Source organism: Streptomyces sp. NPDC085866 (genome assembly GCF_044541035.1).
Taxonomy (GTDB): Bacteria; Actinomycetota; Actinomycetes; order Streptomycetales; family Streptomycetaceae; genus Streptomyces.
Window position 1 is genome coordinate 90,391 of the sequence record NZ_JBITSQ010000004.1, and the last position, 115,343, is coordinate 205,733.

Consider the following 115,343-nt stretch of genomic DNA (forward strand, 5'->3'; position numbering starts at 1 on the left):
ATAGGCGTCAGGACTGGCCTCGGCGAGCACCCGGCAGATATCGGCGGCTTCCTCGGCCGGCGCCAACGCCTCCTGACGCCGCCCCACCTCCGACAACCGGACAGCGAGGTTATTCAACGCAACCGCCAGATTAGGAAGATAGGCGTCAGGACTGGCCTCGGCGAGCACCCGGCAGATATCGGCGGCTTCCTCGGCCGGCGCCAACGCCTCCTGACGCCGCCCCACCTCCGACAACCCGACAGCGAGGTTATTCAACGCACCCGCCAGATTAGGAAGATAGGCGTCAGGACTGGCCTCGGCGAGCACCCGGTAGATATCGGCGGCTTCCTCGGCCGGCGCCAAAGCCTCCTGACGCCGCCCCGCCTCCGACAGCCGGACAGCGAGGGTGCTCAACGCCATAGCCAAGTCGGGGAGGTGGACGTCGGAGTTGGCCTCCACGAGTGGCCGTAGCGCGGTGATGCCCGCGCCGCCCGCAGCAAGGGCGTGATACGGCAGATGCCGTCGCAGGTAAGGGTTGGCCTGTTCCGGGCTGGCACCGTTCACGGTCTGGTCAAGGCTGAGAGTGACGAGGGCGCGCACAATCGCGAGGGCGGCCGCGTCGGCGCGCCCGGCGCTTGTCGTGCCACGCAGGTAAGTGATGAGTTCACGGTGGTAGAGGCGGTAGACGGCCTGGTGCCCGTCGCTGTCCTCGACGATGTAGCGACCGTAGTGCTGGAGGAGCCAGTCGATGTCCTCGGGCCCATACGCAGTGTCGCGGTTGCCGACGGCCTGCGCTGCCGTCTGCCAGACACCGTGAGCGGGCATGCCGTTGCCGGCGGCCCAGGCGAGGGCGGTGAGCAGGTCGGTGGCGGCGTGGGGAAGCTCATGGCCGTCGCGGACCCTGGTGTGGGCGGTGGCGAGGTCACGGGCGAGTGCGTCGGTGATGCCGGCGGGGACCTGATCCCGCCAGGGCCGGTCGGGATCGTCGGCGAGGGTACGAGCGAGGTGGGAGGCGACGATACGGGCGAAGAGGAACCCGCCGCCGGCGGTGCCGGCCCGTTCGGCCAGGACGGGCGCGATGTCGTCGGCCGTCCGCTCCGCGATGCCGTCGGCCCGGAGACGGTGACGCACGTAGTCGGTGATGTCGGCGGTGGTGTCGTGGTCCTTGTCGAGGTCGAGGACGCGGACGGCGGCACCGACGGTGCGAGTGAGGGCGGCTTCCAGGGTCTCGCCCGGTTCCTGGTGGGGTTGGAAGGGCCGGTCACGGGAGGCGAGCAGGACGGCGCACAGGCGGCTGAGCGGGACAAGGAGTTGCTCGGCGATCGAGGCGGCCTGACCCGGGGATGCCTCGTCGAGGCCGTCGAGGACCAGAACGGGGCATCGCCCGGGAGTGGTGTCCGCGCGTTCGAGCTGGGCGATCAGGTCGGCGGGGGTCTTCGGCTCGGGCAGACCCAGCCGGTAGGCCAGGGCGTGGGCGAGATCCTGCACACCCATGCCACGCAGGTGAACTGCCGCGTCCACGCTGCGCTCGCCGGGATCCGGATCGTCCTCCGTGAGAGGGGCATGCGCCATCAGGGCGGCGCGCTCGGTCGGGTCCGAGAGAGCCGCAACGCGTCCCGCGACAGCGGACTTCCCGACCCCAGCGCTCCCCGTCAGCAGAAACATCCCCGCCGTCCCGGTGCCGAGCCAGTCGGTGATCTCCCGCAGTGCGCGTCGACGGCCGGTGAAGAACCAGCCCTCCTCGGTCGGATCGATGCCCTTGGCGGCGAGCACGAGATGTTCGACGAGAGCCTCGCGCTCGACGGACTCGGGGCGCCACAGGGGGTTGCGGAAGATCGAAGCCGGACGGCCGACGGAGGCCCGTACAGGAAGCTGACCGCTGTCGGGCCAGTCCTCCAGGACAGCGAGCGCGAGTGTCTCCCCGGTGATGCCTTCGTTGCGCACGCTCCACTCGTGGCGGTAGCGACCCCGCCGCTCCTGGCCATGGCTGTCGGAGGCCGCAAAGTGGTGGGCCCTGGACCGGGGGGTGCCGGTGGAACGGTACGGACCGTCCTTCAGCAGCCGTAGCACTGTTTCCAGGAGCAGCCCCCGGGCCCCGGCAGCCTTCTCATGGGCCTGGCAGGCGGCGAGCACACCGATCCAGGCGGTGCGGGGTTCGGGCAGGCTGCGGTCCTCCCAGGCGCTGAGCGCGTGGTCGAGGGCGGGGAGGGCGCCGGCGCCGGAGTGGCAGGTGTCGAGGAGGATCAGAATCTGGTCGGCGCGGCTCGTCAGAGCCTGGCTGGCGAGGTTCTCCGGGGAGTAGAACCTGTCCCGGTTGCCGAGGCCCTTGCGGGTGGCGTGGGTGACGAGCTGAAGGTCCCGTTTGTTGTCGATCTCGGCGTGCCCGGACCAGGCGACGACGGCCGGGCCGTTGCCGCCGTGTTCGGACCAGGTGTCGGACCACTGGTCGAGCGCGTCGATCAGGCCGCCCTGTCCGGGGTTCTTCACGATGGTCCCGCGGTAGCCGAACCGGCCCATTTCCGCGGCAAGCTCGTTGACCTGGTCGACCGCGCCGGGAAGCGGGCGGAAGGCCGGATCCTGATAGGCATCAAAAACGACCGCCAGGAACGAGCCCTCCACGTCCGCATCGTGCTGGGCCGGATCCTGCGTGTCGGTACCGAAAAGGTGCTCCGGGGCCGCGGTCCGGTCGCTCATACGTCGCCTTCGAGGATCAGGGTCAGTGCGGTCACCGCGGTGCCCGCGTCGTCGAGTGAAGCGTGCAGGGAGACCGCGTACGCGCCCGGACCGAGGCCGCCGAAGGCACCCTCGTACCGGCCGCCGTCGAGGTTGCGCAGGGTGCGGGTCTCGACGTCCCTGCCGTCTTCGGCGGTGACGGTGGCCCGGACGGCGAGCGCGTCCGCTCCCTCCCGGGTGGTGGCGGCCGTGGCCTCCACGCGCAGGGGCTCACCGGAGGTCAGGTATTCGGGGACACGGACGCTGAGCGGGTAGGCGGGCAGCGATCCCCGGTAGACGGCCGGGGCGGGGGCGAGCCAGTCGTACAGGTCTTCGCGGACCCCGGCGTGGCCTTTGATCGCACCGTGGTTGGCGAAAGAGGAGCGGACGGTCGCGTTGTCGTCGAGGGCGAGTTCGGCGGGGTAGGCGGCGAATCGCGGCACCCTTCCGTCGCCGCCCTCGTCCTTGCCCTCGATGGTCTCGATCAGCCGCAGCCTGCCGTCTTCCACGGCGGCCGTGGTGGGGGTGGGCTGGCGGACACCGACCACCGGCAGGCAGAGCCGGTCCGAGCCGCCCCGCCGTACGCGGTCGAGGGCGGCGGTCCGGATCTCCTCGTGCAAGCAGCACGCGTCCGTGAGCAGATTCCGGTCGACCCCTTCGAGTGCGGTGGTCAGCTCCCGGGGGTAGCGCAGGCCCTCGGGGCTCTCGATGCAGGCGTAGGCCGGTGTGAGCTGATGGAGGGAGGGCAGGCTGCGGCTGAAGGCGGTCAGGTCCGCGGCCAGCGGGCCCAGGCCGATCCGGTGCCCGTTGACCAGGGACTCCAGCGCCCCGATCGAACCGCGGTGCGGGGTGCCCAGGGTGATGAGCTGTCGGGTGACCTCCGCGCCGCCCAGGCACTCCACCCAGTAGCGGCCCACCAGCCCGCCCATGGAGTGGCAGATGAGGCGCACCCTCGCCTCCGCGCGATGCGGGGCGGTGGCCCGCCAGCGGCCGAGCGCCTCGTCGACCCGGGCGGCCAGCCTGCGCGCGTTGTAGCGGCAGGACAGGCGCCAGTCGTAGGCGAACTCGACCAGGCTCACGGGTGCGTCCGGCCGGTCGCCGGGCAGCGCGCGGCGCAGGGTGAAGGTGCGTTCCAGCCAGCCGAGCAGGTCGCCGTAGCCGTCGACGAGCGACCGTACGCCGGGAATCGCGTGCACGGAAGGGGCGAGCCCGGTGGGGACGACCCCGTCGCCGGGGTGCCCGTCGCCGATGTCAGTCGGGAGCCGAAGGGCCTTGACGGAGCCGAGGAACGTGGTGATTCCCCGCCGGAGCGCTCCCGGAGAGGGGCCCCACACCTCCTTGCCGTCCACCGACAGACGGCTGCCCGTGATCCCCGGGACAACGACCACTAAGTCCTCGACCGTCTCACGCCGCACTGCTCCCCCTGAAAGGTTCCCCCGCTCGTCACACGGTCCGCCCTGGCCTGCGGCCTGTGCCCGGGGCAACGGCCGCGCCCCCGGCATCTGACTACCAGACCGGTGAGCCCGACGTCCGGCCGATCACACAAATCGCCCCAGGGCGCAGGCGTTCGAAGGTCGCTTGTGCTGCCGCGCCTGCGCCGGCGCCGGATGCCTGGATGGCTGGTGTCCGTGAGGCTGTTCCTCGGTCCGGGGCCCGAGCGATCAGTATGAAAGCCGTCCCTGACAATCGTGCCCTGAGCTGCCCGTACCCGAGGAGCCCCCGTGTACCACTCCCCCACCGCAGAGGCCGACGTCGCCGAGGAGTTGGCGGTCGTCCGGCCCGGCCTGCTGCCTCGGTACAGGGCCGAGCTGCCGGGTGCCCGTGCGGCGGTGCTGACGCGGCTGTGGCGGGGGCTCGCTCATGAGCCGCTGCCGTGGGTCACCGGGCGGGTCCGCGGAGCGAACGGTCTGGCTCTGCGGCTGGCCGACGGGCGGAGCCTGCACGGCCCGCACGCGGACCCGTACGCGACCGGCGGGTATGTCAGCGCCGTCCGGCTGGACCGGGAGCGGTACGACGATCCGGCGCGCCTGATGAGCGACCTCGCGGTGCCGCACGCGGCGGGGTTCGCGGTGGAGCTCGGGCACAGTGTGGCCTCGTTGGCGCTGTCCCGGGCCGGTGCGGATCAGCCGAAGGAGTGGGCCGAACGGGACTGGGAGTGGGAGCAGCGGGTGGTGGACGGGCATCCGTTCCACCCCAACTGCCGTTCCCGGCCGGGTTTCTCGGTGGTGGACCAGCTGGCGTACGGTCCGGAGCACCGGCCGGTGGTCGGTCTCGGCACGGTCGCCGTGCCGGCCGCCGAGTGCCTGGTGTCCGGGGACTGGCCGGAGGAACTGCGGGACGGGGAGAACCTGCTGCTGCCGGTGCACCCCTGGCAGGCGGCCCATGTGCTCAAGCGGTCGTACGACCCCTGGCGTCCCGCGCACCCGCTGATGTCGCTGCGCACGCTCGCCCTGCCCGGCGGCCCGCACGTGAAGACCGCGCTGAGCGCCCGGCTGACCTCCTCGGTGCGGGACATCTCCACGTACTCCGTCGGGGCGTCCGCTGCCCTGTCGGCCTTCGCTACGGACCTGGCCGCGCGCACGGACGGGCTGCTGCACATGACCCGCACCCTGGGCGCGGCGACGGCCCACTCGCCCGATCTGGCGGCGCTGCTGCGGGAGTCGCCGCAGGTGTACGCGGGCCCGGGCGAGCGGGTGCTGCCGGTGGCGGCGCTGCCCACCACCGCCCTTCCGGACTCACCGGCCTGGCTGACCGAGTTCGCCCGCCTGGCCCTCACGGTCGGTCTGCGGCTGCTGGACCTCGGGGTGGCGCTGGAGGCCCACGGGCAGAATCTGCTGGTGGTCCTCGCCGCGGACAACTCGCCGCTCCGTCTCGTCTACCGCGACCTCGCCGACATCCGTATCAGCCCGGCCCGTCTGGCCGTTCACGGCATCGCCGCACCGCCGCTGACGGGCCGGCTGATCACGGACGACGTGACGACCCTGCGCCGCAAGCTGTTCGGCTCGCTGGTGGCGGGCGCGCTCGCCGGCACGGCAGGCTCGGGACCCGCCCTGGGCGCGGCCCTGGCGGACGCCCTGCCGGACCTGCCCCACACCCCCGACCTGGCGGTCCTGCGCGAAGGCCCGTTGCCCACGAAGGCGTTGACGCTGATGCGGCTGTCCCCGGACACCCCGGGCGACCAGTGGACCTCGCTGCCGAACCCGCTCGTTTTGGAGCCCGGCGCCTCTGATCAATAAGATCCGCCGATGATCAGAAGACAACGGCTGGCGGCGGGCGTCTGCGCTCTGCTCGCCGCCCTGACGGCCGGGCTCGCGGTCCCGTCCACGGCTGTGGCCGACGAGACGGAACAGGCCGCTCCGAAGGTCGAACTCGTACTGGACGTCAGCGGTTCCATGCGGGCGCGGGACATCGACGGCGGCTCCCGGATGTCCGCCGCGAAGCAGGCGTTCAACGAGGTGCTCGACGCGACGCCGAAGGAGGTCCAGCTCGGCATCCGCACGCTGGGCGCCAACTACCGCGGCAACGACCGCATAACGGGCTGCAAGGACACCGAGCAGCTCTACCCGGTCGGCCCGCTGAACCGGACCGAGGCGAAGACCGCGGTGGCCACGCTGGCGCCGACCGGGTGGACGCCGATCGGCCCCGCGCTGCAGAAGGCGGCCGCCGATCTCGACGGCGGTGACGGCACCCGCCGTATCGTCCTGATCAGCGACGGCGAGGACACCTGCCAGCCGCTCGACCCGTGCGAGGTGGCCCGCGAGATCGCCGCCAAGGGCATCGGGCTGACCATCGACACCCTCGGCCTGGTGCCGGACGCCAAGACCCGCGACCAGCTCAGCTGCATCGCGGACGCGACCGGCGGCACCTACACCGACGTGCGGCACAAGGAAGAACTCAGCGACCGCGTCGGGCAGTTGGTCGACCGGGCCGCCGATCCGGTGGTGACGCCGGTGGCGACCGAGGGCGCGAACGAGTGCGCGAAGGCGCCGTCGCTCAAGTCCGGGCTGTACACCGACCGTGCGGAGTTCGGTCAGCAGCGCTGGTACAAGGTGGATGTCAACCCCGGCCAGGAGCTGCGCGCCTCGGTGAGCGTGGCGGACGACCGGGCCGTCAACCCGAACTACGGCGTGCTGCTGCGGGCGGTGACCGTGCACGACCGGGAGATCGTGCGCGGTGAGGCCGCGGGCACCGGCCGTACGGACGTGATCTCGACCGGTCTGCGCTATCCGAAGCCGGAGAGCGACGACGACACCGCCACCGCCGAGACCGTGTGCCTCCAGGTCACCAACTCCTTCTCGGCCGCCGCGGGCGTCAAGACCTCCCCGGGTCTGCCGCTGGAGCTGACCGTCGACGTCGTGGACGGTCCGAGCAAGGCGGGCGACGTGGCCTCCTTCGGCCTCGGGCGCGGCTGGTGGCTGCTCGGCGCATTGGTACTGGCCGGCTTCCTCGCCGGTCTGCTGTGGGGCTGGCTGTCGCGCTGGCGGGTCGCGGTCTGGAGGACGAACTGATGCGTATCACGCGAGTACTGGGCGCCGCGCTGCTGGCGCTCGGACTGGCCGCCGGGCCGGCGGCCGCCGACTCCTCCCCGTCGCCGAGCGCCACGGACGACGGCAAGGCGCCCACCCAGGCGGGTACGTCGTTCCGTACGGCGACCGAGATCGAGCAGGGGCAGCAGGCCACCGCGTCCGCTTCCACCGGCGACTACCTGTACTGGTCGTTCCCCGCGGACGCCGGGCAGCGCCCGACCGTCAAGGCGACCGTGAAGCTGCCCGAGACGCACGGGGCGCAGACCTGGCAGATCGACGTGTACGACGGTCTGCGGCGCCGCCAGTCCTGCCAGTACGGTGCGGCGACCCGTGCCGCCGCGCAGGGGACGTCCTCGGTCGAGCTGGCCTGTGTGCTGCGCACGGTGCGCGCCTGGTCGGAGGCGTGGGCCAACGACCCGCTGCCGGGCACGTACTACGCCCGGCTGACCGTGGTGAACCTCGGGGCCTCCGACCTGGGTCAGCCGGTGAGCGCCGAGGTGCGCGTCGACTCCAAGGACATCGGCGGCGCGGCGGCTGTGGACGGCTCGCTGGCCGAGCCGCTCGTGCCGGGCGTGGCCGTCAAGTCCCAGGCGAAGGAGGACGACTCGAAGGCAGCCGTGCTGTCGAGCCTCGAGCCCGACGACGGCTGGTCCTCCGGCTGGTGGTCCGACCGCTGGGTGTGGACCGCGGTGGGCGGGCTGCTCGCCGCGCTCGCGGGCATCGGCGGATACGCGCTCACGCGCGGCTCGGGGCGGCCGTCCCGGGTGCCGCCGAGCGTCTGAGCCGAAGTGACTGAAGGCCCGCCTGTCGGCGGGCCTTCTCCATTCCCGACCGCCCGGCCGAATCGGTCGGTCGAAGAGTCCTGGTCCGGGACGGCGGCACGGCGTACGCGCGTCCGCCGCGCGGGCCGCCCTCGCACGGCGCCCCGGCGGAGCATGGCGGACACCGGAGCATGGCGGACTGCCAGAGCATGGCGGACACCGGAGCATGGCGGACTGCCGGAACACGGCGCCCAGCCCAAACATGGCGGACAGCCGGAGCACGGCAGACTGCCGGAGCACGGCGGGCTGCCAGAGCACGGCGGGCTGCCAGAGCACGGCGGGCTGCCGGCTCCGCCGACCAGTGTGCTCGGCCCGTGCCGGCATCCCCGTTTCACGCCTCCCGCAGCGCCTTGGCGAGCGTGCCCTCACCGGTCACCGTGACCCGCCCGGCCCGGACGGCCTCCGGCAGCCTCAACTCCCCGCCGGCGACGGCCGCGCAGGTCACGGCGTCCATCTGAAGCCGCGCGTCCGCCTCGCGGGGCGCGGGCCCGTCGCCGTACACCGGCCCCTCCTCGGCACCGACGCACAGGTGGAAGTCCCCTTCCTCCAGCCGGACTTCGACGAGCCCCTCTTCCCCTTCAAGGGCCCGCAGCAGGGGCAGCGCGAACCAGTGCGCGCGCACGGCGTCCGTCGGCCGCCGCTCCCCCAGCTCGGCCTGCCCCCACTCCCCCAGGGACTGGATCACGGGCAGCAACTCACGCCCTCTCGGGGTGAGTTCGTACACGTACGCCGCACCCGGCGGAGGCAGTCGCCGTCGGCCGGTGAGCCCGTCGCGTTCCATGTCCTTCAGCCGTGAGGCGAGTACGTCCGTGCTCACGCCGGGCAGGTCCGCGTGCAGGTCCGTGTAGCGGCGGGGGCCGGCGAGCAGTTCCCGGACGATCAGCAGGGTCCAGCGGTCGCCGACGAGGTCGAGCGCGCGGGCTGCGGAGCAGTACTGGTCGTAGCTTCGGCGAGGAGACATGCGGCGAGTCTAGACGGGTTGTTGGACTTTCCAAGCTCCTACTTGGTAAAACCAAGCAACACGAGTTTCCGGAGGGGCGCATGGAGTTCCGGCAGTCGAACAAGCTCAGCGAGGTCTGTTACGAGATCCGCGGCCCGGTGATAGAGCACGCCAACGCACTGGAGGAGGCGGGCCACAGCGTGCTGCGCCTGAACACGGGCAACCCCGCGGCGTTCGGGTTCGAGGCGCCGGAGGAGATCCTCCAGGACATGATCCGGATGCTGCCGCAGGCGCACGGCTACACGGACTCGCGCGGCATCCTTTCGGCCCGCCGGGCGGTCGCCCAGCGCTACCAGACCCTGGGCCTGGAGGTCGGCGTAGACGACGTGTTCCTCGGCAACGGCGTCTCGGAGCTGGTGTCCATGGCCGTACAGGCGCTGGTCGAGGACGGCGACGAGATCCTCATCCCCGCGCCGGACTTCCCGCTCTGGACGGCGGTGACGACCCTGGCCGGCGGCAAGGCGGTCCACTACCTGTGCGACGAGCAGGCCGACTGGAACCCTGACCTGGCCGACATGGCGTCGAAGATCACCGACCGCACCAAGGCCGTGGTCATCATCAACCCGAACAACCCGACGGGCGCGGTCTACCCGAAGGAGGTCGTGGAGGGCATCCTCGACCTGGCCCGCCGGCACGGTCTGATGGTCTTCGCCGACGAGATCTACGACCAGATCCTCTACGACGACGCCGTCCACCACTCGGCCGCGGCCCTCGCTCCCGACCTGGTCGTCCTCACCTTCTGCGGTCTGTCGAAGACGTACCGGGTGGCGGGCTTCCGCTCCGGCTGGCTGGTGGTGACGGGCCCGAGGCAGCACGCGAAGGACTACCTGGAGGGCCTGACCATGCTGGCCTCCATGCGTCTGTGCGCCAACGCGCCCGCCCAGTACGCCATCCAGGCCGCACTCGGCGGCCGCCAGTCCATCCACGAACTGGCCGCCCCCGGCGGCCGGTTGTACGAGCAGCGGAACGTGGCCTGGGAGAAGCTCAACGAGATCCCGGGCGTGTCCTGCGTGAAGCCGAAGGGTGCGCTGTACGCCTTCCCGCGCCTGGACCCGAAGGTCCACAAGATCCACGACGACGAGAAGTTCGTCCTGGACCTGCTGCTGCGGGAGAAGATCCAGGTGGTCCAGGGCACCGGCTTCAACTGGCCGAGCCCCGATCACTTCCGCATCCTGACCCTCCCCCACGCGGAGGACCTGGAGGCGGCGATCGGACGGATCGGACGGTTCCTGAGCGGCTACCGACAGTGACGATACGGGCTCCCGTGCCGGGCGCACACTGGAAGAAGAAGGTACGGGGCATGATCCAACCCTGGAGGTGAGCCATGAGCACCCTGGAAGAACACGTCGATGTCGGGGTGACGATCGACAGGGCCTGGGACAGCCTCCACCAGGTGGAGGACTACTCACGCTTCGTGGCCGGCGTGCGCGACGCCCGTACGGAGGGAGGAGGCCGTACGCATCTGAACGTCGAGGCGGGCGGCGGGACCCGGGAGCTCGACGCCGAGCTCTTGGACCGTACGGGGGAACGCGTGATGGAGTGGCGCACCACGGGCTCCCCGGAGCTGAGAGGTTCCTTCTCCCTGCAGCCGATCGACCGGGGCCACACCCGGGTCCAGGCGCGGCTGGAGTACGACCCCGACACCGTCCGGGCCACGTTCGGCGGCCCGAAGGGCTTCGCCCAGGCGACCGCGATCGAACGGCTCGTCCGCAGCGATCTGGAGCAGTTCAAGGAGTACGCGGAACAGAGACGGTGAGCGGAGGCAGTTCCGGGCCGCTGCCCCCTGTCGGTGATCACCTGCGGTGGTCACCGACAGGGGGCTTTGCGCTGATCGGCGCTTCGCACTGCCGGAGGGCCTCGCACTGACGTATGCGAAGATCACCTGGTTCCCGTCGTCATCCGGCGGCGGCACGACCGGGGGGATCCACCGGAGTTCGCGGCGAAGCCGTCCGCGTGCGTGCGCCTGACCAGCGTCGCAGCGGCGACCACTCGTCCCCCTGGACCGGCTTTCGTGAACCAGGGGGAACCTACTTGTTCTCGTACCGAAGAGGCAGGACGGTCGTCAGCGTCCTGTCCGCGGCGATACTCGCACTCGCGGCTCCGGCTGCCGCACAGGCCGCATCGCCTTCACCGCCTCCGACCCAGCCTTCACCGCCTCCGACCCAGCCGTCTCCGGCCCCGCCCGTGAAAGCGGACACAGGAAAAGAAGCCCAGGAAGCCGCCCGGTTCTGGACCGCGCGGCGCATGGCGGGCGCCCGGCCGCTGGACGGGGTCCGGTCGGCGCCGTCCGCGTCCGGCAAGCCGGGTGCGGCGGCGGCAGCCCGGCCCACGGGCACCCCGTTCGGCGGGACCCGGCTCGTGGGAACGTTCTTCGGCTCCGACGGGCCGAGCGGCACCGCCTGGCACTGCACCGGCAGCGTCATCGCCACCGCGTCGAAGAACATCGTGCTCACCGCGGCCCACTGCGGGCTGAGCATGAAGAGCGACTACATCTTCGTCCCGAAGTTCGTCAAGGGAGCCGGCCCCGACCAGCAGCCCTACGGCATCTTCCACATCCAGCACATCTACATCGACCCGCGCTACGTCCCCGACCCCGGCTCGACGACCACCAAGAAGCCCTGGTCCGACCTGGACACCGCGTTCGCCCGCGTCTCGGCGAACCAGCAGGGCAAGCAGCTCCAGGACGCCGTGGGCGGCGGGCTGACCTTCACCCGGTCGTCCGGCTACACGCACCAGGGCGTCACGGTGGTCGGGTACCCGTCGCACGCGCACAACGGCGCCGGACGCGCCCTCAAGTGCACCGTGCCGACGAAACAACTCCCCGGGTACCGGCAGATGTCCATGACCTGCGGCGGCTACTACGGCGGTGTGTCCGGCAGCCCGTGGATCACCGACTACAAGGACGACGCCACCAGCGGTCACGTCATCGGCAACCTCGGTGGCTACAACGGCGGCGGCAACGACGCGAACGTCGACTACATCAGCTACGCCCCGGCGTTCGGTGCCGACGCCGCCAACCTCCTCGCCTACGCCGTCGCGGGGCAGGATCCGCCGTCCGACCTGCCCCCGTACAAGGGGATCGAGGCCAAGCTCCCGGGCGGAGCGCGCCAGTGGCAGCACGCCAGGCTGACGGCCTCCGGTGACTACACGGGCGATCACCGCAGTGACCTGGTCGTGGTCTGGTCGGACGGCGAGACCACGCTGTATCCCGGAGACGGCAAGGGCAGGTTCCGGTCCGAGAAGCGGCTGCAACCGGCCAACTCCACCTGGACGCACGCCCGGACGATCACCGGCGGGGACTTCGCGGGCAGCGATCTGTCCGACCTGCTGGTGCGCTGGTCCGACGGGGAGGTCACCCTCTACCCGGACGTCAGCGCCTCGGGCCTGGCCCGGGAGGTCCGGATGGCGAAGCCCGGCTCGGTCTGGAAGAACGCCGCCCAGATCTCGGCCGGGCGGTTCCACCGTGGCACCCGCGCAGACGACCTGCTGGTCCGCTGGACCGACGGCGAACTGACCCTCTACACCTCGGTCGGCGCCCGCAGCTTCGGCACCGAGAAGCGTCTGCTGGCGCCGAACGGCACCTGGAAGAACGCCACTCTGCTCACCAGCGGGAACTTCAGCGGCAAGGCCACCTGGGACCTCCTCGTACGCTGGACGGACGGCGAACTCGACACCTATGCGGGCACCTCGGCCGCGGGCCTTGGCACCGAGTCGCGCCTGCGCGGCCCGAACGCCCTGTGGAAGCACGATCTGGTCATGACGGCGGGCGACTACACCGCCAACCGCACCAGTGACGACGTGATCGTCCGCTGGTCCGACGGCGAGACGACCCTGTACACCGACACCGGCGCCAAGACTCTCGGCACCGAGAACACGCTGGTCTACCCCGGCACATGACCGCCCACCCACCCAAAGGTTCAAGGGGAACCATGCGAGCCACCACTCGTCTGACCGGCGGCCTGGCCGTCCTCATGGCCGGACTGGCCCTGACGGCCTGCGGCACGACCACCGAGGCGGACGACAACACAAAGTTGAGCAACTGCCGGACCGCGTCCCTGAAGTGGTCGCTGGTCCTGCTCGGCAAGGAGAAGGGCGGCAGCCGGGGCGCCGCGCGGCTGACCGCCGTCAACAAGGGCCCGGACGCCTGTGTGTTCAACGGCTACCCGGGCATCGAGATCCACTACGGGAAGGCGGAGAGCATCGACGGCGCCGGGCACGGGCACCCTGCCTCGTTCCCGCTGGCCTCGAAGGCGACGGTCACCGTCGACGTGCACTACACGCCGCGCGGCACGAAGGGTGCCGGCGACTGGTGCGTGCGGCAGGGCGATGCGGTGGTCTGGGCCCCGCGCGACTCCGACCGCACCGTCGTCCCGGTCCTGGACCGGCACCGGAAGTCCACCGTGATCGACGCCTGCGGCGAGACCATGTCCATGGCGCCACCGCACCACGCGCCGGCGGGGAACTGAGCGCGGCGTCCCGTCTGGCCCAGTCCGTCCTGCGGGTCGCCGTGGGGGTGTGACACGGTGCTGGCAAGCGAACGGGAAGGGCGCTGACGTGGGTGACCTCTTTCTCGTCCGGCACGGTGAGACCGAGTGGTCGCGGTCCGGACGGCACACCGGCTGGACCGACGTACCGCTCACCGAGCACGGGCGGGAGGAGGCGCGCCGGCTGGTGCCGCTGATCCGCTCGCAGCGCATCGGCGCCGCCTTCGTCAGCCCCCTGCAGCGGGCCCGGGAGACCGCCGAACTGATCGGCATCCACGACGCCCGGGTCGATGCCGACCTGCACGAATGGGACTACGGCGGGTACGAGGGCATCACCACCGTGGAGATCCAGCGCACCACGCCCGACTGGTTCCTGTTCACGGACGGCGTCACGCCGGGCCCGCCCGAGCACCCCGGGGAGAGTCCGGAGCAGGTCGGGGAGCGCGCCGACCGGATGCTGGGCAAGGTGGACGCCGCGCTCGCCGACACCGACGGGGCCGTCGTCCTGGTCGCCCACGGCCACTTCCTGCGCGTCCTCACCGCCCGCCGCCTCGGCCTGCGCCCCCAGCACGGGGCCCTCTTCCAACTGGCGACCGGCGCACTGTGCCGCATCGGTACGGAGCACGGGCGTCCGGTGGTGGCGGGCTGGAACGTGCAGCCGCACGACTGATCCATCCGACGGACCAAGGCCGGCCCGGCCCGTCGTCGGCCCCGGTCGTACGCACCGATCCACCCGCCGCGCCTGGGCCCGCCCGTCATCACCCGCGGCCCAACGCACACCGGACCACCCCGCAGACCTCGACAACCCCAGCCCGCCGTCGATCCCGGTCATACGCACCGATCCACCCGGCACCCCTGGGCCCGCCCGTCAACACCAGCGGCCCAACGCACACCGGACCACCCCGCAGACCTCGACAACCCCAGCCCGTTGTCAGACCCCGGTCGTACGCTTCGAACGGGCCGCTCATCCGGCGGTTCCAGGACGCCGACGCACCGGAGGGAGGACGCCGTGACCCGACCGCCGACCGCTGCGCAGCGGCGGGTGATCGAGGGTGCAGACGCGGTCACCGGGCGGCTGCGCGGGACGCAGGCGCAGCTGGCGGCGCTGGTCAAGCGGGGGCTCGCCTTCCGGCACCCGCGTCCGCCGCACGATCACTTCCTCACCCCCGCGGGCCACCGCATACGCGAGGCGGTGCCCGAGGCCGCCCCCGAGGAGCCAATACCGTCCGCCGGTGTCTTCGCGGCGCGCGTCGGCGGTGAGGAGGAGGCGCCCGCGTCCGGTGCGGCCCGGCTGCGGGAGGTGCACAGCGCCTGGCAGGGGCTGCTGGAGCTGCGCCGGATGACCGGCCCGGGCGGTGCGACGGACCGTCCCTGCGGCTGGGAGCGGACGCATCTGGTGCGGGCCGCCGCGCTCGCCCTGGAGGCGGCCGGGCACCGGCCGGCGGGGCCGGACGGCGAGGGCTACCGGGTGCGCGCGACCCCGCAGCCGGAGGCGGTCGCCGTGTACGCACCGGACGAGGAGATGCTGCGGGCGTGTGCGGTCACGCTGGAGCGGGCGGGCTGGCAGACCGGCGAGTACACCGAGCCACGTACGCGGGTGCGTTATCTGCTGGCCTCCCCGCGGCGGGTGTGAGCGGCGTGCCAAGATCGGTCGACCGGAGAATCGAACGCGAGAGGGACAAGCCAGTGGCCGAACCGTATTCCGTCCGTGTGACCGTCCGCGGCTACGAGACCGATGTGCAGGGGCACCTCAACCAGGCGGTGTACATCAACTACGCGGAGCACGCCCGCTGGTCACTGCTCCAGGCCGCCGGGATCACCCAGGCAGGGCTCGTCGGCCGGGGCGTCGGCCCGGTGGCCCTGGAGACGACGATCCGCTACAAACGCGAGCTGCTCGCCGGTGACGAGGTCGACGTGACCTGCGAGTTCGAGTGGAGCGGCGGCAAGACCTTCCGGATCCGGCAGGAGGTCCGCAAGACCGACGGCACGGTGGCGGCCGAGATCGTCGCGGTGGGCGGCCTGCTGAACCTCAGGGAGCGCAGGCTGATCGCCGATCCCGACGCGGTGTTCAAGGAGCTGGCCGCGGACCTGAGCCTCTTCGGTCTCTAGCCGCTTCGATCTCTAGCCGCCCCGGGCCTACGCGTCGAGCAACTCCGGCTGGTGCTTGGCGTCGTAGGCGGCCCGCGCCTCGGCGATGTACACCCTGTTGTGCTCGGCCCAGTCGGTGAGCCGCTGCAGCGTCTCGTGCAACTCATGGGCGACCGGGGTGAGTTCGTACTCCACCTTCGGCGGCACCGTCGGATGCACGGTGCGGGTCACCAGGCCGTCGCGCTCCAGGTTGCGCAGGGTGAGCGTGAGCATGCGGCGGCTGATGCCCTCGATACCGCGCTCCAACTCCGTGAACCGGATGGGCCCCTGGGCGGCGGCGACGAGGATCTGCACGCTCCACTTGCCGGCCACCCTGTCAAGAACTTCGCGGACGGGGCACGCCTGCGCGTTCACTGCCTGGACGGTAACACCGGTGTTCCTCTGGGACATCGGACTGCCTCCTTACGCCGGCCTCCATGGTCACCCACGATGTACCCCGTTACAAGTCGTGCACCAAGGCGCGCATGAGGAACGGGGAGCCATGTCAGCCGCGATCGAGAACAGCCCGTCACCGGCAACGGTGGCACCTTCACGAACGTACTCCCGCTGGACGTCCCTCGCAGTTCTGTGCGCGGGCACGCTGATGACGATCCTGGACGGCAACATCGTCACCGTGGCGATGCCCGCCATCCAGAACGACCTGGGTTTCAGCGGTCCGGGCCTCGCCTGGGTCGTCAACGCGTACCTGATCGCCTTCGGCGGGCTGCTTCTGCTGGTGGGCCGAATGGGTGACCTGGTGGGCCGCAAGCGGATGTTCACCTCGGGGCTCGCCGTGTTCACCGCGGCCTCGGTGCTGTGCGGGACGGCGACCGGGCAGGGCGTGCTGATCGCGGCCCGGGCGCTGCAGGGCGTCGGCGGGGCGATGGCCTCGGCCGTGGTCCTCGGCATGCTGGTCGCCCTCTTCCCCGAGCCGCGGGAACAGGCCCGTGCCATCGCGGTGTTCAGCGCGGTCGGGGCGGCGGGCGGGGCGCTCGGCACCTTCCTCGGCGGCGCCCTCACCCAGGCCCTGAACTGGCACTGGATCTTCCTGATCAACCTGCCGATCGGCGCGGTCGCCTGGCTGACGGCGGTGCGCGTCCTCACCCCCGAGCGCGGCGTCGGACTCGGGAAGGGTGCCGACTATCCGGGGGCCGGGCTGGTCACGGGTGCGCTGATGCTCACGGTGTACGTCATCGTCGGCGCCGGAACCCGCTCCGTGACCACCACCCTGCTCCTGGCGGCCCTGACGCTCGCCCTTTTCACGGCGTTCACCGTGCGCCAGGCCCGGGCGGCCCGCCCGCTCCTGCGCCTGCGCCTGTTCCGATCCCGTCTGCTGACCGGCGCGAACGCGGTCCAGGTGCTGATGATCGGCACGATGTACGGCTTCCAGTTCATCGGCGCGCTGTATCTGCAACGCGTCCTCGGCTACGGCGAGTTGGCGACCGGGACCGCCTTCCTTCCGGCCCCGGTCGCCATCGGTCTGCTGATGCTGGGGCTGTCGGCACGAACCGTGGCCCGCTTCGGCGGCCACCGGGTGCTACTCGCCGGGCTGGTGCTGATCACCGCCGGGACGGCCCTGCTGGGCCGCGCCCCCGCCGACGGCTCGTATCCCGTCGACGTACTGCCGCCGCTGCTGTTGCTGTCCGCCGGGTTCGCGGCGGCCATGCCCGCGCTGACCGGGCTGGCGATGTCCGGGGCGCGGGACGAGGACGCGGGACTGGCGTCCGGGCTGTTCAACACCACCCAGGTGGTCGGCGGTTCGCTGGGTCTGGCGGCCCTGACCACGCTGGCCGCGAACCGCACCGACACACTGCTCCACCAGGGCGCGGAGCTGATCCCGGCCACGGCGGAGGGCTACCGGCTGGCGTTCCGCGTGGCGACGGGCTTCGCGGTGGCGGCGCTGGCACTGGCGGCCGTGGTGCTACGCCCGAGCGCCGACTCCCCGGTCACTCCCGGCTGAACGCCTCCTTGTGGTCCTGCGCCCACTCCCGGTACGCCCTGGCCGGCCTGCCCAGCATCTGCGGCACGTCCTCGGTGACGACCGCATTGCCCCCGCCGCGGACGAAGGCGGTGCCGGTCAGGACGCCGTCCGCCTGCGCCTCGTCGAAACCCCAGGCGGTGAGCAGATGTTCGCGTGTCTGCTCCGGCGAGAGGTCCCGGGTGGCGACCGGGCGACCGAGGACGGAGGCGAGCACGGCTGCCTGGCCGGGAACGCTGATCGCCTCGGGCCCGGTCAGCGTGTACGTCCGCCCCGCGTGCCGGTCGTCGACCAGCGCCCGCACCGCAGCCTCGGCCACGTCACGTGGGTCGATCACACCCGACTCCCCGTCGCCGGTCATGTTCGGTACCGGTTCGCCCCGCCGGACCGCCTGCACCCAGCTGAGCGTGTTGGACGCGAACGACGAGGGCCGCAGGACCGTCCACTCGGTCCCGCTCTCCCGCACCGCCCGCTCTCCCGCCACGTGCCACAGACCGGCCGGGCCGACCTCGGGATCGCCGGTTCCGATGGCGGAGAGTTTCACCAACCTGCGCACCCCCGCCGCCCGCGCCGCCGTAACCAGTGCCAGGTCGTGTCCCTCCTCCGGGCCCGGGGGGCGCAGCAGGAACGCGGCCGTCACTCCCGCCGTCGCACCGCCCAGGGATCCGGGGTCGAGGTAGTCCCCGCGCACCACCTCGACCCCGGCGGGCACCCGGGCCTTCGCCGGGTCGCGGGTCAGGGCACGCACCTTCTCGCCGCGCGCCGCGAGCTGTCGTACCACGTCACTTCCGATGGTGCCCGTGGCACCCGTCACCAGAATCATGAGGTCCACGGTGGGGTGACCGGGGTGCCCGTCTCTTGGAAATTCCGGCACGGTCGGTCCGCCCGCGAGGCGGTGCGGCGCCCGTACGGTGGAGGGGTGCCGAACGCCACCGCCGAGCAGGCCCTTACCACACCCGAGGCGCTGCGCCCCTGGATCACGGGGGTGCGGACCGTGTCCGTCACCGACGCGCCCGCCGAGGCCTTCGTCCACCTCCCCGACGCGGTCACCAAGGTGGTGCTCCGCGTGGGTCCGGACGGACACCGCGACGTCCTGGCCGTCGGACCGCGGGTGCGCGCCGGATACTACGAGGGCAAGACCCATGTCTCCTGTGTGGAGCTGCGCCTCGCGCCCGGCACGGCCCGTCCGCTGCTGGGTGTCCCGGCGGCCGAGCTGGCCGGCCGGGTCGTACCGCTGGACAGGCTGCCGGGTCGGGCGGCACGCAGGCTCGCGCGCGAGGTGCGGTGGCTGGATCCGCGGGAGGCGGTGCCGCATCTCGCCGAGGCCCTGCCCGAGCTGCTGTCCGCCGGAACGGACCCCGCCCGGACGGCCCTCCTGCGGGCGGGGGTCGACGCGCTGTCGGTCCGGACGGACCGGGCACCCGCGCAGGTCCGTGACGTGGCCCGCGAACTGGCCGTCAGCGAGCGCCAGTTGCGCAACCTGTTCACCGAAGGGGTCGGTGTCTCCCCCAAGCACTACGCCCGCATCAACCGCGTCCGTACGGTCATCGACCGCGCCACGACCGCCCCCTGGTCCGAACTCGCCGCCAGCACCGGCTACTACGACCAGTCCCACATGACATCCGACTTCCGCGCCCTGATGGGCGTCCCACCCCGCTCGTACTTCACCGGCCGCCTGCCCGCGACGTCCCCGTGCCGGGCGGGGCAGCACGGCTGAATCCGGATGCCGGGCCGGACGCCGGCCGACCGTGCCGTTGCCGGTCGGTCAGAGGTCGAGGACGACCTCGGAAGTCGGTTCGCTGCAGCAGACCAGGACGGTGCCGGGTTCGGGGAGTTCGAGGGGCGGGGTGGTGTAGGCGACCTCGCCTGCCACGAGGTGGGTGATACAGGTGTGGCAGACACCGGTGCGGCAGGACCAGCGGGTGGGGATGTCGCAGGCTTCGGCGAGATCGAGGAGCGCGGCACGGGCCGGCGACCAGGGGGTGGTGATCCCACTGCGGGCGAAGGTGACGAGCGGACCGGTGCCCGGGGGGCCGGGTGGTTGGTGCGGTCGGACGGCGGCCGTGGGCGTCATGCCGGGGTTGACGGCGGGGAGGGCGCTGAACTGTTCCGTGTGGATCCGCTCGGGGCGCAGACCGTGCTCGCGCAGGAAGCCGCCGAGGTCGTCCATGAAGGCGGCCGGTCCGCAGAGGTAGGCGTCCGCGTCGGCGGGGACGCCCAGCGCCGCGAGCGAGAGGGCACTCGGGCGGCCCTGGGCGATGTGGGCCTCGCCCGGAAGTGGGGCTTCGGCGGTGTAGTAGATGTGCTCGTGGCCGTCGGGGAGCAGCGCCAGGAGTCCGTGGCTCTCGCCCGCGAAAGCGTGGTGAGCGCGGTCGTGGGCGGTGTGGATCCACCAGACGGAGCGTGGGTCCCGGGTGGCGGCGAGCTGATGGAGCATGGCGAGCACCGGAGTGGCGCCGATCCCTGCGGAGACGAGGACGACCGGGCGGGTGCCTTCTTCGAGTACGAACGTCCCGCGTGGGCTGGCGATGTCCACCAGCTCGCCGGGACGGAGCGTGCCGTGGATGTAGCCGCTGACCTGCCCGTGGGGCTCGTGCTTGACGCTGATGCGGTAGGTACCGGCCGTGGGTGCGGAGGACAGGGAGTAACTGCGCACCGCGGGGGCGGCATCGCCGACTGCGAGACGGATGGAGAGGTACTGGCCCGGACGGGCCTCGGGTAGGGGTGTGCCGTCGGTGGTGTCGAGGTAGATCGAGGAGATGGTGGGGGTCTCGGGGACGATGCGGGCGACGCGCATGGCCTTGAAGCCCGGCCATCCCGGCTCCCCTCTGGGCTGCTGGGTGCCGGTGCGTTCCCTTGGCCATCCTGGTTCCTGCTCGGGCTGCCGGGTGGCGGCGAGTTCGCGGAAGGACTGCTGCCATCCGGGGCTGAGGGCGGGGATGTTCAGCGCTCTGCGCAGCTTTGCCGGGTCACGGTCGGGCAGATAGAGCAGCGCGTCGGTGTCGGCGACGCTGAGTTCTTCCGGGCCCCTGCGGGTGAGGGTGATCTCGTCGCCGGCTTGGACGTGTCCCTCGGTGATCACGCGCAGGTAGAAGCCGGGGCGGTGGTGGGCGACCAGCAGGGCGGCCATGGTGGGTTCGCCCAGGCGCATGCCGACGCGGTAGCAGGTGACACGCGGCTGGGTGACTTCGAACTCGGCTTCGCCGATGCGGTACCGGTCGCCGATGCACACTTCGTCGTCGGGCAGGCCGTCGACGGTGAAGTTCTCCCCGAAGATCCCGAAGGTCAGGTCGTCGCGACCGAGCTGCCTCTGCCAGTACTGGTAGGACTGCAGCTGGTAGACGAGGACGGCGCGGATCTCACCGCCGTGTCCGGCCAGATCTCCTTGGCCGTCTCCGTCGACGTTCAGCCGCCGGACCATACGAGAGCCCTGGACGGGGGCCTTCCAGGCTCCGGTGTGGACGGTCCTTCCCTGCCAGGACACATCCTTGGGCGTCCCCACGTTGACGGACAGCAGCGTCGCCATTGCGGACCTCCTGCGGGGTGGCCGGCTGGGGCAGTCCCTCATGGCGCCGTGATGTGTGCGCTCGGACCGAGCCTAGTTCTGTGTCGGTGCCGCCGCGATTCCGAGAGAGGCTGGCTACCCGGCCTCCCACCTCGAGACCATCACCGTGCGCGTGAAGCCGTGGCGCGCGGGCCCCGCGTCCGAAACCGGATGCACAACACGGCACCCACCTGCCATGCTCCGTTCCCATGCCCGCACGACGCGTCAAGCCCAGCCGCTGCATCTCCGTCGACATCGAGGCCGACGGCCCGATCCCGGGGCCGTACTCGATGCTCAGCCTGGGCGCGGCCGTCGCCGGCACCCAGGACGCCGACGGCTTCCGCGCGGCCGACCCCGAGCAGCAGACCTTCTACCGGGAACTCCGGCCCATCTCCGACGAGTTCGTCCCCGACGCACTGGCGGTCAGCGGCCTGGACCGGGCGCGGCTGCAGACCGAGGGCGCGGAACCGGGAGCGGCCCTCACCGAGTTCAGCGCCTGGGTCCGCGAGGTGAGCGCGGGCGCGCAGCCGGTGATGTGCGGGTACCCGGCGTCGTACGACTGGACGTTCCTGTACTGGTACCTGATCCGCTTCACCGGCGAGAGCCCCTTCGGCCACTCGGGCTGCCTGGACATGAAGACGCTGTACGCGACCAAGGCTGGGCTGCCGTTGCGGGCGGTGGCCAAGGGCACCATGCCGAGGCATCTGCTGTCCCTCCGCCGGCACACGCACCACGCCCTCGACGATGCCGTCGAACAGGCCGAACTGCTCGCCAACCTCATGGCGTGGCCGGGTCCTGCCGCGTAGGCACCGGGTCCTGCCGCGTAGGCACCGGGACCTGGTTGAAGCCGTAGTAGAGGGCGATCAGGCCGTGGGCGGCGAGGGTGAGGGGGGCCGAGACGAAGGCCAGGCCCACTGTCAGCGGGTAGGCCAGGGAGCCCAGGGCGAAGCGGGCGCGGGTGGCTCTGGCCGCGGGGACGTCCACGCGGGAGTCGAAGAGGTGGCCGGTGCGGGTGAGGTGCCACCACAGGGCCTGGAAGGTGAGGGCCATCACCACCATCACCAGGCTGTAGACGGCGGCGGCCACGTGGGAGGCCTTGTCCTCGCGCAGGTACTCCGCGAGCATCGCCGTCGGCCACGGCACCGCGGCGACCACCATCAGCACCAGCAGGTTGAGGAACATCAGCGTGCGGTCGACGCGGGCGACGTAGCTGAACACCTGGTGGTGGTTGATCCACATGATGCCTATGACCAGGAAGCTGACCACATAGGCGGCGTAGGAGGGCCATTGAGCGCCCAACGCGTGCCAGAGGCCGCCGTGTTCACCGACCTCGGGGACCTTGATCTCCAGGATGAGCAGGGTGATGGCGATGGCGAACACGCCGTCGCTGAAGGCCTCGACGCGGCCGGACTCGTTCATGCGGCCAAGCCTGCCCCAAACGACGGCACGGGGTACGGCTTCCGCCGTACCCCGTGCCGGATCGGTGGGCCGGGTCAGTGCGCCGGGGCGAGTTCCTCCCCGGACTCCATCGGGTGGGTCACGTCCTGCGCCTCACGGCCCTTGCCCAGGTGATTGAAGACCAGGTTGAGCAGGACCGCCGCCACGCAGCCCGTCGAGATGCCCGAGTCGAGGACGATCCTCGCCGTCTCCGGGAAGGCGTGGTAGAAGTTCGGTGCGGTGATGGGGATCAGGCCCACCGCCAGGGACACCGCGACGATCAGGACGTTGTTGTCCTTCTCCAGACCGGCCCGGACCAGGGTCTGGATGCCGCTGGCCGCCACCGAGCCGAAGAGGACGACGCCGGCTCCGCCGAGGACGGGACGCGGGACCACCGCGATCAGCGAGGCGGCCATCGGGCACAGGCCCATCAGGACCAGGAAGCCGCCGCCGACGGCGACGACGAAGCGGCTGCGGATGCGGGTCATGGCGACCAGCCCGATGTTCTGCGCGAAGGCGCTGCACATGAAGCCGTTGAAGAGGGGGCTGAGGGCCGAGCCCAGGGTGTCGGCGCGCAGGCCCGCCGCGATGGTCCTCTCGTCCGCCGGGCGTTCGACGATCTCGCCGAGCGCCAGCATGTCGGCCGTGGACTCGGTCATCGAGACCACCATCACCACGCACATCGACAGGATCGCGGCGACCTGGAACTGCGGTGCGCCGAAGTGGAACGGGGTCGGGAAGCCGATCACGTCCGCGTCCGCCACCGGCCCGAAGTCCGTGACCCCGAACGGTATCGCCACCAGGGAGCCCGCGATCAGGCCCAGCAGGACCGCGATCTGCTTCACGAAGCCCCGGGTGAAGCGGCGCAGGGCCAGGACGATCAGCAGGGTGATGCCGGCCAGGCCGAGGTTGGTGGCCGAACCGTAGTCGTGCGCGGCGGGGTTGGGGCCCTGGGCCCAGTTGAAGGCGACCGGCAGGAGGGAGACGCCGATCAGGGTGATGACCGTACCGGTGACGACCGGCGGGAAGAAGCGGACCGCCTTGCTGAAGAAGGGGGCCGCGAGAAAGCCGAGGAGGCCTGCGACCATCACGGCGCCGAAGATGACCGGCAGCGCGTCGGACTTGTCGTGCGCGGAGGCGACGATCGCCGTCATCGGGGCCACCCCGGCGAAGGTGACGCCGTTGACGAAGGGCAGCCGGGCGCCGACCTTCCAGATGCCGAGGGTCTGCAGGAAGGTGGCGAGGCCCGCGGTGAACAGGCAGGCGCCGGTGAGGAAGGTGAGTTCGGTGCCGGAGAGGCCTACGGCCGCGCCGACGATCAGGGGCGGGGCGACGACTCCGGCGTACATGGCGGCCACGTGCTGCAGGCCGCTCGTCGCCATCTTGAGTGCGGGGAGTTTCTCGTCGACTGGGTGGGTCTCGTCGACGGGGTCAACGATCTGAGCGGTCACGGCGGCTCCTCCGGTCGCGGTTAGACACGTCGGCTCTGACGTGGGTTTCAAGGAGGTGGTGCGCGACGGTCGTGCGGGACCGGGGGCCCATCGGGGGCCTGGGGACGGTGACCGTTCCGGGGCGCGCGCGTGAACACGCGCCCCGGAGACGGCCGCCATGGACCCCGCTCGGGTCCACGGCTGCCGACCGGGAGCCGTCCCTCCCGGCCGGAGTCCGGCGGTGGCTCAGCTCTGGGCGGCGATCCGCGCCAGGCGCTGGGCCTCGTCCCGCGTGGAGCGGGCGATGGCGTCCTCGTCGACGGTCAGCAGGCGGCCGTCCTCGACGATCTGACGTCCGTTCACGAAGGAGGCGGTGACCGGGGCCGCAGCTCCGAAGACCAGCGCGGTCACCGGGTCGGCGATGGAGGCGTGGGCGAGGGTGTCCAGCTTCCACAGCACCAGGTCGGCCAGCTTGCCGGCCTCCAGCGAGCCGGTCTCGGCCGCGCGGCCCAGCACCTGGGCGCCGCCGTAGGTGCCGAGGCGCAGCGCCTGGCGGGCGTTGAGCGCGGCCTCGCGGTGGCTGCCGAGGCGGTTGATCAGCAGGGCGTTGCGCAGTTCGGTGTGGAGTTCACCGGACTCGTTGGAGGCGGTGCCGTCGACGCCGAGACCGACCGGGACGCCCGCCTTCAGCATGTCGGGGACCCGGGCGATGCCGGCCGCGAGGCGGGCGTTGGAGGAGGGGCAGTGCGCGACACCCGTCCGGGTGCGGGCGAAGGCGGTGATGTCGGAGTCGTTCATGTGGACGCAGTGCGCCATCCACACGTCCTCGCCGAGCCAGCCGGTGGACTCGAAGTAGTCGGTCGGGCCCATGCCGAACAGCTCGTGGCAGAACTTCTCCTCCTCGACCGTCTCCGAGCCATGGGTGTGCAGGCGCACGCCGAGGCGGCGGGCCAGCTCGGCGCCCTGACGCAGGAGTTCGGTGGAGACGGAGAACGGCGAGCAGGGGGCCACGGCCACCTGGGTCATCGCGTCGAAGGAGGCGTCGTGGTGCTCCTTGACGGTCGCCTCGGTCGCGCTGAGGGCGCCTTCGAGGGTCTCGACGGCGAAGTCCGGGGGCAGGCCGCCGTCCTTCTCGCTGCGGTCCATGGAGCCGCGGGCCAGGGTGAAGCGGACACCCGTCTCGCGGGCGGCGCGGATGATCGCGCCGGACAGGTCGCCGGAGCCCTGCGGGTAGACGTAGTGGTGGTCCATGGCGGTGGTGACGCCGCCGCGGGCCATCATCGCGAGCGAGCCCTGGGCCGCCGCGTACGCCATCGGCTCGTCGATGCGCGCCCAGGTGGGGTAGAGCGCGACCAGCCAGTTGAAGAGGTTGTGGTCCGTGGCCAGGCCCCGGGTGATCCACTGGTAGAAGTGGTGGTGGGTGTTGATCAGGCCGGGGGTCACGAGATGCCCGGTGGCGTCGATACGGCGTACGACGTTCTCCAGGCCCTCGGGGGCCTTGCCCGCGCCGACCGCCTCGATGCGGTTGCCGGCGATGACCACGTACCCGGAGGCGTACTCGGTGTCGGTGGCGTCGACGGTCGCGATCGAACAGTTCTCGATGACGATGCGCTGGGCTGCTGCCATGATTCGTCCTTTTCGCTCAGCGGACTGAAGGGGGAGGGCACGGCAGGACCCTAGGAGTTTTGAGTGCCGTGACCGGGGAGGCGCCCCCCGGTCACGGGTGCCGAAAAAAGTGGGATGTGTCAGAGGTTGGTGAGGTCCACCGGGATCTTCGGCTCGCAGCCGTCCCGGAGGATGGTCGCCTCGATCAGGCCGTAGGGCCGGTCGGCGGCGAAGTAGACCTCGTTGTCGTTCTTGAGCCCGAAGGGCTCGAGGTCGACCAGGAAGTGGTGCTTGTTCGGCAGGGAGAAGCGGACCTCGTCGATCTCGCTGCGGTTGTTGATGATGCGCGAGCCCATCTGGTACAGCGTCTGCTGCAGGGACAGGGAGTACGTCTCGGCGAAGGCCTGGAGCATGTGCTTCTTGACCTGCTCGTAGGACTTCTCCCAGTTGGGCATCTTCTGCTCGTCGTCGGTCCAGTTGAACCGCCAGCGGCCGGAGACCTGGGTGGCCAGGATGCGGTCGTACGCCTCCTGCAGGGTCGTGTACTTGTCCTTGACGTAACCCCAGAACTCGGAGTTCGTCGAGTTCATGACGACCAGGTCCTTCAGGCCGGAGATGACCTCCCACTTCTCACCGTCGTAGGTGATCTGGGTGACGCGGGTCTCCTGGCCCTTGCGGACGAAGGAGTGCTTGACCTCGTCCGCGCCGATGAACCTGGAGTTGGCGTCGGAGGTCTCGATCCGCTCCCAGGCGTACTCCTCGATGCGGATCCGCGCGATCTTGATCGGCTCCTGCGAGGTGACGAAGTGCCGGGCGAGGTGGATGCCGAACTGCTCGGCGGACTCGATGCCGTGCTCCTTGGCGAACGCGTACACCGTGTTCTTGGTGGTGTCGGTCGGCAGGACGCTGGCGTTGGAGCCGGAGTAGTGGACCTCGTCCATGTCGCCGCTCAGCGCCACGGAGACGTTGAGGTCCTTGATGTGGTGGGTGGCGCCGTCCCGCGTGATCTTTACGACTCGGTTCTCGGCCTTGCCGTACTGGTTCTGTCCCAGGATGACAGGGCGGGCAGGGCGGGAATTGTCGGTCATTTAGCTAGCTCCCTCGGTAAACGGAGTAGCCGAACGGGTTGAGCAGCAGCGGCACGTGGTAGTGCTCCCCGGGGTTCACGGCGAAAGTGATCGCCACCTCGGGGAAGAACACGGAACCGCTGTCCCGATTCGCGGGGGCGTCCTGCTGCGCATCGGCTTGCTTCTTCTCGAAATACGCCTCGACCGCGAAGTCGAGCCGTACGTGTGTCGTACCTTCCGGCAGGTCCGGAAGGTCCTTGCACCGGCCGTCGGCGTCGGTCGCGGAGCCGCCGAGCGCCTGCCAGTCCGCATTGCGCCCGGCGCGGGCGGAGAGCTGGACGGCGACGCCCTCGGCGGGGCGGCCGACGGAGGTGTCCAGGATGTGCGTGGACACGGAGGCGGTGGTGCTGGTGCTCATGGTCTCAGGCGTCCTCTTCGACGAGTCGGGCCAGTCGGATGCGGTTGATCTTGCCCAGCTCGGTGCGGACGATCTCCCGCTCCTGCTCCGGCGAGTTGCCGATCCGCCCCTTGACCGCGTCCCGCATCTGCTCGCCGGTACGGCCGGTGGCGCAGATCAGGAAGACATGGCCGAACTTCTCCTGGTAGGCCAGGTTCAGTTCGAGCATCTCCGCCTTGAGCTCCTCGGTCGCGCCGGCCATGCCGCGCTGCTCACGCGCGGAGGTCGGGTCACCGGGCTTGGGGCGGCCGATCGGCGGGTGGCCGGCCATCGCCTCTTCCAGGTCCGCGGTGCTCAGCTCGGCCATGGCGGCGTCACTGGCGGCGTAGAGGTCGTCCGCGGCGGCGTACGGACGGGCGACGAGCAGCCGCCGGCCCCATTCGGTGGAGGCGCACGCCTCGTGGAGGGCGGCGAGGGCCGCGTGCTCCTCCAGGACGTTGAACCGGGCCAGGCCCGGGGGCGTGGAAGTCGTAGTCACGGGAGCCTCCGTGGCCGGAAACGGCCTTCGTGCTGATCGGGCTGCGAACAGCTAACGCCCTCCGAAACACGACGTCAACACTTTGTTGAAAATTCCGCGTAACAAGGCGGGAGGCACCCAGAGGTCGTCAGGCGCCCTTCTCCCGGTTGAGGTAGTTGTAAACCGTGAAGCGGCTGACGCCCAGCGCGCTCGCCACGGTCTCCACGCCGTGCCGCACGGCGAAGGCGCCGCGCGCCTCCAGTATCCGTACGACCTCCTGCTTGGACTTGCGGTCCAGGTCGGCCAGGGGCCTGCCCTGCTTGCGCTCCATGGCGGCGAGGATGTGGTCGAGGGAGTCGGCGAGCTGGGGCAGGCGTACGGCGACGACGTCGACGCCCTGCCAGGCGAGGACGACGTCCTCGGGGCCGGCCTCGTCGGGCGGGAGCATCTCCCCGCCCATGGAGTCGACCAGCGGCTTCACGGCCGTGATGAAGGGCTCGTCCCCGTTGCCGATCATTCGCCCGCTCCGATCACGTTGACCTGCAGCGAGATCCGGGTGGCACCGGCTTCCAGCGTCTTGCGCAGCAGCGCGTCCACGGCGGTCAGCACCGCGTCGGCGCCGCCCTCCGCCGTGTTGCCGAACGGACCGACGTCCACCGCGTCCAGCTCCGCCGCCTCGATCACCTCGCGGGCCGCCAGCGCGTGCGCGGGCGCCTCGTCCAGGTCGAAGGGCTCGGTCGTGAACTCCACTCTCAGTCGCACTGTGCCCCCATGGCATCTGCTCCGACCCGCGCGTTCCGCCAGGTCCGCGGCGACGGGGGTCGGACCGCCCGGCCGCTTGGGGAGACCTTAACGGACGTGCGTGCCGACCCGGCCTCCCGAGAAGGTCCGGCTTTCCCACGGGTTCAGCGGCCTTCTGCGGCCTTCTGCGACTTCCCCGCGACGGACGGACCGCCCGCCCGCGTAGAGCAGGGGACGGAATCCGTACAGGGAGGGATCACGAGGTGCGCACATTCGGGACAGGCGTGTTCAGAGGTGCCAGGGGTACGGCGATCGCGGCGGCGGCCATGGCCGCGCTGACCGCGTCCCAGGGGCCGGGGGCGGTGCCGGCGCGGGCCTCGGAGCCCGCGCGGAGGCCGGCATCCACGGAACACGGGCCGAGCGTGTCCGGTGACACCCCGTACCGCACCGATCTCCCGCCGCTGCGGACCGGGGCACCGAAGCCCCGCTCGACGTCGGGAGTGCCGGGCGGGGCCCTGCCCGCGACCGTGTTCGCCGCGTACCGGCGCGCCGAGTCGGAGCTGGCTCGCACCGCGCCCGGCTGCCGGCTGCGCTGGCAGCTGCTGGCCGCGATCGGCCAGGTGGAGTCCGGGCAGGCGCGGGGCGGCCGGGTGACCCCGGACGGCAGGACCGTGACGCCGATCCTCGGGCCCCGGCTGACCGGCGGCGCCTTCGCCGTCGTCCGGGACACCGACGGCGGCGCCTACGACGGGGACGCGGTGTACGACCGGGCGGTCGGCCCGATGCAGTTCATCCCGTCGACCTGGGCCCACTGGGGCGCGGACGGCAACGGTGACGGGCGCACGGACCCGGACAACGTCTACGACGCGGCGCTCGCCGCCGGCCGCTATCTGTGCGCCGGCGGCCGGGACCTGTCGGACCCCGCCGAGCTGGACCGCGCGATCCTCGGCTACAACCGCTCGGAGGCCTATCTGCGCACGGTCAGGGCCTGGTACGACTACTACCTGACCGGACACCGGGTGGTGCCGGACCGGCGGGCCGAGGCCCGGGACCGGACCGAGCCGTCCCGCCCGCAGACCCCGAAGCCCGCGCCGAAGCCGTCGGACGACCGGAAGCCGGGCCCGGGCCCCTCGCGCACGCCGTCGACACCGCCCGCGGCGCCCTCCCCCTCCCCGTCCCGTACGCCCGACGCCCCGAAGGCGTCGCAGACGCCGCTCGTCCCCCTCCCCGAACCGACCCTCACGCTGCCCGGCGGCATACTGCCCGACCCCGACCCGCTGACCAGCAACGGCTAGAAAACGATGCGCCTCGTCCCCTCCACAACCGCGGATACTCGACGGTAATGTCGCCACCCGCCGGAAGCACCGACCGGTGGGTGAGCGCAAAGGGGCCCTCATGGCGACGGACACGCCTGCGGACACACAGGCCGCCGACGAGCGTTGGCAGCGCATGTGGAGCCACCGTGAGCAGTTGCTCAAGGTGGCCCGGCGCCGGTCGATGAGCCTGGAGGACGCCGAGGACGCCGTGCATGAGGCGATGCTGCGCGCCGCGGAGCGCCCGGAACTCGACGACGAGGGCCTCGGCGCCTGGCTGACCACCGTGACGATGCGGCTGTGCGTCGACCGGCACCGGCAGGTCAACCGAGAAGCCGAGGTCAGCGGAAGCCCCACGCTCCACGCACCGGGCCCCGTGCCGGTCGAGGAGGCGGTGTGCGACCGGGCCGAGGCGCAGTGGGTGGCCGTCCGCAGCGGGGAGCTGCCCGCCCGGCAGGCGGAGGCCCTGCGGCTGAAGTCCGAGGATCTGGACGTGAGCCAGGTCGCCGTACACATGGGGCTCAGCTACCGGACGGTCGAGTCGCTGCTGGCCCGGGCTCGGCGGACGCTGCGCGCCTCTCTGGCCGGGACGCTCGGGGTGGTGCTGTTCCTGCTCGGACGCGGGCGGCCGCGCGGGGCGGGGAAGGCCCAGGCCGTGGCGGTCACCTCGACCGCGGCGACTCTCGCGGTGGCGGGGTTCGTGCTGCCGTACGCGCTCGACGGGGGCGGTGGCGCGGGTGCTCCGGCTCCGCGGCCTGCCGCGTCCAGCGGGGCACAGGTGCTCCGGACGGACAGCACCCGGCAGGTACGCGCTCCAAAGACGCCCAGGCCCCCGGCGACGGCCGCCCCGAGGCGGGCGGCGACTCAGTCACCCACCGACCGATCAGTCGTGCCTCTCTCCGTGCCGCCTCTGCCGAAGGTCTCGTCGCCTCCGCTTCCGAAGCTGCCGGTGGAGTCGGCGGTGCCGTCGCTCCCCTCGGTGCCGCCGCTCCCCTCGGTCACGGGCGCTCCCCCCGTACCGTCCGTTCCCGTCGCCGTGCCCACGCCGTCCCTGAAGCTGCCGTGACCAAGCTGCCGTAACCCCCCGTCAACGCGTCCGAAAAAAATCTTGCCTCCGCCGCGACGGACGCCCCGCCCCTCCCCGTAGAGCAGATGTCGGAGCTGCTCCACGGGCGAAGGGTGGGACCGGATGGGTGTCGAGATCTGTGTGGAAGGGCTGACCAAGTCCTTCGGTCACCAGGTCATCTGGCAGGACGTCTCGCTGACACTGCCCGCCGGCGAGGTGTCGGTGATGCTCGGCCCCTCGGGGACGGGAAAGTCGGTGTTCCTCAAGACGCTCGTCGGGCTGCTGAAACCGGAACGCGGGTCGGTCAAGGTCGCGGGCCGGGACATCACCGAGCTGCGTGAGCACGACCTCTACGAGGTGCGGAAGTTGTTCGGCGTGCTGTTCCAGGACGGCGCGCTGTTCGGCTCGATGAACCTGTACGACAACATCGCCTTCCCGCTGCGTGAACACACCCGCAAGTCCGAGAGCGAGATCCGGCGGATCGTGCTGGAGAAGATGGACATGGTCGGGCTGATCGGTGCCGAGGGAAAGCTGCCCGGCGAGATCTCCGGCGGTATGCGCAAGCGGGCCGGGCTGGCCCGCGCCCTGGTGCTGAACCCGGAGATCATCCTCTTCGACGAGCCGGACTCGGGCCTCGACCCGGTGCGCGTGGCCTACCTCAACCAACTCATCGTCGATCTCAACGCGCAGATCGACGCGACCTTCCTGATCGTCACGCACGACATCGCCTCGGCCCGCCAGGTCCCGGACAACATCGGGCTGCTGTTCCGCCGTGAGCTGGTGATGTTCGGGCCCCGCGAGGAGCTGCTGACCAGCGACGAGCCCGTAGTACGGCAGTTCCTGAACGGCCGCATGCAGGGGCCGATCGGCATGGCGGAGGAGAAGGACGCGGCGCAGGTCGAGCAGGAGCTGGCGCAGATCGACGAGCGCGGAGCGGTCGAGGGCCTTCCTCCCCGACTGCTGCCGAGCCCCGGGATCACCCGCCCGCCCCGCTGGGAGGCCATCGCGAGACGGGAGGCCGAGCTGCACCGGGAGGAGGTGAGCGGCGCATGAGTCTCTCCCCGACGGGTGCGCTGCGGCACTCGGGCAACCTGTTCGCCATGGCGCTGGACGTCGTCCGGACCCTGCCCCGACGGCCCTTCCAGGCAAGGGAGTTCATCCAGCAGGCGTGGTTCGTCGCCAGCGTCACGATCCTGCCGACGGCTCTGGTGTCGATCCCCTTCGGGGCCGTCATCGCACTCCAGATCGGCAGCCTGACGAGGCAGTTGGGCGCGCAGTCCTTCTCCGGTGCGGCATCCGTGCTCGCCGTCCTGCGCGAGGCCTCGCCGATCGTCACCGCGCTGCTCATCGCGGGCGCGGGCGGCACGGCGATCTGTGCGGATCTGGGGGCCCGGAAGATCCGGGACGAGATCGACGCGATGCAGGTGCTGGGCATCGACCCGATCCACCGGCTCGTCGTCCCGCGCGTGCTGGCGTCCATGGTGGTTGCCGTGCTGCTCAACGGCCTGGTGTCCGTGGTCGGAGTGGCCGGCGGCTACTTCTTCAACGTCGTTCTGCAGAACGGCACCCCCGGCGCGTACCTGGCCTCCTTCACCACCCTCGCCCAGCTGTCCGACCTGTGGGCCGCCGAGATCAAGGCGCTGGTGTTCGGAGCCATCGCGGCGATCGTCGCCTCGTACAAGGGACTGACCGCGAAGGGCGGCCCGAAGGGCGTGGGCGACGCGGTCAACCAGTCCGTGGTGATCACCTTCATGTTGCTGTTCGTGACGAACTTCGTGATGACCGCGGTGTACTTCCAGATCGTTCCGCAGAGGGGTTAGCCGATGCGACCACAGAGACTCCTCGAACGCCCGCTGCGCTCCCTCGAAGAGCTGGGCACCCAACTCTCCTTCTACGGACGCTCGTTGGCATGGACGGGCCGCACCCTGCGCCGCTACAAGAAGGAGATCCTGCGGCTGCTGGCCGAGGTCAGCTTCGGACGCGGTGCGCTGGCCGTCGTCGGCGGCACGGTCGGCGTCATCGCCTTCCTGTCCTTCTTCACCGGCACCGAGGTCGGCCTCCAGGGCTACGCGGCCCTCAACCAGCTCGGCACCTCCAACTTCGTCGCGTTCCTGTCGGCGTACTTCAACACCCGGGAGATCGCCCCGCTGGTGGCCGGGCTCGCCCTGTCCGCGACCGTCGGAGCCGGCTTCACCGCACAGCTCGGCGCGATGCGCATCAGCGAGGAGACCGACGCGCTGGAGGTGATGGGCGTGCCCTCGCTGCCGTTCCTGGTGACGACGCGGATGGTCGCCGGTTTCGTCGCGGTGATCCCGCTGTACGTCATCGGGCTGCTGTCGTCGTACCTGGCCGCCCGCACCATCACCACCGGCTACTACGGGCAGTCGACGGGCACGTACGACCACTACTTCCACCAGTACCTGCCCCCGGTGGACGTGCTGTGGTCCTTCGGCAAGGTGATCGTCTTCGCCGTCCTGATCATCCTGGTGCACTGCTACTACGGCTACTACGCGAGCGGCGGTCCGGCGGGGGTCGGCGTCGCGGTGGGGCGCGCGGTGCGGACGTCGATCGTCGCCATCAACGTCCTGGACTTCTTCCTGAGCCTCGCGATCTGGGGCGCCAACACGACCGTACGGATCGCGGGGTGAGGCCGATGAGAGTGCTGAGACTCCGGTTGTACGGCATCGCGTTCATCGCCGTGCTCGCGCTGCTGCTTTCGCTCGCCGTGGCCGTCTACCAGCAGGCGTTCACGCCCGTCGTGCGGATCACCCTGGAGGCCGACAGCCTCGGCAACCAGCTCGATCCGCGGGCCGACGTCAAGCTGCGGGGGCTGCTGGTCGGCGAGGTGCGCGAGGTGCACGCGGACGGCACGAAGGCCACGCTCGACATCGCGCTCAAGCCCCAGTACGTCTCGTACATCCCCTCCGACGTCCACGCACGGCTGCTGCCCAAGACGCTGTTCGGCGAGAAGTACGTCGACCTGGTGGCACCCGCCCGCTCTGCGGCCCGGCCGATCCGTGCTGGGGACGTGATCACCCAGGACCGCACAACGGTCGGCATCGAGGTGCAGCAACTGATGAACGACCTGCTGCCGCTGCTGCGCACGGTCAGGCCCGGTGAACTGAACGCCACCCTCTCGGCGTTCGCCACCGCGCTGGAGGGCCGCGGCGACCGGATCGGTGACAACCTCACCCGCGTCGAGGGCTATCTGCGCCGCCTCAACCCGCATCTGCCGTCGCTCCAGGAGGACATCGCGAGGTTCGCCGATGTCGCCGAGGTGTACGGCGACGCCGCCCCCGACCTGATGCGGATCCTGCACAACACGGTCACCACCAGCCGCACGATCGTCGAGCAGAAGGACCGGTTGGCCGCCGCGCTCCGCACGACCGCCACGGTCGCGGGCACCGCGGACGGCTTCCTCGCCGAGAACGGCGACCGGCTGATCACCCTCGGCCGGGTCTCCCGTCCCACGCTGGAGCTGTTCGCCCGCTACTCCCCCGAGTACCCGTGCCTCTTCCAGGGCCTGGTCCGGCAGGAGAACGCGTCGGAGGACGCGTTCCGGGGCGGCGAGATGCGGATCACCCTCGAGGTCGTCCGGCCGCAGGCCGCGTACCGGCCCGGCGAGGAGCCGCGCTACGGCGAGCGGTCCGGACCGAACTGCCGGGGCCTGCCCCATCCGCAGGTGCCCGGCCCGAAACCCCATCTCAACGACGGTACGTCGGCCGGAAGTCCGGGCGGCGCACTCCCCGGAGGTGTCGACGTGTCCGCCACCCCGGCCGAGCAGCGGGCCGTCGGCTCGCTCGTGGCCCCCGTCATGGGCGTCCCCGCGGACGAGGTGCCGCCCGTCACCACCCTGCTGTTCGGGCCGCTGGTCCGCGGGACGGCGGTGAGCGTCGCATGAGGACCACAGGAGCCCGGCAGACCGCCGCCCCGCTGATCAAGTTCAGCCTCTTCACGCTGGTCACCATCGCGGCGACGGCCCTGCTCGCCGCGACCGTCGTCAACGTCTCCTTCACCCCGAAGGACACGTACCACGCGGTGTTCACCGACGTGACCGGGCTGGAGGAGGGCGACGACATCCGGGTGGCCGGGGTGCGGGTCGGCGAGGTCGAGGGCATCCGGATCAAGGACCGGACGCTGGCCGAGGTCACCTTCACCGTCGCTGCGGACCGCCCGCTGCTGACCAGCAGCCACGCGGTCGTCCGCTACCGGAACCTGGTCGGGCAGCGGTACATCGCGCTGACCGAGGGCGCGGGCGACGGCACGACCCGGCTGCGGCCGGGCGGCACCATCCCGCTGTCCCGGACCCGGCCCGCGCTTGACCTCAACGCCCTGCTGAACGGCTTCAAACCGCTGTTCGCCGCGCTCAGCCCGGGCGACGTCAACCAGCTCGCCACCGAGATCATCAGGACGCTGCAGGGCGAGGGCGGCACGGTGAACAGCCTCCTCACACACACGGCCTCCCTCACGACGACCCTCGCCGACCGCGACGAGCTGATCGGCTCGGTGATCGACAACCTCAACACCGTGCTGGCGACGCTCGACAGGCGCGGCTCCCGTTTCTCCGGGCTGCTCAAGCAGCTCCGGCGGGTGATCTCCGGGCTGTCCGCCGACCGCAAGCCCATCGGGGACTCCCTGACGAACATCGGCGCCCTCGCCGACGCCACCTCCGGGCTGCTGACGGACGCGCGCCCGCCCCTGAAGGACGACATCGCCGGTCTGACCGACCTGACCGGAACGCTGAACGACAACGAGAAGACCGTGGAGGGTGTGCTGAAGCGGCTGCCGAACAAGCTCGACGAGCTGACCGGGACGGCGTCCTACGGCTCGTGGTTCAACTTCTACCTCTGCGACTTCGACGGCCGGATCGTGCTGCCGAAGACGAAGCAGGTGCTCACTCCGGAGCTGCACGTGGCACGGGCGAGGTGCGGCGGATGAGCCTGCGTCTCCTGGGGCGGCGAGGCCGCCCCGAACCCCTGGTGAAGGTGCGCGTCCTGCCGCCCCAGCTGCCCAAGCTCCCCCGGCGGCCGAAACGCACGCCCCGCCCCGAACCCCTGGTGAAAGTGCGCGTCCTGCCGCCCCAGCTGCCCAAGCTCCCCCGGCGGCCGAAACGCACGCCCCGCCCCGAACCCCTGGTGAAGGTGCGCGTCCTGCCGCCCAAGCTGCCCAAGGTCCGGCTGAAGCGGCTCCGGCTGAAGCCCTTCCGTGAGCGTAACCCGCTCGTCGTAGGCGCCGTCGGCCTCACCGTCCTCGCGCTGCTGACCGTCGCCGCGTTCAATGCCGACAGCCTGCCGCTGATCGGCGGCGGCGACACCTACAGCGCGGCCTTCTCGGAGGCGGGCGGGCTCAAGCCGGGCGACGAGGTGCGGATCGCCGGGGTCAAGGTCGGCAAGGTCGAGGACGTCGACCTGGCCGGCGACCACGTCAAGGTGACCTTCAAGGTCAAGGGCGACCCGGCGTTCGGCACCGAGACCGGCGCATCGATCCGGGTCAAGACCATCCTCGGCGCGAAGTACCTGGCCCTGCACCCGAAGGGGCCCGGCCGGTTGACGCCCGGCAGCGAGATCCCGCTCCGCCGGACCGTGTCGGCGTACGACGTCGTCCAGGCCTTCAGCGATCTCACGACCACCACCGAGGAGGTCGACACGGACCGGCTCGCGAAGGCGCTCGACACGATCTCCGTCACCTTCCAGGACTCGCCCGAGGAGGTCCGCGCGTCGATCAAGGGCCTGTCGAGGATCTCCAGGACCGTCGCCTCCCGCGACAAGGCGCTGCGCGACCTCCTCGACCACGCGAACGGAGTCACCAAGGTGCTGGCCGGGCGCACGAAGGACTTCTCCGCTCTGGTGACGGACGGGAACGCACTGTTCAAGGAGATCAGCAAGCGGCGCACCGCGATCCACAACCTCCTCAAGAGCAGCGCCCTGCTCGGCATCGAGCTCTCCGGCCTGGTCGAGGACAACCGGAAGGAGATCGGGCCGGCCCTGAAGAACCTCGACACCTTCGTGAAGATGCTCGAACGCAACCAGGCGAGCCTCGACCGGAGCGTCCGGCTGCTCGCGCCCTACGTGCGGCTCTTCACCAACACCCTGGGCAACGGCCGCTGGTTCGACTCGTACATCCAGAACCTGGTCGCCGCCCCGGTCACGCCACGGACGGGAGGCACCCGATGACCCGCAGACTCCTGGCGCTGTTCACCGCACTCGCGGTCGTCGTCGCGCTCGCCGTCCTCCTGTGGCCGCACCCCGACCCCGTCCGCGTCACGGCGTACTTCCCGCGCACCGTCGGCATCTACCCCGGTTCCGACGTCCGCGTCCTCGGCGTCCGCATCGGCGAGGTCAGGAGCATCACGCCGGAGGGCGGCCGGGTGCGGGTGGAGCTGGAGTACGACCGGGGACGCAAGGTCCCGGCGGACGCGCAGGCCGCCATCGTCAACTCCTCGGTGGTCAGCGACCGTTATGTACAGCTGCTGCCGGTGTACCGGAAGGGCCCGGTGCTGCGGGACGGCGACGTCATCCCCGAGTCCCGTACGGCCGTCCCCGTCGAGCTGGACCGGATCTTCGACAGCCTGCACACCACCGCCGACGCGCTCGGCCCGAACGGCGCCAACAAGAAGGGCTCGCTGTCGCGGCTGCTCGGGGTGAGCGCGGACAACCTCCAGGGCCAGGGCGAGAACCTCAACCAGACGGTCGAGGACCTCTCGCAGGCGGTCACCACGCTGTCCGACGGCCGCGGCGACCTGTTCGGCACCGTGCGCAACCTCCAGGTGTTCACGGCCGCGCTGGCGGCGGACGACAAGAGCGTGCGGTCGTTCAACACCAGCCTCGCCGAGGTGGCCGCGCAGCTGGCCGGGGAGCGGGGGGACCTCGCGGCGGCGCTGCAGAACCTCGGCGCGGCGCTCGGCGACGTGTCCGACTTCGTGAAGCACAACAAGAAGGCGCTGACCTCGGACGTGCGGGGGCTCAGCAAGGTCACCAAGGTCCTGGTCACCCAACGGGCCGCACTGGAGGAGCTGTTGGACGTCGCCCCCACGGGCCTGTCGAACCTGCAGAACGCCTACAACCCCGCCGCCGGCACCCTCGACACCCGTAACAACGCGCAGACACCGCAGGACCCGGCGTCCCTGCTCTGTTCGCTCCTGAGGACGACCGGGGACGAGGGTGGCAAGAACCCCGACTGCGCGGGGCTGAAGAAGCTCTTCGACTCCCTGCCCGAGGTGCCGACGGCCCCGCCGGCCACGGGCACGGTCGACAGGACTCTCGGCGGAATCCTGGGGGCCCGGGCATGAGTGTGCTGCGCAAGGGGCGGCTGGCCGCCTGGACGGCCGTCGGTTCGCTGCTGCTGACCGGCTGCGAGTTCAACGGCTGGTACGACGTCCCGCTCCCCGGGGGCGCCGCCGCGGACGGCCGCGCGTACCACGTCACCGTCGACTTCAGGGACGTCATGGACCTGGTGCCGCAGTCGGCGGTCAAGGTCGACAACGTCACCGTGGGCGCGGTCGAGAAGGTGGAACTGGACGGCTGGCACGCGCGCGTGCGGCTGCGGATCGCCGACTCGGTGAAGCTGCCCGGCAACGCGGTCGCCGAGCTGCGGCAGACGAGCATGCTCGGCGAGAAGTACGTGGCGCTGTCCCCGCCGGCCGGCACGCAGCCCGTCGGCCGGCTCCGCGACGGCGACCGCATCCCGCTCTCCCGCAGCGGCCGCAACCCGGACGTCGAGGAGGTGCTGTCCGCCCTGTCCGCGCTCCTCAACGGCGGCGGGGTGGCCCAGCTCAAGACGATCACCGTCGAGCTGAACAAGGCGCTGGACGGCCGGGAGAGCCGGGTCAGGTCCCTGCTCAAGGAACTCGACACCTTCCTCGGGGGCCTCGACGACCAGCGGGCGGACATCGTCCGGGCGCTCAAGGGCGTCGACCGGCTGGCCGAGCGGCTGAAGAAGGAGAAGAAGACGATCGCCGAGGCCGTCGACACGATGCCGCCCGCCCTGAAGGTCCTCGCCGACCAGCGCCGCGACCTGACGAAGATGCTCACCGGCCTGTCCAGGCTCGGCAGGACCGGCACCAGGGTCGTCAACGCCTCGCGGGACGACACCGTCGCCGACCTCAGGAAGCTGCGGCCCGTCCTGCAGCAGCTGAACAAGGCGGGTGACGATCTACCCAACTCGCTTGAACTACTGACCACTTACCCGTTCCCGCGCAACGTGGTGGACGCCGTCAAGGGCGACTACGTCAACCTGAAGATCACCGCCGACCTGGACCTGGCGGGCATGTACGGCAACGTCACCGACAAGCCGGGCAAGGGCAGGAGCACCCCGGCGCCCGGGGTCCCGGACCTTCCGAGCGTCCCCACTCCCACCCCCCTCCCGTCCACCCCGTCCCTGCCGGACACCCCGTCCGTGCCCGTTGTCCCATCGACGCCCTCCGACGGCAGCACCCTGCTGTGCCCGCCGGTGTGCACCGCGGCCTACGGCACCGGGGACGGCTCGCACCGCCTCCCGCAGGGGATCGACGTCGGCCTCGCCGAGCTGATGCTGAAGGGGATACTGCCGTGATCACACGTACGGTCAGGGCCCAGCTGCTGGCCTTCGCGGCCGTCACCGCCGTGGGCGTGTCGTACGTCGGCGCCGAGTACACGGGCCTGGTGGACGACATCCTCGACCGCGGCTACACCGTGCACGCCGACTTCGCCGAGTCCGGGGGCGTCTTCCCCGGCTCCGAGGTCACCTACCGGGGGGTGCCGGTGGGCCGGGTGGGCGATCTGCGGCTGACCGGTTCCGGGGTCTCGGTGTCCTTGAAGATCGAGGACGGCGCGCCCCGGATCCCGGCCGATACCCTGGCGGTGGTCGCCGACCGCTCGGCCGTGGGTGAGCAGTACGTCGACCTCCAGCCGCGCCGCTCGGGCGGCCCGTACCTGATCGACGGCAGCCCGATCCCGCGCAGCCGCACCCGGACCCCGCTCCCGGTCACCGACCTCGTCCTCAGCCTCGACCGGCTGGTGAACTCGGTCGGCAAGGACGACCTGCGCACCACCGTCGACGAGCTGGGGAAGGCCTTCGCCGGCACCGGACCGAACCTGAGCCGCCTGGTGGATTCGGGCAACGAGCTGGTCGAATCGGCGTCCGAGTCGCTCCCGGAGACGGTGTCGCTGATCGAGGACTCGCGGAAGGTGCTCAAGACACAGGCCGACCAGGGCTCGGCGATCAAGTCGTTCTCCCGTGATCTGGCGACGCTGACCGCACAGCTGAAGTCGAGCGACGGGGATCTGCGCAGGCTGATCGGCAACACGGCGCCGGCCGCGCAGGAGGTCAACTCGCTGCTGAGGTCCACGGGGCCCGACCTGTCGGTCCTGCTGGCCAACCTCATCAGCGGCGGCCAGGTCACCGTGGCACGGCTGCCCGGTGTGGAGCAGGCCCTGGTCACCCTCCCGCTCAACGTCGCGGGCAGCTACACCGTCATCCCCGGTGACGGCACCACCCACTTCGGGCTGGTCCTGGGCGCCGACGACCCACCGCCGTGCACCCAGGGCTACGGCACCCGACGACGCGACCCCGCCGACACCAGCACGCGCCCGGCGAACACCGGCGCGCACTGCACGGCACCGCGCGGCGGCACGACCTCGGTGCGCGGCGCGCAGAACACCCCCGGTGCGTCGGCCGGCCCGGGACAGACATCCGTCGGGATCGGCTCGACGGGCGGCGAACAGGCCGTATTCGGAAAGGAGTCGTGGCAATGGCTGCTCGTTGGACCGATGGCATCAGGCGCATGAGGCCGCTGGGGGTGGGGCTCGTCGCCGCGACCGTCCTGACGACCGTGCTCTCCGTCTGGCTGGGGCTGCGGCTGTCCGACCAGAGGGCGGCGGACCAGCGCCGCCAGGACGTACTGGCGGCGGCCCGCCAGTCGGCGCTGAACTTCACCTCGCTCGACTACCGGCACTACGGCCGGGACAGCGGCAACGTGCTGAAGGGCGCCACCGGCGACTTCAGGAAGCAGTTCGCCGCACAGACCGCGCAGCTGACCCGGCTGGTCGCGCAGAACAAGTCGGTGTCCGAGGGACAGGTCCTCGAGGCGGGCATCGTGCGGTCCGACGAGCGCTCGGCCCGGGTTCTGGTGGTGGCCGACAGCAAGGTGACCAATACCGCCGCGCCCGAGGGACAGGCGCGGACCTACCGGCTCCAGCTCGACCTCGTGCGGGTGGACGGCCGCTGGCTGACCTCCGACGTCGAGTTCGTGGGCTGACCCGGAGTTGAGGAGAGACACCGTGGCGAACCCGATCACCCGAACCCGCGGCACCGGCTCCCCGGCTCGCCGCACCATGACCGCGGCCGCCCGCGCGGCGGCCAAGCGCGCCAGGCGGCCGGAGCCCGACGAGACCGCTCTGCAGGCCGAGGGACGACCCTCAGGACGCACCGTGCTCATCGAGCCCCCGGGCGGCTGGGACGACCCGCCGGAGCCGAAGCCGGAGCCGGAGCCGGGGGCCGACGAGCAGGAGGGCGCGCCTGCGCGGCCGCCCCGCCTGCCAAGGCTGCTCACCGCGGCAGTCTGCCTCGCGCTCGCGGCAGCCTTGGCCGTGGCCGCCGTACTCGCATGGCAGTACCGGCAGGGACAGCAGACGGCACGGGCACGCGCCGAAGCCCTCGCCGCGACCCGGAAGACCGCGCCGGTCGTCCTGTCGTACGACTACCGTCACCTGGACCGCGACTTCGCCCGGGCCCGGGCCCTGCTGACGGGTGCGTTCCGCGACCAGTACGACAAGACCACGAAGACGGTGGTCGGGCCGACCGCGAGGAAGTACCACGGCGTGGTGAGGGCGGCGGTGGCGGCACCCACGGACGGCGGCGCGCCCGCGGTCTCCGTCGTGTCCGCCGCACCGGACAAGGTGGTCGTCCTGCTCTTCGTCGACCAGGTCACGCAGAGCACCCAGGTGTCGGGCTCCCGCCTGGACCTCAACCGGGTGCGGATGACGCTCACCCGTACCTCCGGCGGGTGGAAGGTGAGTGCCGTAGACGCCCTCTGACCAGGCCACAAAAGGTGCCCCCGCGCAGCCCGCGCGGGGGCACTTTTTCGTTGCCGCTCTTGACAGCCACCCCCGACCACAGGCAATCTTCCATTAAGCAGAAATGAACTTCCGCAATACGGAATCCCTAACGGAAGGGAGCGCGGCCCGAATGGGATTCGCAGACCAGCGCTTCAACGTCAACCTGTCGATCCTCTTCACGGAACTCCCGCTCCTGGAGCGCCCCGCGGCCGCCGCCGCGGCGGGCTTCACGGCGGTCGAGCTGTGGTGGCCCTGGGTCGACTCCCCCACCCCCGAGCAGTCCGAGCTCGACGCCCTGAAGAAGGCGATCGAGGACGCGGGCGTCCAGCTCACCGGGCTGAACTTCTACGCCGGCCAGCTGCCGGGCCCCGACCGCGGCGCCCTGTCGGTCCCGGGTGAGGAGTCGGAGAAGTTCCGCGCCAACATCGACGTGGCGGCGGATTTCGCGGCCTCCCTCGGCTGCAAGGCGCTGAACGCGCTGTACGGCAACCGCGTCGAGGGCGTGGACCCGGCCGAGCAGGACGCGCTCGCCCTGGAGAACCTCACCCTCGCGGCCCGCGCGGCCGACCGGGTCGGCGCGATCATCCTGGTCGAGGCACTGAACCAGCCCGAGTCGCCGAAGTGCCCGATCGTGAGCGCGCCCAAGGCGATCGAGATCGTGGACAAGGTCAACGCGGCGACGGGCCTCGGGAACGCCAAGTTCCTCATGGACCTCTACCACCTGTCCATGAACGGCGAGGACCTGCCCTCGGTCATCGAGCAGTACGCGGCGAAGACCGGCCACGTCCAGATCGCCGACAACCCCGGCCGCGGCGCCCCCGGGACGGGTTCGCTCCCGCTGGAGGAGCTGCTCGACCAGCTGAGGAAGGCCGGTTACGACGGCTGGGTCGGCCTGGAGTACAAGGCCGGCGACCGCCCGAGCGCCGAGTCCTTCGAGTGGCTCCCGCGCGCAGCACGCTGACCGCGCCGAACGCGCCGAACCCCCCGACTTTGCAGAGCAGTTAGAGAGGCACCCCCAGTCATGAGCACTCTTCCCAAGATCGCTTGGATCGGCCTCGGCATCATGGGCTCCCCCATGTCCGAGAACCTGATCAAGGCGGGTTACGACGTCACCGGCTTCACCCTGGAGAAGGACAAGCTGGACCGCCTGACGGCCGCCGGCGGCACCGCGGCCTCCTCGATCGCCGAGGCCGTGCGCGACGCCGACGTGGTGATCACGATGGTGCCCGCCTCCCCGCAGGTCGAGGCCATCTCCTACGGCCCCGACGGCATCCTGGAGAACGCCAGGTCCGGCGCCCTCCTGATCGACATGTCCTCGATCACCCCGCAGACCTCGGTGGACCTCGCGAAGAACGCCGAGGAGAAGGGCATCCGCGTCCTCGACGCCCCCGTCTCCGGCGGTGAGGCCGGCGCCGTCGAGGCCGTGCTGTCGATCATGGTGGGCGGCGAGCAGGCCGACTTCGACCAGGCCAAGCCGATCTTCGACGCGCTGGGCAAGACCATCGTGCTGTGCGGCCCGCACGGCTCCGGCCAGACCGTGAAGGCGGCCAACCAGCTGATCGTGGCCGTGAACATCCAGGCCTGCGCCGAGGCCGTGGTCTTCCTGGAGAAGTCGGGCGTGGACCTGCAGGCCGCGCTGGACGTCCTCAACGGCGGCCTCGCGGGCTCGACCGTGCTGACGCGCAAGAAGGACAACTTCCTGAGCCGCGACTTCAAGCCGGGCTTCCGCATCGACCTGCACCACAAGGACATGGGCATCGTCACCGACGCCGCCCGCAACGTCGGTGCCGCCCTTCCGGTGGGCGCCGTGGTCGCCCAGCTGGTCGCCTCGCTGCGCGCCCAGGGCGACGGCGGCCTGGACCACTCGGCCCTGCTGCGGGTCGTGGAGCGCCTGTCCGGCGCCCAGGTCTGACGGCCTCCCGAGACTTCCGGGCCGCGGTGCCGCTGACACCTGTCCTGTCGCGCCCAGGCGGCACCGCGGCCCGGAATTACCTTCAACAAACCGTTGACGCCCCGTTCACCCGAACCTAGGCTCACGCCAGCGGAAGCTCCATAAAGCGGAAGTCTGTTTCCGAAAATTCCGAAGATTCCCGCTGCCCTCTCGCACGGAAGGTCACGATGTCGAAGCGCGTGCTCACGACAGAGTCCGGCGCCCCGGTCGCCGACAACCAGAACTCAGCCTCCGCCGGCGTCGGCGGCCCGCTGCTGCTCCAGGACCAGCACCTCCTGGAGAAGCTGGCGCGCTTCAACCGCGAGCGGATCCCGGAGCGTGTGGTGCACGCCCGCGGTTCCGGCGCGTACGGCCACTTCGAGGTGACGGACGACGTCACCGGCTTCACCCACGCCGACTTTCTGAGCGCGATCGGCAAGCGCACCGAGGTGTTCCTGCGCTTCTCGACGGTCGCCGACTCCCTCGGCGGTGCGGACGCGGTCCGTGACCCGCGCGGCTTCGCGGTGAAGTTCTACACCGAGGAGGGCAACTACGACCTCGTCGGCAACAACACCCCGGTGTTCTTCATCAAGGACCCCATCAAGTTCCCCGACTTCATCCACTCGCAGAAGCGGGACCCGTTCACCGGCAGGCAGGAGCCTGACAACGTCTGGGACTTCTGGGCGCACGCCCCCGAGGCCACGCACCAGGTGACCTGGCTGATGGGCGACCGCGGCATCCCGGCGTCGTACCGCCACATGAACGGCTACGGCTCGCACACCTACCAGTGGACGAACGCCGAGGGCGAGGCCTTCTTCGTCAAGTACCACTTCAAGACGAACCAGGGCATCCGCTCCCTGTCCGCCGAGCAGGGCGCCGAGCTGGCGGGCAAGGACCCCAACTCGCACCAGACGGACCTGCTGCAGGCCATCGAGCGGGGTGTGCACCCGTCCTGGACCCTCTACGTCCAGATCATGCCGGCGGCCGAGGCGGCCGACTACCGCTTCAACCCGTTCGACCTGACCAAGGTGTGGCCGCACAAGGACTACCCGCTGCAGCGGGTCGGCCGGCTGGTGCTGGACCGCAACCCGGACAACGTGTTCGCCGAGGTCGAGCAGGCCGCGTTCTCCCCGAACAACTTCGTTCCGGGCATCGGTCCCTCCCCCGACAAGATGCTCCAGGGCCGGCTGTTCGCCTACGCCGACGCCCACCGCTACCGCCTGGGCGTCAACCACACCCAGCTCGCGGTCAACGCCCCGAAGGCGACGACCGCACAGAACTACGGCCGTGACGGCTTCATGGCGTCCAACGCCCAGGGCCGCCACGCCAAGAACTACGAGCCCAACTCGTACGACGGCCCGGTGGAGACCGGCCGTCCGCTCGCGGCCCCGCTGGCGGTCTCCGGCCACACCGGCACCCACGAGGCCCCGCTGCACACCAAGGACGACGACTTCTACCAGGCGGGCGAGCTGTACCGGCTGATGTCCGAGGAGGAGAAGCAGCGTCTGGTCGCGAACATCGCCGGTGGCCTCTCGCAGGTCTCCCGCGACGACGTGATCGAGAAGAACCTGGCCCACTTCCACGCCGCCGACCCCGAGTACGGCAAGCGCGTCGAGGAGGCGGTCCGCGCCCTGCGCGAGGACTGAGGCCACTGACAGCGTCCGGGTTCCGACGGGGAGGTCGGGCCCCGGACGCCGACGACCCGCAACCGAGCGGTCCGGATGAGGGGTGACCACTCGGTACGGCGGGCAGGGCGAGGACCGCGGCGGTGTGCGAGCCAGTGCGGTGGTGAAGGATACGAGCACCCTTCTCGACCAGAGGGAAGGGTTCCCGGCTCCGTCGCATCCGCCGCGGTCCCCAGCCACGACCTCGGAGCGAGGTCCCCGTCTCCGTCCGGCGGCGCGAATGTCCTGTCGCGCCCAGCCTCGCGCCGTCGGACGGCCATCACACGGCACCGAGAGCGCCCCCTGGTCACAGGGGGCGCTCTCGTGCTGTCCGGGCTCCGGGGGTGCGTTCCCGCCGCTTCCGCAGGACGCTGATCCCATGGGCAATCCGACGCAGTACCCGCACATCGTGGTCCACGCTCCGGCCCTCGACGGCTCCCGGCGCGTCACCGAGGGGGACGTGACCCTGGGGCTCGCCTCCCATCTGGACGACGTCGTCGAGATCCTGCGGCTGGCCGACCTGGACCGCATCGAGGTCGAGGAGAGCGACCTCATCGAGTGGCAGGGCGGCGGGCCCGACGACTGGCCGGGCCTGTCCGAGCACGAGGTCTAGGGAAGGCGGGTACGACAGCGGCCGTACCCGGCCTACGCAACCCTCAAATCAACCTCTGAACACCGCGAGAGAGGCTTCGACAACCGGCGCCGGCGGGCACAACACCGACACACGGGGCCCGTCGGCACGGGGGCGGCGGGTCCCGTACGGGGGTGCGTGATGGCCGGTACGACGAGAATCCCGACGGAACCGCAGGCGCTCGCTCTGCTGCGGGGAGGTGCCCGGGCCGCCGTGACGGTGGCGGTGCTGGGCCTGCATCTGCGGGGCGCGGTGAAGGCCTGGCGGCCGGGCACGATGCGGACCTCGGGTCCGGCGCCCGGATCGCCCCTGACGACGCTCGCGAAGGCGGTGCACACCGGCCTCTACCGCCCCGCCGGCATGAGGCAGTTGCTGGACCGGCGGCCGGTGCGGGAGGCGCTCGGCGAGCTGCGCGCGGACCTGGTCGGTGCGGGCCTGCTGCGGGCCGTCCTCCCGGGCCCTACCCGCGCCGGCCGCCGGGCCCTGAAGGACCTGCGCGCCCGGCATCCCCTGCCCGCCCGCCGCTCGGGCCTGTCCCCCGAGGACAAGCTGCTGCTGGCGGCCCTGCACGGCGACAAGGCGCTGGCCGTGCTGGCCCCCCGCTTCACCCGGGAGGCGGGCCTGACGGGCCGCGGCGGCACCACGGAACGCGAACTGCCCCGGTCCTGGGGCAGTTCGGGCGGTGGTGGGTTCAGCTGCGGAGTGGTGTGACCGCAGATCCGTGCGCCTGTCGGCCGCAGATCCCCGCGCCCGCACATGCAACAGGGGCGGCCCGTCCCCCTCGGACGGACCGCCCCCGGCGTGTTCTCGCGCGCTGGTGCCGGATCAGACCTTCAGCGGCTTGATCGACGTCGGCGCGTGGCCGGGCTCGGTGGCCAGGTCCTCGAACTCGGAGATGTCGCTGATGTCCATCGTCCGGCTCATCGAGATGTTGGTGATGCGCTCCAGGATCGCCTCGACGACGACCGGCACCTGGTACTCGGCGGCCAGCTTCTTCGCCTGCTCGAAGGCGGCGCCCAGCTGGTCCGGCTCGGTGACCCGGATCGCCTTGCAGCCCAGGCCCTCGGCGACCTTGACGTGGTCGACGCCGTAGACGCCGAGCTCAGGCGTGTTGATGTTCTCGAATTCCAGGTTGACCTGGAAGTTGATGTCCAGACCGATCTGCGCCTGACGGATCAGGCCCAGGTAGGCGTTGTTCACGAGAACGTGGACGTAGGGGATCCTGTGCTGGGCGGCGACCGCCAGCTCCTCGATCATGAACTGGAAGTCGTAGTCGCCGGAGAGGGCGACGACCGGGGACTCCGGGTCGGCCTTGGCGACGCCGATCGCGGCCGGGATGGTCCAGCCGAGCGGGCCGGCCTGACCGCAGTTGATCCAGTGGCGCGGCTTGTACACGTGCAGCATCTGCGCGCCGGCGATCTGGGAGAGGCCGATCGTGGTGACGTACCGGGTCTCCGGGCCGAAGGCCCTGTTCATCTCCTCGTACACGCGCTGCGGCTTCATCGGCACGTTGTCGAAGTGGGTCCGGCGCAGCAGGGTGGCCTTGCGCTCCTGGGTGGAGGCGACCCACTCGGCGCGGTCGGGCAGCTTCCCCTCGGCCTTCAGCTCCTTGGCGACCTCGACGAACAGCTCCAGCGCGGCCTTGGCGTCGGAGACGACACCGTAGTCCGGCGGGAAGATCCTGCCGATCTGGGTGGGCTCGATGTCGACGTGGACGAACTTGCGGCCCTGGCGGTAGACGTCGAGCTTGTAGCCGGTGTGGCGGTTGGCCCAGCGGTTGCCGATGCCGAGGACGAAGTCGGACTCCAGGAAGTTCGCGTTGCCGTAGCGGTGCGAGGTCTGGACGCCGACCATGCCGGCGTTCAGCTCGTGGTCGTCGGGCAGGGTGCCCCAGCCCATCAGGGTCGGGACGACCGGGGTCTGGGTCAGCTCGGCGAACTCGACCAGCAGGTCGGTGGCGTCCGCGCCGATGATGCCGCCGCCGGCGACGAGGACAGGGCGCTCGGACGCCAGGAGGAAGGAGATGGCCTTCTCGATCTGGGCGCGGGTCGCGGCCGGCTTGTAGACCGGGAGCGGCTCGTACGTCTCCGGGTCGAACTCGATCTCGGTGAGCTGGACGTCGATCGGCAGGTCGATCAGGACCGGGCCGGGACGGCCGGAGCGCATCAGGTGGAAGGCCTGCTGGAAGACGCCGGGGACCTGCGCGGCCTCCAGGACGGTGACCGCCATTTTGGTGACCGGCTTGGCGATCGAGGCGATGTCGACGGCCTGGAAGTCCTCCTTGTGGATCACGCTCGTGGGCGCCTGGCCCGTGATGCACAGGATCGGGATGGAGTCGCCGATGGCCGAGTACAGGCCGGTGATCATGTCGGTGCCGGCGGGGCCCGAGGTGCCGATGCAGACGCCGATGTTGCCCGGCTCGGTCCGGGTGTACCCCTCGGCCATGTGCGAGGCGCCCTCGACGTGGCGGGCGAGCGTGTGATTGATCCCGCCGCCCTCCTTCAGCGCCTTGTAGAAGGGGTTGATCGCCGCGCCCGGCACACCGAAGGCGTCCGTGACGCCCTCGCGCTTGAGGATCTCAACTGCCGCGCGGGCAGCGGTCATACGAGCCATCGAGTACTCCTGCTTCGGCTGTCGGATGCGTACTCCCGTCGCGCCCCGCGGCGAGTACTTCCGTATTGCGGAAAGTAATTTCTACTATCTGAAATCAATGTAGGGGGGTCGCCGAAGGTCGTCAAGAGAGGGACAAGGGGGGTCCGGCAGGAGCACGATGGGAGGCGCAGTCCCGATGCGACGCCTGGAGTGGCCATGCCCGAGAGCGTGCCGGTGCGCTGTCCGGCCTGTCGGCGCGAGCACGTCTACACCGCGCCGCCGTATCCCTGCGCCTGCGGCAGGCCGTGCGCCCCGCGGCTGGACCCGGCGGCCGCACCGGCCGTACTCGCGCACCGCACCTGGGACGAGGACTGGGTCACCGTGCGCTGCACCGCCTGCGGGCGCACCAATCAGCTGCCGCACCCGGAGCTGGGCTGCCCGTGCGGCACGGTCCTGCGTGTTCCGGTGAGCGACGCCCCGTCACCGGGGGCACGCCCGGAGGCGGCCGTACCGAGCGACTCCCCTGCGCCGACCGCACGGCCGGGAGCGGCCGCCCCGCAGTACGACGGACGGATCCCCTTCCAGCCCGTCACCATCCGCACCGCACGGGACGCCGTCACCGCCACCGCGCTGTATTTACGCTGGCTCGGCTACCGGGACATCCGCCGCGCCGACCAGCGGCCCCCGTCCGGCATAGGCCTGGCCGCGCACGGCCTGGTCGCCCAGGTGGATCCCGCCGTGCGCCCGGCCTCGCTGCGGGACGTGGAGTGCCTGTGGCTGACGGCCATGACGGAGTCCGCGGGCTGTGTCTACTTCTCCCTGGCCGGATACGCCGAGGACGCCCGCGCTCGCGCCGACACGCTGGGCGTCCCCCTGTTCGTCCTCGACCTCACGGGCACCCCGACCCCGGTGAACGGTCCGGGGCGCAGACTCGCCGGGTCGGGCGGGGCCTGACTGCCTAGACCCCGTACTTCTCCCGCAGCTCCACCTTGCGCACCTTCCCGGACACCGTCATCGGGAAGGAGTCGAGGATCTGCAGGCGGCTCGGGATCTTGTAGTGGGCGAGCCGCCCCTGGCAGAAGGCGCGCAGGTCCTCCAGGGTGAGCGGGTCGGCCACGTCGTGCGGGATCACGCAGGCGAGGACCTCCTCGCCGTACCTCTCGTGCGGCACCCCGACGATCTGGACGTCCCGGATCTTCGGGTGGCCGTAGAGGAACTCCTCGATCTCGCGCGGGTAGATGTTCTCGCCGCCCCGGATGATCATGTCCTTGATCCGGCCGACGATCTCCACGTACCCGTCCTCGCGCATCATCGCGAGGTCCCCGGTGTGCATCCAGCGGCCCGCGTCGACGGCCTCGGCTGTCTTCTCGGGCTCGTTCCAGTAGCCGAGCATCACGCTGTAGCCGCGGGTGCACAGCTCGCCCGCCGTGCCGCGCGGCCGGGTGACCCCGGTGGCCGGGTCGACGATTTTGACCTCCAGGTGCGGCAGGACCCGGCCCACGGTGCCGGTGCGGTGCTCCAGGTCGTCCTCGATGCGGGTCTGCAGGGAGACCGGGGACGTCTCGGTCATGCCGTAGCAGATGGACACCTCCTCCATGTGCATCTCGGCGACCACCCGCTTCATCACCTCGGCCGGGCAGGGCGAGCCCGCCATGATGCCGGTGCGCAGGGACGAGAGGTCGTACGACGCGAAGTCGGGGAGGTTCAGCTCCGCGATGAACATGGTCGGGACGCCGTACAGGGACGTGCAGCGCTCCTGCTGGACCGCGTCCAGCGTGGCCTTCGGGTCGAAGGACGGCGCCGGGATGACCATGCAGGCGCCGTGCGAGGTGGCGGCGAGGTTTCCCATGACCATGCCGAAGCAGTGGTAGAAGGGCACCGGGATGCAGATCCGGTCCTGCTCGGTGTAGGCGACCGACTCACCCACGAAGTAACCGTTGTTGAGGATGTTGTGGTGGGAGAGGGTGGCCCCCTTGGGGAAGCCCGTCGTGCCCGAGGTGTACTGGATGTTGACGGGGTCGTCGCAGGACAGGGCCTCGAACCGGACGTCGGGGGTCGCGCGGCCGAGCAGCGCCTCCCAGGTCGGGTCGCCGATGTGGACGGTCTCCCGCAGCTGCGGGCACCTGCCCCGCACTTCCTCGACCATCGCGCGGTAGTCGCTGGTCCTGTGGCTGAGGGAGGCGAAGAGCAGCGAGATGCCGGCCTGGTTGAGGACGTACTCGACCTCGTGGGTGCGGTAGGCCGGGTTGATGTTCACCATGATCGCGCCGATGCGGGCGGTGGCGTACTGGACCAGCACCCACTCGGGGCAGTTGACGGCCCAGATGCCCACCCGGTCGCCCTTGGCGACCCCGGCGGCGAGCAGCGCGCGGGCCAGCGTGTCGACGTCCGCGCCGAACTGGGCGTACGTCCAGCGCCGCCCCGACGGCACGTCGACGAGCGCCTCGCGGTCCGGCCAGGTGGCGACGGCCCGGTCCAGGTTGGCGCCGATCGTGTCGTCGAGCAGGGTCGTCCCGCTCGTGCCGTGCGTGTACGACGATTCCGAGGTCACCGGAAGTCCTCCTCGCGGTACTCGTCCTGCGAGCCCACGGCCGTGGCCTCGCGCAGCTCGATCCGGCGGATCTTGCCGGAGACGGTCTTGGGCAGGGCGCCGAACTCCAGGCGGCGGATGCGCTTGTAGGGGGCGAGGACCTCACGGGAGTGCTCGAACAGCACCTTCGCGGTGTCGGGTCCGGGCTGCCAGCCCTCGGCGAGGACGACGTACGCCTTGGGCACGGCCAGGCGCACCTCGTCCGGCGCGGGCACGACCGCGGCCTCGGCGACCGCCTCGTGCTCCAGCAGCGCGCTCTCCAGCTCGAACGGGCTGATCTTGTAGTCGGAGGCCTTGAAGACGTCGTCGGCCCGGCCGATGTACGTCAGGTAGCCGTCCTCGTCCCGGGAGGCGATGTCGCCGGTGCGGTAGTAGCCGCCGGCCATGGCCTCGGCGGTGCGGTCGGGGTCGCCGTGGTAGCCGGTCATCAGGCCCACCGGGCGCTCGGAGAGGTCGAGGGCGATCTCGCCCTCGACGGCGCCCGGGGCGCCGGAGACCGGGTCGAGGAGTTCGACCCGGTAGCCGGGGCTGGGCCGGCCCATGGAGCCGGTCTTCAGGAGCTGGCCGGGGCTGTTGGAGACCTGGACGGCGGTCTCGGTCTGCCCGAAGCCGTCCCGGATGGTGACGCCCCAGGCCCGGCGGACCTGCTCGATGACCTCGGGGTTGAGCGGTTCGCCCGCCGCGACGACCTCGCGGGGCGGGGTGGCGAGCTGGCTCAGGTCGGCCTGGATCAGCATCCGCCACACGGTCGGCGGGGCGCAGAAGGTGGTCACCCCGGCCCGGTCCATCTCGGCCATCAGCCGGCCCGCGTCGAAGCGCGCGTAGTTGTGGATGAAGACGGTCGCCTCCGCGTTCCAGGGAGCGAACAGGTTGGACCAGGCGTGCTTGGCCCAGCCGGGCGAGGAGATGTTCAGGTGCACGTCACCGGGCCTGAGGCCGATCCAGTACATGGTGGCCAGGTGCCCGATGGGGTACGAGGTGTGGGTGTGCTCGACCAGCTTGGGGCGGGCGGTCGTGCCGGAGGTGAAGTACAGCATCAGCGGGTCGTCGGCCAGCGTGGGCCCGTCGGGGGTGAACCCGGCGGGGGCGGTGTACGCGTCCTCGTACGCCTCCCAGCCCTGCTGCGGCACCCCGCCGACCGCGATCCGGGTGTAGGCGCCGGGCACGTCGGCGAACTTGGCGGCGTCCTCGGCCCGTACCAGCACGTGCTTCACCCGGCCACGCTCGACCCGGTCGCGCAGGTCGGCGGGGCCGAGCAGCGGGGTGGCCGGGATGACGACGGCCCGCAGCTTCATCGCGGCCAGCGCGGTCTCCCACAGTTCGGCCTGGTTGCCGAGCATGACCAGGATGCGGTCCTCGGCGGCGACGCCCCGCGCGCGCAGGTGGCTGGCGACCCGGTTCGAGCGCTCGGCCATCTCGGCGAAGGACAGCCGGGTCTCGGTGCCGTCCTCCTCGACGATGTGCAGGGCGGTCCGGTCGTTGCCGTCGGCGATCATGTCGAACCAGTCCAGCGCCCAGTTGAAGTGCTCGGGCCGCGGCCAGGCGAAGCCCTCGTGGGCGGTGGCGTAGTCCTCTCGGTGCTCCAGCAGGAAGTCCCTGGCACTCCTGAAGACCTCGGTCGCCGTCGTCATCGGTTCCTCCTAGGTTCCGGACCATTGCCGGGCGGCTCTCTGGCATCGTCTAATCCGTGATGCAGGTCTCACTACCCCCGAACGGGGGTGTGGTCCCCCCACGTGACCGCGCCGAAGGAGCGAAGAGGTGTCAGCACAGGCCGTGGCGGCGGTGGAGATACGCGGTGCGCTGGTCCGGCTGCGGCGCACCACCGGGCTTCCGGTCGCCTTCGGCGGCCTGGTCGAGTCCGGCCGGCCGCAGATCCGCATCAGCGAGCTGAGCGGCACGGCCACCGCCGCCCTCAGCTCGCTCGCGGTGACCTCCGGAAACGGGCTGGGCGGCAAGGCGGTTGCGCTGGCCCGGCCGTGCGCGGTCACGGACTACTCCAGCTCCCGTCAGATCAGCCACGAGTACGACGTCCCGGTGGCCGCCGAGGGCCTCCGCTCGGTGCTCGCGGTGCCGGTCGTCGTACGGCGGCGGGTGCGCGGGGTGCTGTACGGCGCGCTGCGGTCGGCCCAGCCGCTGGGCGACCGCACGCTGGGCGAGGCGGTGGCGGTGGCGCGGGACGTGGAGCAGGCGCTGGTGGTGCGGGACGAGGCACGATCGCTGCTGGCGGCGGCCCGGCCGCAGCCCGCCGACGGGCCCGATGGGCCCGATGGGCAGGGTGCCGCCTGGGAGCAGGTGCGCGAGGCCCATGCGGCGCTGCGCGCACTGGCGTCCCGGATCGCCGACCCGGGCCTGCGCGCCGAACTGCTCGCCGCCTGCGGGCTGCTGGCCGTACCTCGCCCCGCCGGGGGCGCGAGCCTGGCGCCACGCGAGCTGGACGTGCTGTCCTGGGTGGCGGCGGGCGCCACCAACGCGGCCGTGGCCGAGCGGCTGGGCCTGCGCCAGGAGACGGTGAAAAGCTATCTGCGCTCGGCGATGCGGAAGCTGGGCGCACACACACGAGGGGAGGCGGTGACGGCGGCGCGGCGGGCTGGACTGCTGCCGTAGGCGGGCCCGTGGGGGCTCTCCGCAGCAGCCGTAAGGAACCTTGCCCATTCAGGCGACGTCGCTTTGAATTTACCTATGCGTGACCGTTTGTTATTTCCCTCACCACGGCTTCCGTCCGAATTTAAAGGATCGTTGCTTAGAATTTGGCCCGGACACGACACAGGAGGGGAGCGGTGACCGTGCGACGGGACTTCCAGGAGCCTGCCCGATGCCGCCCCGACCTGCTCATCGGCCGCGAGGAACTGTTCACGGCGGCCCGTGACCAGCTCGGCTCGGGCGGCAGTGTGCTCCTGCACGGCCCCGCCGGAATAGGGAAATCCACCGTCCTGCGGGCATTGGCCGAGGAATACGGCGCCAGCGCGCGCACCGTCTTGCGCTGCTCCGCCACGGAGTCCGAATCCCACCTTCCCTTCCTCGCCCTCGCCGACCTCCTCGGTCTGGTCCTCGACGACGTCTCCCCGCGGCTGCCCGCCGCCCAGCGCACCGCCCTGGAGTCGGCGCTCACCGGACGCGGCGAGTCCAGCCTCCAGCGCGACGGCCTCGCCCTGCGCCTCGCGGTGCTCTCCGCGCTGCGTGCGCTCGCCGCCCAGGGACCGGTCCTGGTCGTCGCCGACGACCTGCAGTGGCTGGATCCGGCCAGCGCCGAACTGCTCGGCTTCGCCGCCCGCCGCCTCGAGGGCACCCCGGTGCAGCTGCTGTGCGCGGTGCGCACGGAGGGCCAGGAGAGCCAGGAGTACGACCGCCATCTGCGCGCCTGCCCGCCGGACACGCTCGCCGTCCGGCTCGGCCCGCTCACCCGCACCCAGGTGGCACAGCTGCTCGACCACCGCGGCCACGGCGGCCTGCCCCGCTCCACGGTGCGCGAGATCCACCGCACCAGCGGCGGCAACCCGCTGTTCGCCCTGGAGCTGGGCCGCGCCCTCGCCGAGAGCCCCACCCCGCCCCGGCCCGGCGAGCCGCTGCCGGTGCCGACCTCGCTGCGCGCCCTGGTGCTCAGCCGCCTGGACATGCTCTCGGTCGAGGCCCGCCGCACCCTGCTGGTGGCCAGCGCCGGCGCCCGCCCCACCCCGGCGCTGCTGCACGCGGCCGGCCGGGAGAACGCCGAGGCCGAGTGCGCCCAGGCCGCCGAACTCGGCCTGCTCGCCACCGAGCCGGACGCGCCGGCCGTACGGTTCGCGCACCCGCTCATCTCCGCCGCGCTGTACGCGGAGGCACCCGCCCAGGAGCGGCGGGCCGCGCACGCGGCCCTGTCCACCGCGGCCTCCGATCCGATCGAGCGGGCCCGGCACCTCGCCCTCGCCACCACCGGCACCGACCCCGAGGTGGCCGCCCGGCTCGCCGAGGCCGCGGCGCTCGCCCGGGACCGGGGCGCCCCGTCGGTCGCCGCCCAGCTGGGGCTCCTGGCCGCCCGGCACACCCCCGCCGACGGCGCACCCAGCCCCGACGAGAGACGCCTTCAGGCCGCCGAGGACGCGATCACCGCCGGCGAGGTCGACCTGGCCCGGGACATCGCCCGCGAGGTGCTCACCCGGGCGACCGTGCCCGCCGACCGGGTGCGTGCCTGGATCTACGTCATCGACACCGCCGGCCACACCATGGCGGATGTCGACGCCGTCTTCCCGCAGGCCCTCGCCGACGCCGGCGACGACCCGCGGCTGCTGGCCCAGGTCCACTACCAGCTGGCCTGGCGGGCGCTGCTCGTGGAGGGCGACTTCACCGAGGCAAGGGAGGCGGCCGCGCACGCCGCCGAGCTGGCCGAGCGCGGCGGCGACCGGCGCACCGAGCTGCTCGCCCTCGCCTTCCAGGCGCAGACCGAGACCCTGATGGGCCATCCGGAGGCCCCCCGGACCATCAAGCGCGCCCTGAAGGAGCCCCAGGACCCGAGGGTGGCCTGTCATCACAACGGCGCGGGCAGCGCCCGGTTCCGGTGGCTGGTCATGGGCGACCAGCTGGCCGAGGCCCGGGCGACGGTCACCGCGCTGCTGCGCGAGGTGCGCCGGCGCGGCTCGGTGGAGAGCGAGGTGCACTTCCTGCGCGGTCTCGCGGAGACGGAGCTGCGCGCCGGGCACTGCGGCCGCGCCCTGGAGCTGGCCCGCGACAGCCTGCGGCTCGCCCGGGACTCCGGTATCGGCGAGACCGCCTCGGCGATGCTCACCTCGCTCGCGGAGGCCTCCGGCGGAGACGTGGACCGCGCGCTGGCCCTGGCCCGGGAGGCGGTGGAGCACGCCGAGGAGGACGGCGACCAGATGTACCTGTCGCGGGCTCTGGGCGCGCTCGGGTACGCCCAGTTGGTGGCCGGCGACCCGGCGGGCACGGTCCGCTCGCTGCGCCGGGTGCGCCGCCTGGAGCTGGGCCTCGGCATCACCGACCCGGCACGCGGCCGCTGGCACGGCGACCTCGCCGAGGCGCTGGTCCGCATCGGTGAGCCGGCCGAGGCGCAGGACGTCATCGACGCCAGCCGCGAGCATGCCCTCAGGCTCGACCGGCAGAGCGTCCTCGCCGTCCTCGACCGTGCGGAGGCGCTGGTGCGCGCCGCGCACGGCGACCACGAGGCGGCCGTCGCCCAGCTGACGTCCGCTCAGGAACGGCTCGCGAAGCTCGGCTACGGCCTGGAGGAGGCCCGGGCCGCGTTCGCGCTGGCCCAGCTGCGCATCCGGCGCCCGGAGGGCGGCCCGCGCAGGTCGACGGCGTACGACGAGGCCACCCGGCTGTTCCGCCGCTGCCGCGCGCTACCGTGGCTGCGCCAGGTGGACGAGGCCCTCACCGCACCGGAGCCCGAGCCGGCCCTCGCCGTGCCGGACACCCTGGACGCGCTGGCGGGCCTGGCCGCGATGGAGCGTCAGGTCGCCGCGCTCGTCATGGAGGGCGCCACGAACAGGGAGATCGCGTCCCGGCTGTTCGTCAGTGTGAAGACGGTCGAGGCGACGCTGACCCGGGTCTACCGCAAGCTGGGGATCCGATCGCGGGTGGACATCGTCCGTTTGGCGGCGGCGCGGCGCGCGAAGTGACGGCGCGCCAGGTTAACTGAGCCGGACCGAGGGTTTTCCCTCACCCAACCCCCTAGGGGGTTCCCTCATTGGGAGCCGAGGGATCCGGGTCCTAGCGTAAAGGGCGTGCCGCTCGCCCGGGCATACGGGGGTCGGTCCCGCGACCCCCGTGCTCGACCCCCACCCGCGCGACCCCCCACCGGCAACCCCCACTGAGGAGACTCATGTTCGGGTCAAGACGTGCCAGAAAGACTGCCGCGACCCTGGTGGCCACCGCCGCCGCCGCGGCGACCGCGCTGATCGCCTCCCCCACGGCGACCGCCGCACCCCAGCCCATCGTGGGCGGTACGACCACCACCACCACGGCGTACCCCTTCGTGATGCAGATCACCGACGCGTCCGGCAACCAGTTCTGCGGCGGCACCCTGGTGGCCGCCAAGAAGGTCGTGACGGCCGCGCACTGCATGGTCGGCGAGTCGACCAGCAGTGTCCGTGTGGTCGGCGGCCGGACCTACCTGAACGGCACCAACGGCACGGTCAGCCGGGTCAGCAAGATCTGGATCAACCCGGACTACACCGACGCCACCAACGGCGACGACGTGGCCGTCCTGACCCTCTCGACGTCGATGCCGTACACAGCGGCGAAGTACGTCTCCTCGTCCCAGACGAGCGTGTACGCGGCCGGCACCACGGCCCGCATCCTCGGCTGGGGCACCACCTCGGAGAACGGCAGCTCCTCCAACCAGCTGCGGACCGCGACCGTCCCGATCGTGTCCGACTCCAGCTGCAAGAGCTCCTACGGTTCGGACTTCGTCCAGACCGACATGGTTTGCGCCGGATACACGTCCGGTGGCGTAGACACCTGCCAGGGCGACAGCGGCGGTCCCCTGCTCATCGGGGGCGTCCTGGCAGGGATCACTTCCTGGGGCGAGGGGTGCGCGGAGGCCGGTTACCCGGGTGTGTACACCCGGCTGACCACCTTCTCGAACCTCGTGACCACGCAGGTCAACTCGTGACCCGGAAGCAGCACACCTGAGCATCCCTCAGGTAGATACCAGGGGGCGTTGCGGGCCACCACGAGCGGCCCGCAACGCCCCCTCTCCACGCGCGTACGGCGCTGAGACGTCCGGGGGGCGACTCAGCGCCGTACGACGGTGCCGAACCGGATGTCGTACGACGTCTCGGGGTGCATCGTCGCCAGCATCCGTGCGCCCTCCGCGGTCACGTCCTCCCGCTGGGCCTTCGTCAGCTCCCCGAACGGCTCGATGACCAGGGTGTCGCCGTCCGGCTTCCACAGGCCGGCCAGGAAGCCGTCGACGAGGAGGGTGCGGTAGGCCTGGTTGCCCTGCCAGCTGCGGCCCCGGTGCTCGGGGGGTATGACGCGGGTGCGGTCGGCGTGGGAGAGGAGCAGGTTGTCGAACTCGGGCAGGAAGCGCGGCGGGGCCGGGGTGTCGGGGTCGGGTCGGGGCGCGTCGGGCAGGTCGAACAGTTCGACTCCGGTCGGGTCCCGGAAGGTGAGGAGCCGCGGGCGCAGCCGTTCGAAGGCGTCCTTGAGCCGGGTGAGTCCGGCCCAGGTCTGCATGTCCTTGACGGAGGCGGGGCCGAACGCGGCGAGGTAGCGCAGGACCACGGCGTCGGGGGCGGGGGCCGGCTCGGCCGGGCGTCCCAGCCAGTGCTCGGCCGTCGTCAGCGCCACCTGTCCGCTGCGCCCCCACAGGCCGCGCGGGGTCACCTGGACCAGGGGCAGCCGGCAGCGGGCGGCGACGCCGAGGGACTGCGGGTCGGCGTCCGGCCACTCGGCGCCGAGCGCCTCGCGCAACTGGGCCATGGTCCGCGGCTCGGTCTCGACCAGCTCCCGGGCGAGTGCGGCCAGCCGGTCGAGGTCGACTCCGGCGAGGCCCTTGCGGAAGTTGGTCAGCTCCCGCTCCCGGGCGGGCTGGACGAGCGGCCGGAGGGTCAGGCAGTCCTCGGCGGTGTGGGTGTGGATGGTGGAGCGCAGGGTGACGATCCGGACGGCCTCGCGGTCGGCCAGGAGCGCGGACAGCTGCTCGGGGGCGAAGCCGTCGAGGCGGGCGGCGAGGGCGTGGTACGGGGGCCTGACGTTCTGTGCCTGCAGGCCGAGGAGGTGCCGTACGGCGTCCGCGGCGGACAGCGGTGAGCGGCGCAGCAGGAGCTGCCGGTCGAGGGTGGCACGGTTCAGGGCACGGGTGTCCAGGAGGGGAGCCCGCGCCGCGCTGCTCTTCGTCATGGCCGCACGCTAGCGCCGATTGCGGACACCTTCTGTCCGTGACTCTCACCGAACCCTGCGCCGGGTCCGGGCGCCCGGACCCGGGGACCGCGGCTATCCTGCACGTATTCCGCTTCGTGATCACGCCGTACGCAGGCTCGACGGAGAGGCCAGCCGATGCCCGAGCGCCCCAACGGCAGAAACGGCGGCCGCAGGTCCGTCTGGCGCCGCGCCGTCACCGCAGCCCCCTCCACCGAGACCCCGACGGCCGCCACGGGGCCCTCGGAGCCGGCCGAGCCGGTCAGTGTCGTCCAGGCGGCGCTGTACCGGGACGGCGTCCGTGTCTCCTCCCCCACCACGCTCGCCGAGACCTTCCGAGAACTGCGCGAACAGCCCTCGGGCATGGCCTGGATCGGCCTCGCCCGGCCCACGGCCGAAGAACTCCTCTCCCTGGCCGCCGAGTTCGATCTGCACCCGCTCGCCGTCGAGGACGCGATGGAGGCCCACCAGCGCCCGAAGCTGGAGCGCTACGGCGACACGCTCTTCGTCGTCCTGCGTGCCGCCCGCTACCTGGACGCGCCGGAGGAGGTCGACTTCGGCGAACTGCACGTCTTCGTCGGCCCCGACTTCGTCATCACCGTCCGGCACGGTGCGGCCCCCGACCTGTCCGCGGTCCGCCGCCGCATGGAGGACTCCCCCGAGCTGCTGAAACTGGGCCCCGAGGCGGTCCTGTACGCGATCCTCGACGCGGTCGTCGACGGCTACGCGCCGGTCGTCTCCGGCGTCCAGAACGACATCGACGAGATCGAGACGGAGGTCTTCCGCGGCGACCCCGAGGTCTCCCGCCGTATCTACGAACTCTCCCGCGAGATGGTCGAGTTCCAGCGCGCCACCCGCCCGCTGGTCGGCATGCTGCACGGTCTGATGGCGGGTTTCGCCAAGTACGAGACCGACGAGGAACTCCAGCGCTACCTCCGTGACGTCGCCGACCACGTCACCCACACCAGCGAACGCGTCGACGGCTTCCGCCAGGCCCTCACCGAGATCCTGACCGTCAACGCGACCCTGGTGACCCAGCAGCAGAACGCGGAGATGCGGGCCCTCGCGGAGGCGGGGTTCGAGCAGAACGAGGAGGTCAAGAAGATCTCTTCATGGGCGGCGATCCTGTTCGCGCCGACGCTGGTCGGGACGATCTACGGCATGAACTTCTCACACATGCCGGAACTGCACTGGGCGTTCGGCTACCCCTTCGCGATCGGATTGATGGGGGTCGTCTGCGTCAGCCTGTACGTCATCTTCAAGCGGCGGGACTGGCTCTGAGCAATCGGCCGGGGAGCGTCCGACGAGAATGAGACATGGGCCGACATCACGGCATGCACCCGGACGTTGAGGCGGTTGCGCCCGTCTGCACGACCAGCGGGAAGTTGTTGCCGAACCGGGCGCCTTAGAAGCCGCGCCCGAGGGCCGGGTGAGCTGCTGGAGCACGCGGTGGCCTGAAGGCATCCGTGGGCGGTCACCGATCAGTGGGTCCGGCCTCACAGCTTGAGCACAAATTACATACATCCCCCTCTTCATACTGGCCCCGATGGTCTAGATTGACCGTGCTTCAGCTGTTCGGACACGAGGCGACCATTAATGATCTATAGGTCCGGTGCTGCGGAAAGCCAGCAGTCGCGTCCCCGGCGCCGGACGTGGGGGTGATCAATTCTTGGAGCCCGCGAGGGGGCCTTGGGTGTGGGGAGCACCCGAGGTTTCGACGGGTTCCCACGCACCTCGAGAGTCTCGCGGGACATGCGGGTCTGCTGCCGCCGGGGTGGGTCGTTCAAGTAGCTCTGAAATAGCCGGGATGTCATGCGCGGGGGGCGGGGGCCTCCCGCCGGAGGGGACAGCGCGGCGCGGGGGTGGGGGCCTCCCAAGGGGAGGACAGTACGGGAGGCGGGGGCCTCCCGGGGGGGGGAGGAACAGTGTTGGGCGAACACGTCGAATCACTGGGGAACCTGGGGGGTTCTGTGCGGCAAGGGGGAGTAGTCAGCCCGTTTCCGTCGGCGCGCGAGCGTGTGGCGAACGGGGCAATCGGCCAGACCGCGATCGAATGGGAGCAGCGGTACCGCCGTTCCGTGATCATCAGCGACACCGTGGCCACCGCCTTCGTGGTGGCGGCGATCGGCAACTTCTTCGGGGCCCGGGACGCGGCCAACTGGCACGAGAAGTGGGGAATTCTCGCCTTCGGCACCGAGCTGCTGGTGCTGGGGACTCTTGCGGTGAGCCGGTCGTGGGCTCCGGCTGTACTCGGCCAGGGCGCCGAGGAATTCCGTCGGCTCGGACGCTCACTGTTCACGGCGACCGTCGTACTGGCGCTCGGCGGGATCGCCCTCACCTCGCGCAACATCAAGCTCTGGATCTTCGTCGCGATCCCCGCGATCGCGCTCGTCACCATGACCGCGCGGTATCTGCTGCGCCTCTGGCTGCACAAACAGCGGAAGGAAGGACGGTGCCTGAGACCGGTGCTCGCCGCCGGGAGCCCGGCCACCGTGCGCGACCTGATCACCCGAACCCGCAAGTTCCCGCACCTCGGCTGGCGGGTGGATGCGGTGTGCACGACGAACGGTCTCGGGCTGGGCGGAGACGAACTGGACGGAGTGCCGGTCGTCGGCCGACTGACGGACGTCGCCCACCACGTCCGCCGCGACGGCTACCGTGTCGTCGCGGTCACACCGGACCCGCACTGGTCACCGGACCGGCTGCAGCGGCTGGCCTGGAACCTCGAAGGCAGCGACGCCGAGATGGTCGTGGCACCCGTGCTGATGGAGGTGGCCGGCCCGCGGCTGCACGTCGACGCGGTGCTCGGGATCCCGCTGCTGCGGGTCAGCATGCCGACCTTCAACGGAGGCCGCCGGGCGGTCAAAGGGGTCGTCGACCGGATGGGCGCAGCGATCCTCCTGATGCTGTTCGCGCCGCTGATGGTGTTCGTCGGACTGCTGGTGCTGGTGGACAGCCGGGGTGGGGCGTTCTACCGCCAGCGCAGAGTCGGCAAGGACGGCCGCGAGTTCACCATTCTGAAGTTCCGCACCATGGTCGCCGGGGCCGACCGGGCACGTGCCGAGCTGGCCGACCGCAACGAGGGCGCCGGCCCGCTGTTCAAGCTCCGCCGGGATCCGCGGGTGACCCGGGTGGGAGCAGTACTGCGCCGGTACTCGATCGACGAACTCCCGCAGCTCTTCAACGTGCTCACCGGATCGATGTCGCTCGTCGGTCCGCGGCCGCCACTGCCGGAGGAGTCCGCCGCGTACGGCCCGGACATCCGGCGGCGGCTGCTGGTCAAGCCCGGACTCACCGGCCTGTGGCAGATCAGCGGACGCAGCGACCTGTCGTGGGAGGAGGCGGTCCGGCTGGACCTGCGGTACGTGGAGGACTGGTCGCTCGCCCTGGACACGGTGATCTTGTGGAAGACGCTGCGTGCGGTGCTCTACGGGCAGGGGGCCTACTGATGCGCGGGGCGCGTCGTCCGGCCGACGCACGGAACGCAGGCCGGAGCGGCCTGCCTGGGGGGAGGAACGGGTCATGAAGGTCAGCGTTTTCGGGCTCGGCTACGTGGGCTGCGTGTCGGCCGCGTGCCTGGCCAGCATGGGGCACGAGGTCATCGGGGTGGACGTGAACCAGGTGAAGGTCGACCTGGTCAACGACGGCAAGGCTCCGGTGGTCGAGGAGCGGATCGGCGAGCTCATAGCCGAGGTCGTGCGGAGCGGAGCGCTGCGCGCCACCGGCGACGTCCGCGAGGCGATCATGGGCAGCGAGGTGTCACTGGTCTGCGTGGGCACGCCGTCGGAGCCCAACGGCAGCCTGTGCACCACGTACTTGGAACGGGTCACCGAGGAGATCGGCGCCGCGCTGGCCGAGCGGGGTGGACGGCACACCGTCGTGTTCCGCAGCACCATGCTCCCCGGCACCTGCCTGAACCTGCTGGTACCGATCCTGGAGAAGTACGTCGGCGGCACGGCCGGGGTGGACATCGGAGTCGCGGTCAACCCGGAGTTCCTGCGCGAGGGCACGAGCGTGCGGGACTTCTTCGACCCGCCCAAGACCGTCATCGGCGAGCTCGACCCGGCAAGCGGCGATGCGGTGACGGCGCTGTACGACGGCTTGCCCGGCGAGGTGTTCCGGGTACCGGTCCCGACGGCCGAGGCGATCAAATATGCGGACAACGCGTTCCACGGCCTCAAGATCGGCTTCGCGAACGAGCTGGGCGCGGTGTGCCAGGCACTCGGGGTGGACTCGCACCAGGTGATGGACGTGTTCCTGGCCGACCACAAGCTGAACATCAGCCCCGCCTACCTGCGGCCCGGCTTCGCCTTCGGCGGCTCCTGCCTGCCCAAGGACCTGCGCAGCCTGGTCCACGCGGCGCAGCGGGCCGACGTCTCGGTACCCATCCTCGCCCACGTGCTGCCCTCCAACTCCGACCATCTGCAGCGCGCGGTGGAGCTGGTCGAGCGCACCGGCAAGCGCCGGGTGGGCCTGTTCGGGTTGTCCTTCAAACCCGGCACCGACGACCTCCGCGAGAGCCCGCTCGTCGAGCTGGCGGAGAAGCTCTTCGGCAAGGGTTACGACCTGCGGATCTACGACGCCAACGTGAGCCTCTCCCGGCTGCTCGGCGCGAACCGCGAGTACATCGAGACCCGGCTGCCGCACCTCGCGCAACTGCTCGCGGACTCCGTCGACGAGGTGCTCGAGCACGCCGAGGTGTGCCTGGTCGGGACCAAGGATCCGGCCGTGCTGTCGGCGCTGCCCCATGGCGACGGCCCGGTGATCGTCGACCTCATCCGCCTTCCCGACGCCGAGGCGCGCCGGGCCGAACCGGGGTACATGGGCCTTGCTTGGTGACGCGGCCAGCGGCGACCGGCCGGACCGGCGCGCGCTGATCCTGGTGGAGAACCTGTCGGTGCCGTTCGACCGGCGGGTGTGGCAGGAGTGCACGACGCTGCGCGACGCGGGCTGGAAGGTGCACGTCATATGTCCCCAGGGCAGTAAACGGGACACGGAGCCGGAGGCGGAGATCGACGGGGTGCGGATCCACCGCTACCCGTTGCGCGCGGCCACCGGAGGGCCGGCCGGCTACCTGCGGGAGTACGGATCGGCGTTGTGGCATACGGTCCGGCTGGCCCGGAAGGTCGGCCCGGTCGACGTGGTCCACGCCTGCAACCCGCCCGACCTGCTGTTCCTGCCCGCACGGTGGCTGAAACGGCGCGGAGCGCGGTTCGTCTTCGACCAGCACGACCTGGTACCCGAGCTGTACCTCTCGCGGTTCGGCCGCGGCGAAGATCTGCTCTACCGCGCCGTGTGCGCGCTGGAACGGCTGACCTACCGGGCCGCGGACGTCGTGCTCGCCACGAACGAGAGCTACCGGGACGTCGCGGTGCGCCGTGGCGGCCGGCGGCCGGAGGACGTCTTCGTGGTACGCAGCGCGCCCGACATCGACCGGTTCCACCCCGTACCGCCCGAGCCGGAGTTGAAGCGCGGCAAGCCTCATCTGCTTTGCTACCTGGGCGTCATGGGCCCCCAGGACGGCGTCGACTACGCCTTGCGGGCCCTCGCGAAGCTGCGCGACGAGCTCGGGCGGACCGACTGGCACGCGGTGTTCGTCGGCGCCGGCGACACCTTCGACGCGATGGTCGAGCTGTCCCGGCAGCTCGGGCTCTCGGACCAGGTGCAGTTCACCGGGCGCATTCCGGACGCCGACCTGGTGCGCTACCTGTCCACCGCGGACGTGTGCCTCTCCCCCGACCCGCACAACCCGCTCAACGACGTGTCGACCATGAACAAGGTCCTGGAGTACATGGTGATGGGCCGGCCGGTCGTCTCGTTCGACCTCCGGGAGGCGCGCGTCTCCGCCGGTGACGCCGCCGTCTACGCGCCCGCCAACGACGAGGCCGAGTTCGCCCGGCTCATCGCGCTGCTGCTGGACGATCCGGAGAAGCGGGCCCTGATGGGCAAGATCGGCCAGGAGCGGATCGGCGGACCGCTCTCCTGGCGGAACTCCCAGCGAGCGCTGCTCGCCGCCTACACCGCTGCCTGCCGTGACCACGCTCCGGTGGCGGCGGGCGACCCGGACCGGGCAGGGCGGAGGCCACGCCGTTGAGCGATGACACCATACGCCTGGTCACGATCGGGCGGATCATCCGTCGGCGCTGGCGGCTTCTCACCATCCTCGCCGTGGTGGGTGCGCTCGTCGGCTACGGCACCTCTGTGCTGTTTCCGCCGCGCTACACGACGTCGGCATCGGTACTGCTGTCGGGGGCGTGGGAGGAGCGCGAGCTGCTGACCCAGCAGGAGATCGCGACCAGTTCGGTGGTGGTCGACCGCGCGGCCGCCACGCTCCACTGGCCCGGGGTCAGCGGCAGCCAGCTGCGGGATCAGGTCAGCGCCACGGCCGCCGACGGGAACATCATCAAGATCTCGGGCACGGCCGACACCCCGAAGCACGCACAGCAGCTCTCCGACGAGGTGGCCCAGCAGTTCGTCACGTTCGCCGCGCGGGTCGTGGACGGCAACACCGACCCCGAAGCGGCCGAACGGCTGGAGGCACTGCGGCAGATGGTGGTGCAGACCAACCGCCGCATCACCACGCTGGCCGACGCGGCCGATCCGGGGCAGACCGTGGAGAGCGTGCAGTCCCGCACCGAACTCGAGAAGCTGCGCACCTCGCTGCAGGAGGCCATCAACAAGCTGGACCAGGCCGACCCGGCCGCCAACAAGGCCAACATGGTCGTCATGGGGTCGGCCGCCCGGCCGACCGGCGAGGCCCCGCCGACGAGGATGCAGCTCATCGTCGGCGGGGCGCTGCTGTTCTTCCTGCTCGCGGTCATCGGCCATCTCACCGCCGCGCGGATGAGCCGCCGGCTGCGCACCGAACCGGAGATCGCCGCGGCGCTGGGCTCGACGCTGCTGGGCAGCGTCGACGTACCGGGTGAACGCTCCGCGCACCGGCCGGAGGGCCGAGGCCCGCGGGCCCGGATCCGCCGGCTGCTGGGCGTCGACATCCGGTGGGACCTGCCCACCCCGCAGACGTCGGGCGACGAGGCCGGCCGGCAGATCCGCTACCGGCGGGTGTGCACCCGCCTCCGGGACCAGCTGCCGGCCCCACGGCGGCTGCTGGTCGTCGTCCCGGACGGCGACGAGATCGCCCGCCGGGCCGCCGAGCAGCTCGTCGCCGAGGCCGAGAGCGATCCGATGCTGCGGGTGGTGGGGGTCTCGGTGTCCCAGCCGCTGGTGCCGGACCGCGACAACGAGTCCGGTGCCCTGGTCGTGCTCAGCGCGGGCAGCTGGACCGCGGTTGAGCTCACCGGCATCGCCGAGGCGTGTGCGGACGCCAAGCACGAGGTCGTCGGCATCGTCCTCGCCGGCCCGGTCCGGGCCCGTGCGACGCAGCCCGCCGGCCGTCCTCGGGATGCCGCCACGCCGGTGCTCGCGGTGGGCGACGACGTGAAGGGAATGTCAGGGTGACGACGAGTACGACTTCGGAGTCGTCGGCCGCCGCTCCACTGCTGGACCTGCAGGCGCTGGTGGTGGCTGTGCGGAGGCGGCGCCGCCTCTGGTGCTCCACGGCGCTGCTGGGGCTGCTCGTCGGCATGGCGGTGGCGGTCCTGCTGCCGCCGCCGCCGACCGCCGTGGCCAAGGTGCTGGTCGCGCATCAGGAGGACCAGCCGAACGACCCCGGAACGCTGATCCGCACCGACGTCGGGCTGCTGCAGACCACGCGGATCGCCGCCAAGGCCCTGAAGACCCTCGGGTCCCCGGAGAAGCCGGAGGACTTCCTGCAGGACTACGGGGCTGTCGGCCTGACCAACAACCTGCTGCAGATCACTGTGACGGGTGACAGCGACGCGGAGGCGGTGGCCCGCGCCAAGGCGCTGGCCGACGCGTTCGTCGCGGACCATGTGAGGCGGATCAAGGACGCCGCCGACGCCGAGGCCAAGGCCCTGCTCGACCAGCGTGACCGGATGCAGGGCGAACTCGCCCAGGTCAACAAGGCGATCGGAGACGGATCGTCGCAGGGCGGTCCGAAGGCGTCGGCGAACCTGGAGTCGCTCTTCGCCAGCCGGGCCGAACTCACCTCGCGGATCACCGATTTCAGCCAGCGCGCCGCGGAGGCACGCATCGGCACGCCCCAGCTCATCGCCGGCACACAGGTCGTCGACGCCCCGCGCGCGGTGCGGCACTCCCTGCCCAGGACCGCTGCCACCGACGCCGCGATCGGGCTCGTCCTCGGGCTCGTCCTCGGGCTCGCGGTGGCCGCGGTCGGCACGGTGGTGGCGGACCGCCCCGTGCTGCGCCGGGAGATCGCGGCGAACCTCGGCGCCTCGGTCATCGCGGAGCTGCCCCGCCGGTCGGGCAGGCTGTGGCGGCGCCGACGGATCCGGGTGGCACGCGAACGGCTCACCAAGTCCCTGGCCCGCACCGTGCGCGGCTCCGCGGACCCGGTGTCGCTCCTGGAACTGGGCTGTGCGCGCAGCGCGAGCGTGATCGCCCTGGAGCTGGCCAGGGCACTGGCGGTGGACGGGCCGGTCGTCGTCATCGACGGTCTGCCCGGCCCGCAGCTCGCACGCCGCCGCCCGAAGCCGGGAGACCCGACCGTGGTCAGCGGCGAGCGTGCCACGGCCGTGCCGCATCAGGAGCGCCGGCTCGGCGTCGGCTCGGTGGCACCCGGCACGGCATGGACCGATCTCCAGTACCTCGGCACCCAGACCGTGCTCGTCGTGCGGGCCGGGCACGGCAGCGCCGCATGGCTGCACACCGTGGCGCGGCAGCTCGCGGACCAGAACATTCCGGTGATCGGTGTGGTGCTGATCGACCCCGATCCGCGTGACCGGACCGACGGCACGCTGTGGGACGGGCTGCACACCGCGCTGCGCGGCCAGAACGAGCGGCTGGCCCGGCAGAACGGTACGGGCAGGCGGCGGAGGGAGCGGCTGCCGATGTGGGCGGACCGGGTCCCGGACAGCGACCAGGAGGCGCGGTAGCACATGTGTGGCATCGCAGGTACATACCGATGGCCGGACGGCAAGGCCGTGGCCGACCGGCTCACCGATACCCTCGCCCACCGCGGTCCGGACGGGGCGGGCCGGTACAGCCACCCCGCCGGTGACGGCGAAGTGCACCTCGGGCACCGCCGGCTGGCCATCATCGACCTGTCCGAGACCGGCGCCCAGCCGATGGTCTCGGGCGGCCTCGTCCTGACGTACAACGGCGAGCTGTACAACGCGCCCGAGCTGCGTGCCGAGCTGGCAACCGCGGGGGTGCGCTTCCGCGGTACCTCCGACACCGAGGTGCTGCTGGAGGCCTGGCGGCGCTGGGGCACGGACTGCCTGCCCCGGCTGCGCGGCATGTTCGCGTTCGGGATCTTCGACGAGCGAACCGGTGAGCTGGTGCTCGCCCGCGACCAGCTCGGCATCAAGCCGCTGTTCCTGCTCCGGCGCGGCGAGGGTCTGGTGTTCGCCTCCGAGCTCAAGGCGCTCGCCGCCGTGACCGGCGGGTCGCTGGAGGTGGACCACGCGGCGCTGGTGGCCTCGCTGCTGTACTACTGGGTGCCGGACTCACGGTGCGCGTTCCGCGAGGCGGAGAAGCTGCCGCCGGGGAGCTGGCTCCGGTGCCGGCCCGACGGCCGGGTGGAGCGCGGCCGGTTCTGGCACCTCCGGGACGTCGCCGCGGAGGCCCAGGAGCGGGCCCGGGGCGGCGAGCAGCCGGATGTCGCTGCCGTCGTCGAGGAGTCGACTCGGCGCCACCTGCTCTCCGACGTGCCCGTGGCGACCTTCCTCTCCGGCGGGCTGGACTCCAGCTACCTGACCGCGTTGGCGGCCCGCGACCGACCCGGGATCTCCGCCTACACGATCGGGTTCCGCGCCGAGGACGCCAGGTTCGAGGCGATGCCGGACGACCTGCGCTATGCCCGGCGGGTGGCCGAGCGGTTCGGCGTCGACCTGCACGAGATCGAGATCGCTCCGAACGTGCTCGACCTGCTGCCGCAGATGACGTACCACCTGGACGAGCCGATCGGCGACCCCGCTGCGATCAACACGTTCCTGATCTGCTCGGCCGCCCGGGAGGCCGGGGTCAAGGTGATGCTCTCGGGAATGGGTGCCGACGAACTGTTCGCCGGTTACCGCAAGCACCTGGCCAACCTGATCGCGCTGCGCTACCAGCGCGTCCCGCGGCCCCTGCGGCGCGGCCTGTCCAGGGCCGTGGACCGGCTGCCGGTCGCAACGGCCCGCCGTGGGTACCGGTCGGTGCGCTTCGCGAAGCGGTTCCTCTCCTTCGCCGACCTGCCGGAGGAGACCGCGTTCCGGCGCAGCTACACCATGTACGACCAGGACGAGCTGCTCGCCCTGGTCGATCCGGACCTGGCCGGGACGGTCGAGGACGTACTGACCGAGCACGCGGACGTCTACCAGGACAACGACCTCGACGACTTCGTCAACCGCATGTGCCTGGGCGACGCCCGGATGTTCCTGCCGGGCCTGAACCTCGCTTACACGGACCGGTCGAGCATGGCCGCCTCGACCGAGGTGCGGGTGCCGTACGTGGACGTCGAGGTGGTCAAGGCGGCGTTCGCCGTGCCCGGCGATCGCAAGATCGTCGGACGGCAGGGCAAGGCCGTGCTCAAGGAGGCGGCCACCTCGATCCTGCCCCGGGAGATCGTGTACCGGCCCAAGGGCCTGTTCAGCGCCCCGCTGCGCGCCTGGATGAGCCGGGACCTGGCACCGCTGGTGCGCGAGGTGGTGCACGACGGCGTGCTCGTCGGTTCAGGGCTCCTGCGCCGCGACGCGCTGGCGCGCATGGTCGCCGAGGACGCCGCCGGGCAGCGGGACTTCTCCAAGCATCTGTGGCATGTGCTGACGCTCGAGTACTGGTATCGCGGCGCGACCTCCGGGGCCGGCCGGAACGCTCGCTCGGCGGCTTAGAAGACGGCTTAGAAACAAGGGGACTTCGGGTGAAGCAGGTTGTTCAGAACTACAAGAGCGGCGAGCTGGCGGTGCTCGACGTGCCGGTGCCGGGGTGCAGGCCGGGCGGGGTGCTGGTCCGCAGCGCCTACTCGCTGATCTCCACCGGGACCGAGCTCATGAAGGTGTCCGAGGCCGGCATGTCGATGCTGGGCAAGGCCCGCTCACGGCCGGACCAGGTGGCCAAGGTCATGCAGAGCGTGGCCACCAACGGGGTGCCCGCCACCTACCGCAAGGTGATGGGCAAGCTGGACTCCTACACGCCGCTGGGCTACTCGCTGTGCGGGGTGGTCGAGCAGGTCGGCCCCGGGATCGACGATGTGAAGGTCGGCGACCTCGTGGCCTGCGCCGGCAACGAGCACGCGCTGCACGCCGAGCTGAACTGGGTGCCGAAGAACCTCTACGTCCCGGTGCCGGACGGCCTCGCGCCGCGGCACGCGGCCTTCGGCACCGTCGGGTCGATCGCGATGCAGGGCGTCCGCCAAGGCGAGCCGCAGCTCGGAGAGGTGGCGCTGGTCATCGGCCTCGGGCTGATCGGGCAGCTGGTGGTGCAGCTCCTCACCGCCTCGGGAGTCCGCGTCGTAGGGGCCGACCCCGACCCGGTGCGCTGCGAGCTCGCCGAGCGCCTGGGCGCCGCGGCCTGCGGCGATCCCGCGTCCGCGGCCGTGGAAGCCGCCGTCGCCGAACTCACCGGCGGTCACGGTGTGGACCAGGTGTACCTGGCCGCCGGCGGCGGCAGCAACCAGCCCGTCGAGCTGGCCGCCCGGCTCTGCCGGGACCGCGGCCGGGTCGTCGACATCGGCAAGTGCCGCCTGGACCTGCCGTGGAACGCGTACTACGAGAAGGAGCTCGACGTCCGCTTCTCCCGCTCGTACGGCCCCGGGCGCTACGACCCGGAGTACGAGCTGGAGGGGCGGGACTACCCGATCGGCTACGTGCGCTGGACCGAGCGCCGCAACCTGGCGTGCTTCCTCGATCTCGTCGCCCGCGGCAGCGTCGACGTGGAGCCCTTGGTCTCCCACGTCGCCGACTTCGAAGACGCCGTGGAGACGTACCGGAGCCTGAAGGACGGCGACCTGAAGGCCGTGGCCGTGCTGTTCCGGTACCCCGAACACGTGGGGCAAGCGGAGGCCCCGGCGGTGGCCGTGCCCGCGGTGAAGCGCAGCGGCGGAGCGTCCGCCCCGGCCCGGTCCGCCAAGGCGCCGGTGCGGCTGGCGTTCGTCGGTGCGGGAAACTACGCGACGTCGATGCTGCTGCCGCACCTCGCGCAGCGCGACGGCGTCGAGTTGTCCACGGTCGTCACCACGACGGCGCTGTCCGCGGCCAACGCGCAGCGGAAGTTCGGCTTCGCCGAGGCGACCACCGATCTCGACGCCGTGCTCGGCGACGAGTCCATCGACGCGGTGTTCGTCGTCACCCGGCACAGCTCGCACGCCGAACTGACCCGCAGGGCACTGCTGGCCGGCAAGTCGGTGTTCGTGGAGAAGCCGTTGGCGCTCACCGAGGACGAGCTGGCCGACGTGCTCGCGGCGGTGGAGGAATCCGGCAACGACCGGCTGCAGGTGGGCTTCAACCGCCGGTTCGCGCCGCTGTTGCAGGAGGCCAAGAAGCGGTTCGGCCCCCGGACCGGTCCGGCGAGCCTGCGCTACCTCGTCAACGCGGGCCGGCTGCAGCACGGCAGCTGGTACCTCCAACAGGGCACCGAGGGCTCGCGCTTCGCCGGCGAGGGCGGACACTTCATCGACACGGCGAGCTGGCTGCTCGACGCCGACCCGGTGTCGGTGTACGCGGTCGCCACGTCCGGCAACGAGGACCTCCAGGTCGTACTGCACTACCCGGACGGGTCCACCGCCACCATCAGCTACGTCACCACCGGTCCGGCCGGCTTCCCCAAGGAGACGCTGGACCTCGTCGCGGACGGCAAGGTGCTGAAGCTCGACGACTTCGTCCGTGCCTCGGTCTACGCCCGCAAGCGATGGGTCAGCTCGCGGCTGCCCCAGGCCCGGGACAAGGGCCAGTCCGCCGAGCTGGCCGGGTTCATCAAGGCCGTACGGACCGGCGGGCCGATGCCGGTACCGCTGGAGTCGCTGGTCGCCACCACGGCGGCCACCCTCGCCGTGCAGGCCGCCCTGGCCGGCGGCGCGCCGGTGACGTTGGCGGGGGCTCGATGACTGTGAGCTCGGGGAGTGCGGGCTGGTACCTGCGGCGGCTGTCCCGGATGGGACCGCGGGAGGTCGGCGGCCGGGTGGGCGACGCGGTGCGCAGGCGGCGGTGGCGGTCGGCGCGGCCGGACGGCCCGAGCGTGACCGGTGCCCGGTTCACCGCGGTACTGCCCGCAGACACGCTCGCCGCGGTGCCGCCGGACGCCGCGAAACGCCTCATCGCCGAGGCGGACCGGCTGATGGCCGGGCAGGCCGAGTTCTTCGGGGTGGTCCGCGACGACCTGGTCGACCCGGACTGGTGGTACGACCCGAAGACCGGGCGCCGGGCCCCGTGGGGCTACGCCTTCGACGTGCCGTACCGCAACGAGGAAGCGGTCGGGGACATCAAGCAGATCTGGGAGCTGTCCCGGCATCAGTACCTCACGGTGCTCGCCGCCGCCTACGCGATCACCGAGGACGAGCGGTACGCCGAGCGAGTGGCCGAGCACCTGCGGTCGTGGTGGGCGGCCAACGCGCCGCTGCGCGGAGTGCACTGGACCAGCGGCATCGAGCTGGGGATCCGGCTGGTGTCCTGGGTGTGGATCCGCCGGCTGCTCGACGGCTGGCCGGGCGCGGCCGGGCTGTTCGAGGACAACCCGGCGGCACTCCGCCAGATCTGGCACCACCAGCGCTGGCTGGCCGCCTTCCCCAGCCGGGGGTCCTCGGCGAACAACCACATCGTCGCCGAGGCCGCCGGGCAGTTCGCCGCGGCCTGCGCGTTCGGGTGGTTCCCCTCCTCGGCACGCTGGCGCGCCGACGCGCTGCGGTTGCTGGAGCAGCATCTGCGAAGCAACACCTTCGGCTCCGGCCTCAACCGTGAGCTGGCCACCGAGTACCACGGACTGGTGCTGGAACTCGGCCTGGCCGCGCTGGCCGAGGCCGATGCCGCCGACGTACCGGTCACCGCGTCGATCCGGCTGGTGCTGCTGCGGATGACCGACGCGCTCGCGGCCGTCGTGGACAACCGGCTGCGGCCGCCGCGCCAGGGGGACGCGGACGACGGGTACGGCCTGGTCGTGGACGGCGCCGGCACCGACCGCTGGGGCTCGCTGCTGGCCACCGGGGACGCCGTGTTCGGCCGGCTCGCCTGGTGGCCGACGGTCATCGGCACCGATGTGCGCACCCCGCTGCTGGCCGGGCTCATCCGGCCGACCACACCGGCCGTGTCCCGCCCGGAAAGCCGGCCGGCCCATTTCGCCGACGCGGGCATGACCATCCTGCGTGGTCCGGCGGAGATCTGGTGCCGCTGCGACGGCGGTCCGCACGGATTCCTGTCCATCGCCGCGCATGCTCACGCGGACGCGCTGTCCGTGGAGGTCCGGCACGACGGGGTCGACGTGCTCGCCGACCCGGGGACCTTCTGCTACCACGGGCAGCCCGAGTGGCGGCAGTACTTCCGCTCGACCCTCGGCCACAACACCCTGCAATTGGACGGCGGTGACCAGTCCGTCTCCGGCGGCCCGTTCCTGTGGACCCGGCATGCCCGCAGCCGCGTCCTGGTCGCGGACCCGTCCGGCGCCTCCGACGGGGGGACGGCCCGCTGGTGCGCGGAGCACGACGGTTACCAGCCCTCCGTGCACCGCCGCCGGGTGGAGCTGACGGCCGCGAGCCAGGAGCTGAGGGTGGTTGACGAGGTGCGCGGCCCGCGTCGGGCCGTGCGCCTGGCGTTCCACCTCGGCCCGGCGATCGCCGCGGAGCTGGTGGGGAACCGGGCAGAGCTCACCTGGACCCGGGACGGCGAGGACCGCTCCGCGGCGCTCGACCTGCCCGGGCAGCTGTGCTGGCGGGCGCATCGCGGCGAGAGTGACCCGCCACTGGGCTGGTACTCCGCCGGCTTCGGGCGCAAGGAACCCACCACAACGCTGGTCGGCACCGGCTTCGCCGACGGCACGGAGGGGTTCACCACCGTACTCAGGTTCCACGGCTAGGGAGGACGCTTGCGGATCAAGTGGCGGCACTGGGCATTGCCGGCGGCACTGCTGGCGCCGGCCCTGCTGACGGCGACCGGCTGTGAGAGCACGGCGGGCGCGCAGCCGAAGCCGACCGCTGCGCCGTCCACGTCCGTGGCCCGGGTGTGCGCCGAGCCCGCGGCCGGGCCGGCGAAGGCGCCGGCGGGCGCGGTGACGGTCGACCCCGCGGTGACCGGTGACCTGGCTGCGAAGACCAAGAGCAACCCCCCGCACACCACGTTCTGGCTTCGACCGGGCAAGCACCGGCTCGAGCCGGACCGCTACGCCCAGGTCGTCCCCAAGGAGGGGGACAGCTACCTCGGCGCGCCGGGCGCGGTGTTCGACGGCCGGAAGACCAACCAGTACGCGTTCGGCGGCACCGCCCGCGACGTCACCATCCGCTATCTGACCGTGCAGGGTTTCGCCGCGCCGCGCGACGAGGGCGTGGTCAACCATGACTCGGCCGACGGGTGGGTGATCGAGCACGCGACGATCCAGAACAACTCCGGCGCCGGGCTCATGGCAGGTGCCCGCCAGCGGGTCCGCGCCAGCTGCCTGCGCGGCAACGGCCAGTACGGCATGAACGCGTACAAGGCCACCGGCCGTATCAGCGGCCTGGTGGTCGAGGGCAACGAGATCGTCGGCAACAACAGGGACGACTGGGAGCGGCGGCGGCCGGGCTGCGGCTGCACCGGAGGCGTCAAGTTCTGGGCCGTCAACGGCGCCGACGTACGCGGCAACTGGGTGCACGACAACCGCGGAGCCGGGTTGTGGGCGGACACCAACAACAACGACTTCCTCATCGAGGACAACCTGCTCGAGGGCAACGACGGTGCCGCGCTGATCTACGAGACCAGCTACAACGCGGTCATCCGGAAGAACACGATCCGCCGGAACAACTGGGTCGAGGGCCGCAAGTACGCCGACCGCGGCGACAACTTCCCGTTCGCGACCATCTACCTGTCCGAGTCCGGCGGCGAACCACGGATCCGAGCTCGCACGGACAAGATCGAGATCTACCGGAACGTGCTGGAGAACAACTGGTCCGGGATCACCCTGTGGGAAAACGCCGACCGGTTCTGCAACAGCCCGGCCAACACCTCGTCCGGTGACTGCACGTTGCTGGTGAAGAACACCCACCGCTGCGCACAGCCGGCGATCACCACCGCACCGCTCTACGCCGACTGCCGGTGGAAGACCCAGCGGGTGGACATCCACGGCAACCGCTTCGTGCTGGACAAGTCCGTCGTCGACTGCACGGTGAAGTGCGACCGCATGGCGGTGCTGGCCAACTACGGCACCTATCCGGACTGGTCGCCGTACCAGGGCGAGCGGGTGGCCGAGGCGATCACCCTCAAGCAGCGCAACCGCTGGCACGACAACGTCTACGTCGGACCATGGAAATTCGTCGCCCACGACCCGAGCCGGATACTCGACTTCGGGCAGTGGCAGGGCACGCCGTACCAGCAGGACGCGGGCAGCACCTTCCGCGCACAGGACGGTGGTTGAGATGGGCGCGGACCACACGCCGAAGATCGTCGGGACGGTCTGGGGGCTGCTGATCCTCAACACGCTCGGCTCCGCCGGGGCGAAGACCATCGTCCCGCTGCCCCGCTCCCTCATCCAGATGGTCACCATGGGCTCGCTGGTCGCCGCGTTCGCGCTGGCGCTCGTGGTCAATCTCCGGCTGCGCATCCGGGCCAGCGCCTACGTTTTCCTGCTCACCCTGCTGCTGGTGGAGAGCGTGATCTCCAGCGCGAACCTGGAGTCCGGGTTCGGCGCGCTGTTCCGCTGCGCACGGCTGGCTCTCTTCGTCGGCACGCTGTGGCTGCTCAGCCGCTGGTGGGACGGCGGCCTGACGTTCGTCCGGCACCACATCCGGATGTACTTGGCGGTGCTCGGGTCGGTGGCCGCCGGCTTGGTCGCCTCACCGGGCGCGGCCATGCCCGACCTCTACGGCGGGCGGCTGGTCGGCGCGTTGTGGCCGCTCACCCCGCCGCAGATCGGGCAGTACGCCGCGGTGATCATCGGGCTCACCGTGCTGCTCGTCCTGGGCCGCCGGACCGACAGGACCAGCGCGGCGGTGGTCATCGTGCCCTCGCTCGTCCTGCTCGCGTTGACGCATACCCGGACGGCCACGCTCGGCCTGCTCATCGGGCTGGCGTTGGCGATCGGCTCGCTCGTCCTGACGAGCGGCGCCGCCCGCCGGTTCTTCGCCTGGGCGGTGCTGTGCGCCGCGGTGGCCGCGGTGGGGTTCGCCTCCGCGCTGCAGACGTGGTTCCTGCGCGGGCAGAGCCAGGAGAACTTCACCAGCCTCACCGGCCGGGCCAAGGTCTGGCACGCTCTGCTGACAGCACCCCGGACGACCTCGGAGTACCTGTTCGGCGTGGGCCTGGGCGACAAGTCGTTCGGCGGGCTGCCGATCGACAACAGCTGGTTGGCCGTCTACAACGAGCAGGGCATGACCGGCGTCGTCCTGGTGGCGACGATCATCGTCGTGCTGGGCGGCGTCGCATTGCTGCGGCCACCGTCGCTGTCGAGGGCCTGCGCGATCTTCCTGATCAGTTACTGCGCGATCGCGTCGTACACCGAGGCCGGGCTGGGCGACGCCTCGCCGTATCTGCTGCATCTGGCCGTGGCCGCCTCGCTGCTGGCGGCACCCGCCGCGGCCACTCCCTTCCCGACGCCCAAAGTCCCCCGCCGACGCGTCCCGCGATGGGCCCAGAAATCGGAGGTGGCCTGAGCATGCACGTCCTCGTGGTGCACAACCGCTACGCCTCGGCGCAGCCGAGCGGGGAGAACAAGGTCGTCGACCAGGAGGTGGCGCTGCTGCGCGGAGCCGGTCACCAGGTCGAGGTGTTCGAGCGGCGCAGCGACGACATATCCGCCCGGTCCCTGCTGGGCAAGGCCGCGGTACCGCTGCTGGTGCCGTGGAACCCGGCGGTCCGCGCGGAGCTCGCCGCCCGGCTTCGCACCGAGCGGCCGGACGTGGTGCACGTCCACAACGTCTTCCCGCTCCTGTCGCCGGCGGTGCTGGCCGCCTGCGCCGACGCGGGCGTGCCCGCCGTCGCCACGCTGCACAACTACACCCAGGTCTGCCCGCCCGGCACGCTGCAGCGGGACGGCCGGCCGTGCACCGAGTGCGTCGGGTCCGCGCCGCTGCCCGCCGTCCGGCACGGCTGCTACCGGAGCTCCCGGCTGGCGACGGTGCCGCTCGCGGTCAGCATGTCGGTCAACCGGCGGCGGTGGTGGTCCGCAGTGGAGCGGTTCTTCTGCATCTCCGCGGCTCAGCGCGACGTCCTGGTGGGGGCCGGCATGCCACCCGGACGGCTGGCGGTGAAGCACAACTTCGTGCCCGACCCGGGCGCCTGCCGAGCGGGCGCCGGCGAGCATCTGCTCTATCTCGGCCGGCTCGCGGAGGCCAAGGGCGTGCGGCTGCTCATGGCCGCGTGGGACGAGATCGTGGCCGGCGGCGGTGTGGGCGTGCCGCTCGTGGTCGCCGGCGCGGGGCCGCTGGAGCGAGAGGTGGCCGCCTGGGCGGCGGGCCGGGACGACGTGCGGTACGTCGGCCTGTACGACGCGGCGGAGTGCCGGCAGGCCGTCGCGCGGTCGGTCGCCGTGGTGGCTCCCTCCACCTGGCTGGAGGCGTTCGGCCTGGTGGTCGTGGAGGCGATGGCGGCGGGGGTCCCGGTCGTCGCCGCCGGTCACGGCGCCTTCGTCGAACTCGTCGAGGACGGGGTGACCGGGCTGCTGCACCGACCGGGCGAGGCCGCCTCGCTCGCGTCGTGCATGCGCCGGATCACGGCCGATCCGGCCGGCAACCGGGAGATGGGCCAGGCGGCCCGGCGCCGTTACGAGCAGGGTTTCAGCCCGGCCGTCGGGCTGGAGCGTCTGGTGGAGGGGTACCGAGCCGCGATCGCGGGTCGGGCCGGCGGCGGGGACAGCCCGCCGCCGGTGGGGGACAACAGCACTGGCTCGCGGTGGGGGCACCCGCGCGAGCGGGATGGGGGCAGTAGATGACACGATGCCGACTCTGCGGCTCGGCGGCGCTGGCGAGCGTCGTCGATCTCGGGGCGACCCCGCCGTGCGAGAGCTTTCTCGCCGCGGAACAACTGGACCAGCCGGAGCCGGCGTACCCGCTGCACCTGCGGGTCTGCACCGACTGCTGGCTCGCGCAGATCCCTCCGTTGATCACGCCGGAGGAGACGTTCACGCAGTACGCGTACTTCTCCTCCTACTCGACCTCCTGGGTGGAGCACGCGCGCACGTTCGTCGCCGGTGCCGTGCAGCGGCTGGGGCTCGGCACCGACGCCTTCGTGGTCGAGGTCGCGAGCAACGACGGGTATCTGCTGAGGCATGTGGTGGACCGCGGGATCCGCTGCCTCGGCATCGAGCCCTCGGTGAACGTCGGCGCCGCGGCGCGGGACGCGGGTGTGCCCACGCTCACGGAGTTCCTGTCCCCGGACACCGGTTCGGCCGTCCGCGCCGAGCACGGCCCGGCGGATCTGGTCGTGGCCAACAACGTGTACGCGCACATCCCCGACGTGGTCGGGTTCACCCAGGGGCTGCGCGCCCTGGTCGCCGACGACGGCTGGGTCTCCATCGAGGTGCAGCACCTGCTGACCCTGATCGAGGAGAACCAGTACGACACGATCTACCACGAGCACTTCCAGTACTACACGGTCGCGTCCGCGATCCGGGCCCTGGCGAGCGGCGGACTCGCGCTCGTGGACGTCGAGTTGCTGCCCACGCACGGCGGCTCGATCCGGCTGTGGGCCCGGCCGGCCGAGGTGGCCGGCGAGCCGACGCAGCAGGTGGCCGACGTGCTGGCCCGGGAGAAGGCCGCCGGGCTGCAGGAGCTGTCCGGGTACACCGAGTTCTCCGCACGAGTGGCCAAGGTGCGCCGGGACCTGCTGCGGTTCCTCATCGAGGCGGCCGAGCGCGGCGAGACGGTCGTCGGCTACGGCGCCCCGGGCAAGGGCAACACGCTGCTCAACCACTGCGGCATCCGGCCCGACCTGCTCGCGTACACGGTCGACCGCAACCCCTACAAGCACGGCAGGTTCACGCCGGGCACCCGCATCCCGATCCTGGCGCCCGAGCAGATAGCCGCCGACAGACCCGACTACGTCCTCGTCCTCCCGTGGAACCTGCGGGCCGAGCTGGTCGAGCAGCTGTCCTTCGTGCACGACTGGGGCGGCCGCCTTGTCTTTCCCATCCCGGAACTGAGCATTGTCGAGGTCAAGTCATGAAGGTCGTCCTGTTCTGCGGCGGTTACGGGATGCGGATGCGGAGCGGTGCCGCGGACGACGTGCCCAAGCCGATGGCGATGGTCGGCCCGCGTCCGCTGATCTGGCACGTCATGCGCTACTACGCGCACTTCGGGCACACGGAGTTCATCCTGTGCCTCGGGTACGGGGCTCATCACATCAAGAACTTCTTCCTCAACTACGAGGAGACGACGTCCAACGACTTCGTGCTGCGGGGCGGGCAGACAGAGCTGCTGTCCACCGACATCGCCTCCTGGACGATCACGTTCGTGCAGACCGGCATCGAGTCACCGATCGGGGAGCGGCTGCGCCGGGTGCGGCACCATCTGGAGGGCGACGAGATGTTCCTCGCCAACTACGCCGACGTGCTCACCGATGCCCCGCTGCCGGAGATGATCGACCGGTTCGCCCGGCGCGACGCCGGTGCGTCAATGATGGTGGTGCCGCCGCAGTCCTCGTTCCACTGCGTGGACCTGGGCGATGACGGCCTGGTGGGGGGAATCACCGCGGTGAGCGAACTGCCGCTGTGGGAGAACGGCGGCTACTTCGTGCTCCGTCAGGAGGTCTTCGACCACATCCCGGAGAACGGGGACCTGGTCGCTGACGGATGCGCCCAACTGGCCAAGCGCGGCCGGCTGGTGGCGTACCAGCACCGCGGCTTCTGGAAGCCGACCGACACCGTGAAGGAGCGGGCCGCGCTCGACGACGCCTACTCCCGGGGCGACCGCCCGTGGGCGGTGTGGGAACGGGACGGCGCGGGAGCAGGCCTCCAGGGTGCGACCGGCAGCCGGGGCGGCGCCGGATCGAGGACCGCATGATCCGGCTCCGGGCCGGGGGCCTGGACCGGATCGTCGCGGTGGGCGCGCACTGCGACGACATCGCCATCGGCGCCGGCGGCACGCTGCTGACGATGTGCCTGGCGCGGCCGGGTGTCCGCGTCGACGCGCTGGTGCTCTCCGGCGGTGGCGGCGAGCGTGAGCAGGAGGAGCGGGCCGCGCTCGCCGCCTTCTGCCCGGGCGCCGAACTGCGGCTGACCGTACTCAAGTTGCCGGACGGCCGGCTGCCCGCGCACTGGGAGGAGGCCAAGTCCGCGGTCGAGGAGCTGCGCGAGCGGACCGAGCCGGATCTGATCCTCGCGCCGCGCACCGATGACGCGCACCAGGATCACCGCGGCCTGGCCCAGTTGCTGCCCACCGCGTTCCGCGACCACCTCGTGCTCGGCTACGAGATCGTCAAGTGGGACGGTGATCTCGGCCGCCCGTCGGCGTACCAGCCGCTGTCGCCGGAGATCGCCGAACAGAAGGTGCGGCTGCTGCAGGAGCACTACCCCTCGCAGCGGCACCGGCCCTGGTACGACCGGGAGGCCTTCCTCGGCCTTGCGCGGATCCGCGGCATCGAATGCCACGCGCGCTACGCCGAGGCCTTCGCCGTCACCAAACTCACTCTCAACCTGGGGGGTTGAACCTTGCGCGTACTGCTGACCGGACACCAGGGCTACCTGGGCACCGTGATGGCCCCGGTCCTCGCGGCCGCCGGGCACGAGGTCGTCGGTCTTGACGCCGGCCTGTTCGCGGACTGCGTCCTCGGCCTGCCGCCCGCGGACCCGCCGGGGCACCGGGTGGACCTGCGCGACGTCACGGCCGACCACGTGGCCGGGGTGGACGCCGTGATCCACCTGGCCGCGCTCTCCAACGACCCGCTGGGATCGCTGGCGCCGGAGCTCACCTACGACATCAACCACCATGCGTCCGTGCACCTGGCCCGGCTGGCCCGCGAGGCCGGAGTGCGGCGCTTCCTGTACGCGTCGACCTGCTCCGTCTACGGCGCCGCCGGCGGTGACGACCTGGTGACCGAGGACGCCCCGCTGCGCCCGGTGACGCCGTACGCGGAGTCCAAGGTGCGGGTGGAGGACGACCTGCACGCGCTGGCCGACGGCGACTTCACCCCGGTGTTCATGCGCAACGCCACCGCCTTCGGCTACTCGCCCCGGCTGCGCGCCGACATCGTGCTGAACAACCTGGTGGGCCACGCGCTCCTGTCCGGCGAGGTCCTGGTGCTCTCCGACGGCACCCCTTGGCGCCCGCTGGTGCACGCCGCCGACATCGCGCGGGCCTTCACGGCCGCGCTGACCGCGCCACGCGAGGCGGTGCACGACCGCGCGTTCAACATCGGCAGCGAGGTCAACAACGTCACGGTCGCCGAGATCGCCGAGCAGGTCGCCGAGGCGGTGTCCGGCGCGAAGGTGGTGATCACCGGGGAGACCGGTGCCGATCCGCGGTCCTACCGGGTGGACTTCTCCCGGTTCCGCGCCGCGATTCCCGGCTTCGACTGCGAGTGGACGGTGAAGCAGGGCGCACTCGAACTCGTCGACGCCTACCGGAAGTTCGGCCTGACGCGGGAGGACTTCGAACAGCGCTTCACCCGGCTGGCCGTGCTGCGCGCGGCGTCCGACGCCGGCGCCGTCGACGACACCCTGCGGTGGCGCCGATGACCGCAGTCGGCGAAGAGATGCACACACTGGTGGAGCGGCTGTACCCGCTGTGCCGGAGCATCACCGGCGACGGTGTGCGTGCCACCCTGGAGATCGTCGGCGAGTACGTCGCGCTGCAGGTGCACGAGGTGCCGACCGGGACTCAGGTGCTCGACTGGACGGTGCCGCAGGAGTGGAACATCCGGGACGCGTACATCGCCGATGCCGCCGGTCACCGGGTCGTCGACTTCGCCGCGTCCAGCCTGCACGTGCTCGGCTACAGCGTGCCCGTGGCGCGGACCATGCCGCTGGCCGAGCTGCGGGCACACCTGCACACCCTTCCGGACCACCCGAGTTGGGTGCCGTACCGCACCAGCTACTACAAGCCGGAATGGGGGTTCTGCCTGGCCCAGGAGACCCTGGACGCGCTGCCGGACGGCGAGTACGAGGTGCGTATCGACTCCACGCTCGAAGACGGCCACCTCACCTACGCCGAGCACGTGATCCCCGGTCAGGTCCCCGACGAGGTGATCGTCTCCTGCCACGTCTGCCACCCGTCGCTGGCCAACGACAACCTGGCCGGCATCGCGGTGGCGACGTTCCTGGCCCGCGCGCTGGCGCAGGGGACGCCGTACTACACCTACCGGTTCATCTACGCGCCCGGCACCATCGGCGCGATCACCTGGCTGGCCCGCAACGCGGAGCGGGTGAACGGGGCATCCCCTGGTCGAGCGGAGCCGAGAGCTGGGGGAAGGGTCAAGCACGGGCTCGTACTGGCCTGCGCCGGCGACTCGGGTCGACTGACGTACAAGCAGAGCAGACGCGGGGACGCGGAGATCGACCGGGTGATGCGACATGTGCTGGCCGCCTCCGAACGCCCGCACCACGTAGCCGAGTTCACCCCGTACGGCTACGACGAGCGGCAGTACTGCTCGCCCGGGTTCGATCTCGGCGTGGGCTCGCTCAGCCGGACCCCGTACGCCGGCTACCCCGAGTACCACACCTCTGCGGACAACCCGGACTTCGTCTCCCCGGAGGCGATGGCGGACACCCTCGCGGTCTGCCGCGAGGCGTTCGCCGTGCTCGACCGCAACCGGCGGTACGTCAACCTGAGCCCCTACGGCGAGCCACAGCTGGGCCGGCGTGGTCTGTACGACTCGCTCGGCGGCCGCAGCGACGCGAAGCAGGCCCAGATGGCCATGCTCTGGGTGCTCAGTCTCTCCGACGGCGAGCACAGTCTGCTGGACGTCGCCGAGCGGTCCGGGCTGCCGTTCGACACCGTCGCCGCCGCGGCCGACGCCCTGCACGGCGCCGGGCTGATCAAGGCATGACGCCGGTGACCACCGAGGGGGAGAATCCCCGGACAACGGCGCCACCGGCCGGATCCGCCAGGCGGGCCCTCGTCGGCCGGCTGTCCTGGGGACTGGCCGACCAGGCGGCCTCCAGCGTGAGCAACTTCGCGGTGGGCATCTACGTGGCCCGCTCGCTGGGGGTGACCGCGTTCGGCGTGTTCAGCCTCGCCTGGGTGACGTACGGCGTGGTGCTCAACGTCTCCCGCGGGCTGGCCACCGATCCGCTCGTGGTGCGCTTCAGCGGCGTGCCGGACGCGTCCTGGCGCGGGGCGGTGGCCCGGTCGACGGGTACCGCACTCGGCGTCGGTGCGGCCATCGGCACGGTGTGTCTGGTGGCCGGGCTCGGCCTCGGCGGCCGCGTGGGGCCCGCGTTCGCCGCCCTCGCCGTCATGTTGCCGGGACTCCTGCTGCAGGACGCCTGGCGGTTCTCGTTCTTCGCCGCCGGCAACGGGCGGAAGGCGTTCGTCAACGACGTGGTGTGGGGTGTGGCGCTCGTCCCGGCCATGGTGATGGCGGCCCGTGTGGGCACCGTGGCAGCCTTCGTGCTCGCCTGGGGCGCGTCCGCCACGGTGGCGGCGGGGTACGGCTACCTCCAGTCCGGCATCCGGCCCCGGATGACCGAGGCGCGCGGGTGGCTCCGCGAGCAGCGCGACCTCGGCTACCGGTATCTGGTCGAGAACGTCAGCCTCAGCGGCGCGAGCCAGCTGCGGGCGTACGGGCTCGGCGCGATCGTCGGGGTCGGCGCGGTGGGTGCGGTGCGGGGCGCCGAGCTCCTGCTCGGCCCGTTCCTTGCCGTGCTGATGGGGCTTTCGCTGGTCACCGTCCCGGAGGCGGCGCGGGTGCTACGGCAGGCCCCGCACCGGCTCCGCGCCTTCTGCCTCCTGCTGGGCGGCGGGCAGGCCGCCGGCGCGCTGCTCTGGGGCGCGGCACTGCTGCTGGTGCCGGACCGGCTCGGCGAGCTGGTGCTCGGCGGCGTCTGGCACTCCGCCTCGCAGCTCATCGTGCCGATCACCCTCGGCGTCGCGGGCGCGGGCCTCGGCACCGGCGCGGCGGCCGGGCTGCGTGCGCTCGGCGCGGCCCGGCGCAGCCTGCGCTGCCAGCTGTTCGCCTCCGTCTGCTATGTCGGCGGCGGGCTCGGCGGGGCGGCCGTCGCCGGCACGGTCGGCTCGGCCTGGGGCGTCGCCGCCGCAACCGTCAGCGGCTCGGCCGTGTGGTGGCTGCAACTGCGGTCCGCCCTGCGCGAGCGCCACCGCAATCCCATCCCCGAAGTGAGGACCTCATGACCGACCGACCCAGGCTGAGCATCGGCCTGCCCGTGTACAACGGCGAGGAGTACCTGGCCGAGTCGCTCGACGCCCTGCTCGGCCAGACCTACGAGGACTTCGAGCTGGTCATCTCCGACAACGCCTCGACCGACGGGACCCAGGAGATCTGCCGCAAGTACGCCGCCCGGGACTCGCGCATCCGCTACCTCCGGCTGCCCCGGAACATCGGCGCCACGCCGAACCACAACCATGTGTTCGCCGAGTCCCGCGGCGAGCTGTTCAAGTGGGCCTCGCACGACGACCTGTACGGCCGGGACCTGCTGCGGCGCTGCGTTCAGGCGCTGGACGAGCGGCCGGACATCATCCTGGCGCACACCGGCCAGGCGGTCATCGACGGCGACGGCCAGGTGAAGGTCCCCTACGAGTACGGGCTCGCCACCGACTCCCCGCACGCGCCGGAGCGCTTCCGCAGCCTGTTGTTCGAGCCGGGTGGCGACGACTTCTACGGGGTGATGCGGGCCGACATGCTGCGCCGGGTGAAGCCGCTCGACAGCTACCACCACGCGGACCGCACGTTCGTCGCCGAGATCACCCTGCACGGGCCCTTCCACCAGGTGCCGGAGCTGCTGTACTTCCGCCGCGACCACCCCACGCGCGCCGAGCGGGCGAACCCTTCCAAGCGCTCCCGGTGCGTCAACCTGGACCCGCGCCGGGCGGGCCCGCTGCACCCGACGCCCCGGCTGCTCGCCGAGTACATGTGGGGCTTCGTCGCGGCGATTGGGCGGGCGCCGTTGTCCCCGGCCGACCGGCGCGCGTGCTACCGCCACCTGGCCGCATGGATGACCAGCCGGGTCCGGCCGGGCGCCGGCGAGCGGGTCGAGGACCGCGCCCCGGTCGATCCGGGCCGGCTCACGGTCTCCGTCGACGCCCTTGTGGCCGGCCGTGAGGGGAGGCAGGCATGACGGCCGCGGACAGGGCCCCGGTGCGCGTCGGGGTGTTCGGCCTGCTCGGCTCCGGCAACCTCGGCAACGACGGATCGCTCGAAGCGGTGCTCGGGTACCTCCGCGCCGAACACCCGGAGGCGGTCGTGGACGCGCTGTGCGGCGGACCCGAGACCGTGACGACCCGGTTCGGGATCCCCGCGACGCGGCTGCACTGGTACCGCGGGGAGTACCGGACCGCATCGCGTGCGGGCGCGATCGCGGCGAAGGGCCTGGGCAAACTCGTCGACGTCTTCCGCACCGCTGCCTGGGTGCGCCGGCACGACGTGGTGATCGTGCCGGGCATGGGCGTCCTGGAGGCGACACTGCCGCTGCGGCCGTGGGGCTTCCCGTACTCGCTGTTCCTGCTCTGCGCGAGTGGCCGGCTGCTGCGCACCCGGGTGGCGCTGGTCAGCGTCGGCGCCGCGACGATCGGCAACCGGCCGACCCGGGCCCTGGTGCGCTGGTCGGCGCGGCTGGCCGCCTACCGGTCGTACCGGGACGCGCAGTCCCGCGACGCGATGCGGGCGATGGGCGTGGACACCGCGCGCGACGAGGTCTACCCGGACCTCGCGTTCGCCCTGCCGACACCGCGGTCCCCCGAGCCCTCGGCTTCTCCCCCAGCCTTCGGCCGGGAGGGGCCCCCGGAGCAGGGAGGTGCCCCCATCGCGCCCTCGGACCCGTCGGCCCCGCCGGGCCCGGTCTGCGTCGGCGTCATGGACTTCCACGGCGGCAACGACGATCGCGCCCGGGCCGATGAGATATACCGGCGCTACCTCGACGGGACGATCCGGTTCGTCCGCGCGCTGATCGAGGAGGGCAGGGCCGTCCGGCTGCTCACCGGTGACGAGTGCGACGCGTCGGTGGTCGCCGCGATCCTCGACGCGGCGGACTCGCCGCTGGTCACCGCTGCCGAGCCGTCCTCACTGGCCGACCTGATGAAGGAGATGGCGGCTGCCGACACCGTGGTGGCGATCCGGTACCACAACCTGATCTGCGCGCTGAGGACCGGTACGCCGGTGCTCGCTCTCTGCTACGCGGCGAAGAGCGACGCGCTCATGACGGAGATGGGCCTCGGCGCGTACTGCCACCCGGCGCGCGAGGTCGACGCCGACCGCCTGCTCGAGCAGTTCCGGGCGCTGGAGAAGCGGTCGGCCGAGCTGCGGCAGACCCTCACCGAGCGGAACCTGGCCGCCGCCCGGCGACTCGAGCACCAGTTCAACTCCCTGACCGCGGCCCTGTTCCCTGGGGCCGGCCACGCCCACACCTTGCGGAAGGCTCCATGAAGGCGATCCAAGTCCCGGAGATCACCGGCGCGTACCTCTTCGAGCCGACGCCGTACGCAGACGAGCGCGGCTTCTTCTGCCGCACCTTCGACGCCGACGTGGTCCGCTCGGTGGGCCTCGACCCGGACGCCTTCGTCCAGGACAGCCTGTCCCGCTCGGCCGGGGGCGTGCTGCGCGGCCTGCACCTGCGCTCGGGCGCCGGCGAGGCCAAGCTGGTGCGGTGCTCGTACGGGAGGATCTTCGACGTCGTCGTGGACCTGCGGACGGACTCACCGACCTATCGCAACCGGGCCTTCTTCGAGCTGTCCGACGAGACGCAGGTGACCCTGTACATCCCGGCGGGGTGCGCGCACGGCTTCCAGGCTCTGACCAAAACCGCCGACGTCTCGTACCGGATCGACCGCCCGCACGATCCGGCCGAGGACCTGACGATCGCCTTCGACGACCCGGAGCTCGCCATTCCCTGGCCACTGCCGGTCACATCGATGTCCCAACGGGACCGGGAGGCGCCGAGCCTCGCCGAGGTCCTGCAGCAAAACAAGAGTTGAGGTTCGCGTGGACACCGTAGACACCAAAGAGCTCCTGCTGCCCCGGTCGCGGACGGCGAACGAGCGGCTGCACGCCATGATCCCCGGGGGCGCGCACACCTACGCCAAGGGCGACGACCAGTACCCCGAGAACCTGGCCCCGGTCATCAGTCACGGCCGCGGTGCCCACGTGTGGGACATCGACGGCAACCGCTACATCGAGTACGGCTCCGGGCTGCGGTCGGTCAGCCTCGGCCACGCCCACCCACGCGTGATCGAGGCGGTGCGGCGGGAACTCGACCGCGGCAGCAACTTCGTCCGGCCGTCCATCGTGGAGGTCGAAGCCGCGGAACGCTTCCTGGCCACGGTGCCGACCGCCGAGATGGTGAAGTTCGCGAAGAACGGCTCCGACGCCACCACCGCCGCGGTGCGCCTCGCCCGCGCCGTCACCGGGCGCCCGCGGGTGGCCATCTGCGCCGACCATCCGTTCTTCTCGGTCGACGACTGGTTCATCGGCACCACGCCGATGTCCGCCGGTGTTCCGGCGGCGGCCAACGAGCTCACCGTGGCGTTCCCTTACGGGGACCTGGCGGCCACGGAGGAGCTGCTCACCCGGTACCAGGACGAGGTCGCCTGCCTGATCCTCGAACCCGCCACGCACACCGAGCCGCCGCCCGGGTACCTCGCCGGCCTGCGCGAACTGGCAGACCGGCACGGCTGCGTACTGATCTTCGACGAGATGATCACCGGCTTCCGCTGGTCCGAGGCGGGCGCCCAGGGCCTGTACGGCGTCGTCCCCGACCTCTCCACGTTCGGCAAGGCGCTGGGCAACGGATTCGCGGTCTCCGCACTGGCCGGGCGCCGCGAGCTGATGGAGCGGGGCGGGCTGCGTCACCCCGGCGACCGGGTGTTCCTGCTGTCCACCACGCACGGTGCGGAAACGCACTCCCTGGCAGCCGCGATGGCCGTGCTCACCACCTACACCGAAGAGGGCGTCACCGCGCGGCTGCACAGCCTCGGCGAGCGGTTGGCCGCCGGTCTCCGCGACGCCGCGGCCGCCATGGGCGTCGGCGACCACATCGTCGTCCGGGGCCGGGCCAGCAACCTGGTCTTCGCCACCCTCGACGAGAACCGGCAGCCGTCGCAGGAGTACCGCACCCTGTTCCTGCGCCGGCTACTCGCGGGCGGGGTGCTGGCCCCGTCGTTCGTGGTGAGCAGCGCGCTCAGCGACGCCGACATCGATCACACCGTCGACGTGGTGGCCCAGGCATGCGCGGTGTACCGGAAGGCACTGGACGCCGCCGACCCCACCCCCTGGCTGGCCGGACGACCGGTGAAGCCCGTATTCCGCCGCTTGGCGTGACGTGACGTGACGTGACGTCAGCGACGCTACCGGCGACCGGCGTCGGCCATCCGATCGACCAGCCGGTCGGCCGTCCGGTCGACCAGCCACGCGGTCGCCGGTATCACCGCCAGCGCGGTGCACCAGCCGCCGAGGACGTCGGTCGGGTAGTGCGCGCCCAGGGCCACCTGCGCCCAGCCCATGGCGGCGCCGGCGACCAGTGCCGCGGCGAGCACGAGTGACGTGCCGGCCGTCCTGCCGAGGCCGAGCAGGCCGGTCGCGAGCAGCGCCACCACGAGGGCGAGCGCGGTGGCGAAGGCGGCGTGCCCACTCGGGTAGGACAGGTGCTCGCCGTGGATGGTGCGTCCCGCCAGATGCTTGAGCAGCGTCGCCGTCCCCACGGTCATGCCGACGCCGACAACGACGAGCACCGCTGCGCGAGGACACCGAAACAGCAGGCAGCCCGCCACGGTGGCCACGACCAGCGTCGCCGCTCCCACTGGCTCTCCCAAGAAGTCCATGGCCAGAGCTACATGCCGCCACGGCGGCCCCACACCGTCCAACGCCGCCCCGATCCGCGCGTCCACCGTGCCGGGCTTGCTGTCGTCGGCGTACAGGACCCCGAGCACGACGACCACCAGCGCGGCGAGGGCCGCAATCGGCCCGAGCCACACGCGCAGCGATCTGGGGAGCACCGCGGGCGCCGACCGGCCGCTCACACGCCCACCGCGTCCGAGGGCCCGCCGATCCGGCGCTTCGCACCGAGGGCCAACTGGCCGCCCACCTGGTGGTCCGGGCCCGCGCCGCGCGCATCGTGTTTCGGGCTCTGGTCGTCGGCTGCCGCTACGACCCCAGTGGAAGCCCGCACACCGTCACAGACCATCCGGCAGATGCGATGCACCTCCCCCTTCTCCACTTGCCACCCTAACCAACCATGTGGTCCCGGCAAGCAGCCGTCGGAAAGTCTGTGTGTCGACACTCCGCGAATTTTGGCCTGGTTCCAGAGCCCTCGGTTCCCGCTCGGCGCGGTCCGCCATGTCACAGACGGACCGGCTGTCTCGTCCTGGGTAGCGAACACAGTCTCAACCGGACAGGAGCTTGATCGTGAACGAGCCCACCACACACCGGAAGGTGGCACTGATCACCGGGGCGAACAAGGGGATCGGCCGTGCGGTCGCCGAGCAGCTCGCCGCGTCGGGCATGAGGGTCCTGATCGGCGCCAGAGACCTCAGGCGTGGCGAGGAGGCCGCTGCCGAGGTGTGCGCGGCGGGCGGCTACGCGCACGCGGTCGCCCTGGACGTGACCGACCCGACGACCGTCCGTGAGGCCGCGCGGGAGATCGATGAGCGCTTCGGCCACCTCGACGTGCTGGTCAACAACGCGGGCATCACCGGCTCCGGGCAGGTCTCGCCCGAGGACGCCGTCGATCAGATCCCCAGCACCGTCGACCTGGACATGGTCCGGTCGGTCTTCGAGACCAACGTCTTCGGGGTGATCGCGGTGACCAACGCCATGCTCCCGCTGCTGCGGAAGTCACCGGCGCCGCGCATCGTCAACGTCAGCAGCGCCGCCGCGTCGCTGACCATCACCAGTGCCCCGGACGGCCCGCTGACGGGGCTGCCGACGTCGGCCGCGTACATGCCTTCCAAGACCGCGCTGAACGCACTGACCGTGCAGTACGCCCAGGAGTTGCGCAAGGACGGCTTCCTGATCAACGCCGCCGACCCCGGCTACGTCGACACGGACATCAACAACCACCGCGGGTACCTCACCCCGGCGCAGGGGGCCGAGGTCGTGGTGCGGCTGGCCACGCTCGCGACCGACGGGCCGACCGCCCGGTTCTTCAACGCGGACGGACCTCTGCCCTGGTAGCGCACGCGACGGCCGCATCCGGCACAGGTGCCGCCGAGGAGTTCGAGGAGCTGCGGCCGCTGCTGTTCTCGATCTCCTACCGGATCCTCGGCAGCGTCGGCGAGGCCGAGGACGCGGTCCAGGAGGCCCGGCTGCGCTACGAGACCTCCCCGGCCCGCCCCGAGTCGGCGAAGGCCTGCCTCTCGGCGGTGGTGAGCCGGATCTCGATCGACGTGCTGCGCTCGGCCCGGGTCCGGCGCGAGGAGTACGTCGGTCCGTGGTTCCCCGAACCGCTGCTCACCGACCCCTACCAGGACCCGGAGCGCTCGGCGGAACTGTCCGACTCGCTGTCGATGGCGGCCCTGTTGCCGCTCGAACGGCTCAGCCCGCTGGAGCGAGCCGTCTTCGTCCTGCGGGAGGTGTTCGCCTTCGGCTTCCCGGAGATCGCCTCGGCGGTGGACAGGTCGGAGGCGGCGTGCCGCCGGCTCGCGGTGCGGGCGCGCCGTCACATGGACGCGGGCCGGCCCCGCTTCGAGGCCGACCGGCGCGAGCGCGAGGAACTCGCCCGTCGGTTCCTCGACGCCTTCCGGGAAGGGGACGTCGACGGACTGCGGGAGCTGCTCGCCGCCGACGTGGCGATGGTCGGCGACAGCGGTGGCAAGGCCCCGCAGTGGAAGCCCGCTTTCCATGGCGCCGGGGACGTGTCCCGGGTGCTCGGCGTGATCGTCCTGTCGTACGCCCGGATCGGCGGCGTCATGGAGCCGCGCGCGGTGAACGGGCAGCCCGGCGCGATCTTCCGCGACCGGGAGGGCCGGGTCATCAACGCCTGGGCGCTCGACGTCGTCGACGGGCGGATCCAGACGATCCGCTCCGTGCTCAACCCCGACAAGCTCGGGCACCTGGGCCCGGTGGCGGACACCTGGGCGATCCTCCGCGAGGCGAACCAGGGACCGAGCCGCCACACGTTCGGCACACCGGAACCAGAACAGGAGAATCGGACATGATCAGGACCGGCGTCATCATCGGCAGCACCCGTCCCGGCCGGAACGGCGAGCAGGTGGCCCTATGGGTACGCGACATGGCGGCCGAACACGCGGGCGACGCAGCGGACTTCGAGCTCGTGGACCTGAAGGACCACGCGCTGCCGCTGCTCGACGAAGCCGTCCCGGCGCGCAGGGCGCCGGGGCAGCAGCCGCACACCCGGCAATGGGCCGAACGGATCGGCTCGTTCGACGCCTTCATCGTCGTCACGCCCGAGTACAACACCGCCCCGCCCGCAGCCCTGACCAACGCCATCGACTACCTCTACGACGAGTGGGGCGGCAAGCCGGTCGGCTACGTCGGTTACGGCCTCTTCGGCGCGGTCATGGCGGTGCAGAAGCTGCGCGCGCAGGCGGGGCCGCTGCGGATGGCGGACATCGGGCCGCAGGTGGCGCTGTCGCTGCGCGAGGACTTCGTGAACCTCGCCGAGTTCAAGCCGCAGGAGCTGCGTGCGGTGGAACTGTGCGGGCTGGTCGACGAGTTGCTGGCCTGGGCGGGGGCGCTCGGCCCGCTGCGCGCCGCCTCCCCGGCCTCCGTCTGAAGCCCGGCGGGCGGCGGCAGTCAGCGGTTCTCGAGGGGCATCAGCTCGGTGGTGAACTCCTCGACGAAGGCGCGGCGCGAGGTCACCGGGCCCGCCGGGCGCACCACGAACTTCGACAGGCCGGCGTCGGTGAGCCGACGCAGGTGCTCGCGGGCGTCGGCCCAGCCCCAGCACAGCAGGGTGCGGGGGTCCGCCACGTCGGGGCGGTCCTGGCGCAGCCGGGCCAGCAGGGCGTCCACGGCGTGCCCGGCGGCGTCGTCCTGGACGATCGTCAGGTAGGTGCCGTAGTGGTCCTCCTCGATCGTCCGGGCCGCGCGGTCGGCGGCGCTCACGATCCGGGCCCGGCAGCCTTCGGCCTCGGCCGGGGTGATGTTGCTGCCGAGCCAGCCGTCACCGAGCCGGCCGACCCGGTCCAGGGCGGCCGGGACCCGGCCGCTGAGCCACAGGTCCAGGGGCCGCGCGGGCAGCGGGGCGACCGAGGCCCCGTCCAGGTGGAAGTACCGGCCGTGGTGGGTGACGACCGGCTCGGTCAGCAGGGCCCGCACCACGCCCAGTGCCTCCTCGAACACCTCGGCGCGCCGCCCGTCCGGCACCGGGAACACCGTCCGGTCGGCGCGCCGGGCCGGGCGGACACCGAAGACGGGCAGGACCCGGCGCGGGGCGAGCGCGGCCAGGCTCGCCAGCTGCGCCGCGAGCACCGCCGGGTTGCGGCCGGGCAGAACCACCACGCTCATGCCCAGCTTCAGCCGCTCGGTGAGACCCGCGGCGTAGGCCACGCCGACCAGCGGATCGACCACGCCCGGCGCGGAGACCAGGTCGGACAGCCACACCGAGTCGACCCCGTGCGTCTCCAACTCGGTCACCAGACGGGCCAGATCGGGATCGCCGGGCGGCGTACCGCGCTCGGGCACGTTCCCCACGCCGATGCGAATCTTCATACCGGTATCAGATCGCCTTTCCCGCCGACCGTCACTTCCGGGCCTCTGGTTCGGCGCGCCGGAGCAGCCTGCCGAGCGTGGTGGCCGTGGACAGGACGGCGCCGTCGGCGGTCCGGTTGGTGCCCTCGGCCAGCGCGATGCCGTCGGTGATGGTCGCCTCCGTGGTGAGGCGGCGCCACGCCTGGATGGGGACGTGCCGGGTCCACCGGACGCCCAGATCCAGGGTGATCGGCTGGACGGTGCCGACTCCCTCGCTGCGGAACACGCACTCCAGCAGGAAACTGTCGAAGAGCAGCAGGTCGACGGCCGCCCCGTGGGTCGCCTCGCCGATCAGGTCCGGGCGGCCCCTGACCCAGACCTCGCACCGGGGGACGCCGTCGCCGAGCCCGGCCGGGGTGAGCGGGTAGTCGATCGCCCGGACCTCGAGGTTCTTGAAGAAGGCGACCTCGTCCGCCAGCCACGTCACCGGCGCGGCCGATTCCGGGGGTTCCACGTCGGTGCCGGACCGGTCGGTCGGCACCAGCGCGCTGTCGAGCATCCAGGCCTGGGCGGTGAAGACCAGTTCGTCCCCCTGGATCAGGTCGACGCGGACCAACTCGGTGCTCCGGCCCTTCCGGATGGTCTCGACACGGCCCTCGATGGGGCCGGGCGAGGCCGCCCGCGGATAGGAGCCCTGGATTCCGCCCAGGACGAGATGGGGTGCGGCGGCCCGGGCGACCTCGCTCGCGAACGCCGCCACACAGCCGCCGAAGACGCGGCCCGCGAACATCCATTCCTCGCCGACCGTGCCCCGGAAGCCGGAGCTCGACGGCGTGACGGCGAAGGCGGTCTCAAATGACAACGGTTTCTCCCTTGAGTCGGAGGACAGCGGCGACCGCGATGCCCTGGGGTTCGGCCGAGGTCAGCAGCGCGAACCGCTCGGCCGGCTCCGAGGCGGCGGCGTGGCTCAGGACGGCCGCCAGTTGGAAGGGACCTGACGCGGCATGGACCTGGCCGAGGGTTTCCGTCAGCGGCGGCAGCACCGTCGCCTCGGGGCACACCGTGGCCAGAGCCTTGGACTCCGCGTCGTCCGTCGTTCCCGAGCCGACGGCGGCCCACACCCGGTCGGGCGAGGTACGGGTCAGCACCCTGTTCGCGGCCTTCACCACGGCCGAGCCGATGTCGCCGTCCACGGCCACCACCGAAGCGACGGCGAGCACCTCGGCCAGGCCGTCGGAGGCACTGCGCTCCAGTCGGACCATGGCGCAGCCCTCGGCCAGGGGGGCGGTGTCGTCGCCGACCCACGTGCGTGCTTCGGTGAGTTCCTCGGCGGCCCCCGCGAGGAGAGTGTCCGCGCGGCCCGTCAGCAGCAGGCGCCGGCAGTAGCCGAGGGCCGAAAGGCCGGTGGTGCGGCCCCCGGCCAGCGTGGCGTTGGGTCCCCTGAGGCCGTGCCAGATCGCGGTCTGGCTCGCGACGCTGTTCATGGCCGCGTTCTGGATGACCGAGGGCTGGATGTGGTACGGCTTCCCGCGCAGCAGCGAGGCCCGGTTGACGTCCAGGATGTTCTGCGCGCTGCCGTTCGTCGTGCCCAGCACCAGCCCGGTGCGCTCGCGGTCGTCGTCCTCGGTGAGCAGCCGGGCGGAGGTCGCGACGGACAGGGCCGTGGCGCGGCTCATGGCGCGGGTGCCCTGCTGCCCGAGGAACTCGCGCGGTTCGAAGTCCGGGACCGGCCGGGTGCCGTCGGGCAGCGGCCGGCCCGACACGGTGCCCTGCGCGAAGTCCTGGTCGTCGGTGCCGTACGGGGACAGTGCCGACCAAGCGGTAATGATCATCGGGATTCCTCGTAACGGCCCAGCAGGACGATGGCGTTGTTGCCGCCGAAGGCGAAGCCGTTGTTCTGCACGATCCTCACGTCGGCGGCGACCGAACGGTTGGGGACGCAGTCGATGTCAAGTTCCGGGTCCGGCGTCCGGTGGTTGACCGTCGGAGGTATGAAGCCCTCGGTGATCGCGATCGACGAGGCGATCGCGCCGAGCGCGGCGGAGGCGCCCATCGTGTGACCGAGCATCGACTTCAGCGAGATGACGGGGGGCGTCCGGTCGCCGTGGACGGACTTGATCGCACGGATCTCCGTCACGTCGTTGGACTTGGTGCCGGTTCCGTGCGCCGAGATCAGGTCCACGTCGCCGGGCCGCACCCCGGCGTCACGCAGTGCCGCCTCCATGCACCGCTGAATGCTCTTCTCCTCGGGTGCGAACGCGTGGTGGGCGTCGCAGTTGAGCCCGTAGCCGAGCACCTCCGCGTGGATGGTCGCTCCCCGTGCCCGCGCCGAGGTCAGGCTCTCCAGGAGCAGGATCCCCGCTCCTTCGCCGCTGAGGATGCCCTGGCGGTCGGCGTCGAACGGGCGGCACCGGTCCGGGGACATGATGCCCAGCCGGTAGAACGAGGCGAACGACCGTCGGCAGACCGCGTCGACGCCGCCGACCAGGGCGTAGTCGGCGTCGCCGACGCGGATGGCGTCCAGCCCGTCGCCGATCGCGTAGTTGCCCGCCGAGCAGGCGGTCGGGAAGGTCATCGCGGTCACGTCCTCGAGCCCGAGCTCCCAGGCGATGGACGCGGACAGCCGATGGGTCCCGGCGCGTTCGACGAGTGCCGGGTCCACCGTGCCGGCTCCCCGCGCGACCGTGTCGGCGGCCAGCGCGTCGAGGTCCCGCGCCTCCCCGTCGGCGGTGCCGACCGAGATGTGCCCCGGACGGTCCCGCAGCTCCGCACCGTCAAGTCCCGCCTCGGCCAGGGCCATTCGGGCGGCGGCGACGGCGAAGGCGCTCGCCCGGCCGAGCTGGTCCACCGGGGTCCGGGTGAGCCAGCCGGCCGGATCGAACCCCGTGACCTCGGATCCGTTGGCGTAGGCGAATCCCGTCGTGTCGAACGCGGTGAGGGGCGCGACCTCGTTGCGGCCGGCCCGCAGCCCCTCGGCGAACTCCGCCACGCCGAAGCCGATGCTCGACACCACGCCGCGGCCCGTGACGACGACCCGCTCCGGCGTACCGGTCATGCCTCGGCCAGGACGTCGTAGATGCCGGCCAGGCTCACCATGCGCGGGGCCTCGGCCTGGTCGATGCTGACGTCGAGGGTGTCCTCGAGGGCCGTCAGGATCTCGATGACCGCCAGCGAGTCGGCGCCGAACTCCTCGGTGTACACCGTCGTTTCCGTCAGTTCGGCGGGCTCGACCTCGAGGATGTCGCAGACGATCTTCTTCACGCGTTCCCGGATGTCGTCGGTGATCTCTGCCATGTCGGTCTCCTTGTCCGTAGAGCGTTGTCAGTGGGGCGCTGTGCGTCAGGCGTTTTCCGTGGGGCGTGACGGCCGGTCAGACGCCGATGATGTTGACGCCGCCGTCGACGTGCACGATCTCCCCGGTGGTCGACGGGAACCAGTCCGACAGCAGCGCCACGCACGCCTTGGCCGCCGGGACGGGGTCGGCGGTGTTCCAGCCCAGCGGGGCACGGTCGCCCCAGACGCCGGCCACCTCCTGGAATCCGGGGATGCCCTTGGCGGCCGGGGTGTCCAGTGGCCCGGCCGCGACCAGGTTGACGCGTACGCCCTGCGGTCCGACGTACCTCGCGAGGTAGCGGGAGCACGCCTCGAGTCCCGCCTTGGCGACGCCCATCCAGTCGTAGAGCGGCCAGGCCTGGGAGGCGTCGAAGTCCAGGCCCACGACCGAGCCGCCGTTCTTCATCAGCGGGAGGCAGGCCACGGTCAGGGACTTCAGGGAGTAGGTGGAGGCGTGCATGGCCGCCCCCACGTCGTCCCAGGAGGTGTTGAGGAAGTTGCCGCCGAGTGCCGTCTGCGGAGCGGCTCCGATCGCGTGCACGACACCGTCGAGCGCGGGCACGTGTTCGAGTATCCGGTCCGGCAGTTCCGCCGTCTGCGTCGCGTTCGTGACGTCGAGTTCGATGACGGGCGGCACGGCGTCCGCGCCGGAGGGCAGACGCCTGGCGATGCGTTCGGTCAGCCCGCGGCGGGGATAGGCGGTGAGGAGGACCTGCGCGCCTTGTTCCTGCGCGATCTTCGCGACGTGGAATGCTATGGAGTCCTGGGTGAGCACCCCGGTGACCAGGATGCTCTTGCCCTCAAGGATTCCCATGAACGGCTTCCTCTCTCAGAGTCCCATGGCCAGGCCGCCGTCGACCGGGACGACGGCTCCGGTGACGTATCCGGCGTCCGCGCCGGCCAGGAAGCGCACGACCTTGGCGATCTCCTCGGGCGAGGCGGTGCGGCCGAGCGGGATGCGTTCCTTGGCGGCCGCCTTGATCCGGTCGCTGAGTCCCGCGGTCATGTCGGTGTCGACGAACCCGGGCGCGACCACGTTCGCGGTGATGTTCCGCGGGCCGAGTTCCCGGGCGAGCGAGCGGGCGAATCCGACCAGTCCCGCCTTCGAGGCGGCGTAGTTGGACTGACCGCTCTGGCCGTTGAACGCGACCACCGAGGAGACGAAGACGAGCCTGCCGGAGCGTGCCCGGATCATGTTCTTCACCGCCCGCTTCGCGACCCGGTACGCGCCCGTCAGGTTGGCGTCGAGCACCGCGTCGAAGTCCTCTTCGCGCATGACCGCGAGGATCTTGTCCCGGGTGATCCCGGCGTTGGACACCAGTACCTCGACGGGTCCTTGTTCCGCCTCGACCTTCGCGAAGGCGCTGTCCACGTCCTCGGCGCTCGTCACGTCACACTTCACGCCGAACAGTCCGTCCGGCGCCTCGCCCGACCGACAGGTCACGGCCACGGCGTCGCCGGCGGCGGCCATCTCCCGGGCGATGGCCAGGCCGATCCCCCGGTTTCCTCCGGTCACCAGTACCGATCTCGTCATCAATGCCCCCGAATCACGATGGTTGTCATGCGGTCCGCAGCGGCGAGACCTCGCCCAGCGCCCCGACCAGCCGAGGGGGCAGCAGCGTGCTGCCCGATCCGTCGGTGGCCACCGCGACATAGACGATGCAGCCGGTGGCGGTGATCTCGTCGTCGCGGGTGAAGGCGAAGTCCAGGGTGAAGCTCTTCTTGCCGATCCGTGCGGTGCTCATCAGCACCTTGGGCCGGTCGGTGAGGGTGATGGCCGCCTTCCAGTCGATCTCGACATGGGCGACGTGCACGTCGACGCCCAGCTCGGACCAGGAGGAGTACGGCAGGTCACGCGCGAGGAAGAAGCCGTCCACCGCCTCGTCGACGTGGGCCAGGTACCACATGTTGAACATGACGCCCTGGCGGTCGATCTCGAAGAAGCGGGGCAGGACGGGATGCTCGAACACCGCGCCGTCCTCGGTCATGAGGTCTCTCCAATCGTTCGATTCACCAGGAGAACGAGTTCTCGTCGCGGAGGTCGACGCCCAGCGCGCCCTTGCCGAGGTATTCCAGACACTCCTCCGGCTTGGCCGGCATCACCGCCCCGTACTGGAGCTCGCGCAGCAGCCGCTCGATCGGCTTGGCACGGCTCACGGCGGCCGAACCGCAGAGCGAGACGGCGGTGCGGGCCAGCTCCGGACCGAGGTCGGCCACGGCGTACTTGGCGGCGTGGACCAGCGTGTTGGCCGTGGCGCCGCCGCGGCCGAGGTCGACGGCCTCACCGGCGCGTTCGACCAGTGCGCGGGCCGCGAGCAGGCGGGCGGCGTTCAGGCCGACGGTGCGCTGGACGACGGCGGACTGCGCCTTCTTGGGCGAGGCGGCCACATGGTCGACGACGGCCTGCTGCACGGCTTCGGCGATGCCCAGGTACGCACCGGTGTAGCCGGCGACCATCCAGTGCGGTTCGCGGATCACCTTGGGCAGCGACAGGCCCTCGATGCCGAGGAACAGCCGGAACCGGGGCACGGTGACGGAGTCCAGGGTCATGTTGGCGGTGCTGGTCCCGTACATCGCCGTCAGGTTGTGGATCTCGCCGAACCTGACCCCGGGGTCGTCCTTGCTCACCAGGAAGTGCGAGATCCGTCCCGGGTCGTCGGAGTCCTCGGGCCGGGCGGGGACGGCGTAGTAGTCGGCGATGCCGGCCAGCGACACGAACGACTTCTCGCCCGTGATCACGAACCCCTCGCCGTCGTCGGTCCGCCGGTAACGGGTCTGCAATCCGCGCAGCTTCGCTCCGCCGGCGGGTTCGGACGCGGCGGACGCGAAGATCTTGCGGCCGCCCACCACCTCGTCGAAGAGCCAGGTGCGGAACTCCTCGGCCATCGGCGGAAGAGGGGTGTCCGCCGATTCGCACAGCGGTCCGATGACCGCGTTGTGCATGTTCAGCCCGAGTGCGGCCGCGCCGTTGTGGAAGCCGACGGCGGACAGCACCCGCCAGTAGTCGGCGAACCCGAGCCCGGCGCCGCCCGCCCGGCGCGGTACCAGCAGGGTCAGGAACCCGGCCTCGGCGAGGAGGCGGTAGGGCTCCTGGAGGTCGCCGGTCCGGGCGTCCACGCCGGCCGCCAGCGGCTCCAGCTTCCGCCCGACCTGGTGGGCGGCCTCCAGGATCTTGTCGAAGTCGTCGGGGAGCGTCATCGTGTCTCCTTCTGCGGCGAGGGGTGCGGCAGCGCCTCGGCCGCGAGCGTCAGACGGTCGGTCTTCCCGCGGGCGTTGAGCGGGAGCGCGTCGACCACGACGGCCCGGTCGGGGACCATGTACAGCGGGAGTTGGGTGCGCAGCAGCCCGAGAACGTCCCGTTCGGACACCGTGCCCTGCGCGTACGCCCAGACCTCGCCCTCGTACTCGCCGGTCTTGGCGACGACGGCGGCGGCCCGGATCCCGGGAGAGTCGAGCAGCACGCTCTCGATCTCCCCGATGTCGATGCGGTAGCCGTGCCGTTTGATCTGGGAGTCCTTCCGGCCGAACAGCACGAGCTCACCGTCGCTCGTGCGCCTGCCGAGGTCTCCGGTCGGATAGGCGCGGCGGACGACCCCGTCACCGAAGCGGACCTGCCGGGTCGGATCGTGGAGTGCCCCGTCCACCAGGTAGCCCAGGAAGACCGTCGCGCCGGCGACGTGGATCTCGCCCCGGTCGGCCGTGGGCTCACCGGTCTCGTCGAAGACGTCCACGACATCGCCGGGCACGGCCGAACCGATCGTGGCCTCCTGCTCCGCCGTCCATGTCGCCGGGACCCGGAGGAAGGTGCAGACGTTGGTCTCCGTCGGCCCGTAGAAGTTGTAGACGGGCCGGTCGGCGGCGAGGCGCAGACACGCCTCCAGCGAGCGCGGCGGGAAGGGCTCGCCCGCGTACACCAGCGTCCGCAGGCCGGCCGGGAAGGCGTCGGCGATGCCGCCCCGTTCGAGCATGTTGACGTACAGGGACGGCACCGCGTACAGGACGCTGATCCGTTGTTCGGTGAGCCAGTTGACGACATCGGCGGGGAACGCCTTCAGCCGTTCCGGCATCAGTACGGTGCACGCGCCGGCCGCGGCGGCGGAGAACAGGTCGAACGTGCTCAGGTCGAAGGTCAGGGCGGCCTGTGACCCGATGCGGTCGGTGGGACGCAGCCCCGTCTCCGCGGCGGCCCAGACGGCGAAGTGCGCGACGTTGGCGTGCGACAGCAGCACGCCCTTCGGCACCCCGGTGCTGCCCGAGGTGAACAGCACATAGCCGCCCTCACGCGCGGGCTCGGGAAGCGGCTCCGCCGGCGTCCGCTCCCGCGTGCGCAGCAGTCCGATGCCGTCCCCGAGGTCCTCGACCTCGGGAATCTCGTCGCCGCCCACCGCCTTGCGGGCGATGTTCTCGGACGCGGCGACGGTGAGCAGCCGGGTCAGGGCGCCCTGACGCAGCATGCGGCCGGTGCGGACGACGGGGTTGCGGACGTCCAGTGGTGCCACGACCGCCTTGGCGCGCAGCCCCGCGTGGACGGCGATGACGGCCTCGGCCGACTTCGCGATGAAGACCCCGATCCGCTCTCCGGGCCGTACTCCCTCGTCGGCGAGCCGTCCGGCGAGGCGGCCCACGGCGTCGTCGAGTTCCGCGTACGTCCAGGCGCGGTCGCCGTCCACGAGGGCGGGCCGGTCCGGGTACGTCCGGGCGGCGCGAGCGAGCAGCCCGTCCAGCCATTCTTCCGCGTGAGTCGTCGTGCGCTCGGCTGTCGTGGTCATCAGGGCTCCCTCAGCAGCAGACGCAGCTCACGCTCGCCCAGTGCGGAACCCACGTTCACGGCGACCGCCCCCGCAGCGGCCGCCGCACGCTCCGCGCGCACGGTGAGGTAGAGCTGGACGAGTCCGGCCAGGCTCCCGAAGTCCGACAGGTGCTCGTCGGCGACGGGAGCCACGGCGGCCGGGGCCGTCCCGGGCGAGGAGTCGGCTCGGCGGATCAGGAACGCGACGGCGGTGTCGACCCGTGCCGCGTCCGTGTGCGGCCCGCCGTCCGTCAGCTGTGCGTGGGCGCTGAGCGGCCGGGACTCGGTCGCCAGGTCGATGCCGAGGAGCAGCACCTGGTCCATGCCGTCGTCGAGGATCATGTCGACGAGGTCGAGGGCTTCGCCGCGCAGGTCGCCGCGGAGGGCGACGCAGGTCGTCGGTCCCGTGACGGCGTAGTCGCGGGCGACCACGCCGAGGATCGTCGTCGGCACCGACTGGTAGAACAGCAGCGGGTTGGCCACCCGCCCGGACGTCAGCAGCTTGCTCCCGAGATCGGCGGTGACCGTGTCGCCGAAGAGGGTCGCCAGCACCAGGCCGGTGCGCGCGCCCTCCTCGCCGAAGGCCTCGCCGCCCGTGACTTCGGCCAGGCAGCGATCGACGACGGCCTTGATCAGCGGGCTGAAGGCCGACTCCACGAAGCCGGGCACGCGGCCCGGTTCGACGGGCTCGACCGTGGTGGCGCCGGCCGTGAAGCCGGACGGCACGACGAGCGCCTCGGAGACCAGCAGTCGTTCGGTAAGCGTGTCGATCATGCTCGCTCCAGGAGCAGCGCCGTGTTGGCCCCGCCGAAGGCGGAGTTGGTCGAGATCGCCCGTCGCAGACTCCGGTGGCGGGGACCGTCGGTCACGTAGTCCAGGTCCAGCGCGGGATCGGGCGTGGTGAAGTTGGCCGTGGGCGGGACGAGTCCGTGGTTGAGGGCCAGCAGAGTGATCACGGCCTCCACGGCCCCGGCGCCTTCGAGGGTGTGTCCCGTCGTGCTCTTGGTCGAGCTGACGGGCAGCTGCGCGGCCCGCTCCCCGAAGACCCGGCGCAGCGCGGCGGTCTCGGAGGTGTCGTTGGATGCGGTGCCCGTGCCGTGCACGTTGACGTAGTCCACGGCGTCGGCGTCGAGGCCCGCGACGCGGAGCGCGGACTCCATCGCCGTTGCCGTGCCGCGGCCTTCGGGGTGCGGCCGGCTGGCGTGGTAGGCGTCGGAGGAGATACCCCAACCCGCCACCCGGGCAAGCACGTTCGCGCCGCGCGCCCGCGCACTCGCCTCGGACTCCAGCATCAGGCACGCCACTCCGTCGCCGAGCAGCAGCCCGGTGCGGTCCTTGGAGAACGGGCGGACGTGGCCGTCCTTGGCGAACGCGCGCGCCGAGTCGAACTTGGCGAACAGCTCTCGCTCGACCAGGTAGGACCCGCCGCACAGCATCGCGTCGGCACGTCCTTTGCTGATGAGGCGGCTGGCGTGGATGATGCTGTCGGCGGAGGCCACACAGGCGTTGATGAAGGTCATCCGCAGCGGCCCCACGCCGAGCGCCTCGCCCAGACCGTGGGAGAGCTGGCCGGGCACGCTGTCCTTGAGGAACGCCGTGTCGGGTGTGTCCGCTCCCTCGGCCACCGAGCCCCAGTACCGGGTGATCGGGCGGTAGTCGCCCTGGCTGCCGACGAGTACGCCGGAGATCTTCGACGGAGCGATGCCCGCCATGTCGATCGCCGCGCGTGAGCAGGCCGCCAGCGCGTCGTGCTGACGCGGCGGCGGGTCGCCCGCGAAGCTCACCTCGGGTATTTCCGGTCCGCTGCCGTCGTATACGGCAGCGGACTTGCAGCGGAACGGCGAGATGTCGAACCGTTCCACTTCGCGGAATGCCGGACGGCCCGAGAACACCCCGTCGAGCAGCGCCTTCTCCCCGAAACCGAATGCGGTGAAGACACCAAAACCCGTGACGACGACGCGCTGGGATTCCGTCATCGGCCGTCTCCTGACGCCACGGCGGCCCCGGCGGTCAACGCGTTGACGTAGTCGGCGATGCGGTTGATGCTGGAGAAGTCCTCGGCCCGGACTTCCCGCAGGTCGAGTTCGACGCCGAATTCGGTGCGCAGACTGTGGTCGAGCCAGGCGAGCGAGAAGGAGTCGACCAGGATCTCCGAGTCGTCCTCGACGTCCTCCACGCCGGCCAGCGTCCTGCCGTCGACGAGGATCCTCCTGATGTCGTTCGACGTGATCACCGGGAACCACTGTTCTCCGTGCTCGCGCCGGCGGCCACGGCCGAACGCTGCCTGACGACCTCGTCGATGAACTCCCCGAGCGTTCCGCCCAGCAGCAGCTCCAACGCCTCGTCGGAGAACTCGATGTCGTACTCACGCTCGAGGTGAACCGTCACCTCGAGAATGCCGATCGACTCGAGTCCGAGGCCTTCCGGGCCGATCGAGGTGTTCAGGTCGACGTCGTCGTCCAGTTCGAGGCCGACGGTGTCCTCCATGATGTGGGTGACGAGTGCGAGAATTTCTTGCCTCTCCGCTTCCTGGCTTTCTACGGGCATTTCTGCCCCTCCTTCGACTCGATGAGACGGATGTGGGAACCGCTGGGTCATCGCAGGACGTCGCGCAGCGCGTCGGCGAACGTCTCCACGTCGGCCATGGAGTTGTAGTAATGCGGGGAAACACGCACGGCGAAATCGACGTCCGCGGTGCGCATGTACAGGGGTGTGTGACTGCCCTGCGCGATCCACACGTTGACACCGCGTGCTCGCAGCTCGGCCCGGATTCGCTCGGGCGACACCCGGTCGTGGCTGAAGGTGACGATGGCGGCGTGCCGGGATCCGGGGTCGACCAGCCGCGTCCCCGGCAGCTCCTCGATCACCGCGCGCACGGCGTCACGCAACGGGCCGGGGCCGCCGTCGGTGCGGGCGAGGTGGTGACGGACCGCCGCGTCGAGGCCCATGACGCCGGCGCTGCCGCGCTCGGCGTACTCGAACCGGCGGGCGCCGGTGGTGCGCACCTCGTAGTCGTCGTCCGCGACCATGTCGGCGATGTGCAGGTCATGGAAGGGCAGGGAGACCTGGGCCCGCAACCGGGGCCCGATCGCGGCGAATCCGGTACCGCGCGGCCCGCGCAGGAACTTGCGTCCCGCGCCGGTGAGCAGGTCGCAGCCGATGGACGCGACCGATACCGGCAACTGTCCGACGGACTGGCAGGCGTCGATGCCGTAGAAGCACCGCCAGGGCGCGAGGATCTTCCCGATCTCCTCGACCGGTGTGACGATCCCGCATCCGGACGGCACATGGGGTACGGCGACGAAGGCGACGTCGTCACCGATGTGCGCGCTCATCCACTCCAGGTCCAGGTCGCCGTCGGGCACCAGCGGTACGACCTCGATGCGCAGCCCGAAGCGGCGGCGCAGCTCGGTCCACAGGATGAGGTTGCCGGCGTACTCGTACGGCGTCACCCAGACCCGGTCGCCGGAGGTGAACGGGAGGTGGGACACCACCGCCGACCAGGCGCGGGTGGCGCTGTCGAACAGGGCGATGTCGTCCGCGGGGGCGTCCAGTGCGCGCGCGAGCGTCTCGTACACCCCGTGTTCGAGGGTGTCCGCGTGCCGCTGCTCGGCCTCGTAGGCGCCACCCTGTGCCTCTTCGGCCAGGTAGCCGGTCATGGCCTGCGTCACGGTCTCGGGCATGAGGCCCGCGCCCGCGTTGTTGAAGTGGATGGGCATGCGCCAACTCCGTTGGGTCAGGAGACAGGAGCGGGTTCCGGCTCGGGCTCGGTCAGCCAGAGGTAGGAACTGCGCCGGACGGTGACGATCAGGACGAGCGCGACGCCGACGGCGGCTCCGACCACGTACCACGGGCTCGCCGGGTGGCCGCCCGACGTGAGCGTCAGGCTCAGCTGGGGCACGGCGATCAGGCCCACGTTGACGCCCGCCGAGTAGAGCCCCATGTTGCGGCCGGTGACGGACGGGGCGGAGACCTCGCTGACGTAGTGGAGGAGCGCCGGGAAGACGATCATCTCCGCCGCGGTCCACAGCAGCGTCGCGCCCACGAGCGCGGGCCCCGAACCGGACAGGCCCATGAGCGCGAAGCCCGCGCCGGCCAGCAGATAGCCGACCAGCAGCGAGGCGTAGTGGCTCACGTTCCGCATCGCCGTGTTCAGCGGCACCTCGAAGAGCACGATGGCACCGGCGTTGACGAAGAAGATGATGCCGGCCCAGAAGCTGTCGAGGCCGCGCTCGTGGATCACGTAGGCGCTGAGGAAGGTCGGCGGCAGCGCGTACGCGAGATGGATCGGGAGAGCCAGGAGGAAGATCGTCCAGAACCGGGTCTCGCCCTTGAGGGTCGGCGCCACCATGCGGCCCCGGACCGCCTTCTCCCCCGCCGCCACGGACCCGTTGGAGGTCCGCAGGGTGAGGAAGACGGCGGTCGCCAGGACGACACAGGCGTTGATGAGGAACAGGCCGGCCGGCCGCCAGGCGAACACGAGTCCGCCCAGCGCCGGTCCGATGCCCATGCCGACGTTGATGGCGAGCCGGTTGCAGGAGAAGGCGACCTTGCGGTCGCTCTCCTGCGAGTACCGCACAGTCTCCGCGTACGCGGCCGGCGTGAACGCCTCGTAGAAGAAGCCCCATACGAGGGTGCCCACCGTGAGCAGCGCGGCGCTTTCCGCGAGCGGAAGGACCAGCACCAGCGCCGCGTTGCCCACCAGCCCGCTGATCATCACGGTCCGCGCGGACACGAAGCGCAGGACCGGACCGGCCGCGAGATCGGCGGCCAGCGCGCCGAGCCCGTAGGCGCCGACGATCGAGCCCACCTGCCCCGCGGAGTAGTCGTTCTGCGCCACCAGGTAGGCGGACAGGAACGGGAACGCCATGGTTCCGGACCGGAAGAGCAGGGTGGTGATGAACAGGGTCCGCAGTTCGGGCGCGAGCCCGCGGACCGCGTGCAGAGTACTGCGCAGCATCAGACGAGGTACACCTTGTCCTTCAGTTCCTGCAGGCGCTTGTAGTCGTCGAGGACGGCCTCCTGGGTGACCCCGGTCATGAAGATCCGCAGGGGGCTGGTGAGGAGGTCGACGGTACGGCGGACCCGGCCGCCCACCGGCACCTTCACGCTCGGCAGGAACACGGTGGGCAGGGCGGCGATCTCCCGGACGACGGCCTCGTCGATCGCCTTCACCTCGCCCTCCTGTCCGCTGGGCGCGTTGTAGACCACGGCCGGCTGGCGGCGGGTGTAGACGCGGTCGCCGTAGCGGTCGAGGAACTCCTGGGGCCGCATGTAGGACAGGGCGATCAGGTCGGCCTGGTTGTGGCCGAGGCAGACCTGGTGGAAGTCCGGGTTCATGTCGCCGTTGAGGCGCGCGCCGATCTCCACCAGTGCCGGGCCGTCGGAGGTCATCTTGACCTCGGTGTGGGTGGGACCGAAGCGGATGTTCATGGCTTCGAGGACCTGGTCCACGTACGCGATCAGCTCGGGCACCGGGAACTCGTCGGCCGGCAGCAGCACATCCTTGTCGTAGATGTTCTTGCCGTTGACCAGCGTCTTCTCGTACTTCCAGACACCGCAGACGAAGCGGTGGCCGTCGTGGCTGACGGTGTCGACGATGTACTCCTCGCCGTCCAGATAGGACTGGATGAGCACCTCGCGGTTGGGCAGGTCGAAGATGTCCCGGGCGGCCAGGACCTGCTGGGCGGCCTCGCGCACCTCGTCCGCGTCGTTGCAGATGAACACGCCGTCGGTGGAGGCGGAGCTGAGCGGCTTGATCACCACGGGGTAGGTGCCGTGCGCCTCGGCCCAGTCGACCAGGGCCTGCGGGTCGTCGCTCTTGAACTGGTCGGCGCAGTGCAGGCCGGCGGCGCGCAGGACCTCGATCATCTCGTACTTGTCGCGGCGGGCGACCGAGAGGCGCGAGCCGTTGCTGGCCGTGCCCATCAGCTCGCTGAGCCGGTCGGAGAGCGGCACTCCGGGCTCCTGCCCGGCGAGCACGGCGCTGACGTTCAGCGAGCGCAGCTCCTTGACGATCTGCTCCTCGTCCTGGAAGACGAGGTCGGCGATGTAGTCGTCCGTGTTGGGCAGCAGCATCGAAGTCATCCACTCCGGGGTGCTGCGGACATGGACGACTCGAGCACCCAGGCGGGTGAAGGCCGCAGGAAGGAAGTTCCCTGTGGAGTAACCGTCGACGATGGCGGCAACAGGCGGAGTGGATGACAACGGACTACCTTCTTTCGGGTTGGAGCAGGTCGTGCTCGCGGGTGGGAACCTCGCGGGTCAGTACGCGCTGATCAGTACTCGGGGATCAGTACTCGGAGCCGAAGCGGACCCGCTCCGGTTCGTACAGGTCGGCCAGAGCGGTCAGGGCGACCGGCGGGTACTCGGCGAGGCGGTGCAGGAAGTGCAGCCACCAGTTCTGCCCGTACACCGTGGCCACGCGGCACGGGATGCCGCGGTCCTTGTGTGCCTTGAGCAGGGGCGGGCGGCAGCCGTGCAGCATCTCCAGCTCCTCGATCCGCTCCAACAGCCCGCGGCTGTCGAGCAGTTCGAGAAGCGTGGCGTCATGGGTGGCGACGGCCACGGGGTTGCCGTGATCGAGGATGCGCTCCAGGAGCCGGGCGTAGCGGTCGTTCAGTTCGGGGCCGCGCGGCAGGGCGACCTCCGGGGCCTCGTTGTAGACGCCCTTCACCAGGCGGATCTTGCGGCCGAGCGGCAGGACGGTGGCGAGGTCGCCCTCGGTTCGGTGCAGATGGGCCTGGAGGGTCAGGGCGACGTTCTCGTGCTCCTCGGCGAGGCCCTTGAAGACCGTGAGGATGTCGTCCACGAAGGACGAGCGCTCCATGCTGATGAGGATGCCGATGCCCTGTGGGGCGGCGGCCTTGAGCAGGGCGGCCGTGTTGTCCGCACCGGTCTGGGGCGAGATGAGGGAGCCGACGTTCGACAGGTCGAAGCCGAGCTGGGTCGGTGTGGCGAGGCCGGCGCTCTCGTGACGCCCGATCAGCTTGAGGTACTCGTCGACGACATCGCGCACCTCGTCGGCGTTGCGGGCCTCCTCGCCGACGAACTCGACGCCCGTCCGGTACCCCTTGGCCTCGAGGACCGGCAGCCGCTCGAAGAGACCGTCCTGGTCGGCGGCGACTATGTAGCGGCCGGCGGCCGGTGCGAGCAGGGCGGCCATCAGCGGGTTGTCCACGAAGGCGTTCCGGCAACGGGTGTCCGCGGCCAGCTTCTTGAGGCCGTTGGTGGCCAGGCGCAGCAGTTCGGGGTCCAGAGCGGCGGCCGCCTGGGCGTCCACGACGTGGCTCATGTGGGGGTTTCCTCTCGACGGAAGCTACGGGGCGGGCTGGGTCAGGCGGCGGTGACGACCCGGGCGAGGGCGGCCGCCTCGGCGAAGGTGCCGCCGTCGACCAGGGTCGGGTCGCCTCCGTTGCGGCGCCAGGCGCGGTACTTCGACGCGTAGCTGATGAGCGTCTCCTGGTTCTCGCGGCCCCGGGAGCGGGTCAGCACGCCGGCCCACAGCCCGTCCCAGCGGGCGTATGCGGCGTCCTCCAGGAGGACCTGATGCGCCCGCTTCATGTTCCAGAACGGCACGCCGGTGTTGAGGTGGTGCACCAGGTGGTAGTTGTCGTGGTGGCGGCCCAGCAGGAAGCGCTCGACGGCCCAGCCGTGGCGGTTGCGGGTCATGAGGATCTGCTTGCTCTCGCTCTCCGGCAGCGGGTAGTGCTCCGCCAGTTCCGAGAGCCAGCCGACGGCGATGGCGGTGGTGAAGAGCGGCACGAACCAGAACAGCGCCAGCTCGACCAGCCAGCCCTGCCAGGCGCACAGGCCGATGATGCCGGCCCACTGCACCAGCAGGAGGACGCGCTCCGTGGTGAGCCGGATGGGCATGGAGACCGCGACGTCCTTCGGGCTGAAGAAGATGCGGTCCCGAATGACGTAGCCCACGTACTCGAGAGTCCTCATGCCGAACACCGCGAGCGCGATGTTCTTGAGGAAGAACTTCTTGTCGGAGATCCGGTGGTCGTAGATTCCGACACCCACGTGGAAGTTGTAGTCGGGATCCTTCTCCGGGTCACCCAGATAACGGTGGTGGAAACCTATGTGGGAATTCCGGTACGGGTTGTACAGATGCAGCACCAGGTACCCCGAGAAGACGGTGCCCAGTGTTACATTGAGGCGCTGGTTCTTGGTGAGAACTTTGTGTGATGACTCATGCAGGAGATTGACGAACGCCCGCTGGGTCGACCCGATGAGAATGGCGGCGATCGGGTAGAACCAGTACGACACTCCGACGCACAGGTAGACCGAGGCGGCGACCAGCAGGTAATCGCAGAGGATCGCCAGCGGCGCATGGTGGTTGTCAAGCTCGCAAAGCTGCTTGAGGCGCTTGCGAACCCCTCGGTCGAGCCTGCTGAAATCTAAGCTCAGATCTTCTGCACTTTCCAGTTCTTCACCGCTCGCGTTTGCTGCACTTTGAGCAGGCAAGGTCACGTCCCCCAGACAAAGAAATGGACATGCCGCAGCGCAGGTCTATGCGCTGGAACATGAAAGAGAAGCCCGTTCAGGCCTGACAGGCAAAACCACCGGACAACATCCGGGATGCGTCAGACAGGGGCGATCTGCAAGGGGACCACAGGTGAACCCTGGGAAAAGGAAACCTTGACACTCACTACCCCCGTTGGTGGCGCCTTCGCTTGAGTCAAACACGCTCGACAGCCCGGTTACAAGGGCGAAACTTCGGGCGCCGGCAGGCTGCGGCCGGATTCCGACTCAAACCCATTCCCGGTCAGCGGAATATATGCTCTTTAAATGACACAAACCAAGCCGCACGGGTGCACGACGATGGCGTAATCCTTCCTCCGGGGGCGGTAACGGCGGCCTCGCGGTGCCGCATGCCGTCGATCATCGGCCCTCCCGCGCCTCCCGCCCCCATAAGCAGAGTCGATGGCCATAAGCGATGGTGGGGAGGGGGCCGGTTATGCTCCGGAGGTGCCCACGACCCTTGCCATGTTGCGTGCCTTCGCCGCCGTCGCTCGCACGGGTTCGTTCCAGCGGGCGGCCGACGCCCTCAAGGTGCGGCAGCCGGCGGTGAGCGACGCGATCCGCCGCCTGGAGTCCGAGGCCGGCCGGCCGCTCCTGAGCCGCACCCGCGACGGCGTTCATCTCACCGACCTCGGGCGGCAGTTGCTCGGTGACGCACTCGCGGCCGTGGACGCGGCCGACCAGGTCGACGCGCTGCTCGCGGACCGCGGACCGCGTCTCACGATCGGCTTCATGGGGGAAGCGGCCGGCCGCCGCACCTCGTGGCTCATGAAGCTCGTCCGGGACGAGACGAACGCCGACATCACCCTGCGCCGCTACGACTACGCCGACCCGAGCTGCGGTCTGACATCCGGTCAGTCCGACCTCGCCATCGTGTGGCCGCCGCTGGACGACCCCACGATCCGGAGCCTGACCGTGGCCAGTGACCGCCGGGCGGTCGCCCTCCCCCTGGACGATCCGCTGGCCGGCCGCGACCGTGTCGAGCCGTCCGAACTCGCCGGGCGGACCTGGGTCGTTCCCCTCTCCGAGGACCGGGCCTGGGCCGAGTTCCGCACCCCGCAGGCCGTGGGCATCACCGACCTGCGGGACATGGTGATGTCGCGGTCCATCGAGGAGACCCTCGAACTCGTCTCCGTCGGCCGCGGTGTCGCGCTGGTCTCGGAGAGCACCGACGAGCACTACGCCCGGGCCAACGTCGTCATCGTGCCCCTGTCCGGGAACATCCACTGCTCGACCGCGCTCGCCTGGCGCAGCGCCGACCGAAGGACCGTGGTGCGGCGGGTCGCCCAGGCGGCGCTCGACGCCACCGAGCCCTGAGGGTCGTGCACCAAGCTCCGGGAGTCGTTCAAGGTCCCCTCCTCGGGGTGCGGTCGCATACGGATGTCAGCCAGCTCAGGCTCTCCGCGCTGCCGAGGCTGTCCAGGTTCTTCAGCAGGTCGTCCAGTTGGCGCGGATCGGCCAGGAAGTCGATGGTCGCCTGGGCGAAGGCGTCGCGTACCGGCGGCGGCATGGCGTCGGAGGCGTCGAAACAGTGGACCGCTCCGGGGTCGAGGAGGGTCCGGGCCAGCGAGCGGCGCCAGGAGGGGGTGGAGTCACCGGCCGTGGGCTGTGCGTGGGCGTTGACGGAGAGGCCGGCCTCCTTGGCGCTCCACGCCCGCTGGGTCCCGGCGGCGGCGAGGTGGCGGATCAGCTCCTTCGCCTGCGGGGTGGCGTGCAGCAGGGCGACCAGGTCGCCGGAGACCTCCCACGCGTTGTCCTCGGTGGCGCCGGGGATGAGAGCGGCCGAGCGCTCGTAGCGGCCGCGCGCCTCCCTCCACGGATCCAGGTTGCGGATGAAGGAGGCCTGATGCTCCAGGGTGCACTGGGGCGGATCCATCGTAACCAGCTCGGACGCCTTCTGGTACTCGGTCTGCAGCGCGCGCAGGACGAGGTCCCTGGAGCCACCGGCGCCCACCATCTTCCCCCAGGTGATCCAGGCCGCCTCCACCTCCTTGGACTGCCAGGGCAGCAGGCCGCGCGCCCACCGCTCGTAGACACCCGGGCCGTACCGCTGCAGCAGGATGTCCTCGATCCAGTCGGTGCCCGGCCAGCCGCTGGTGGCGCCCGAGCCCATGCCGAGGCACCATTGGTCCGGCCGCTTCGCCGCGTTCCGGCGCTGTTGCGCACCGACCCCCGGCCGGTACCAGACCATGCTCTTCAGGTCGGCCTTGAGCGGGAACCAGTACACATGCCCTTTCCTGGGCGTTACCCAGGACTTGCTGAAGTCGCCCTGCGGGACGAGCTTCTCGAGCGGCTGCAACTGCCCCTGGTCCGCGTAGGCGGCGAGTTCGCCGGGACCGGTGAGCACCACGACGTCCGGCGGGGTGCCGGCCTCGACGTCGGCGCTGAGCACCTGGCTCTCCGCGGAGCTGCCCTGGTAGTCGACGTGGACGTGATGCTCACGCTCGAAGGGGTCGATGACCGCCTTCCGGAAATACTGCTCGTCCTTGCCCGTCCAGTTGGCCAGCAGGGTGACGGTCGGTTCCTTTCCGAGGGCCCGTACGCCCAGCCCGACGGCCACCGCCAGCACGGCCAGGCAGATCCCCAGCGCGGTGATCGTACGCACCGGGCGGCGCCGGGTCGCGGCCGCGGGGCCGCTGCCGGGGGCGCTCACCGGGGCCTGAACCGGTAGTCGTTGATGTGCTGTCGCAGACCCGTCTCGGTCAGCGCCATGAGCGCGATGCCTCCCAACACGATCCACGCCGAGGCCGCCGCGCGGAAACCGGTGTGCGCCAGGTACCCGGCGGTGTGCTGCCCCGCGTCCGTGACGGCCTGCCCGGACACCAGCCGGTCGAGCAGACCGCGGGTGTCCGTCATGCCCTGGCGCGTCCACACGGTGAACAGCACGAGGGTCGTGAACCCTCCTGCCAGCAGGGCGCATGCGGCGATGAGTTGACGGTTGAACCTGCGCCGGAAGCGGCGGCGCAGGAAGAGCTGTGTCTCCACCAGGGCCGCGCCCAGGGCGAGGGCGAGCAGCGCGGTCACGCTCCAGCCGAGCCACAGCGCCCACCCGAAGGAGGTCTGCCGCCCGACCACGGCGCGCTGCTCGTCCTGCAGCCGTCTGAGCCGGTCCTCGATGCCGGTCTTCGCGGTCTTCAGCATGCTGGTCGCATAGCTGAGGTAGGCGTCTCGCAACACACTTCCCTGGTACTGGAGTTGAGCCTTCTCGACCATGCCCGTGTACCCGGTGATCAGCCCGGCGACCGTCTGCAGGGCCTGCCGGCCGCCCGGGCCGCCCACGTCGTCGGCGGCGGCCAGGGCGAGGCTCTGCGCGGCCACCGAGATCTGCTTCTGGAACTCGCTGGTCGACGGGGTCCCCCCGGTCGCGTCCGCCTGCGCCTCGCCGAGCGCGTACAGCGCGGTGTCGATGGCGACGACGGCGGGGGCGCTGGACGTGCGCAGCGGGTTGGCGTCCGCGTGCACACCCTCGTAGGACAGGAACAGGGACAGGGTCAGCAGGGCCGTCAGGGCCAGCAGCAGACGGCGGCGCACGCCGAGTTCGTACGCGGTCGTGCTGCCCGGGTCCGGCGGTCGTCGCCCGGCGCCGAGGAGGCGGCCGAGGAAACGGGGCAGCGGGGCCCGGTCGCGGGGGCCCGTGGTGGCGTGCACCCGCCGACCCGATCCGGTGCGGACGTCGACGCTCACAGGGCTCCCCCCAGCAGACGTCCGCACCTGCCGCAGTACACCGAGTCCGCCGGACCGAGCCACGTGCAGTCCGGGCACTCGATCAGCTCGTCGGCACCGGACGGTGGCTGCGGACCGGCGGCCGGCGGACTCGCGGCGGGCGGGCCCGCTGCGGGCTGTTCCGGTGGGGTGGTCATGGCGCTGGAGAGGATCAGGTGCTGCCAGTCGACGTCCTTGAGCCCGTCGCGGACCCGGCCCGTGCCCGGCTCGGCCTCGATCCGGCGCAGGGCGCCCAGCAGGTGGGCGTCGCCCAGCTCTCCGGCCAGCGCCAGCGCCCGGGCGAGTTCCCGGTCCGCCTCCGCCCTGCCCTCGGCGCGGCGCAGCCAGGCCCGGTACGCCCGGGCCACGGCGGCGCTCGCCTGCTGGTACAGCTCGTGGCGGCGGACCCCGGGATGCTGCCGGGACGCGTCGAGCGGGTTGTCGGTCCAGCGCACCAGGACGGGCTGCGGCGCGGGCAGCCGTACGGCGGGCCCGAAGTCGGGTACGACCACGTCCACGGCGGCGAGCTGGAGGTCCTCGTCGGTCTCGCGGCCGGTCGGGTCGGCGGTCAGCACGACCTGGAAGTGCCGGGTCTCCTCGCCCCAGGCACGGGTGACGTACTCGGCGCCTCGCGCGCCCAACTCCACTCCGGTGGCCAGGAGTTCCTGTTCGTTCGGCACGACCTGCTTGACCTGGCGGATCACGGTGCCGGGCGTCGGGGTGATCTTGATGCGCAGCTCGGGGACGGCGGTGCCGAGCAGTCCGTTCACCAACTCCTCGTACGCGGCGGGCAGTTCCGACTCGCGGCGGACCGCCCCGGCACGGCCGTGCAGCCGCCGGGTGATGCCCAGCAGGAGGTCGGCGTCCCAGTCGTCGCCGATGCCCCACGCGTCGCACACGAACCGGCCGTCGCAGGCCTCCAGGGCGGTGTCCAGACGCATGCCGGCGCGGTGGTCGTGCTCGTTGCGCCCGTCGGTGAGCAGCAGGACGTGTTTGACGGGCGCGGACTGCTTGCTCAGCAGCCTCCGGGCCAGGTCGAGCCAGTGGCCGATGGCGGTGCCGCCGTTCGCGTCCAGGATCCGTACGGCTCGTTCGGCGGCCTCGCGCTCGGCGGTCCCGGCGACGGCCATGCCCTCACGGTCCGGGCCGGGGTGCACCACGGTGGCGTCGAACCGGCCGGAGAGCACGGCGAACGCGGTGCCCTCGGGCAGCAGCCGCAGGGCGGCGACCGTGGCGTCCTTGGCGGCGCGCAGTTTGGCGTCCGGGTGGAGCATGGAGCGGGATGTGTCGACGATCAGCACCTCGGCGAGGGCGGGCCCGGCCCCGCGGGCGCCCCCGGCGACGACGCCCGGGGCGCCGTTGTTGCTGACCCCGATCTCCAGGATGGCGTGCATCTCCCGGTCGCGGGACCGCCCGGCCGCCGTCGGCACGACGGGCAGTTCCTTTTCCTGGCCGACCGCGAGGGTCACCGTGATGTCCTCGGCGCCCTCGCCTCTCCCGGCCACGCTCATGGTTGCGTCCCCCTCGCTTCCCCGATGTCGTCCGCGTTCTCAGAATCTGCTCATCGGCCGCACGGCATGGGCCAGGTCGAGCAGCCGGCCGTGTTCGACCGCGGTGCGCGCCTGTGCGGCCAGTTGCCGGAAGGACTGCTCCAGCAGTGTGCGCAGGGCGTCCTCGGCACCGGCTCCGAGCAGGTCGCCGGCCGGGAACTCCGGCCCCCAGCCGGGCTTGGGGCGGCAGTGCAGGACGTTCTCCCGGACCTCGGCGACCAGCCGGGCCCGCGACTCGCCGCCGGCGGCGCCGCCGTCCAGGTGCAGCTCGGGCAGCCGGCGGTCCGCGTCCCGCAGGTCGGCCACCGAGGGGGCACGGCCGTGCAGGACACCCGTGCGGACACGGACGGCCGCGATGCGGGCGGCGTCGTAGTGACGGGAGGTGGCGGGCACGTCGTCGAGTACGCGTACGGCCGCGTCCCGGTCCCCCGTGGCCAGGTGGCCGCGGGCCAGGC

At 71.3% G+C, this 115,343-nt stretch carries 104 protein-coding genes (1 of these 104 running past the window's edge); 61 read left to right on the top strand and 43 right to left on the bottom strand.

Annotated features, from left to right (window positions below; genetic code table 11):
* Both ACIF83_RS10530 and ACIF83_RS10535 read right to left on the bottom strand, forming a co-directional pair.
* Positions 1–2,673, bottom strand: a 2,673-nt coding sequence (locus tag ACIF83_RS10530; protein WP_399725443.1) for a tetratricopeptide repeat protein, incomplete at its 3' end; no start/stop codon positions are given.
* Complete coding sequence (locus ACIF83_RS10535; protein ID WP_399725446.1) at positions 2,670–4,106, bottom strand: esterase/lipase family protein; 1,437 nt, start codon at positions 4,104–4,106, stop codon at positions 2,670–2,672. The genes ACIF83_RS10530 and ACIF83_RS10535, both read right to left, overlap by 4 nt.
* Positions 4,107–4,412: 306 nt before the next feature.
* Between ACIF83_RS10535 and ACIF83_RS10540 the strand changes: the two genes are divergently transcribed.
* Genes ACIF83_RS10540 through ACIF83_RS10550 form a run of 3 tightly spaced genes read left to right on the top strand, consistent with a single transcriptional unit; the run spans position 4,413 to position 7,999 of the window.
* Entirely contained in the window at positions 4,413–5,927 is a 1,515-nt protein-coding gene (locus ACIF83_RS10540) for an IucA/IucC family protein (RefSeq protein WP_399725449.1), read from the top strand.
* Between the two features lie 9 nt (positions 5,928–5,936).
* The gene (locus ACIF83_RS10545) at positions 5,937–7,199 is read left to right on the top strand and encodes a VWA domain-containing protein (RefSeq protein WP_393472871.1); all 1,263 of its coding nucleotides are present in this window, start codon (positions 5,937–5,939) and stop codon (positions 7,197–7,199) included.
* A complete protein-coding gene (locus tag ACIF83_RS10550) occupies positions 7,199–7,999 on the top strand; it encodes a hypothetical protein (protein WP_399725452.1) in 801 nt (266 codons plus the stop codon). Before ACIF83_RS10545 ends, ACIF83_RS10550 begins: the two co-directional genes overlap by 1 nt.
* Positions 8,000–8,369: 370 nt before the next feature.
* Here ACIF83_RS10550 and ACIF83_RS10555 read toward each other — a convergent pair whose 3' ends face one another.
* The gene (locus ACIF83_RS10555; RefSeq protein ID WP_393472876.1) at positions 8,370–8,999 is read right to left on the bottom strand and encodes a winged helix-turn-helix transcriptional regulator; all 630 of its coding nucleotides are present in this window, start codon (positions 8,997–8,999) and stop codon (positions 8,370–8,372) included.
* 80 nt (positions 9,000–9,079) lie between these two features.
* On the opposite strand from ACIF83_RS10555, the gene ACIF83_RS10560 reads away from it, so the two are divergent.
* The 7 genes from ACIF83_RS10560 to ACIF83_RS10590 all read left to right on the top strand — a co-directional run bounded on the left by ACIF83_RS10560 (position 9,080) and on the right by ACIF83_RS10590 (position 15,631).
* Complete coding sequence (locus ACIF83_RS10560; RefSeq protein ID WP_393472878.1) at positions 9,080–10,288, top strand: pyridoxal phosphate-dependent aminotransferase; 1,209 nt, start codon at positions 9,080–9,082, stop codon at positions 10,286–10,288.
* 74 nt (positions 10,289–10,362) lie between these two features.
* On the top strand, positions 10,363–10,794 hold the full coding sequence (locus ACIF83_RS10565; RefSeq protein WP_393472881.1) for an SRPBCC family protein: 432 nt from the start codon (positions 10,363–10,365) through the stop codon (positions 10,792–10,794).
* 428 nt (positions 10,795–11,222) lie between these two features.
* The gene (locus tag ACIF83_RS10570) at positions 11,223–12,935 is read left to right on the top strand and encodes a trypsin-like serine peptidase (protein ID WP_393472884.1); all 1,713 of its coding nucleotides are present in this window, start codon (positions 11,223–11,225) and stop codon (positions 12,933–12,935) included.
* Positions 12,936–12,967: 32 nt separating this feature from the next.
* Positions 12,968–13,504: a DUF4232 domain-containing protein gene (locus ACIF83_RS10575; protein WP_393472887.1), complete on the top strand. Its 537-nt coding sequence runs from the start codon at positions 12,968–12,970 to the stop codon at positions 13,502–13,504.
* An 88-nt stretch (positions 13,505–13,592) separates the two neighbouring features.
* On the top strand, positions 13,593–14,192 hold the full coding sequence (locus ACIF83_RS10580; RefSeq protein ID WP_393472889.1) for a histidine phosphatase family protein: 600 nt from the start codon (positions 13,593–13,595) through the stop codon (positions 14,190–14,192).
* Positions 14,193–14,531: 339 nt separating this feature from the next.
* Positions 14,532–15,155, top strand: coding sequence for a hypothetical protein (locus tag ACIF83_RS10585; protein ID WP_399725459.1), 624 nt, complete (start codon positions 14,532–14,534; stop codon positions 15,153–15,155).
* Between the two features lie 53 nt (positions 15,156–15,208).
* Positions 15,209–15,631, top strand: coding sequence for an acyl-CoA thioesterase (locus ACIF83_RS10590; RefSeq protein WP_393472895.1), 423 nt, complete (start codon positions 15,209–15,211; stop codon positions 15,629–15,631).
* Between the two features lie 27 nt (positions 15,632–15,658).
* Here ACIF83_RS10590 and ACIF83_RS10595 read toward each other — a convergent pair whose 3' ends face one another.
* Positions 15,659–16,060 (bottom strand): winged helix-turn-helix transcriptional regulator, encoded by a 402-nt coding sequence (locus ACIF83_RS10595; RefSeq protein WP_399725461.1) that lies wholly within the window; start codon positions 16,058–16,060, stop codon positions 15,659–15,661.
* A 91-nt stretch (positions 16,061–16,151) separates the two neighbouring features.
* Between ACIF83_RS10595 and ACIF83_RS10600 the strand changes: the two genes are divergently transcribed.
* Entirely contained in the window at positions 16,152–17,609 is a 1,458-nt protein-coding gene (locus ACIF83_RS10600) for an MFS transporter (RefSeq protein ID WP_399725464.1), read from the top strand.
* Here the strand turns inward: ACIF83_RS10600 and ACIF83_RS10605 are convergent.
* Positions 17,596–18,450 (bottom strand): SDR family oxidoreductase, encoded by an 855-nt coding sequence (locus ACIF83_RS10605; protein WP_398138302.1) that lies wholly within the window; start codon positions 18,448–18,450, stop codon positions 17,596–17,598. The genes ACIF83_RS10600 and ACIF83_RS10605 overlap by 14 nt on opposite strands.
* Positions 18,451–18,546: 96 nt before the next feature.
* Here ACIF83_RS10605 and ACIF83_RS10610 point away from each other — a divergent pair, with 96 nt between their 5' ends.
* Entirely contained in the window at positions 18,547–19,344 is a 798-nt protein-coding gene (locus ACIF83_RS10610; RefSeq protein WP_393472907.1) for a helix-turn-helix domain-containing protein, read from the top strand.
* Between the two features lie 48 nt (positions 19,345–19,392).
* On the opposite strand, the gene ACIF83_RS10615 is transcribed toward ACIF83_RS10610, so the two are convergent.
* Entirely contained in the window at positions 19,393–21,153 is a 1,761-nt protein-coding gene (locus tag ACIF83_RS10615) for an MOSC domain-containing protein (protein WP_393472909.1), read from the bottom strand.
* Between the two features lie 227 nt (positions 21,154–21,380).
* Here ACIF83_RS10615 and ACIF83_RS10620 point away from each other — a divergent pair, with 227 nt between their 5' ends.
* Positions 21,381–21,977, top strand: coding sequence for a 3'-5' exoribonuclease domain-containing protein (locus ACIF83_RS10620; RefSeq protein WP_399725469.1), 597 nt, complete (start codon positions 21,381–21,383; stop codon positions 21,975–21,977).
* Here the strand turns inward: ACIF83_RS10620 and ACIF83_RS10625 are convergent.
* The 9 genes from ACIF83_RS10625 to ACIF83_RS10665 form a co-directional block, all read right to left on the bottom strand.
* The gene (locus ACIF83_RS10625) at positions 21,949–22,590 is read right to left on the bottom strand and encodes a TMEM175 family protein (protein WP_399725472.1); all 642 of its coding nucleotides are present in this window, start codon (positions 22,588–22,590) and stop codon (positions 21,949–21,951) included. The genes ACIF83_RS10620 and ACIF83_RS10625 overlap by 29 nt on opposite strands.
* 74 nt (positions 22,591–22,664) lie before the next feature.
* Positions 22,665–24,218: a nucleobase:cation symporter-2 family protein gene (locus tag ACIF83_RS10630; protein ID WP_399725475.1), complete on the bottom strand. Its 1,554-nt coding sequence runs from the start codon at positions 24,216–24,218 to the stop codon at positions 22,665–22,667.
* 66 nt (positions 24,219–24,284) lie between these two features.
* Positions 24,285–25,664: an 8-oxoguanine deaminase gene (locus tag ACIF83_RS10635; protein ID WP_393472921.1), complete on the bottom strand. Its 1,380-nt coding sequence runs from the start codon at positions 25,662–25,664 to the stop codon at positions 24,285–24,287.
* 119 nt (positions 25,665–25,783) lie between these two features.
* Complete coding sequence (gene pucL / locus ACIF83_RS10640; protein WP_393472924.1) at positions 25,784–26,731, bottom strand: factor-independent urate hydroxylase; 948 nt, start codon at positions 26,729–26,731, stop codon at positions 25,784–25,786.
* 4 nt (positions 26,732–26,735) lie between these two features.
* Complete coding sequence (gene uraH, locus ACIF83_RS10645) at positions 26,736–27,128, bottom strand: hydroxyisourate hydrolase (RefSeq protein ID WP_393472927.1); 393 nt, start codon at positions 27,126–27,128, stop codon at positions 26,736–26,738.
* 4 nt (positions 27,129–27,132) lie between these two features.
* Positions 27,133–27,645, bottom strand: a complete 513-nt coding sequence (gene uraD, locus ACIF83_RS10650) for a 2-oxo-4-hydroxy-4-carboxy-5-ureidoimidazoline decarboxylase (RefSeq protein ID WP_399725480.1) — start codon at positions 27,643–27,645, stop codon at positions 27,133–27,135.
* 127 nt (positions 27,646–27,772) lie between these two features.
* The gene (locus ACIF83_RS10655) at positions 27,773–28,141 is read right to left on the bottom strand and encodes a helix-turn-helix domain-containing protein (RefSeq protein WP_399725482.1); all 369 of its coding nucleotides are present in this window, start codon (positions 28,139–28,141) and stop codon (positions 27,773–27,775) included.
* Positions 28,138–28,386: a hypothetical protein gene (locus ACIF83_RS10660; protein WP_361226935.1), complete on the bottom strand. Its 249-nt coding sequence runs from the start codon at positions 28,384–28,386 to the stop codon at positions 28,138–28,140. The genes ACIF83_RS10655 and ACIF83_RS10660 overlap by 4 nt, the downstream gene beginning before the upstream one ends.
* Before the next feature lie 235 nt (positions 28,387–28,621).
* Positions 28,622–28,771: a hypothetical protein gene (locus ACIF83_RS10665; RefSeq protein WP_393472937.1), complete on the bottom strand. Its 150-nt coding sequence runs from the start codon at positions 28,769–28,771 to the stop codon at positions 28,622–28,624.
* 16 nt (positions 28,772–28,787) lie between these two features.
* Between ACIF83_RS10665 and ACIF83_RS10670 the strand changes: the two genes are divergently transcribed.
* From ACIF83_RS10670 to ACIF83_RS10755, 18 genes are all read left to right on the top strand, one after another.
* Positions 28,788–29,660 carry a lytic transglycosylase domain-containing protein gene (locus ACIF83_RS10670; RefSeq protein ID WP_393472940.1) on the top strand — a complete coding sequence of 291 codons (873 nt, stop codon included), beginning with the start codon at positions 28,788–28,790 and terminating at the stop codon, positions 29,658–29,660.
* A 100-nt stretch (positions 29,661–29,760) separates the two neighbouring features.
* Positions 29,761–30,744 carry an RNA polymerase sigma factor gene (locus tag ACIF83_RS10675; protein WP_399725486.1) on the top strand — a complete coding sequence of 328 codons (984 nt, stop codon included), beginning with the start codon at positions 29,761–29,763 and terminating at the stop codon, positions 30,742–30,744.
* A gap of 123 nt (positions 30,745–30,867) precedes the next feature.
* Entirely contained in the window at positions 30,868–31,797 is a 930-nt protein-coding gene (locus ACIF83_RS10680) for an ABC transporter ATP-binding protein (protein WP_399725489.1), read from the top strand.
* Positions 31,794–32,564 carry an MlaE family ABC transporter permease gene (locus ACIF83_RS10685; protein ID WP_393472949.1) on the top strand — a complete coding sequence of 257 codons (771 nt, stop codon included), beginning with the start codon at positions 31,794–31,796 and terminating at the stop codon, positions 32,562–32,564. Before ACIF83_RS10680 ends, ACIF83_RS10685 begins: the two co-directional genes overlap by 4 nt.
* Positions 32,565–32,567: 3 nt before the next feature.
* Positions 32,568–33,392, top strand: a complete 825-nt coding sequence (locus ACIF83_RS10690; protein WP_393472952.1) for an MlaE family ABC transporter permease — start codon at positions 32,568–32,570, stop codon at positions 33,390–33,392.
* 5 nt (positions 33,393–33,397) lie between these two features.
* Positions 33,398–34,645: an MCE family protein gene (locus tag ACIF83_RS10695; protein ID WP_399725493.1), complete on the top strand. Its 1,248-nt coding sequence runs from the start codon at positions 33,398–33,400 to the stop codon at positions 34,643–34,645.
* Positions 34,642–35,682, top strand: a complete 1,041-nt coding sequence (locus ACIF83_RS10700; protein ID WP_393472958.1) for an MCE family protein — start codon at positions 34,642–34,644, stop codon at positions 35,680–35,682. Before ACIF83_RS10695 ends, ACIF83_RS10700 begins: the two co-directional genes overlap by 4 nt.
* A gap of 212 nt (positions 35,683–35,894) precedes the next feature.
* Complete coding sequence (locus tag ACIF83_RS10705) at positions 35,895–36,917, top strand: MCE family protein (RefSeq protein ID WP_399726280.1); 1,023 nt, start codon at positions 35,895–35,897, stop codon at positions 36,915–36,917.
* Complete coding sequence (locus tag ACIF83_RS10710; protein ID WP_399725496.1) at positions 36,914–38,032, top strand: MCE family protein; 1,119 nt, start codon at positions 36,914–36,916, stop codon at positions 38,030–38,032. Before ACIF83_RS10705 ends, ACIF83_RS10710 begins: the two co-directional genes overlap by 4 nt.
* A complete protein-coding gene (locus tag ACIF83_RS10715; protein WP_399725499.1) occupies positions 38,029–39,294 on the top strand; it encodes an MCE family protein in 1,266 nt (421 codons plus the stop codon). The genes ACIF83_RS10710 and ACIF83_RS10715 overlap by 4 nt, the downstream gene beginning before the upstream one ends.
* Positions 39,291–40,508 carry an MCE family protein gene (locus ACIF83_RS10720; protein WP_399725502.1) on the top strand — a complete coding sequence of 406 codons (1,218 nt, stop codon included), beginning with the start codon at positions 39,291–39,293 and terminating at the stop codon, positions 40,506–40,508. The genes ACIF83_RS10715 and ACIF83_RS10720 overlap by 4 nt, the downstream gene beginning before the upstream one ends.
* The gene (locus tag ACIF83_RS10725) at positions 40,505–40,978 is read left to right on the top strand and encodes a hypothetical protein (protein WP_399725505.1); all 474 of its coding nucleotides are present in this window, start codon (positions 40,505–40,507) and stop codon (positions 40,976–40,978) included. Before ACIF83_RS10720 ends, ACIF83_RS10725 begins: the two co-directional genes overlap by 4 nt.
* A 22-nt stretch (positions 40,979–41,000) precedes the next feature.
* Positions 41,001–41,756: a hypothetical protein gene (locus ACIF83_RS10730; protein ID WP_399725508.1), complete on the top strand. Its 756-nt coding sequence runs from the start codon at positions 41,001–41,003 to the stop codon at positions 41,754–41,756.
* 151 nt (positions 41,757–41,907) lie between these two features.
* Positions 41,908–42,738 carry a TIM barrel protein gene (locus tag ACIF83_RS10735; protein ID WP_393472975.1) on the top strand — a complete coding sequence of 277 codons (831 nt, stop codon included), beginning with the start codon at positions 41,908–41,910 and terminating at the stop codon, positions 42,736–42,738.
* Positions 42,739–42,798: 60 nt separating this feature from the next.
* A complete protein-coding gene (locus ACIF83_RS10740; protein WP_399725511.1) occupies positions 42,799–43,689 on the top strand; it encodes a 2-hydroxy-3-oxopropionate reductase in 891 nt (296 codons plus the stop codon).
* Positions 43,690–43,895: 206 nt separating this feature from the next.
* Positions 43,896–45,353 (top strand): catalase, encoded by a 1,458-nt coding sequence (locus tag ACIF83_RS10745; protein WP_393472981.1) that lies wholly within the window; start codon positions 43,896–43,898, stop codon positions 45,351–45,353.
* Between the two features lie 397 nt (positions 45,354–45,750).
* The gene (locus ACIF83_RS10750; protein WP_053657434.1) at positions 45,751–45,984 is read left to right on the top strand and encodes a hypothetical protein; all 234 of its coding nucleotides are present in this window, start codon (positions 45,751–45,753) and stop codon (positions 45,982–45,984) included.
* 159 nt (positions 45,985–46,143) lie between these two features.
* Positions 46,144–46,713: a TIGR04222 domain-containing membrane protein gene (locus ACIF83_RS10755; protein WP_393472984.1), complete on the top strand. Its 570-nt coding sequence runs from the start codon at positions 46,144–46,146 to the stop codon at positions 46,711–46,713.
* A gap of 114 nt (positions 46,714–46,827) precedes the next feature.
* Here the strand turns inward: ACIF83_RS10755 and gcl are convergent, their stop codons facing one another.
* On the bottom strand, positions 46,828–48,615 hold the full coding sequence (gene gcl, locus ACIF83_RS10760) for a glyoxylate carboligase (RefSeq protein ID WP_399725516.1): 1,788 nt from the start codon (positions 48,613–48,615) through the stop codon (positions 46,828–46,830).
* Between the two features lie 195 nt (positions 48,616–48,810).
* Here gcl and ACIF83_RS10765 point away from each other — a divergent pair, with 195 nt between their 5' ends.
* Complete coding sequence (locus ACIF83_RS10765) at positions 48,811–49,548, top strand: hypothetical protein (RefSeq protein ID WP_399725519.1); 738 nt, start codon at positions 48,811–48,813, stop codon at positions 49,546–49,548.
* Between the two features lie 4 nt (positions 49,549–49,552).
* Here the strand turns inward: ACIF83_RS10765 and ACIF83_RS10770 are convergent, their stop codons facing one another.
* Together ACIF83_RS10770 and ACIF83_RS10775 are read right to left on the bottom strand one after the other, a co-directional pair.
* Positions 49,553–51,145 (bottom strand): AMP-binding protein, encoded by a 1,593-nt coding sequence (locus tag ACIF83_RS10770; protein ID WP_398138323.1) that lies wholly within the window; start codon positions 51,143–51,145, stop codon positions 49,553–49,555.
* On the bottom strand, positions 51,142–52,815 hold the full coding sequence (locus tag ACIF83_RS10775; RefSeq protein ID WP_399725523.1) for an AMP-binding protein: 1,674 nt from the start codon (positions 52,813–52,815) through the stop codon (positions 51,142–51,144). Before ACIF83_RS10775 ends, ACIF83_RS10770 begins: the two co-directional genes overlap by 4 nt.
* 127 nt (positions 52,816–52,942) lie before the next feature.
* Between ACIF83_RS10775 and ACIF83_RS10780 the strand changes: the two genes are divergently transcribed.
* From ACIF83_RS10780 to ACIF83_RS10790, 3 genes are all read left to right on the top strand, one after another.
* Entirely contained in the window at positions 52,943–53,788 is an 846-nt protein-coding gene (locus tag ACIF83_RS10780; protein ID WP_393472999.1) for a response regulator transcription factor, read from the top strand.
* A 173-nt stretch (positions 53,789–53,961) separates the two neighbouring features.
* A complete protein-coding gene (locus ACIF83_RS10785) occupies positions 53,962–56,796 on the top strand; it encodes an ATP-binding protein (protein ID WP_393473001.1) in 2,835 nt (944 codons plus the stop codon).
* Between the two features lie 203 nt (positions 56,797–56,999).
* Entirely contained in the window at positions 57,000–57,791 is a 792-nt protein-coding gene (locus ACIF83_RS10790) for a S1 family peptidase (RefSeq protein WP_393473004.1), read from the top strand.
* A 122-nt stretch (positions 57,792–57,913) separates the two neighbouring features.
* Here the strand turns inward: ACIF83_RS10790 and ACIF83_RS10795 are convergent, their stop codons facing one another.
* Entirely contained in the window at positions 57,914–59,023 is a 1,110-nt protein-coding gene (locus tag ACIF83_RS10795) for a winged helix DNA-binding domain-containing protein (protein ID WP_398138326.1), read from the bottom strand.
* Between the two features lie 156 nt (positions 59,024–59,179).
* Here ACIF83_RS10795 and ACIF83_RS10800 point away from each other — a divergent pair, with 156 nt between their 5' ends.
* The 22 genes from ACIF83_RS10800 to ACIF83_RS10905 all read left to right on the top strand — a co-directional run bounded on the left by ACIF83_RS10800 (position 59,180) and on the right by ACIF83_RS10905 (position 88,656).
* Positions 59,180–60,322, top strand: coding sequence for a magnesium and cobalt transport protein CorA (locus ACIF83_RS10800; protein ID WP_393473009.1), 1,143 nt, complete (start codon positions 59,180–59,182; stop codon positions 60,320–60,322).
* A 689-nt stretch (positions 60,323–61,011) separates the two neighbouring features.
* Positions 61,012–62,490, top strand: coding sequence for a sugar transferase (locus ACIF83_RS10805; protein WP_393473012.1), 1,479 nt, complete (start codon positions 61,012–61,014; stop codon positions 62,488–62,490).
* Positions 62,491–62,563: 73 nt separating this feature from the next.
* On the top strand, positions 62,564–63,880 hold the full coding sequence (locus ACIF83_RS10810; protein WP_393473015.1) for a nucleotide sugar dehydrogenase: 1,317 nt from the start codon (positions 62,564–62,566) through the stop codon (positions 63,878–63,880).
* Positions 63,870–65,135 (top strand): glycosyltransferase family 4 protein, encoded by a 1,266-nt coding sequence (locus ACIF83_RS10815; protein ID WP_393473018.1) that lies wholly within the window; start codon positions 63,870–63,872, stop codon positions 65,133–65,135. Before ACIF83_RS10810 ends, ACIF83_RS10815 begins: the two co-directional genes overlap by 11 nt.
* Positions 65,132–66,499 carry a Wzz/FepE/Etk N-terminal domain-containing protein gene (locus ACIF83_RS10820; protein WP_393473021.1) on the top strand — a complete coding sequence of 456 codons (1,368 nt, stop codon included), beginning with the start codon at positions 65,132–65,134 and terminating at the stop codon, positions 66,497–66,499. The genes ACIF83_RS10815 and ACIF83_RS10820 overlap by 4 nt, the downstream gene beginning before the upstream one ends.
* Positions 66,496–68,016 (top strand): Wzz/FepE/Etk N-terminal domain-containing protein, encoded by a 1,521-nt coding sequence (locus ACIF83_RS10825; RefSeq protein WP_393473024.1) that lies wholly within the window; start codon positions 66,496–66,498, stop codon positions 68,014–68,016. Before ACIF83_RS10820 ends, ACIF83_RS10825 begins: the two co-directional genes overlap by 4 nt.
* 3 nt (positions 68,017–68,019) lie before the next feature.
* On the top strand, positions 68,020–69,954 hold the full coding sequence (gene asnB, locus ACIF83_RS10830) for an asparagine synthase (glutamine-hydrolyzing) (protein WP_399725532.1): 1,935 nt from the start codon (positions 68,020–68,022) through the stop codon (positions 69,952–69,954).
* A 29-nt stretch (positions 69,955–69,983) separates the two neighbouring features.
* The gene (locus tag ACIF83_RS10835) at positions 69,984–72,164 is read left to right on the top strand and encodes a bi-domain-containing oxidoreductase (RefSeq protein ID WP_399725535.1); all 2,181 of its coding nucleotides are present in this window, start codon (positions 69,984–69,986) and stop codon (positions 72,162–72,164) included.
* Entirely contained in the window at positions 72,161–74,122 is a 1,962-nt protein-coding gene (locus tag ACIF83_RS10840) for an alginate lyase family protein (protein WP_399725538.1), read from the top strand. The genes ACIF83_RS10835 and ACIF83_RS10840 overlap by 4 nt, the downstream gene beginning before the upstream one ends.
* Positions 74,123–74,131: 9 nt before the next feature.
* A complete protein-coding gene (locus ACIF83_RS10845) occupies positions 74,132–75,652 on the top strand; it encodes a right-handed parallel beta-helix repeat-containing protein (RefSeq protein ID WP_393473036.1) in 1,521 nt (506 codons plus the stop codon).
* 1 nt (position 75,653) lies between these two features.
* Positions 75,654–76,886, top strand: a complete 1,233-nt coding sequence (locus tag ACIF83_RS10850) for an O-antigen ligase domain-containing protein (protein ID WP_393473039.1) — start codon at positions 75,654–75,656, stop codon at positions 76,884–76,886.
* A gap of 2 nt (positions 76,887–76,888) precedes the next feature.
* A complete protein-coding gene (locus tag ACIF83_RS10855; RefSeq protein ID WP_399725542.1) occupies positions 76,889–78,163 on the top strand; it encodes a glycosyltransferase in 1,275 nt (424 codons plus the stop codon).
* On the top strand, positions 78,160–79,395 hold the full coding sequence (locus ACIF83_RS10860; RefSeq protein WP_393473044.1) for a class I SAM-dependent methyltransferase: 1,236 nt from the start codon (positions 78,160–78,162) through the stop codon (positions 79,393–79,395). Before ACIF83_RS10855 ends, ACIF83_RS10860 begins: the two co-directional genes overlap by 4 nt.
* Positions 79,392–80,231: a glucose-1-phosphate cytidylyltransferase gene (locus ACIF83_RS10865; protein WP_398138334.1), complete on the top strand. Its 840-nt coding sequence runs from the start codon at positions 79,392–79,394 to the stop codon at positions 80,229–80,231. The genes ACIF83_RS10860 and ACIF83_RS10865 overlap by 4 nt, the downstream gene beginning before the upstream one ends.
* Positions 80,228–80,875, top strand: a complete 648-nt coding sequence (locus tag ACIF83_RS10870) for a PIG-L deacetylase family protein (RefSeq protein ID WP_393473050.1) — start codon at positions 80,228–80,230, stop codon at positions 80,873–80,875. The genes ACIF83_RS10865 and ACIF83_RS10870 overlap by 4 nt, the downstream gene beginning before the upstream one ends.
* Before the next feature lie 3 nt (positions 80,876–80,878).
* Positions 80,879–81,904, top strand: coding sequence for an NAD-dependent epimerase/dehydratase family protein (locus ACIF83_RS10875; protein ID WP_399725547.1), 1,026 nt, complete (start codon positions 80,879–80,881; stop codon positions 81,902–81,904).
* Positions 81,892–83,214: a DUF4910 domain-containing protein gene (locus ACIF83_RS10880; protein WP_399725550.1), complete on the top strand. Its 1,323-nt coding sequence runs from the start codon at positions 81,892–81,894 to the stop codon at positions 83,212–83,214. The genes ACIF83_RS10875 and ACIF83_RS10880 overlap by 13 nt, the downstream gene beginning before the upstream one ends.
* Positions 83,211–84,518, top strand: a complete 1,308-nt coding sequence (locus tag ACIF83_RS10885) for a hypothetical protein (protein ID WP_393473059.1) — start codon at positions 83,211–83,213, stop codon at positions 84,516–84,518. The genes ACIF83_RS10880 and ACIF83_RS10885 overlap by 4 nt, the downstream gene beginning before the upstream one ends.
* Positions 84,515–85,462 carry a glycosyltransferase family 2 protein gene (locus ACIF83_RS10890; protein WP_399725553.1) on the top strand — a complete coding sequence of 316 codons (948 nt, stop codon included), beginning with the start codon at positions 84,515–84,517 and terminating at the stop codon, positions 85,460–85,462. The genes ACIF83_RS10885 and ACIF83_RS10890 overlap by 4 nt, the downstream gene beginning before the upstream one ends.
* Positions 85,459–86,766 (top strand): polysaccharide pyruvyl transferase family protein, encoded by a 1,308-nt coding sequence (locus ACIF83_RS10895; protein WP_399725556.1) that lies wholly within the window; start codon positions 85,459–85,461, stop codon positions 86,764–86,766. Before ACIF83_RS10890 ends, ACIF83_RS10895 begins: the two co-directional genes overlap by 4 nt.
* Positions 86,763–87,314, top strand: coding sequence for a dTDP-4-dehydrorhamnose 3,5-epimerase (gene rfbC, locus ACIF83_RS10900; protein ID WP_399725559.1), 552 nt, complete (start codon positions 86,763–86,765; stop codon positions 87,312–87,314). The genes ACIF83_RS10895 and rfbC overlap by 4 nt, the downstream gene beginning before the upstream one ends.
* Before the next feature lie 7 nt (positions 87,315–87,321).
* Positions 87,322–88,656 (top strand): glutamate-1-semialdehyde 2,1-aminomutase, encoded by a 1,335-nt coding sequence (locus tag ACIF83_RS10905; protein WP_393473071.1) that lies wholly within the window; start codon positions 87,322–87,324, stop codon positions 88,654–88,656.
* Between the two features lie 26 nt (positions 88,657–88,682).
* Here the strand turns inward: ACIF83_RS10905 and ACIF83_RS10910 are convergent, their stop codons facing one another.
* On the bottom strand, positions 88,683–89,354 hold the full coding sequence (locus tag ACIF83_RS10910) for a phosphatase PAP2 family protein (RefSeq protein ID WP_393473074.1): 672 nt from the start codon (positions 89,352–89,354) through the stop codon (positions 88,683–88,685).
* 385 nt (positions 89,355–89,739) lie between these two features.
* Here ACIF83_RS10910 and ACIF83_RS10915 point away from each other — a divergent pair, with 385 nt between their 5' ends.
* Genes ACIF83_RS10915 through ACIF83_RS10925 form a run of 3 tightly spaced genes read left to right on the top strand, consistent with a single transcriptional unit; the run spans position 89,740 to position 92,068 of the window.
* Complete coding sequence (locus ACIF83_RS10915; RefSeq protein WP_393473077.1) at positions 89,740–90,507, top strand: SDR family NAD(P)-dependent oxidoreductase; 768 nt, start codon at positions 89,740–89,742, stop codon at positions 90,505–90,507.
* Positions 90,501–91,490 carry an RNA polymerase sigma-70 factor gene (locus ACIF83_RS10920; RefSeq protein ID WP_399726282.1) on the top strand — a complete coding sequence of 330 codons (990 nt, stop codon included), beginning with the start codon at positions 90,501–90,503 and terminating at the stop codon, positions 91,488–91,490. Before ACIF83_RS10915 ends, ACIF83_RS10920 begins: the two co-directional genes overlap by 7 nt.
* Positions 91,487–92,068, top strand: a complete 582-nt coding sequence (locus ACIF83_RS10925) for an NADPH-dependent FMN reductase (protein WP_398138339.1) — start codon at positions 91,487–91,489, stop codon at positions 92,066–92,068. The genes ACIF83_RS10920 and ACIF83_RS10925 overlap by 4 nt, the downstream gene beginning before the upstream one ends.
* 20 nt (positions 92,069–92,088) lie before the next feature.
* Here the strand turns inward: ACIF83_RS10925 and ACIF83_RS10930 are convergent, their stop codons facing one another.
* From ACIF83_RS10930 to ACIF83_RS11020, 19 genes are all read right to left on the bottom strand, one after another.
* Positions 92,089–93,006, bottom strand: a complete 918-nt coding sequence (locus ACIF83_RS10930) for a TIGR03854 family LLM class F420-dependent oxidoreductase (protein WP_393473083.1) — start codon at positions 93,004–93,006, stop codon at positions 92,089–92,091.
* Between the two features lie 31 nt (positions 93,007–93,037).
* Positions 93,038–93,847, bottom strand: a complete 810-nt coding sequence (locus ACIF83_RS10935; protein ID WP_393473086.1) for a thioesterase family protein — start codon at positions 93,845–93,847, stop codon at positions 93,038–93,040.
* Complete coding sequence (locus ACIF83_RS10940) at positions 93,837–94,817, bottom strand: beta-ketoacyl synthase N-terminal-like domain-containing protein (RefSeq protein WP_393473089.1); 981 nt, start codon at positions 94,815–94,817, stop codon at positions 93,837–93,839. Before ACIF83_RS10940 ends, ACIF83_RS10935 begins: the two co-directional genes overlap by 11 nt.
* Positions 94,814–96,040 carry a beta-ketoacyl-[acyl-carrier-protein] synthase family protein gene (locus ACIF83_RS10945; protein ID WP_399725566.1) on the bottom strand — a complete coding sequence of 409 codons (1,227 nt, stop codon included), beginning with the start codon at positions 96,038–96,040 and terminating at the stop codon, positions 94,814–94,816. Before ACIF83_RS10945 ends, ACIF83_RS10940 begins: the two co-directional genes overlap by 4 nt.
* Positions 96,037–96,279, bottom strand: a complete 243-nt coding sequence (locus tag ACIF83_RS10950) for an acyl carrier protein (RefSeq protein ID WP_094219868.1) — start codon at positions 96,277–96,279, stop codon at positions 96,037–96,039. The genes ACIF83_RS10945 and ACIF83_RS10950 overlap by 4 nt, the downstream gene beginning before the upstream one ends.
* 76 nt (positions 96,280–96,355) lie before the next feature.
* Positions 96,356–97,132 (bottom strand): enoyl-ACP reductase FabI, encoded by a 777-nt coding sequence (fabI, locus tag ACIF83_RS10955; protein ID WP_393473096.1) that lies wholly within the window; start codon positions 97,130–97,132, stop codon positions 96,356–96,358.
* Between the two features lie 15 nt (positions 97,133–97,147).
* On the bottom strand, positions 97,148–97,852 hold the full coding sequence (gene fabG / locus ACIF83_RS10960) for a 3-oxoacyl-ACP reductase FabG (RefSeq protein ID WP_393473099.1): 705 nt from the start codon (positions 97,850–97,852) through the stop codon (positions 97,148–97,150).
* 25 nt (positions 97,853–97,877) lie between these two features.
* Positions 97,878–98,306, bottom strand: a complete 429-nt coding sequence (locus tag ACIF83_RS10965) for an acyl-CoA thioesterase (RefSeq protein WP_393473102.1) — start codon at positions 98,304–98,306, stop codon at positions 97,878–97,880.
* 22 nt (positions 98,307–98,328) lie between these two features.
* Positions 98,329–99,516, bottom strand: coding sequence for an acyl-CoA dehydrogenase family protein (locus ACIF83_RS10970; protein ID WP_393473105.1), 1,188 nt, complete (start codon positions 99,514–99,516; stop codon positions 98,329–98,331).
* Positions 99,513–101,087, bottom strand: coding sequence for an amino acid adenylation domain-containing protein (locus tag ACIF83_RS10975; RefSeq protein ID WP_393473108.1), 1,575 nt, complete (start codon positions 101,085–101,087; stop codon positions 99,513–99,515). Before ACIF83_RS10975 ends, ACIF83_RS10970 begins: the two co-directional genes overlap by 4 nt.
* On the bottom strand, positions 101,087–101,881 hold the full coding sequence (locus ACIF83_RS10980) for a ketosynthase (RefSeq protein ID WP_393473110.1): 795 nt from the start codon (positions 101,879–101,881) through the stop codon (positions 101,087–101,089). The genes ACIF83_RS10975 and ACIF83_RS10980 overlap by 1 nt, the downstream gene beginning before the upstream one ends.
* Entirely contained in the window at positions 101,878–103,083 is a 1,206-nt protein-coding gene (locus ACIF83_RS10985; RefSeq protein ID WP_393473113.1) for a beta-ketoacyl-[acyl-carrier-protein] synthase family protein, read from the bottom strand. Before ACIF83_RS10985 ends, ACIF83_RS10980 begins: the two co-directional genes overlap by 4 nt.
* Entirely contained in the window at positions 103,080–103,340 is a 261-nt protein-coding gene (locus ACIF83_RS10990) for a hypothetical protein (RefSeq protein ID WP_393473116.1), read from the bottom strand. The genes ACIF83_RS10985 and ACIF83_RS10990 overlap by 4 nt, the downstream gene beginning before the upstream one ends.
* Complete coding sequence (locus ACIF83_RS10995) at positions 103,337–103,654, bottom strand: acyl carrier protein (RefSeq protein WP_393473119.1); 318 nt, start codon at positions 103,652–103,654, stop codon at positions 103,337–103,339. The genes ACIF83_RS10990 and ACIF83_RS10995 overlap by 4 nt, the downstream gene beginning before the upstream one ends.
* A gap of 47 nt (positions 103,655–103,701) precedes the next feature.
* Complete coding sequence (locus tag ACIF83_RS11000; RefSeq protein ID WP_399725573.1) at positions 103,702–104,826, bottom strand: aminotransferase class V-fold PLP-dependent enzyme; 1,125 nt, start codon at positions 104,824–104,826, stop codon at positions 103,702–103,704.
* A 17-nt stretch (positions 104,827–104,843) separates the two neighbouring features.
* Positions 104,844–106,067 (bottom strand): MFS transporter, encoded by a 1,224-nt coding sequence (locus ACIF83_RS11005; protein WP_393473124.1) that lies wholly within the window; start codon positions 106,065–106,067, stop codon positions 104,844–104,846.
* Entirely contained in the window at positions 106,067–107,314 is a 1,248-nt protein-coding gene (locus tag ACIF83_RS11010) for an ATP-grasp domain-containing protein (protein WP_399725577.1), read from the bottom strand. Before ACIF83_RS11010 ends, ACIF83_RS11005 begins: the two co-directional genes overlap by 1 nt.
* 85 nt (positions 107,315–107,399) lie before the next feature.
* Positions 107,400–108,401: a proline dehydrogenase family protein gene (locus tag ACIF83_RS11015; RefSeq protein ID WP_393473130.1), complete on the bottom strand. Its 1,002-nt coding sequence runs from the start codon at positions 108,399–108,401 to the stop codon at positions 107,400–107,402.
* A 41-nt stretch (positions 108,402–108,442) separates the two neighbouring features.
* Positions 108,443–109,585, bottom strand: a complete 1,143-nt coding sequence (locus ACIF83_RS11020; RefSeq protein ID WP_399725580.1) for a fatty acid desaturase — start codon at positions 109,583–109,585, stop codon at positions 108,443–108,445.
* A gap of 498 nt (positions 109,586–110,083) precedes the next feature.
* Here ACIF83_RS11020 and ACIF83_RS11025 point away from each other — a divergent pair, with 498 nt between their 5' ends.
* Positions 110,084–110,953: a LysR family transcriptional regulator gene (locus tag ACIF83_RS11025; protein ID WP_393473136.1), complete on the top strand. Its 870-nt coding sequence runs from the start codon at positions 110,084–110,086 to the stop codon at positions 110,951–110,953.
* Between the two features lie 28 nt (positions 110,954–110,981).
* On the opposite strand, the gene ACIF83_RS11030 is transcribed toward ACIF83_RS11025, so the two are convergent.
* The 4 genes in view from ACIF83_RS11030 to ACIF83_RS11045 are tightly spaced (at most 39 nt apart) and all read right to left on the bottom strand, a layout consistent with a single transcriptional unit that may run on beyond the window.
* A complete protein-coding gene (locus tag ACIF83_RS11030; RefSeq protein WP_399725583.1) occupies positions 110,982–112,289 on the bottom strand; it encodes an extracellular solute-binding protein in 1,308 nt (435 codons plus the stop codon).
* The gene (locus ACIF83_RS11035) at positions 112,286–113,320 is read right to left on the bottom strand and encodes a hypothetical protein (RefSeq protein ID WP_398138349.1); all 1,035 of its coding nucleotides are present in this window, start codon (positions 113,318–113,320) and stop codon (positions 112,286–112,288) included. Before ACIF83_RS11035 ends, ACIF83_RS11030 begins: the two co-directional genes overlap by 4 nt.
* Positions 113,317–114,849: a VWA domain-containing protein gene (locus ACIF83_RS11040; protein WP_399725586.1), complete on the bottom strand. Its 1,533-nt coding sequence runs from the start codon at positions 114,847–114,849 to the stop codon at positions 113,317–113,319. The genes ACIF83_RS11035 and ACIF83_RS11040 overlap by 4 nt, the downstream gene beginning before the upstream one ends.
* A 39-nt stretch (positions 114,850–114,888) precedes the next feature.
* Positions 114,889–115,343, bottom strand: the final stretch of a protein-coding gene (locus ACIF83_RS11045; protein WP_399725589.1) for a tetratricopeptide repeat protein. It continues 1,819 nt past the right edge of the window; only the last 455 of its 2,274 coding nucleotides appear in the window; its start codon lies off the right edge, out of view; its stop codon occupies positions 114,889–114,891.

Coding starts and splice junctions, on each gene's coding strand:
- ACIF83_RS10545 (WP_393472871.1), top strand. CDS start 5,937: ATGATCAGAAGACAACGGCTGGCGGCGGGCGTCTGCGCTCTGCTCGCC.
- ACIF83_RS10550 (WP_399725452.1), top strand. CDS start 7,199: ATGCGTATCACGCGAGTACTGGGCGCCGCGCTGCTGGCGCTCGGACTG.
- ACIF83_RS10555 (WP_393472876.1), bottom strand. CDS start 8,999: ATGTCTCCTCGCCGAAGCTACGACCAGTACTGCTCCGCAGCCCGCGCG.
- ACIF83_RS10560 (WP_393472878.1), top strand. CDS start 9,080: ATGGAGTTCCGGCAGTCGAACAAGCTCAGCGAGGTCTGTTACGAGATC.
- ACIF83_RS10565 (WP_393472881.1), top strand. CDS start 10,363: ATGAGCACCCTGGAAGAACACGTCGATGTCGGGGTGACGATCGACAGG.
- ACIF83_RS10575 (WP_393472887.1), top strand. CDS start 12,968: ATGCGAGCCACCACTCGTCTGACCGGCGGCCTGGCCGTCCTCATGGCC.
- ACIF83_RS10595 (WP_399725461.1), bottom strand. CDS start 16,060: ATGTCCCAGAGGAACACCGGTGTTACCGTCCAGGCAGTGAACGCGCAG.
- ACIF83_RS10600 (WP_399725464.1), top strand. CDS start 16,152: ATGTCAGCCGCGATCGAGAACAGCCCGTCACCGGCAACGGTGGCACCT.
- ACIF83_RS10605 (WP_398138302.1), bottom strand. CDS start 18,450: ATGATTCTGGTGACGGGTGCCACGGGCACCATCGGAAGTGACGTGGTA.
- ACIF83_RS10615 (WP_393472909.1), bottom strand. CDS start 21,153: ATGGCGACGCTGCTGTCCGTCAACGTGGGGACGCCCAAGGATGTGTCC.
- ACIF83_RS10620 (WP_399725469.1), top strand. CDS start 21,381: ATGCCCGCACGACGCGTCAAGCCCAGCCGCTGCATCTCCGTCGACATC.
- ACIF83_RS10625 (WP_399725472.1), bottom strand. CDS start 22,590: ATGAACGAGTCCGGCCGCGTCGAGGCCTTCAGCGACGGCGTGTTCGCC.
- ACIF83_RS10630 (WP_399725475.1), bottom strand. CDS start 24,218: ATGGCGGCCGTCTCCGGGGCGCGTGTTCACGCGCGCGCCCCGGAACGG.
- ACIF83_RS10635 (WP_393472921.1), bottom strand. CDS start 25,664: ATGGCAGCAGCCCAGCGCATCGTCATCGAGAACTGTTCGATCGCGACC.
- pucL (WP_393472924.1), bottom strand. CDS start 26,731: ATGACCGACAATTCCCGCCCTGCCCGCCCTGTCATCCTGGGACAGAAC.
- uraH (WP_393472927.1), bottom strand. CDS start 27,128: ATGAGCACCAGCACCACCGCCTCCGTGTCCACGCACATCCTGGACACC.
- ACIF83_RS10655 (WP_399725482.1), bottom strand. CDS start 28,141: ATGATCGGCAACGGGGACGAGCCCTTCATCACGGCCGTGAAGCCGCTG.
- ACIF83_RS10675 (WP_399725486.1), top strand. CDS start 29,761: ATGGCGACGGACACGCCTGCGGACACACAGGCCGCCGACGAGCGTTGG.
- ACIF83_RS10680 (WP_399725489.1), top strand. CDS start 30,868: ATGGGTGTCGAGATCTGTGTGGAAGGGCTGACCAAGTCCTTCGGTCAC.
- ACIF83_RS10685 (WP_393472949.1), top strand. CDS start 31,794: ATGAGTCTCTCCCCGACGGGTGCGCTGCGGCACTCGGGCAACCTGTTC.
- ACIF83_RS10690 (WP_393472952.1), top strand. CDS start 32,568: ATGCGACCACAGAGACTCCTCGAACGCCCGCTGCGCTCCCTCGAAGAG.
- ACIF83_RS10695 (WP_399725493.1), top strand. CDS start 33,398: ATGAGAGTGCTGAGACTCCGGTTGTACGGCATCGCGTTCATCGCCGTG.
- ACIF83_RS10700 (WP_393472958.1), top strand. CDS start 34,642: ATGAGGACCACAGGAGCCCGGCAGACCGCCGCCCCGCTGATCAAGTTC.
- ACIF83_RS10710 (WP_399725496.1), top strand. CDS start 36,914: ATGACCCGCAGACTCCTGGCGCTGTTCACCGCACTCGCGGTCGTCGTC.
- ACIF83_RS10715 (WP_399725499.1), top strand. CDS start 38,029: ATGAGTGTGCTGCGCAAGGGGCGGCTGGCCGCCTGGACGGCCGTCGGT.
- ACIF83_RS10725 (WP_399725505.1), top strand. CDS start 40,505: ATGAGGCCGCTGGGGGTGGGGCTCGTCGCCGCGACCGTCCTGACGACC.
- ACIF83_RS10735 (WP_393472975.1), top strand. CDS start 41,908: ATGGGATTCGCAGACCAGCGCTTCAACGTCAACCTGTCGATCCTCTTC.
- ACIF83_RS10740 (WP_399725511.1), top strand. CDS start 42,799: ATGAGCACTCTTCCCAAGATCGCTTGGATCGGCCTCGGCATCATGGGC.
- ACIF83_RS10745 (WP_393472981.1), top strand. CDS start 43,896: ATGTCGAAGCGCGTGCTCACGACAGAGTCCGGCGCCCCGGTCGCCGAC.
- ACIF83_RS10750 (WP_053657434.1), top strand. CDS start 45,751: ATGGGCAATCCGACGCAGTACCCGCACATCGTGGTCCACGCTCCGGCC.
- ACIF83_RS10755 (WP_393472984.1), top strand. CDS start 46,144: ATGGCCGGTACGACGAGAATCCCGACGGAACCGCAGGCGCTCGCTCTG.
- gcl (WP_399725516.1), bottom strand. CDS start 48,615: ATGGCTCGTATGACCGCTGCCCGCGCGGCAGTTGAGATCCTCAAGCGC.
- ACIF83_RS10765 (WP_399725519.1), top strand. CDS start 48,811: ATGCCCGAGAGCGTGCCGGTGCGCTGTCCGGCCTGTCGGCGCGAGCAC.
- ACIF83_RS10775 (WP_399725523.1), bottom strand. CDS start 52,815: ATGACGACGGCGACCGAGGTCTTCAGGAGTGCCAGGGACTTCCTGCTG.
- ACIF83_RS10790 (WP_393473004.1), top strand. CDS start 57,000: ATGTTCGGGTCAAGACGTGCCAGAAAGACTGCCGCGACCCTGGTGGCC.
- ACIF83_RS10795 (WP_398138326.1), bottom strand. CDS start 59,023: ATGACGAAGAGCAGCGCGGCGCGGGCTCCCCTCCTGGACACCCGTGCC.
- ACIF83_RS10800 (WP_393473009.1), top strand. CDS start 59,180: ATGCCCGAGCGCCCCAACGGCAGAAACGGCGGCCGCAGGTCCGTCTGG.
- ACIF83_RS10810 (WP_393473015.1), top strand. CDS start 62,564: ATGAAGGTCAGCGTTTTCGGGCTCGGCTACGTGGGCTGCGTGTCGGCC.
- asnB (WP_399725532.1), top strand. CDS start 68,020: ATGTGTGGCATCGCAGGTACATACCGATGGCCGGACGGCAAGGCCGTG.
- ACIF83_RS10840 (WP_399725538.1), top strand. CDS start 72,161: ATGACTGTGAGCTCGGGGAGTGCGGGCTGGTACCTGCGGCGGCTGTCC.
- ACIF83_RS10850 (WP_393473039.1), top strand. CDS start 75,654: ATGGGCGCGGACCACACGCCGAAGATCGTCGGGACGGTCTGGGGGCTG.
- ACIF83_RS10855 (WP_399725542.1), top strand. CDS start 76,889: ATGCACGTCCTCGTGGTGCACAACCGCTACGCCTCGGCGCAGCCGAGC.
- ACIF83_RS10860 (WP_393473044.1), top strand. CDS start 78,160: ATGACACGATGCCGACTCTGCGGCTCGGCGGCGCTGGCGAGCGTCGTC.
- ACIF83_RS10865 (WP_398138334.1), top strand. CDS start 79,392: ATGAAGGTCGTCCTGTTCTGCGGCGGTTACGGGATGCGGATGCGGAGC.
- ACIF83_RS10870 (WP_393473050.1), top strand. CDS start 80,228: ATGATCCGGCTCCGGGCCGGGGGCCTGGACCGGATCGTCGCGGTGGGC.
- ACIF83_RS10885 (WP_393473059.1), top strand. CDS start 83,211: ATGACGCCGGTGACCACCGAGGGGGAGAATCCCCGGACAACGGCGCCA.
- ACIF83_RS10890 (WP_399725553.1), top strand. CDS start 84,515: ATGACCGACCGACCCAGGCTGAGCATCGGCCTGCCCGTGTACAACGGC.
- ACIF83_RS10895 (WP_399725556.1), top strand. CDS start 85,459: ATGACGGCCGCGGACAGGGCCCCGGTGCGCGTCGGGGTGTTCGGCCTG.
- rfbC (WP_399725559.1), top strand. CDS start 86,763: ATGAAGGCGATCCAAGTCCCGGAGATCACCGGCGCGTACCTCTTCGAG.
- ACIF83_RS10925 (WP_398138339.1), top strand. CDS start 91,487: ATGATCAGGACCGGCGTCATCATCGGCAGCACCCGTCCCGGCCGGAAC.
- ACIF83_RS10930 (WP_393473083.1), bottom strand. CDS start 93,006: ATGAAGATTCGCATCGGCGTGGGGAACGTGCCCGAGCGCGGTACGCCG.
- ACIF83_RS10940 (WP_393473089.1), bottom strand. CDS start 94,817: ATGATCATTACCGCTTGGTCGGCACTGTCCCCGTACGGCACCGACGAC.
- ACIF83_RS10945 (WP_399725566.1), bottom strand. CDS start 96,040: ATGACCGGTACGCCGGAGCGGGTCGTCGTCACGGGCCGCGGCGTGGTG.
- ACIF83_RS10950 (WP_094219868.1), bottom strand. CDS start 96,279: ATGGCAGAGATCACCGACGACATCCGGGAACGCGTGAAGAAGATCGTC.
- fabI (WP_393473096.1), bottom strand. CDS start 97,132: ATGGGAATCCTTGAGGGCAAGAGCATCCTGGTCACCGGGGTGCTCACC.
- fabG (WP_393473099.1), bottom strand. CDS start 97,852: ATGACGAGATCGGTACTGGTGACCGGAGGAAACCGGGGGATCGGCCTG.
- ACIF83_RS10965 (WP_393473102.1), bottom strand. CDS start 98,306: ATGACCGAGGACGGCGCGGTGTTCGAGCATCCCGTCCTGCCCCGCTTC.
- ACIF83_RS10970 (WP_393473105.1), bottom strand. CDS start 99,516: ATGACGCTCCCCGACGACTTCGACAAGATCCTGGAGGCCGCCCACCAG.
- ACIF83_RS10975 (WP_393473108.1), bottom strand. CDS start 101,087: ATGACCACGACAGCCGAGCGCACGACGACTCACGCGGAAGAATGGCTG.
- ACIF83_RS10980 (WP_393473110.1), bottom strand. CDS start 101,881: ATGATCGACACGCTTACCGAACGACTGCTGGTCTCCGAGGCGCTCGTC.
- ACIF83_RS10985 (WP_393473113.1), bottom strand. CDS start 103,083: ATGACGGAATCCCAGCGCGTCGTCGTCACGGGTTTTGGTGTCTTCACC.
- ACIF83_RS10995 (WP_393473119.1), bottom strand. CDS start 103,654: ATGCCCGTAGAAAGCCAGGAAGCGGAGAGGCAAGAAATTCTCGCACTC.
- ACIF83_RS11000 (WP_399725573.1), bottom strand. CDS start 104,826: ATGCCCATCCACTTCAACAACGCGGGCGCGGGCCTCATGCCCGAGACC.
- ACIF83_RS11005 (WP_393473124.1), bottom strand. CDS start 106,067: ATGCTGCGCAGTACTCTGCACGCGGTCCGCGGGCTCGCGCCCGAACTG.
- ACIF83_RS11015 (WP_393473130.1), bottom strand. CDS start 108,401: ATGAGCCACGTCGTGGACGCCCAGGCGGCCGCCGCTCTGGACCCCGAA.
- ACIF83_RS11040 (WP_399725586.1), bottom strand. CDS start 114,849: ATGAGCGTGGCCGGGAGAGGCGAGGGCGCCGAGGACATCACGGTGACC.